Annotated in this window: 93 protein-coding genes and 1 pseudogene (1 of these 94 cut by a window edge); 43 read left to right on the top strand and 51 right to left on the bottom strand. The window is 72.5% G+C overall.

Translation table 11 applies throughout. The annotated features are described in order from the left end of the window. Positions 1-140 precede the first annotated feature (140 nt). Positions 141-245, top strand: a pseudogene (locus ACFV9D_RS25680) (DUF4287 domain-containing protein); the annotation flags it as partial. Between the two features lie 92 nt (positions 246-337). After that, on the top strand, positions 338-2,173 hold the full coding sequence (locus ACFV9D_RS25675; protein WP_385150669.1) for a hypothetical protein: 1,836 nt from the start codon (positions 338-340) through the stop codon (positions 2,171-2,173). Here the strand turns inward: ACFV9D_RS25675 and ACFV9D_RS25670 are convergent. The 4 genes from ACFV9D_RS25670 to ACFV9D_RS25655 all read right to left on the bottom strand — a co-directional run bounded on the left by ACFV9D_RS25670 (position 2,170) and on the right by ACFV9D_RS25655 (position 5,046). Continuing rightward, complete coding sequence (locus tag ACFV9D_RS25670; protein WP_385150667.1) at positions 2,170-2,436, bottom strand: hypothetical protein; 267 nt, start codon at positions 2,434-2,436, stop codon at positions 2,170-2,172. The two genes, ACFV9D_RS25675 and ACFV9D_RS25670, sit on opposite strands and share 4 nt — an antisense overlap. 61 nt (positions 2,437-2,497) lie before the next feature. After that, entirely contained in the window at positions 2,498-3,901 is a 1,404-nt protein-coding gene (locus ACFV9D_RS25665) for an FAD-binding oxidoreductase (RefSeq protein WP_385150663.1), read from the bottom strand. Positions 3,902-4,119: 218 nt separating this feature from the next. Next, positions 4,120-4,629: a DinB family protein gene (locus tag ACFV9D_RS25660; RefSeq protein ID WP_385150660.1), complete on the bottom strand. Its 510-nt coding sequence runs from the start codon at positions 4,627-4,629 to the stop codon at positions 4,120-4,122. 159 nt (positions 4,630-4,788) lie between these two features. Continuing rightward, on the bottom strand, positions 4,789-5,046 hold the full coding sequence (locus ACFV9D_RS25655; RefSeq protein WP_385150657.1) for a hypothetical protein: 258 nt from the start codon (positions 5,044-5,046) through the stop codon (positions 4,789-4,791). 198 nt (positions 5,047-5,244) lie between these two features. On the opposite strand from ACFV9D_RS25655, the gene ACFV9D_RS25650 reads away from it, so the two are divergent. Further along, positions 5,245-7,743 carry a SpoIIE family protein phosphatase gene (locus tag ACFV9D_RS25650; protein WP_385150655.1) on the top strand — a complete coding sequence of 833 codons (2,499 nt, stop codon included), beginning with the start codon at positions 5,245-5,247 and terminating at the stop codon, positions 7,741-7,743. Positions 7,744-7,768: 25 nt separating this feature from the next. Here the strand turns inward: ACFV9D_RS25650 and ACFV9D_RS25645 are convergent, their stop codons facing one another. Beyond that, positions 7,769-8,518, bottom strand: coding sequence for a hypothetical protein (locus tag ACFV9D_RS25645; protein ID WP_385150652.1), 750 nt, complete (start codon positions 8,516-8,518; stop codon positions 7,769-7,771). Continuing rightward, positions 8,515-9,633, bottom strand: coding sequence for a hypothetical protein (locus ACFV9D_RS25640; RefSeq protein ID WP_385150649.1), 1,119 nt, complete (start codon positions 9,631-9,633; stop codon positions 8,515-8,517). Before ACFV9D_RS25640 ends, ACFV9D_RS25645 begins: the two co-directional genes overlap by 4 nt. A gap of 129 nt (positions 9,634-9,762) precedes the next feature. Here ACFV9D_RS25640 and ACFV9D_RS25635 point away from each other — a divergent pair, with 129 nt between their 5' ends. Then, complete coding sequence (locus ACFV9D_RS25635; protein ID WP_385150646.1) at positions 9,763-10,020, top strand: type B 50S ribosomal protein L31; 258 nt, start codon at positions 9,763-9,765, stop codon at positions 10,018-10,020. Positions 10,021-10,106: 86 nt separating this feature from the next. Here ACFV9D_RS25635 and ACFV9D_RS25630 read toward each other — a convergent pair whose 3' ends face one another. Beyond that, positions 10,107-10,604: a peptidylprolyl isomerase gene (locus ACFV9D_RS25630; RefSeq protein ID WP_385150642.1), complete on the bottom strand. Its 498-nt coding sequence runs from the start codon at positions 10,602-10,604 to the stop codon at positions 10,107-10,109. Between the two features lie 58 nt (positions 10,605-10,662). Beyond that, the gene (locus ACFV9D_RS25625; protein WP_385150639.1) at positions 10,663-10,881 is read right to left on the bottom strand and encodes a hypothetical protein; all 219 of its coding nucleotides are present in this window, start codon (positions 10,879-10,881) and stop codon (positions 10,663-10,665) included. A gap of 165 nt (positions 10,882-11,046) precedes the next feature. Between ACFV9D_RS25625 and ACFV9D_RS25620 the strand changes: the two genes are divergently transcribed. Next, positions 11,047-11,568, top strand: coding sequence for a hypothetical protein (locus ACFV9D_RS25620; RefSeq protein ID WP_385150636.1), 522 nt, complete (start codon positions 11,047-11,049; stop codon positions 11,566-11,568). Positions 11,569-11,619: 51 nt separating this feature from the next. On the opposite strand, the gene ACFV9D_RS25615 is transcribed toward ACFV9D_RS25620, so the two are convergent. The 3 genes from ACFV9D_RS25615 to ACFV9D_RS25605 form a co-directional block, all read right to left on the bottom strand. Further along, the gene (locus ACFV9D_RS25615) at positions 11,620-12,120 is read right to left on the bottom strand and encodes an NUDIX domain-containing protein (protein WP_385150633.1); all 501 of its coding nucleotides are present in this window, start codon (positions 12,118-12,120) and stop codon (positions 11,620-11,622) included. Between the two features lie 98 nt (positions 12,121-12,218). Then, a complete protein-coding gene (locus ACFV9D_RS25610; RefSeq protein WP_385150630.1) occupies positions 12,219-12,899 on the bottom strand; it encodes a response regulator in 681 nt (226 codons plus the stop codon). Then, positions 12,896-14,092, bottom strand: a complete 1,197-nt coding sequence (locus tag ACFV9D_RS25605; protein WP_385150627.1) for a sensor histidine kinase — start codon at positions 14,090-14,092, stop codon at positions 12,896-12,898. The genes ACFV9D_RS25610 and ACFV9D_RS25605 overlap by 4 nt, the downstream gene beginning before the upstream one ends. Before the next feature lie 134 nt (positions 14,093-14,226). Here ACFV9D_RS25605 and ACFV9D_RS25600 point away from each other — a divergent pair, with 134 nt between their 5' ends. Both ACFV9D_RS25600 and ACFV9D_RS25595 read left to right on the top strand, forming a co-directional pair. After that, on the top strand, positions 14,227-15,138 hold the full coding sequence (locus ACFV9D_RS25600) for an ABC transporter ATP-binding protein (RefSeq protein WP_385150624.1): 912 nt from the start codon (positions 14,227-14,229) through the stop codon (positions 15,136-15,138). Then, positions 15,135-15,986 (top strand): ABC transporter permease, encoded by an 852-nt coding sequence (locus ACFV9D_RS25595; protein WP_385150622.1) that lies wholly within the window; start codon positions 15,135-15,137, stop codon positions 15,984-15,986. The genes ACFV9D_RS25600 and ACFV9D_RS25595 overlap by 4 nt, the downstream gene beginning before the upstream one ends. A gap of 9 nt (positions 15,987-15,995) precedes the next feature. On the opposite strand, the gene ACFV9D_RS25590 is transcribed toward ACFV9D_RS25595, so the two are convergent. Both ACFV9D_RS25590 and ACFV9D_RS25585 read right to left on the bottom strand, forming a co-directional pair. After that, positions 15,996-16,892, bottom strand: coding sequence for a YhjD/YihY/BrkB family envelope integrity protein (locus tag ACFV9D_RS25590; protein ID WP_385150619.1), 897 nt, complete (start codon positions 16,890-16,892; stop codon positions 15,996-15,998). A 106-nt stretch (positions 16,893-16,998) separates the two neighbouring features. Then, positions 16,999-17,472, bottom strand: coding sequence for a winged helix-turn-helix transcriptional regulator (locus ACFV9D_RS25585; RefSeq protein ID WP_385150616.1), 474 nt, complete (start codon positions 17,470-17,472; stop codon positions 16,999-17,001). Positions 17,473-17,579: 107 nt separating this feature from the next. Between ACFV9D_RS25585 and ACFV9D_RS25580 the strand changes: the two genes are divergently transcribed. Then, positions 17,580-18,068, top strand: a complete 489-nt coding sequence (locus tag ACFV9D_RS25580) for a PaaI family thioesterase (RefSeq protein WP_385150613.1) — start codon at positions 17,580-17,582, stop codon at positions 18,066-18,068. A gap of 21 nt (positions 18,069-18,089) precedes the next feature. Here the strand turns inward: ACFV9D_RS25580 and ACFV9D_RS25575 are convergent, their stop codons facing one another. From ACFV9D_RS25575 to ACFV9D_RS25565, 3 genes are all read right to left on the bottom strand, one after another. After that, positions 18,090-18,458: a luciferase family protein gene (locus ACFV9D_RS25575; protein WP_385150610.1), complete on the bottom strand. Its 369-nt coding sequence runs from the start codon at positions 18,456-18,458 to the stop codon at positions 18,090-18,092. Positions 18,459-18,633: 175 nt separating this feature from the next. Next, positions 18,634-19,242, bottom strand: coding sequence for a hypothetical protein (locus tag ACFV9D_RS25570; RefSeq protein ID WP_385150607.1), 609 nt, complete (start codon positions 19,240-19,242; stop codon positions 18,634-18,636). A 185-nt stretch (positions 19,243-19,427) separates the two neighbouring features. After that, the gene (locus ACFV9D_RS25565) at positions 19,428-20,624 is read right to left on the bottom strand and encodes a PP2C family protein-serine/threonine phosphatase (protein WP_385150604.1); all 1,197 of its coding nucleotides are present in this window, start codon (positions 20,622-20,624) and stop codon (positions 19,428-19,430) included. A gap of 278 nt (positions 20,625-20,902) precedes the next feature. Between ACFV9D_RS25565 and ACFV9D_RS25560 the strand changes: the two genes are divergently transcribed. Genes ACFV9D_RS25560 through ACFV9D_RS25550 form a run of 3 tightly spaced genes read left to right on the top strand, consistent with a single transcriptional unit; the run spans position 20,903 to position 23,385 of the window. Beyond that, positions 20,903-21,772 carry an AAA family ATPase gene (locus tag ACFV9D_RS25560; RefSeq protein ID WP_385150601.1) on the top strand — a complete coding sequence of 290 codons (870 nt, stop codon included), beginning with the start codon at positions 20,903-20,905 and terminating at the stop codon, positions 21,770-21,772. Continuing rightward, positions 21,769-23,142: a VWA domain-containing protein gene (locus tag ACFV9D_RS25555; protein ID WP_385150598.1), complete on the top strand. Its 1,374-nt coding sequence runs from the start codon at positions 21,769-21,771 to the stop codon at positions 23,140-23,142. Before ACFV9D_RS25560 ends, ACFV9D_RS25555 begins: the two co-directional genes overlap by 4 nt. Before the next feature lie 33 nt (positions 23,143-23,175). Then, complete coding sequence (locus tag ACFV9D_RS25550) at positions 23,176-23,385, top strand: DNA-binding protein (protein WP_385150595.1); 210 nt, start codon at positions 23,176-23,178, stop codon at positions 23,383-23,385. A 4-nt stretch (positions 23,386-23,389) separates the two neighbouring features. On the opposite strand, the gene dnaK is transcribed toward ACFV9D_RS25550, so the two are convergent. Beyond that, the gene (dnaK, locus tag ACFV9D_RS25545; protein WP_385150592.1) at positions 23,390-25,285 is read right to left on the bottom strand and encodes a molecular chaperone DnaK; all 1,896 of its coding nucleotides are present in this window, start codon (positions 25,283-25,285) and stop codon (positions 23,390-23,392) included. Between the two features lie 125 nt (positions 25,286-25,410). Between dnaK and ACFV9D_RS25540 the strand changes: the two genes are divergently transcribed. Continuing rightward, on the top strand, positions 25,411-25,779 hold the full coding sequence (locus ACFV9D_RS25540; RefSeq protein WP_385150589.1) for a hypothetical protein: 369 nt from the start codon (positions 25,411-25,413) through the stop codon (positions 25,777-25,779). 167 nt (positions 25,780-25,946) lie between these two features. Next, positions 25,947-27,095 carry a hypothetical protein gene (locus tag ACFV9D_RS25535; RefSeq protein ID WP_385150586.1) on the top strand — a complete coding sequence of 383 codons (1,149 nt, stop codon included), beginning with the start codon at positions 25,947-25,949 and terminating at the stop codon, positions 27,093-27,095. Positions 27,096-27,152: 57 nt separating this feature from the next. On the opposite strand, the gene ACFV9D_RS25530 is transcribed toward ACFV9D_RS25535, so the two are convergent. After that, positions 27,153-27,356 carry a cold-shock protein gene (locus ACFV9D_RS25530; RefSeq protein ID WP_385150583.1) on the bottom strand — a complete coding sequence of 68 codons (204 nt, stop codon included), beginning with the start codon at positions 27,354-27,356 and terminating at the stop codon, positions 27,153-27,155. 78 nt (positions 27,357-27,434) lie between these two features. On the opposite strand from ACFV9D_RS25530, the gene ACFV9D_RS25525 reads away from it, so the two are divergent. After that, a complete protein-coding gene (locus tag ACFV9D_RS25525) occupies positions 27,435-28,019 on the top strand; it encodes a nucleosidase (RefSeq protein WP_385150581.1) in 585 nt (194 codons plus the stop codon). A gap of 18 nt (positions 28,020-28,037) precedes the next feature. Here the strand turns inward: ACFV9D_RS25525 and ACFV9D_RS25520 are convergent, their stop codons facing one another. Next, entirely contained in the window at positions 28,038-29,018 is a 981-nt protein-coding gene (locus ACFV9D_RS25520) for a helix-turn-helix domain-containing protein (protein ID WP_385150578.1), read from the bottom strand. Positions 29,019-29,070: 52 nt separating this feature from the next. On the opposite strand from ACFV9D_RS25520, the gene ACFV9D_RS25515 reads away from it, so the two are divergent. Next, positions 29,071-29,496: a cupin domain-containing protein gene (locus tag ACFV9D_RS25515; protein WP_385150575.1), complete on the top strand. Its 426-nt coding sequence runs from the start codon at positions 29,071-29,073 to the stop codon at positions 29,494-29,496. 66 nt (positions 29,497-29,562) lie between these two features. Here ACFV9D_RS25515 and ACFV9D_RS25510 read toward each other — a convergent pair whose 3' ends face one another. Together ACFV9D_RS25510 and ACFV9D_RS25505 are read right to left on the bottom strand one after the other, a co-directional pair. Then, positions 29,563-31,362: an alpha/beta fold hydrolase gene (locus tag ACFV9D_RS25510; RefSeq protein WP_385150572.1), complete on the bottom strand. Its 1,800-nt coding sequence runs from the start codon at positions 31,360-31,362 to the stop codon at positions 29,563-29,565. 33 nt (positions 31,363-31,395) lie between these two features. Beyond that, positions 31,396-33,219, bottom strand: coding sequence for a CocE/NonD family hydrolase C-terminal non-catalytic domain-containing protein (locus ACFV9D_RS25505; RefSeq protein ID WP_385150569.1), 1,824 nt, complete (start codon positions 33,217-33,219; stop codon positions 31,396-31,398). A gap of 412 nt (positions 33,220-33,631) precedes the next feature. On the opposite strand from ACFV9D_RS25505, the gene ACFV9D_RS25500 reads away from it, so the two are divergent. Beyond that, positions 33,632-34,441 (top strand): hypothetical protein, encoded by an 810-nt coding sequence (locus ACFV9D_RS25500; protein WP_385150566.1) that lies wholly within the window; start codon positions 33,632-33,634, stop codon positions 34,439-34,441. A gap of 82 nt (positions 34,442-34,523) precedes the next feature. Here the strand turns inward: ACFV9D_RS25500 and ACFV9D_RS25495 are convergent, their stop codons facing one another. The 3 genes from ACFV9D_RS25495 to ACFV9D_RS25485 form a co-directional block, all read right to left on the bottom strand. Continuing rightward, a complete protein-coding gene (locus ACFV9D_RS25495; protein ID WP_385150563.1) occupies positions 34,524-35,627 on the bottom strand; it encodes a PP2C family protein-serine/threonine phosphatase in 1,104 nt (367 codons plus the stop codon). A 65-nt stretch (positions 35,628-35,692) separates the two neighbouring features. After that, entirely contained in the window at positions 35,693-37,393 is a 1,701-nt protein-coding gene (locus ACFV9D_RS25490) for an MFS transporter (RefSeq protein ID WP_385150560.1), read from the bottom strand. Beyond that, on the bottom strand, positions 37,390-37,989 hold the full coding sequence (locus tag ACFV9D_RS25485; RefSeq protein WP_385150558.1) for a TetR/AcrR family transcriptional regulator: 600 nt from the start codon (positions 37,987-37,989) through the stop codon (positions 37,390-37,392). The genes ACFV9D_RS25490 and ACFV9D_RS25485 overlap by 4 nt, the downstream gene beginning before the upstream one ends. Before the next feature lie 297 nt (positions 37,990-38,286). On the opposite strand from ACFV9D_RS25485, the gene ACFV9D_RS25480 reads away from it, so the two are divergent. Beyond that, complete coding sequence (locus tag ACFV9D_RS25480) at positions 38,287-38,871, top strand: TMEM165/GDT1 family protein (protein ID WP_385150555.1); 585 nt, start codon at positions 38,287-38,289, stop codon at positions 38,869-38,871. A gap of 41 nt (positions 38,872-38,912) precedes the next feature. On the opposite strand, the gene ACFV9D_RS25475 is transcribed toward ACFV9D_RS25480, so the two are convergent. Then, positions 38,913-40,097: a DUF6924 domain-containing protein gene (locus tag ACFV9D_RS25475; RefSeq protein WP_385150552.1), complete on the bottom strand. Its 1,185-nt coding sequence runs from the start codon at positions 40,095-40,097 to the stop codon at positions 38,913-38,915. A gap of 99 nt (positions 40,098-40,196) precedes the next feature. Between ACFV9D_RS25475 and ACFV9D_RS25470 the strand changes: the two genes are divergently transcribed. Together ACFV9D_RS25470 and ACFV9D_RS25465 are read left to right on the top strand one after the other, a co-directional pair. Continuing rightward, complete coding sequence (locus ACFV9D_RS25470) at positions 40,197-40,814, top strand: TetR family transcriptional regulator (protein ID WP_385150549.1); 618 nt, start codon at positions 40,197-40,199, stop codon at positions 40,812-40,814. After that, the gene (locus ACFV9D_RS25465; protein ID WP_385150546.1) at positions 40,798-42,453 is read left to right on the top strand and encodes an acyl-CoA dehydrogenase family protein; all 1,656 of its coding nucleotides are present in this window, start codon (positions 40,798-40,800) and stop codon (positions 42,451-42,453) included. The genes ACFV9D_RS25470 and ACFV9D_RS25465 overlap by 17 nt, the downstream gene beginning before the upstream one ends. Before the next feature lie 124 nt (positions 42,454-42,577). On the opposite strand, the gene ACFV9D_RS25460 is transcribed toward ACFV9D_RS25465, so the two are convergent. Beyond that, complete coding sequence (locus ACFV9D_RS25460) at positions 42,578-42,919, bottom strand: DUF5713 family protein (protein WP_385150543.1); 342 nt, start codon at positions 42,917-42,919, stop codon at positions 42,578-42,580. A gap of 297 nt (positions 42,920-43,216) precedes the next feature. Between ACFV9D_RS25460 and ACFV9D_RS25455 the strand changes: the two genes are divergently transcribed. Together ACFV9D_RS25455 and ACFV9D_RS25450 are read left to right on the top strand one after the other, a co-directional pair. Beyond that, positions 43,217-43,918: an SDR family oxidoreductase gene (locus tag ACFV9D_RS25455; protein ID WP_385150540.1), complete on the top strand. Its 702-nt coding sequence runs from the start codon at positions 43,217-43,219 to the stop codon at positions 43,916-43,918. 89 nt (positions 43,919-44,007) lie between these two features. Then, complete coding sequence (locus ACFV9D_RS25450; RefSeq protein WP_385150537.1) at positions 44,008-45,312, top strand: M20 family metallopeptidase; 1,305 nt, start codon at positions 44,008-44,010, stop codon at positions 45,310-45,312. On the opposite strand, the gene ACFV9D_RS25445 is transcribed toward ACFV9D_RS25450, so the two are convergent. Further along, on the bottom strand, positions 45,309-46,214 hold the full coding sequence (locus tag ACFV9D_RS25445; RefSeq protein WP_385150534.1) for a DMT family transporter: 906 nt from the start codon (positions 46,212-46,214) through the stop codon (positions 45,309-45,311). The genes ACFV9D_RS25450 and ACFV9D_RS25445 overlap by 4 nt on opposite strands. Before the next feature lie 134 nt (positions 46,215-46,348). Between ACFV9D_RS25445 and ACFV9D_RS25440 the strand changes: the two genes are divergently transcribed. Beyond that, on the top strand, positions 46,349-46,666 hold the full coding sequence (locus tag ACFV9D_RS25440) for a cupin (RefSeq protein ID WP_385150531.1): 318 nt from the start codon (positions 46,349-46,351) through the stop codon (positions 46,664-46,666). A 3-nt stretch (positions 46,667-46,669) separates the two neighbouring features. Here ACFV9D_RS25440 and ACFV9D_RS25435 read toward each other — a convergent pair whose 3' ends face one another. Further along, complete coding sequence (locus ACFV9D_RS25435; protein WP_385150684.1) at positions 46,670-47,185, bottom strand: tetratricopeptide repeat protein; 516 nt, start codon at positions 47,183-47,185, stop codon at positions 46,670-46,672. A gap of 187 nt (positions 47,186-47,372) precedes the next feature. On the opposite strand from ACFV9D_RS25435, the gene ACFV9D_RS25430 reads away from it, so the two are divergent. From ACFV9D_RS25430 to ACFV9D_RS25420, 3 genes are all read left to right on the top strand, one after another. Next, a complete protein-coding gene (locus tag ACFV9D_RS25430; RefSeq protein ID WP_385150528.1) occupies positions 47,373-48,980 on the top strand; it encodes a poly(3-hydroxybutyrate) depolymerase in 1,608 nt (535 codons plus the stop codon). Between the two features lie 93 nt (positions 48,981-49,073). Next, positions 49,074-50,492 (top strand): threonine/serine exporter family protein, encoded by a 1,419-nt coding sequence (locus tag ACFV9D_RS25425; protein ID WP_385150525.1) that lies wholly within the window; start codon positions 49,074-49,076, stop codon positions 50,490-50,492. Between the two features lie 133 nt (positions 50,493-50,625). Further along, positions 50,626-53,130 carry an ATP-dependent Clp protease ATP-binding subunit gene (locus ACFV9D_RS25420; protein ID WP_385150522.1) on the top strand — a complete coding sequence of 835 codons (2,505 nt, stop codon included), beginning with the start codon at positions 50,626-50,628 and terminating at the stop codon, positions 53,128-53,130. A gap of 97 nt (positions 53,131-53,227) precedes the next feature. Here ACFV9D_RS25420 and ACFV9D_RS25415 read toward each other — a convergent pair whose 3' ends face one another. Together ACFV9D_RS25415 and ACFV9D_RS25410 are read right to left on the bottom strand one after the other, a co-directional pair. After that, on the bottom strand, positions 53,228-55,579 hold the full coding sequence (locus tag ACFV9D_RS25415) for an FtsX-like permease family protein (protein WP_385150519.1): 2,352 nt from the start codon (positions 55,577-55,579) through the stop codon (positions 53,228-53,230). Continuing rightward, complete coding sequence (locus ACFV9D_RS25410; RefSeq protein ID WP_385150517.1) at positions 55,576-56,298, bottom strand: ABC transporter ATP-binding protein; 723 nt, start codon at positions 56,296-56,298, stop codon at positions 55,576-55,578. The genes ACFV9D_RS25415 and ACFV9D_RS25410 overlap by 4 nt, the downstream gene beginning before the upstream one ends. Before the next feature lie 137 nt (positions 56,299-56,435). Here ACFV9D_RS25410 and ACFV9D_RS25405 point away from each other — a divergent pair, with 137 nt between their 5' ends. Both ACFV9D_RS25405 and ACFV9D_RS25400 read left to right on the top strand, forming a co-directional pair. Next, the gene (locus tag ACFV9D_RS25405) at positions 56,436-57,305 is read left to right on the top strand and encodes a sensor histidine kinase (protein WP_385150514.1); all 870 of its coding nucleotides are present in this window, start codon (positions 56,436-56,438) and stop codon (positions 57,303-57,305) included. Continuing rightward, positions 57,302-58,021 carry a response regulator gene (locus ACFV9D_RS25400; protein ID WP_385150511.1) on the top strand — a complete coding sequence of 240 codons (720 nt, stop codon included), beginning with the start codon at positions 57,302-57,304 and terminating at the stop codon, positions 58,019-58,021. The genes ACFV9D_RS25405 and ACFV9D_RS25400 overlap by 4 nt, the downstream gene beginning before the upstream one ends. Here ACFV9D_RS25400 and ACFV9D_RS25395 read toward each other — a convergent pair. From ACFV9D_RS25395 to ACFV9D_RS25380, 4 genes are all read right to left on the bottom strand, one after another. Beyond that, on the bottom strand, positions 57,993-58,337 hold the full coding sequence (locus ACFV9D_RS25395; RefSeq protein WP_385150508.1) for a CU044_2847 family protein: 345 nt from the start codon (positions 58,335-58,337) through the stop codon (positions 57,993-57,995). The two genes, ACFV9D_RS25400 and ACFV9D_RS25395, sit on opposite strands and share 29 nt — an antisense overlap. An 81-nt stretch (positions 58,338-58,418) precedes the next feature. Continuing rightward, positions 58,419-58,982 carry an MBL fold metallo-hydrolase gene (locus ACFV9D_RS25390; protein ID WP_385150505.1) on the bottom strand — a complete coding sequence of 188 codons (564 nt, stop codon included), beginning with the start codon at positions 58,980-58,982 and terminating at the stop codon, positions 58,419-58,421. Between the two features lie 198 nt (positions 58,983-59,180). Then, complete coding sequence (locus tag ACFV9D_RS25385; protein WP_385150502.1) at positions 59,181-59,975, bottom strand: ArsR/SmtB family transcription factor; 795 nt, start codon at positions 59,973-59,975, stop codon at positions 59,181-59,183. A gap of 62 nt (positions 59,976-60,037) precedes the next feature. Next, a complete protein-coding gene (locus ACFV9D_RS25380) occupies positions 60,038-60,616 on the bottom strand; it encodes a TetR/AcrR family transcriptional regulator (protein WP_385150499.1) in 579 nt (192 codons plus the stop codon). Positions 60,617-60,705: 89 nt separating this feature from the next. On the opposite strand from ACFV9D_RS25380, the gene ACFV9D_RS25375 reads away from it, so the two are divergent. From ACFV9D_RS25375 to ACFV9D_RS25340, 8 genes are all read left to right on the top strand, one after another. Next, positions 60,706-61,929: an FAD-dependent monooxygenase gene (locus tag ACFV9D_RS25375; RefSeq protein ID WP_385150496.1), complete on the top strand. Its 1,224-nt coding sequence runs from the start codon at positions 60,706-60,708 to the stop codon at positions 61,927-61,929. Positions 61,930-61,970: 41 nt separating this feature from the next. Next, a complete protein-coding gene (locus tag ACFV9D_RS25370) occupies positions 61,971-62,540 on the top strand; it encodes a PadR family transcriptional regulator (RefSeq protein ID WP_385150493.1) in 570 nt (189 codons plus the stop codon). Between the two features lie 53 nt (positions 62,541-62,593). Next, on the top strand, positions 62,594-63,568 hold the full coding sequence (locus ACFV9D_RS25365; RefSeq protein WP_385150490.1) for a LysR family transcriptional regulator: 975 nt from the start codon (positions 62,594-62,596) through the stop codon (positions 63,566-63,568). A 77-nt stretch (positions 63,569-63,645) separates the two neighbouring features. Further along, entirely contained in the window at positions 63,646-64,110 is a 465-nt protein-coding gene (locus tag ACFV9D_RS25360; RefSeq protein WP_385150488.1) for a peroxiredoxin, read from the top strand. 162 nt (positions 64,111-64,272) lie between these two features. Further along, positions 64,273-64,677 (top strand): SHOCT domain-containing protein, encoded by a 405-nt coding sequence (locus tag ACFV9D_RS25355; protein ID WP_385150485.1) that lies wholly within the window; start codon positions 64,273-64,275, stop codon positions 64,675-64,677. A 194-nt stretch (positions 64,678-64,871) separates the two neighbouring features. Next, a complete protein-coding gene (locus ACFV9D_RS25350; protein ID WP_385150483.1) occupies positions 64,872-65,696 on the top strand; it encodes a hypothetical protein in 825 nt (274 codons plus the stop codon). Positions 65,697-65,732: 36 nt separating this feature from the next. Then, positions 65,733-66,185: an RrF2 family transcriptional regulator gene (locus ACFV9D_RS25345; protein WP_385150481.1), complete on the top strand. Its 453-nt coding sequence runs from the start codon at positions 65,733-65,735 to the stop codon at positions 66,183-66,185. A gap of 80 nt (positions 66,186-66,265) precedes the next feature. Continuing rightward, positions 66,266-67,456, top strand: coding sequence for a globin domain-containing protein (locus ACFV9D_RS25340; protein ID WP_385150479.1), 1,191 nt, complete (start codon positions 66,266-66,268; stop codon positions 67,454-67,456). 123 nt (positions 67,457-67,579) lie between these two features. On the opposite strand, the gene ACFV9D_RS25335 is transcribed toward ACFV9D_RS25340, so the two are convergent. From ACFV9D_RS25335 to ACFV9D_RS25320, 4 genes are all read right to left on the bottom strand, one after another. Next, on the bottom strand, positions 67,580-67,951 hold the full coding sequence (locus ACFV9D_RS25335; RefSeq protein ID WP_385150476.1) for a peptidase inhibitor family I36 protein: 372 nt from the start codon (positions 67,949-67,951) through the stop codon (positions 67,580-67,582). After that, a complete protein-coding gene (locus ACFV9D_RS25330) occupies positions 67,951-68,649 on the bottom strand; it encodes a hypothetical protein (protein WP_385150473.1) in 699 nt (232 codons plus the stop codon). Before ACFV9D_RS25330 ends, ACFV9D_RS25335 begins: the two co-directional genes overlap by 1 nt. A 387-nt stretch (positions 68,650-69,036) precedes the next feature. Continuing rightward, complete coding sequence (locus ACFV9D_RS25325; RefSeq protein WP_385150470.1) at positions 69,037-69,813, bottom strand: polysaccharide deacetylase family protein; 777 nt, start codon at positions 69,811-69,813, stop codon at positions 69,037-69,039. Between the two features lie 242 nt (positions 69,814-70,055). Further along, positions 70,056-70,433, bottom strand: coding sequence for a hypothetical protein (locus ACFV9D_RS25320; protein WP_385150467.1), 378 nt, complete (start codon positions 70,431-70,433; stop codon positions 70,056-70,058). Positions 70,434-70,624: 191 nt separating this feature from the next. Here ACFV9D_RS25320 and ACFV9D_RS25315 point away from each other — a divergent pair, with 191 nt between their 5' ends. Next, positions 70,625-71,161: a DUF6328 family protein gene (locus ACFV9D_RS25315; protein WP_385150464.1), complete on the top strand. Its 537-nt coding sequence runs from the start codon at positions 70,625-70,627 to the stop codon at positions 71,159-71,161. Positions 71,162-71,174: 13 nt separating this feature from the next. Here the strand turns inward: ACFV9D_RS25315 and ACFV9D_RS25310 are convergent, their stop codons facing one another. The 3 genes from ACFV9D_RS25310 to ACFV9D_RS25300 all read right to left on the bottom strand — a co-directional run bounded on the left by ACFV9D_RS25310 (position 71,175) and on the right by ACFV9D_RS25300 (position 74,342). Next, complete coding sequence (locus ACFV9D_RS25310; RefSeq protein WP_385150461.1) at positions 71,175-72,722, bottom strand: ATP-dependent DNA ligase; 1,548 nt, start codon at positions 72,720-72,722, stop codon at positions 71,175-71,177. Between the two features lie 114 nt (positions 72,723-72,836). Further along, a complete protein-coding gene (locus ACFV9D_RS25305; RefSeq protein ID WP_385150459.1) occupies positions 72,837-73,799 on the bottom strand; it encodes a DUF6397 family protein in 963 nt (320 codons plus the stop codon). A 129-nt stretch (positions 73,800-73,928) separates the two neighbouring features. Beyond that, positions 73,929-74,342: a roadblock/LC7 domain-containing protein gene (locus ACFV9D_RS25300; RefSeq protein ID WP_385150456.1), complete on the bottom strand. Its 414-nt coding sequence runs from the start codon at positions 74,340-74,342 to the stop codon at positions 73,929-73,931. A gap of 138 nt (positions 74,343-74,480) precedes the next feature. Between ACFV9D_RS25300 and ACFV9D_RS25295 the strand changes: the two genes are divergently transcribed. After that, complete coding sequence (locus tag ACFV9D_RS25295) at positions 74,481-74,906, top strand: PPOX class F420-dependent oxidoreductase (RefSeq protein WP_385150453.1); 426 nt, start codon at positions 74,481-74,483, stop codon at positions 74,904-74,906. A gap of 32 nt (positions 74,907-74,938) precedes the next feature. On the opposite strand, the gene ACFV9D_RS25290 is transcribed toward ACFV9D_RS25295, so the two are convergent. From ACFV9D_RS25290 to ACFV9D_RS25270, 5 genes are all read right to left on the bottom strand, one after another. Then, positions 74,939-75,559, bottom strand: a complete 621-nt coding sequence (locus ACFV9D_RS25290; protein WP_385150450.1) for an ATP/GTP-binding protein — start codon at positions 75,557-75,559, stop codon at positions 74,939-74,941. Continuing rightward, entirely contained in the window at positions 75,540-75,956 is a 417-nt protein-coding gene (locus ACFV9D_RS25285) for a DUF742 domain-containing protein (protein WP_385150447.1), read from the bottom strand. Before ACFV9D_RS25285 ends, ACFV9D_RS25290 begins: the two co-directional genes overlap by 20 nt. Before the next feature lie 30 nt (positions 75,957-75,986). Beyond that, entirely contained in the window at positions 75,987-76,421 is a 435-nt protein-coding gene (locus ACFV9D_RS25280) for a roadblock/LC7 domain-containing protein (RefSeq protein WP_385150444.1), read from the bottom strand. Next, positions 76,418-79,219, bottom strand: a complete 2,802-nt coding sequence (locus ACFV9D_RS25275) for a nitrate- and nitrite sensing domain-containing protein (protein WP_385150441.1) — start codon at positions 79,217-79,219, stop codon at positions 76,418-76,420. The genes ACFV9D_RS25280 and ACFV9D_RS25275 overlap by 4 nt, the downstream gene beginning before the upstream one ends. A 145-nt stretch (positions 79,220-79,364) precedes the next feature. Then, positions 79,365-80,255, bottom strand: a complete 891-nt coding sequence (locus ACFV9D_RS25270) for an MHYT domain-containing protein (protein WP_385150438.1) — start codon at positions 80,253-80,255, stop codon at positions 79,365-79,367. 151 nt (positions 80,256-80,406) lie between these two features. Between ACFV9D_RS25270 and ACFV9D_RS25265 the strand changes: the two genes are divergently transcribed. The 4 genes from ACFV9D_RS25265 to ACFV9D_RS25250 all read left to right on the top strand — a co-directional run bounded on the left by ACFV9D_RS25265 (position 80,407) and on the right by ACFV9D_RS25250 (position 83,846). Continuing rightward, positions 80,407-81,009 carry a class I SAM-dependent methyltransferase gene (locus ACFV9D_RS25265; protein ID WP_385150435.1) on the top strand — a complete coding sequence of 201 codons (603 nt, stop codon included), beginning with the start codon at positions 80,407-80,409 and terminating at the stop codon, positions 81,007-81,009. 99 nt (positions 81,010-81,108) lie between these two features. Beyond that, on the top strand, positions 81,109-81,414 hold the full coding sequence (locus ACFV9D_RS25260) for a hypothetical protein (RefSeq protein WP_385150432.1): 306 nt from the start codon (positions 81,109-81,111) through the stop codon (positions 81,412-81,414). 99 nt (positions 81,415-81,513) lie between these two features. Further along, positions 81,514-82,329 (top strand): hypothetical protein, encoded by an 816-nt coding sequence (locus tag ACFV9D_RS25255; protein ID WP_385150429.1) that lies wholly within the window; start codon positions 81,514-81,516, stop codon positions 82,327-82,329. Positions 82,330-82,466: 137 nt separating this feature from the next. Continuing rightward, complete coding sequence (locus tag ACFV9D_RS25250) at positions 82,467-83,846, top strand: tannase/feruloyl esterase family alpha/beta hydrolase (protein ID WP_385150680.1); 1,380 nt, start codon at positions 82,467-82,469, stop codon at positions 83,844-83,846. Positions 83,847-83,855: 9 nt separating this feature from the next. Here ACFV9D_RS25250 and ACFV9D_RS25245 read toward each other — a convergent pair whose 3' ends face one another. The 3 genes from ACFV9D_RS25245 to ACFV9D_RS25235 all read right to left on the bottom strand — a co-directional run bounded on the left by ACFV9D_RS25245 (position 83,856) and on the right by ACFV9D_RS25235 (position 85,798). Further along, positions 83,856-84,401, bottom strand: a complete 546-nt coding sequence (locus tag ACFV9D_RS25245; protein WP_385150426.1) for an MOSC domain-containing protein — start codon at positions 84,399-84,401, stop codon at positions 83,856-83,858. Positions 84,402-84,519: 118 nt separating this feature from the next. After that, entirely contained in the window at positions 84,520-84,702 is a 183-nt protein-coding gene (locus ACFV9D_RS25240) for a hypothetical protein (RefSeq protein WP_385150423.1), read from the bottom strand. 16 nt (positions 84,703-84,718) lie between these two features. After that, a complete protein-coding gene (locus tag ACFV9D_RS25235; RefSeq protein WP_385150420.1) occupies positions 84,719-85,798 on the bottom strand; it encodes a fatty acid desaturase family protein in 1,080 nt (359 codons plus the stop codon). A 270-nt stretch (positions 85,799-86,068) separates the two neighbouring features. Between ACFV9D_RS25235 and ACFV9D_RS25230 the strand changes: the two genes are divergently transcribed. Next, positions 86,069-89,146, top strand: a complete 3,078-nt coding sequence (locus ACFV9D_RS25230; RefSeq protein WP_385150417.1) for a DEAD/DEAH box helicase — start codon at positions 86,069-86,071, stop codon at positions 89,144-89,146. Then, positions 89,143-90,447: an SWF or SNF family helicase gene (locus tag ACFV9D_RS25225; RefSeq protein WP_385150414.1), complete on the top strand. Its 1,305-nt coding sequence runs from the start codon at positions 89,143-89,145 to the stop codon at positions 90,445-90,447. Before ACFV9D_RS25230 ends, ACFV9D_RS25225 begins: the two co-directional genes overlap by 4 nt. Positions 90,448-90,451: 4 nt before the next feature. On the opposite strand, the gene ACFV9D_RS25220 is transcribed toward ACFV9D_RS25225, so the two are convergent. Further along, positions 90,452-91,105, bottom strand: coding sequence for a hypothetical protein (locus tag ACFV9D_RS25220; protein WP_385150411.1), 654 nt, complete (start codon positions 91,103-91,105; stop codon positions 90,452-90,454). A 106-nt stretch (positions 91,106-91,211) separates the two neighbouring features. Further along, a protein-coding gene (locus tag ACFV9D_RS25215; RefSeq protein ID WP_385150408.1) for a bifunctional 5,10-methylenetetrahydrofolate dehydrogenase/5,10-methenyltetrahydrofolate cyclohydrolase crosses the window boundary here: on the bottom strand, positions 91,212-91,767 show its 3' portion. 299 nt of this gene lie beyond the right edge of the window; only the last 556 of its 855 coding nucleotides appear in the window; its start codon lies beyond the right edge, outside the window; the stop codon is at positions 91,212-91,214.

Below are 91,767 nucleotides of genomic sequence, written 5' to 3'. Positions count from 1 at the left end.
GCGCCCCCCGGCCCCCCCCCTTCCCGGTGTTGTGTGTCGGGCCCCTTTGCCTTCGGTGCTACAACCCCCCCCCCCGGGGTCTGTCCCCCCCCGGGCGGGCCGCACCCGGCGGCCGCGCCCCCGCGGCTCGGTCGAGAAGAAGGCACATGGAGCTCGTGTCCTGGCTCAAGGCCGAGCACGGGCTCGGGCACGGCCACGCCAACGCCCTTGTCGCGCACACGCTCGCGGAGGACAGCGGCACGTGATCCCGTGGGCCCGGTCAATTCGCTCGCGCGTGACCGGCCGAGGCTGGCAGGATCCCCCGTATGACCTACGGAATCGAGTCCCACTCCGCCCTGTGAGCGCCCCGGACGAGCGCGGTGCGCTCACCCCCCGGCCCTCCCTGTACGACTACGCGCTGCGCCTGCACGGCGCGGAGCCCGACGGCCGTCTCCCCGAAGGCGGCTACCCCCTTCCCGACCAGCCCCAGCGGCCCAGGCGACGCTCCCCTCTCGACCGGGAGGAAGTGTTCAAGGCCCTCGCGGACGCCCTCACCACCTACGTGACAGATCCGGACACGGGCCGGGCCGCCGACGCGGTGCACGCATATCTGCACGAACTGGGAGTACGACACCGTCACGTCCTCCGCGTCGTCCGCGTTCTGCCGCTGGCGGACGAGGCGGCGGCGCGTGCGCTCGGCCGCCGACTGACCCGCACGGGTGCCAGCGCCGAGGCCGTGAGCGTCGGCCTCGGCCTCCTGGCCCGGCTCGGCGAACCGGAGGACGTCCCGTACCTCCGGACGCTCGGCCTGCTCCGCGACTTCATGGGCACGGCCGTGCAGGCCCTCACGCCTCTCGACCGCCCCACGGCCGCTCTCGTCTGGCTCGCCGTGCGCGTCAACGACCGTGAACTGCGCCCTCTGGTCGACGCCCTCACCGTGCACGACGACGAGTCGGCCCGCGCCCGGCTGGTGGCGATCCCCCGCCACCCGCGCGCCGTCGGGCCGGAGACCGCCCGCATGATCGCGGAGGCCGTACGGCTCGCCGACGTCCTCCGCGAGGACCCGGTCGACGCCGACATCCTGGCCACGGCGGCCAGGCTGCTGTCCCGGATGACGAGCCAGCGTGACTACCGCCCGGAGATCCTCTCCTACGAGCAGGCCGTCACCGCCTACGAGGCCGTCGTCGTACGGGCCTCCCTCCTTGCCCCGACCCTGGACCACTGCGCGACCCTGCTCTCGCTCGCCCTCGACCTGCACAGCGGCCCCAGCTGTCTTCTCCCCTGGCCGCCCGGCCGACGCGAGGCCCTCCTCGACACGCTGGAGTCCGTCCTGCACGCACCCGCGTGGGCGGCCATGGCCGACCGCGAACCCGACGACCCCGACGAGCGCCGCCGCACCCACTGGATCCGGCGCACGGCGCGGCAGCCCTTCGGCCGCACTGCGGACTCGCCCCGGCTCCGGGTGGAGGTCGCCGTACGGGACCCTGCGGACCCCGACTGCGCCGAGACCCGCTTCCTGATCGACGGACGCCCGCTCGTGCCGGGGGCGTTCGGCAAGGGCCCCGGCCACGCGCCGGAGTATCTGCTCGACAGCGGACGTCTGCGGGCGACGGCCGAGCCACGGGAGGTCCAGCTCGCGGAGGCGTACTGCACCGAGGGCTGCTGCGGGGCGCTCTACGTCACCGTGCAGCGGGACGGGGACGAGGTCGTCTGGCGTGACTGGCGCCGCACGGCCGCCGGTCGACGCGGGCAGCCGGAGCTCCCCGCGTACCGGTTCGACGCCGCCGCCTACGACGCCGAGATCACGCGCGTCGAGAACGACCACTCCTGGGCGTGGCCGGCCCGGATCACGGGACGTCTCCTCGCCGCGGGGCTGCGCGACCGGCCGGATCTCCTGACCCGCTGGGACGCGCGGTTCGGGTGGGTGGGAACCGACTTCCACGATCCGGACACGACCGTGCTGTCCTTCACCTACCGCCCGGGCTTCGCCACGGGGAAGCAGGACACGAACGGACCGTGGCTACAGTTCCTGTGGGATCTACCGGAGGACGGCACACCCCCGGACCTGCGGGCGGCCGCTGCCCTGCGACGCCTGGAGACCACCGACCCGAAGACCTCCGCCCGGGTCGGTGGCGGAAGCCGGGAGTACGCGGAGCAGCTCGGCTTCCCCTGGCCCGAGGGCGACCGGAGCTAGCGGGTGTCACCCTCCCAGTCCCAGTGCACGGCGTCGCCCTCCCGCGGCCCGTACCGGGCGTGGCCGCCCGGGCCGTAGGCACCTATCTCCGTGGCGAGGGCGGCCCCCTCCTCGAGCTCGCTCGCGGTCCAGCCGGTGACGTCGAACAGCAGGCCGTCGAGGGGGCCTGCCACCAGCTCGCGGTAGACGCGCCCGGCTCGTGGGCCCGGATCGGGATCGTCATGGTCGGCGCCGTACACACGCCCTCTCATCAGCTCGTCCATACCCGGCAGCATCGCACCCGGCACTGACACTCGCCCGGCCACGACGGTCACGAAGGTGAGGTCAGTCCGCCGGGGCGATGTTCTGGTTGGAGTGGAAGACGTTGGCCGGGTCGTACTCCCTCTTGAGGGCACGCAGCCGGCGGAGCTTGTCGGCCCCGTACGCCTGCTGGACGCGGGCCGCGCCCTCCTCCATGAGGAAGTTGACGTAGACACCGGCGTGGTAGGGCTCCAGAGCGGACCACCACTCGCGCGCCCAGGTGCGCGCCTCGTCGAAGCCCTCGGCGTCGAAGCAGTTGCCGTTGACGTTGAAGGTGTGGCCGACGCCCCGCCCGCCGCACGCGGTCTCGTCCTCACCCACGCGGGCGATCGCACCACCCAGGTGGAAGATGTTGCACGACGAGAGCGGGGAGGTGATCTCCAGGGCATGCGCCGCGCTGATGCCGATGACCTCGTCGCTGAGCCGCTCGATGTCGCAGGACCGGACGTAATACCACCAGCCATGGCGGAACGACGGGTCGAACATGGACTGGTGCTGCAGATAGGGCTTCGGAGCGCACAGGTCGAGCAGCGGCGTCCCGAACTCCCGCAGCGGCCGCAGCACCTCATGGCCCGCCTCGATGTCCCCGGCGTAGCAGCTGATCACCGCGATGACGGGCCTGCCGTGCAGTTCGGGCGGGATCGACGGGAGAGGTGGTGCCATGCGGTGGACGACGATGGTCGTCAGCTCGTCGGGGACGTCGGTGATCCAGTCCCGGTAGAAGCACAGCACGTGCGGTGCTTCCTCCAACGGCCACAGGATCGGTCCGGCGAGCACCGTGGGCCCCACGGGATTGAGCCGGAACTCGAACTCGGTGACGACGCCGAAGTTGCTGCCCGCGCCGCGCAGGCCCCAGAAGAGTTCGGGCTCGTGCTTGGCGCTCGCCGTGACGAAGGTGCCGTCGGCGGTGACCATGTCGGCGGAGAGCAACTGGTCGACCGTGAGCCCGTACTTGCGCATCAGCCAGCCGATCCCGCCGCCGAGGGTGAGCCCGGCGAGGCCGGTGTGCGTCACGATCCCCGCGGGCACCGCCATCCCGAAGTGCTGCGTCTCGCGGTCGAGCGCTCCCAGGAGAACTCCGGCCTGGGCCCTGACCGTACGGTTCACCGGATCGACGCGGATCCCGTCCATGGCCGACAGGTCGATGACGATGCCGCCCTCGCACAGCGACTGGCCCGGGAAGCTGTGGCCCCCGCTCCGTACCGCGACCGGCATGCCACTGCGCGTCGCGCTCTCCAGCGCGGCGGCGACGTCGGCGACGCCGGTGCAATACGCGATGAGGGCGGGGAACTTGCTGATGGACCCGTTCCAGATGCGCCGGGCCTCGTCGTAGTCAGGGTCGTCGGGGCGGACGAGCCTGCCGGAGAAGGATCGCTCCAGCTCCTGGAAGGCCGCCTCGTCCACGCGCGCGGCGGGGGCTGCGCCCATGCTCACTCCTGCGCCGATCGGCTTCTCCTGCCAGCGTCCCACCGGCCGGTTGCCGTGGCCACTGGGGTCAGGCGGTGTGGCGACCGGTCGCCCGCGCCCTCGCCGAACTCGCGTGGCTACTGTGCCGAGACAACGAGGCCCACGACACCCGTGCGGCCGTGATCGCCGAGCGCCGGGGCACGTCCCTGGATCCCGCGCGTAGGACCACTCAGGACCGTTCAGGCGCCGACGGTCCCGTCGACGCCCTCGCGCAGGAGGTCCGCGTGCCCGTTGTGCCGTCCGTACTCGAGCAGGACGTGCACCATCACCATCCGCAGCGACACGTCCTGGCCCCACCGCGGCTGGTGTCCGACGAGGTCCAGGGACGCGGCCTCGCGTTCGATCCGCCGGGAGTTCTCGACCTCTGCTTCCCAGGCCGCGAAGGCCTCTGCGCGGGTGGACCGGCTCGCGTCGTAGGCGGCCTGGAAGTCGACCTTGTCGGACCAGACCATCGGCGCCTCGCCGTCCTCGAAGACCCGGCGGAACCAGGCACGTTCCACCTCGGCCATGTGCCGGACCAGGCCGAGCAGCGACAGCGTCGACGGGGGCATGGACCGTTCGCGCAGCTCGTCGTCGCCGAGCCCCTCGCATTTCATGGCGAGCGTCGCGCGGTGGTAGTCGAGGAAGGCGCGCAGGGTGTCGCGCTCGCTCCCGAGGTGTGGAGGTCCGATGCGGGGGTCGGTGGTCACGGTCGCTGCTCCTCGTCAGGGTCCGGTGCGGGAACCGAACCTACTTCCCCATCCCCGGTGCGGTCGACGCACTGTGGAACGCGTGCGGCATCCCGGTGCCCGCAACGAGCCGTCCCCCTCGCACTCCGCGTTCCCGAGCCGCCCCCGTCGGGCCGGCGCTCACTCCCCCGGCGGGCGCCGCTCGGCCGTCAGCGAGGCGACGAGAACCCCCGCGAGGCCGGCCCACACCACCACCTCTGCGCCGCCGACGGTCGCCCAGCCCACGGCGCCGAGCGCGAGTGCGGCCCCCAGCCCGGCGCCCAGCGCCCGCCGGTCGGTGGCGAAGGCCCAGGCGCGACGGCCCGTACCGGGCTCGCGCAGCTCGAGCACGGCGGCCCGGCACACCAGGGCCGCTGCCGCGACCACCGCTGTCAGCACGGACGGCTCCATGACACCTGCCTCTCTCCCGTCCATGCTCGCGCAGACCCGTCCCGCCCGCCCCCGTTCTTCCGAGTCCCGGCCGCGGCTCACGGCTGCGCGCCAGGCGCGATCGGAGCTGACCGGGCGTGTCCGGGCCGGTGCGTCGCGCGACCGGCCGAGATGCGGGGCCCCTTCGTCCGGGAGCATGCTGGCTGTGTGACGTCGCACGGCGCGGCCGGACCTGCCCCGTCGGCCGGAACCGGGGACGCGCCCGGGAGCACGGAGACCGGCGGGCGGCTGCTCGACGCGCTGCCACTGGTGATGGCCGAGGCAGTGCTCCGTGCGATCGAGGCGGTAGGCGGCTACGCGGGCGGGGTGTACCTGCGGTCGGGCACACCCGGCCTGCTTCGCATGGCGGTGCTCGCCGGGCTCCCCGGCCCGCTGTTCCGGCCCTGGTGGCGCATGCACGTGAACCGCCCGTTCCCGATCGCCGAGGTGCACCGCTCGGGTCAGGCGGTGCACCTGGCCGACGTCGAGGAGGCGATGCGGCAGTTCCCGCAGCTCGTGGCGAGTCTCCCGTTCCCTTTCGCCTCCCTGTACGCGCCGATCGTCAGCGGCCGGGAACGCTTCGGGGTGCTCGTGGTGCTGCGGGCACCGAGCCCCGGGGTCCCGGTCAACACCCGGGACCGGATGCGGATGGCACGGGAGGCGCGCCGACTCGGCGAGGCTCTCGCGGGTCTCGCCGAGGCCGGCGACCCCGTCGAGTGGCCCGGTGAACCGGTGTGCGTCCAGCTTCCCTCGGGCGGCACGAAGCCGGTCCGGATCGGCTACTTCGACTGGGACCTGGCCACCGGCAGCGTCACCGCCGACGCCGGCCTGCGGGCGATCCTGGGCGATGACGACTCGTTCCCCGGCACCATCGACGCGCTGACGGCGCGCCTCGCTTCGGAGGACAGCTACGCGCTGTGGACGATGGCCCGCAGCGCCGCCGAGTCCGGTGCGCAGGTGGCGCGCCGGATCCGGCTCAAGGCGCCCGACGGCGGGCTCCATCTCCTCGAGGTCTCCGCCCGCGCCGCGGGCGATCGCCCCGGGCACCTGACGGGCTCACTGGTCGATCTCGGCACCGGTCTGGTCGGCTCGGACGCCACCGACCGGCTGCCACGGGCGATCCTGGCGATCGACCGCCTGGGCCGGGTCACGTACGTGAACCACCTCATGGAGGCCCTCCTCGGCCAACCCCGCGCGGCGCTCGCCGGGCGGACCGTGTGGGAGGTCCTGCCGTGGTTCGGCCATCCCGCCTACGAGGAGCATCTGCGGGCCGCGCTGCTCTCCGACGAGCCCGTGCACTTCCTGGCCCACACCCCCGAAGGGGAGTGGCTTTCGGTCTCGCTCTATCCCGGCCACGACGGCGTCACGATGGTGCTGCTCCCCGAGGGCGATCCCGCCTACAAGCCCGGCTCGATCTCCCACCCGGACACCGGACTCGGCTCCCCCGCGGACCGGGCGTCGGCGCTGTACCGGCCTGTGGCGCTCGCCATCGCCCTGACCGAGGCGGTGACGGCCCGCCAGGTGTCGGCCGTGGTGACCGACGAGCTGCTACCCGCCTTCGGTGGCCGGCAACTGGCGATCTACCTGCTGAGCGACCGTCATCTCTATCTGGCGTGGGAGACCGGCTTCCCGCCCGGGTTCCTGGAGCCCTTCGACGGTGTGGCGCTCGATGCCCGGCTGCCGGGCGTCGAGGCGCTCACCACCGGCCGGCCGTTGTTCTTCGAGTCGATCGACCAGATGAGCAAGGCCTATCCGGAACTCCCTCTGGACGCGCTCACCGGGGCCCGGGCCTTTCTGCCGCTGATCGCCTCGGGCCGGCCCGTCGGCTCGTGCATCCTCGGCTTCGACCGGCCGCGCGGCTTCAGCCCGGAGGAGCGCACGGTCCTCACGGCCCTCGCCGGGCTCATCGCCCAGGCGCTGGAGCGGGCCCGGCGCTACGACAGCGAGGCCGCCCTCGCCCGCGGGCTGCAGGACGCCCTGCTTCCCGCCCGGCTGCCGGTCCGCGAGCAGGTCGACACGGTGGCGCGCTATCTGCCCGGCACGCAGGGCATGGACGTGGGCGGCGACTGGTACGACGTGATCGAGACGGGTCGGGGGCTGCTCGCGCTGGTGGTCGGCGACGTCCAGGGGCACGGCGTCGCCGCCGCGGCGACGATGGGTCAACTGCGCAGCGCGGTACGGGCCTTCGCGCTCGGCGGCCATCCGCCGGAGGAAGTGGTCCGGGGGACGAACCGGCTGCTGATCGACCTCGATCCGGGGCAGTTCGCCAGTTGCTGCTATGTCGTCCTCGATCCGGCGACGGGCGCCACCCAGGCCGTCCGGGCCGGGCATCCGCAGCCGCTGCTGCGGAGCCCGGACGGCACGACGGAGGTGCTGGAGCTGCCCGGCGGGCTGGTCCTGGGAATCGACGACGACGCCACCTATCCGGTCACCGACCTGCACATGGAGCGCGGGGCGGTCCTGGCCCTGTTCACCGACGGCCTGGTGGAGCGTCCCGGCACCGACATCGACGAGGGGATCGAGTGGCTGCGCCGTACGTTCTCCGTCACCGGGTCGATCCCGCTCGGGGAGACGGCGGACCGGCTGATCCGCGACGCCCGGCAGGCGACCGACCGGCCGGACGACATCGCCCTGCTCCTCGCCGCCCGTTGGGCGCATCCCACCTGAGCGGGCCGACCCGCCGGACCGGCCCCTAGCGGCCGCCCCCGCGCTCGGCGGACAGTCGCTCCCAGGCCGCCGTGAACATCTCGTGCAGGGGCGCCGTCGGCAGGATCCGACCGAAGGGGGCCCGGATCTCGCTTCCCCACAGCGGGCGCACCCCGTACGTCGCCAGCTTCACCGTCTCCAGCGGCAGGTGCGGGGCCTTCAGCTCGGTCCACTCACCGGGCAGGAACACGGTCCGGCCCGCCCGCGCCCGTTTGGCCTCGACCACCGCGCCGGTGGCGAGCAGTTCGGCCCGGACCTCCGCATGCCGCTTGGTCGACCGGCCGTTCCACCGCCGCACATTGCGGTCGGTGGGCGCGGCCAGCGTCGCCACCTGGAGGTACAGCGCCGCCGCGTCCGCGTCGACGCCGAGCTGCCCCGCCACCCGCGTGGTCAGCTCCGGGCAGGACTGCCGCGGATCCGCCTCGTACGCGCCGGTCGGCACGGCCCCCGAGAGGGCCCGGTGCATCATCCGGTCCAGCCCGCCGCCGACCAGCAGCGGCGCCACCTGGTCCAGTTCATCGGCAAGATCGGTGATCGCGCGGACCCGCCGCCATGCCTCGGGGTCGGCGACCGCCGCGGGCCGCAGGAAGGCGGCGCCGCCGGGCGCACATACCACCAGCGGTCCGGAATCGTACGCGGTCACCGGCACCGGCCCCTCCGCCTTGCGGCGGCCCTTCGCCACCGGCAGCCGCCCGGGGCCGAAGCGCTCCGCGAGCCGCTCCGGAGTGTCGTTCACCCGCCCGCCGGACAGCCCCAGCAGCAGCTCCGGACGGTCCAGCTCGGTCCGCAGCCGCTCGTACAGCGCCGTCGCTCCGGCGACGGCGGGATCGCCGACGGGCCGGTCCGTCCACGCCCACACCAGCGCGCTCGCGATCTGCGCGAGCGGGGCGGGTGGTGTGCAGCGTCACCGGGGCGCGCCCCCGGCCCGCAGTCGCGGCCCCAACCGGCCCACCAGGTCGAGGATTCCGCCGGCAGCGGCTGCCGCCCGACCCCGCCGCCGGACCGCGCTGCGTACTGGTACATGCGCACGAAGTTCCCGACCCAGTGGTGCAGCCCGCCCTCCGGCACCACCCGCCCGGACTCCATCGCCTCCGCCGCGCCGCAGGAGATCAGCATCCGCAGCCACGCCCCGCCGTCGGTGACCCCGTCGGGGAAGACCTCCACGAGCCCGGCCGCGACCGTGTCCGTCGGCGGATGGGCCTCAAGGACCGCGGCGGCCGCCGTCAGCAGCGCGTCCGCCACCGACTTCTTCCGGGTCACCGACAGGATCGCGCCCACGAGCCGCGCGACCTCCTCGTCCCCGTGCGCGGCCGCCTTGGCGGAGGCCCGCACGCGGCGCACCAGATCCGCCGGCAGGTCCGCCTGCGACTCCGCCCACGCGGTCAGGAAGGCGTCCAGGGCCGCGTGCGCCGCGGCCGGCTCCAACGTCTCGGCGAGGAAGCGCTGATGGGCGCCGAACTCCTTCGCGGGCATGGCCCCGCCCTTGGCGAACAGCAGCGCGTTGGCCCGGCGGTAGCCGGGGTCCACCGGCAGCCCGTGCCGGGCCTCGGCCGCTCGCGCCGCCACGTAGGCCCGACCGCCCGGCCGGTTCCCGTAACCGATCAGCCGGTGGCCCACGGTGTCCCAGAACCACGGCAGGTGCGCCGGCGGCAGCCGCCGCGCCCGCGCCGCCATCGTGTCGACGAACCGGCCGGGCTCGGTCCAGGACCGGTTGAGCTCGGATCCCATGTCCTCGACCAGGTCACGCGCGGTCCCGGCCGCGTCCGGGTCGTTGGCGGCGACCCAGTCGGCGTAGGTGGTCGAGAGGTGCGTGCCTGCGGCGGGCAGCAGGGAGTCAAGCGAGACGATCATGCTCTGGATCGTCGCACGGCCCACCGACAGCGCTCCGTGAGCCCTTCACCCGGTCGGCCCCGTGGCACTGGTCGGCCGGGCCCGCCCCGGCGAGGCTTGGCCCATCAGCAGGCAGCCCGAGGAGGAACAGTGCAGCAGGACAAGCAGCCGGAGTACGGCCCGGTGGTCTTCCGCGACCGCTCCGCCGGGTTCGCCTTCCTGACCCGGTCCACGGCGACCAGCGAGCAGACCATCGAGTGGGACGACGGGAACACGTATCCGGTGGTCGACGTCGAGATCTCGTCGGAGAGCCACCCGTTCTACACGGGCAAGGCGCGCACGGTGGACTCCGAGGGTCGCATCGCGAAGTTCGAGCGCCGCTACGGCGAGGCCGGCGAGGAGTCCTGAACGGCCGACCGCCCCCGCGGCGTGATGCGCGGGGGCGGGCGGCCGCCCCCCCCACAGGGGGGCGGGTGTACGTGGACCGGTGCTGCTCAGGCCTCGACGACGCCGGACGCGGCGACGGCGATCTTGGCGCTGGTCGCGCCGGAGCGGGAGCCGAGGCCCTCGATCTTCTTGACCAGGTCCTGGCCCTCGACGACCTCGCCGAAGACGACGTGCTTGCCGTCCAGCCAGTCGGTCACGATGGTGGTGATGAAGAACTGGGAGCCGTTGGTGTTGCGGCCCGCGTTCGCCATCGACAGCAGGTACGGCCGGTCGTGCTTCAGCGTGAAGTTCTCGTCCGCGAACTTCTCGCCGTAGATGCTCTTGCCACCGGTGCCGTTGCCGTTGGTGAAGTCGCCACCCTGGAGCATGAACTGCGGGATGACGCGGTGGAACGGGGAGCCGGCGTAGCCGAAGCCGTGCTCGCCGGTGGCGAGCTCACGGAAGTTCTTCGCCGTCTTGGGGACGACATCGTCAAACAGCTTGAAGACGATGCGACCCGCGGGCTCGTCGTTGATCGTGATGTCGAAGTAAACGTTGTTGCTCATGAGGACATCCTGTCATTCCCGCTCACGCAGCGCGCACACGGGCTGCCCCATCGGAGCGTCACACCAGTCCGCCGGTGTCCGGGGCCTGGGGGAGGCTGTCGGTCACCAGCGGGGCGGTCTGGTCCACGAGGGGGGCGACCGGGTTGTCGTTCTGCAGGAGACCGGTGGTGCCGGTCGCGCCGTGGTCGGCCGCGGACGCGTTCGGCGGCGGGGTGACGAGGGCCGTGACGACACCGGCGGCGAGGGAGGCGATGGCGAGCATGCTGCGCTTCTTCATGCCCTGGTCAACTGTCGAGGAGCCCGGGGGTTACGGCCTGCGCCCCAGATGACACCGAGTACATATCGCTCGATTCCCCTCAAAACACCGGGAACCGTATCGTTGTGGTGGATGTCTTTCCCAGTGACACCACTGTCCCCGTAGCAGCAGGAATTGGGGGACGTCATGCTTCACCGTCAGAGCCTCGCGGCCGTGGCCGCCGGCATACTTCTGGCCGCCGGGATCGGTGCCACCATCCCCGCAGGCGCCTCCACCGATCGGTCCCGGGCGACGACGCCGCCCTCGACCGCCCTGGTGGTCGACGTCCGCTGGGGCGGGCACGCCTCATTCGACCGGCTGGTCGTCGACGTCCGGGGTGCGATGCCCCCGGTCACCGTGACACCGGTCGGCGCACTGGACTACGACGGCTCGGGCCAGCGGGTTCCGCTCGCCGGAAAGTACTTCCTGGAGATCAGGTTCTCCCCCGCCGCCGCACACGACGAGTCCGGCCGGTCCGTCTACCAGGGCCCTCAGCTTCTGAAGATCCATCTGCCCACGCTCAAGGGCGTCGCCCTGACCGGCGACTTCGAGGGTGTGGTGACCATCGGGGCGGCCTTCGACACCAAACCCAGCTACAAGTCGTTCACGCTCCACTCCCCCGAGCGCTTCGTGCTCGACATCAACCATCCGGTCGGCTGCCGGGCCTGACCCAGCAAGCCGGGCGGGGGCCGTCCCCGGTGGCGGCCCCTGCCGTCCCGCTCAGAGGTCGGCGGCCGTCTCCACGTACACGGTCGTGCCGGAACGGCGGGCGCGGTCGATCTCGGCGAGCCGGGCGAAGTTCATCGGCGCCATCTCCCGCTGCCACTCGGCCAGCGTGCGAAGCCGGAACTCGCTGTGCTCCTCCGGGTCGAGCACGATGCCGGCGAGCTGCTCGTCCGTCAGGACGCCGCCGTCGAAGATGAATCCGATGTGGTTGGCCGGCCACTCCTCACCGCGGTCGGACACGAAGTGGGTGCCGAGGAGCCGCGGCTCGCCCGCGAAGACGATCCCGGTCTCCTCGCGGCACTCGCGTACGGCCGTCTCCCACGGGGTCTCGCCCGGGTCCATGTTGCCGCCCGGCCACTGCCACAGTTCGGTGCGGTACGTGGCGCGCAACTGGAACGGCCGCCCGTCGACGTCGGTGAAGTACAGGCAGGCGTACGCCGTCGCCCTCGGCAGCGTCGCGATGTACTCGGCGGGCGGCAGCCAGGTGTTCGCCATGGGTCAGCTCTCCTTCGACGGGCGGGTTGATCACCTCCATCCAACCGGTCGCCGTGGCCCCGTCCGGCGCTGCCACGGTGCGTCACCGGATCGTGTGATCACGGAGTCACCAGGCCCGTCTCGTACGCGATGATCACCAGCTGGACCCGGTCGCGGGCGTCGAGTTTGGCGAGCAGCCGGGTCACATAGGTCTTGGCGGTGGCGACGCTGATGACGAGTTCTTCGGCGATCTCGGTGTTGGACAGTCCGCTGCCGATGAGGGTCAGCACTTCGCGTTCCCGCTCGGTGATGGCGCCGAGTTCCCCCCGCCGGGGCGGGCCGGAGGCGGGGCGGCCCGCCAGGTCCTCGATGAGCCGGCGGGTGACGCTCGGCGCGATCAGGGCGTCTCCCGCGGCCACGACACGGATCGCGGCGAGGATGTCGTCCAGGCCCATGTCCTTGACCAGGAAGCCGCTGGCACCGGCGCGCAGCGCCCCGTAGACGTAATCGTCGTCGTCGAACGTGGTGAGGACGAGGACGCGGGTGGACGTCTGGTCCGCCATGATCCTGCGGGTGGCCTCGATGCCGTCCATCCCTGGCATACGGAGGTCCATCACGATCACGTCGGGCCGGAGGGTCTCGGCCAGCTCGACCGCTTCGGCGCCGCTGCCGGCCTCGCCGACGACGTCGAGGTCGGGGGTCTCGGCGATCACCATCCGCAGCGCGGTGCGGACGAGGGGCTGGTCGTCGGTGAGGACGACACGGACGGCCGGGTCGGTGTGATCGGCGGGGCCGGTCATCGGACTCCTGTCGGTACGGGGAGGCGGGCGGTGACCCGGAAGCCGCCTTCCGGGCGTGGTGCGGCGGAGAACTCGCCGTGGAGCAGGGCGACGCGCTCGCGCATGCCGACGAGACCGTAGCCGGGGGTGGCGCCCGGGTCGTCACCGCGCCCGTCATCGACGACCTCGATGACCAACTCGTCCTCCTGGGAGTCGACGGTCACCCGGCAGGAGTCGGCGGCCGCGTGGCGGACCACGTTGGTGACGGACTCCTGGATGATGCGGAACGCCGAGAGGTCGATGTCCGGCGGCAGCGGGCGGCGTTCACCGGTCCACCGCACGTCCACCCGGACGCCGGCGGCCGTCGTCGTGGCGGCGAGCGCCTCGACGTCCGCGAGACCGGCGGCGGGCTTCAGCCCGGAGCCGTCCGGCTGTGCGTGCTCGCGCAGGGCGCCGAGCATGCGGCGCAGTCCGGAGAGCGTCTCCCGGCCGGCGTTCTCGACGGCGATCATCGCCTCGCGTGCCCCGGCCGGCTGGGTGTCGACGACGCGCGCCGCGGCACCGGCCTGGAGGGCGATGACGCCGATGGAGTGGGCGACCATGTCGTGCATCTCGCGGGCGATCCGCAGCCGTTCGTCGGTGACCGCCTGGGCGGCGGCCTGTGCGGCCGCGTCGTGGCGGGCCGCGCGGGCCTGGTACGCCGAGCGCCCGAGGAGCCAGGCGACGAAGGCCGTGAGGGCCACCGCGATCTCCGCCGAGGTGCCGACGTGCCAGCCCTTCGCCAGGCGGAAGCCGAGGAAGGCGGCGAGCACGCCGAGCGCGAGGACGAGCGCGATCAGGCCGGTGCGCCGGGACCGGCCGGCGGCGATGACGTACAACGCCACCTCGACGGCGAGGAACTGGGCGAGGGGGATCTCGCCGACGCTCAGCGGGACCGTCGCGATCACCGAGGAGAGGAGCAGCAGGCCGAACGCGACCAGCGGCCGACCGCGCAGCAGACGGGCACCGGCGAGCACCAGGGCGGTGGCCACCGCCAGAAACAGCACGCCGTCCCAGCGGGTGTACAGGACCCCGACCCGTACGGCGGGTTCGTTCTCCCCGGGCAGTTCCATCCGGATGAGGAAGGTGAAGATCGCGCCCGCGCACCAGGCAACGACCGTCCAGGCGGCGGGTGGTACGCGTTTGACCAGAGGCAGGGGCGCGGTGACGGGCATGATCACGATCCTAGGCTCGGTACGTGCTCGGGGCATCGGACCTTGGGTGTACACCCCAGGTCGACACGTGCCGGCCCCGACTGTCGGCTCCGGTCCGACGACGTACGGGGGCCGCTCCCGGCACCGTGGTCAACGTGATCGAAGTCAACGAACTCACCAAGCGCTACGGCGCCACGACCGCCGTCGACGGGCTCACGTTCACGGTCCAGCCCGGTCGCGTCACCGGCTTCCTCGGTCCCAACGGCGCGGGCAAGAGCACCACGCTGCGGATGATCCTCGGGCTGCACGCGCCGACGAGCGGCTCCGTCACCGTCGACGGGCGGCCGTTCCGCGACCTGCCGCGTGGACTGCGGCACGTCGGTGCGCTGCTCGACGCCGGCGACGTGCACGGCGGGCGGACCGCGCGGGCCCATCTGACGCTGCTCGCGCGCAGCAACCGCATCCCGCTCTCCCGGGTCGACGAGGTCCTGGAGGAGGTCGGCCTCACCGGTGCGGGCAAGCGTCGGATCGGCGGGTTCTCCCTCGGGATGCGCCAGCGGATCGGGATCGCGGGGGCGCTGCTCGGCGATCCGACGGTGCTCCTCTTCGACGAGCCGCTCAACGGGCTCGACCCGGAGGGCGTGAAGTGGGTGCGCGGGCTGTTCCGGCAGCTGGCCGCCGAGGGCCGCACGGTCTTCGTCTCCAGCCATCTGATGTCCGAGATGGAGAACACGGCCGATGACCTGGTGGTCGTCGGCCGGGGTGAACTGATCGCCGCGGAGAGCCTGGCCGCGTTCTCGGCCCGGGGCACCCGGCTGAGCGTGACCGTGGCGACGCCGGACGCCGCGGCTCTGAGGGAGGTGCTGGTCGCCGAGGGCGCGTCGGTCGAGACGCGGGGTGGCGAACTGCTGACCGTGTCCGGGCTGTCGGCCGCCCGGATCGGCGATCTGGCTCTCCGGCACCGCTTCCCGCTCCACGAGCTGACCACCCGTACCTCCTCGTTGGAGGAGGCGTTCATGGAACTCACCGCCGACAGCGTCGAATACCTCGCAGGAGAATCCCGATGACCTCGCTCGCCACCGCCCGCACGTCCGCCGAGCTCGCGGTCAGGGAGCCGCGGGCCCGCTTCCGGGATCTGCTCGCCGCCGAGTGGCTCAAGCTGTGGTCACTGCGCTCGACCCCGTGGTCCCTCCTCGGCGCCGAGCTGGTCGTCCTCGCCTTCAACGTGGGCTACGCATGGGACCACTACCGCTACTGGCCGACGTTCGACGCCGAGCACCAGGCACAGTTCATCGAGCAGAAGATGGCACTGTGGGATGCCTTCACCTCGAACGCCGGCATGATCCTCATGCTCTGCTTCAGCGCCATCGGCGCCCTCACGGTCGTCGGCGAGTACAGCACCGGGATGATCCGTACGACGTTCGCCGCCGTCCCGGCCCGCAGGTCGGTGATGGCGGCCAAGGTGTTCGTCGTCGTGGGGGTCACGACCGCCTGCGGCGCGGTGATCTCCGGTGCCTCCTTCTGGCTGACCCAGGCCATCCTGTCGGCGCGGGGCGCCGGCTTCTCGATCTCCGAGCCCGGCGCGCTGCGTCTCGTCGTGGCGTCCGCGCTGCTCGCGCCGTTGTCGGCGCTGGTGGGGATGGCGATCGGCACGCTGCTGCGGCACAGCGCGTCGACGATCGTGGCGAGCGTGGTGGTCCTGCTGGTGCTCCCCATGGTCGTCAGCGACGACCGGCACTGGTCGGCCGTCCTCGCCCACACGCTGCCGTTCAAGGCGTGGATGCGCCTGGTGCAGTCCGGCCAGTACGAGGTCGTGTACCCGTGGTCGCTCGGCGGGGCGTGGTTCGTCTACGGGGCGTGGGCGCTGGTCGCCGCCGTCATCACAGTGACGGCCGTGCACCGACGGGACCAGTGACCCCCTGCCTCACGGAAGTTCACCGTCCGACAGCTCGGCCGACGGTTCGGCGGGCAACCGGTCGATCCGGCGCAGGACCAGGTGTTCGTGGATCAGACGCCCCACGAGGGCGGCGCCGTAGACGACGAAGCCGACGCCGACGAGCCAGGACTGCAGTACGAGGACCGTGCCGAACTGGCCGTACGTCACCGCGTTGGAGGCGATCAGCGGGGAGAAGACGAACTGGGAGAAGACCCGCAGCCCGAACAGTCCCAGGGCCGTGCAGACGGCGCCGGGGGCGAGCGCGCGCCAGCGGATGCGTCCGCACAGCAGGAAGCGCTGCGACCACCAGAAGAACAGGAACGCGCCGACGATGTCGCCGGCGGCGATGAGGAGAGTGACGGCCGTGGAGGACTCCCGTTCCTCGGGCGCCCCGACGAAGACCAGGAGGGCGGCGACGAGGACGGCGAGCCAGACGACGTGGCGCCACATGGTGTGCCAGCGGGCGGTGGGCAGGTCCCAGACTCGTTCGTAGCCGGTCTGCACGGCGGATCCGAAGGTCACCCCGAACGCGGCGAGGGCGGCGAGGCCGAAGGCGGTGGTGCGCTGCAGCGCCTCCCCCGGCTTGCCGAACAGCCGCTCGACCTCCTCCTGCGACACCTCGGAGACACCGAGGCCCTGGATGAGCCAGCGGGCGAAGCCCTGGCCGCTGGCGAGGTCGGCGGCGGCGACGACGATGAGCAGGGGGACGAGGGTCAGCAGGCTGAGCGCCGCGAAGCCCATCGCGCGGTGCATGAGCTCCACCTCGCGCCCGCGGTTCCAGGCGAGCCCGATGACCGAGGTCAGGAGAGATCGATGGAGCCGGTGGAACCAGTGGCCGTGCTCGGCGGGGGCACCGTCGTGGGGCGCACCGGAAGTGGGGGGCATGCCACGGGGAGTACCCGCCGGGCGCCGGGACACCTCCGTCATGCCGCCGAACGGGGGTATGCGCAGCGGATGTACGACAGGGGTACGCGACGGCTGGCGGGCGGGTTCAGCGCGCGAGGGGACGGGCGCCCGGGCCCGGCCGGACGGTCACGTCGCGCGGGTCGAGGGTGGCGTGCTCGTCGCCCTCGCACTCGACGACGACGCGGACGGGCGCCCCGCAGGCGGTGTGCCGGATATCGAGGGAAGGCCCTTCCGGGTCAGCGGCGTGGGCATCCCCCCACTGCTTCAGGGCGAGCAGGACGGGCCACAGATCGCGGCCCTTGGGCGTGAGCCGGTACTCGGAGCGGGTGCGGGTCCCTGGCTCGCGGTAGGGCTCGGCGCGCAGGATGCCCGCGGCCGTCAGCTTGCGCAGCCGGTCGGCGAGGACCGCCTCGGACAGTCCGATGTGGCGGCGGAACTCCTCGTACCGGCGTACGCCGTTGAAGGCGTCCCTGACGATGAGCAGGGACCACTTCTCGCCGACGACGTCGAGCGTACGGCGGACCGAGCAGTTCGCGGTGTCCGTCTCCAGCCACTTCATCGCCACACTCTAGCGAGCTGGCTTCGTCGTTGACAGTCAGGTGACGACAGGTCTAGCTTCGATCTTCGAAGTCAGGTGGAGCGGTCGGACGAGGGAGCGGAGCGGGCATGAAGCGGTCACGCACGGTCGAGTGGGAGGACGCCGCGGCCACCGCGAGCGCGGCGGGGACGATGGCGGGCCTGGACTTCCTGCGGGAGATCGCGGCCGGCCGGCTCCCGGGCGCTCCCCTCGGGGCCCTGTTGGGCTTCGCCCTCGAGGAGGTGGAGCACGGCCGCGCGGTGTTCGGCTTCGAGCCGGCCGAGGAGCACTACAACCCGATCGGCAGTGTGCACGGGGGCGTGTACGCGACGCTCCTGGACTCGGCCGCGGGGTGCGCGGTGCACTCGACGCTCCCCCAGGGCATGGCGTACACCTCGCTGGACCTGTCGACCCGCTTCCTGCGCCCGATCACCATGGAGACGGGGAAGATCCGCGCGATCGGCACGGTGATGAGCCAGGGCCGCCGCACGGCGCTCGCGGAGGCCGGTCTCTACGACGCCTCCGACCGGCTCCTCGGGCATGCGACGAGTACGTGCATGCTGTTCCCGGTGGGGTGACGCCGGGCGGCGCCGCTGCGCTCAGCTCCGTCCGGTGGTGAGGCAGGTGCGGGTGCAGCCGTCCGGTGCGGTGTCCGGGCCTCGGGTGGAGGCCTGGAGCGCGGCGCTCACCAGGGTCGCCAGCAGGTCGATGTCGGAGCCCATGTCCAGACGGACCGTCACCCAGCCCGATCCGGCGCGCAGTCGTACGGCGCTCGAGCCCAGCAGGGCGGGGCGCAGCTTCGCGATCATGGCCCGGGTGAGGTGGACGTCGGCCTCGTGCTCGCCGTGGAAGTGGACGATGTCGTGGGTCGCGGTGCGCAGGCCGAGTTCAGCGCCGCACTGGGCGCGGCCGGGGGCCAGCGAGGGCCAGCTCATCAGACGTTCACCGGCGTGCCTGGCTGTGTTCATAGCCAGGAGCGTGCCGCGAGGGAGGGCCCGGCACAAGCGTCCGGCGGAAAGAATCGCGCCGAGGCGTGAAACCGGCCTGTCCCTGGTGACACAGGGCGCGCACGGTCTCACAAAGAGCCTCTTTCCGGCGGACGTTCGCGCGCATCGGGGTGCGGCGGAGGCGGCGCCCCCGCGTTCAGGAAGGCGGGTTCACGCCGGCGAAGACCACCTCGAACTCCTCGATGCTCCTCGTGGTCACGCGCGTCTTCGCGGTGGCCTCGCCCCTGATCGCCGCGACGCCGCCGCGGGCGGCCGCCAGCGCGTCGCGGTCGCTCCAGACTGCCCCCACGCTCGCCTGACCCTTGGCGCGGTCGATGAGCAGAGATCCGCCCTCGAAGCCGCGCATGGCATCGAGTCGGGGCAGTGCCGTGTCCCGGAAGAAATCCACCAGGAGGCCCGCGTCGGCGGGGTCGAACTCCATCCGTACCAGCCGGAACCACGCTCCGGGTCCGAGGGATCGCGGGGGACGGGCGACCGCCGCCTCCCAGTTGTCGACGGTCACGGTCTGGGCGAACGGAGCGAGCAGCGCGGCACGCCGCTCGCGCAGCTGCTCGTCACTGTCCTGCCGGGACTTCTCGTCCTCCCACCAGGTTCCCGTGAGCAGCTTGCCGAGCTCCCGGTCGACGAACAGCCCGAAACCCCGGAATCCCGGTTGTTCCGACACCATGGCGCGGCCTTCGCCGGCGATCGCGTCGACCACGCTGTCGAGCTTGGCCGGATCTCCTGTCACATACAGCGTGCGCACGTACACAGCGGTCCCTTCGTCCTGCCCGGCGTGGCACCCGCGAGGGCTCGCCGGCCATGGGCGAGCCCGGGTGGGCCCGCCTCCCGGAATCCATGCGACGGCCTGGACCGGCGGGAGGCAAGGGGGCCGGGTCGTCCGGGTGACCCGCGTGCACCGGTCGGCCGTGCGGCGGTCCACGAGGCGGTCTACGAGGCGGGGCGTTCGCGGATGCGGGCGGCGAGGACGGCGACGTCGTCCTCGGCGTGGTGGGCGTCGAGCCGTTGGAGGACCTCCTCCACGAGCTCCTCGGGGCTGGAGCCGGGGCGCACCCGGAGCGAGGACAGCCGGGCGAGCGAGTCGTCGATGTCCTCGCCGCGCCGCTCCACCAGTCCGTCGGTGAAGAGCACGAGGGTGTCGGCGGGGGCGAGGGTGCGGGTCACGGGTTCGTATCCGCCGACGCCCGTGCCCAGCGGCGGACCGACCGGGAGCTCGACGAGGTCGGCGGAGCCGTCGGCGGCGAAGATCACGGGCGGGAGATGCCCGGCGCTGGCGAAGGTGGCCGCGCCGCGTGCCGGGTCGACCTGGACCAGCAGACACGTCGCGGGCCGCAGCGCGCCGTCGTCGGCGACGACGGAGTCGAGCTGGCGCAGGACCCGGTGGGGCGGCAGGTCCGTGGAGGCCACGTCGCGCAGCGCCGAGCGGTACGCGTTCATGTCGACGGCGGCGTCGAGGCCGTGGCCCATCACGTCGCCGACGACGAGGAGGCTGCGGCCGAAGTGGAGCCGTACGGTCTCGAACCAGTCGCCACCCACCAGCGTTCTGGCCCCGACCGGAAGATAGCGGCCCGCCACCTCCAGGTTGGGGTGCGGCCGGCCCGGCTCCGCGACGAGCGCCTGCTGGAGGTGGAAGGCGGTCCGCTCGGTGGCGGCGAGGCGGCGGGCATGGCCCAGATGCGTGGCGGCGAGCCGTGCCGCGTCGTGGACGGTGGCCGTCTCGTGCGCGGTGAGGCGGGCGGTTCGCGCGCTGACGGCACTCACTGTCGCGATGGTCCGGCCCTGCCACTCCAGGGGCGCCGAGACGACCTGTACGTCGATCCCCCCGGGGGCCACGTGCGCGTGGACGTGGGGCGCGCCGCCCTCGTGCCGCGGCTCCACCTGGTCGACCAGCTTCGGGTCCCCGGCCACGGCGGTACGCACCCAGCCGGGCTCGTCCTCGGGCCGGACGTCCACGGCCGCCGCCTCGTACCCGTGCCGGCACAGGAAGGCGGCCAGGTCCTCACAGACGCCCTGCTCGTCGGGGCGCGAGCCGATCTCTCCGATCGCGTCCGTCGCGGCCCTCAGCCGGGCCAGGACCGCAGCATGTTCCTCGACCAGGGAGGCCTGTTCCCCCGCTCGCTCCGACAAGGCACCTCCACCGCCGCTACGGCCCCGAGCAGCGCACACATCCCATTGGACCAGCGGGGCGACGTGCCCGCGCGCCGCACCGGCCGGACCAGGAGTCCATCACATTCCGTGACCCCTTAGCCAAGTCTTTCCGGAATCACGCGACGTTCTTCACCGTCCGGGCCCGTGACATTGGCCGCAATCACGGTCCGACGGTTGTGGAGCGGTGCGGAAGCTGATCGAGTGACCCGGTGGCTACTGGCCAGTACGGATTCCGTCCGCTCCGGGGAGAACGACCGATGACGACCGGGTACTTCAGCTCCGTGGACGATGTCGCCGAGCGGCTCGCCGCCACCGGCTATCTGGCCTCGCCCGCCGTCGCCACCACCGTCTTCCTCGCCGACCGCCTCGGCAAGCCCCTCCTCGTCGAGGGCCCGGCCGGTGTCGGCAAGACGGAGCTGGCCAAGGCCGTCGCCCAGGTCGCGGACGCCCGTCTCGTCCGGCTCCAGTGCTACGAAGGCGTCGACGAGTCCCGCGCCCTCTACGAGTGGAACCACGCCAAACAGCTGCTGCGCATCACGGCAGGCCGCGACGAGTCCTGGGACGAGACGCGCACGGACATCTTCAGCGAGGAGTTCCTGCTCCCCCGTCCGCTGCTCACCGCCATCCGCTCCGCCGACCCGACGGTGCTCCTCATCGACGAGACCGACAAGGCCGACGTCGAGGTCGAGGGGCTGCTCCTCGAGGTGCTCAGCGACTTCCAGATCACCGTCCCCGAACTCGGGACGATCACCGCCACCCGCCGCCCCTTCGTCGTCCTCACCTCCAACGCGGGCCGCGAGCTGTCCGAGGCGCTGCGCCGCCGCTGCCTCTTCCTCCACATCGGCTTCCCCGAGGAGGAGCTGGAACGGCGGATCCTCACGACGAAGGTCCCCGGGCTCGACCGGGCGCTCGCCGCCTCCGTGGTGCGGGTGGTCGGCGCGCTGCGCGCGATGGACCTGCGGAAGGTCCCGTCGGTTTCCGAGACGATCGACTGGGCCCGCACCCTGCTCGCGCTCGGCGCCGACACGCTCGACGAGACCGTGGTGCGCGCCAGCCTGGGCGTGATCCTCAAGCATCAGGACGACATCCAGAAGGCGGCTGCCAAGCTCGACCTGGACGCGGTGTGAGCACGCCGCCGGCCGGCGTGCCGGACCGGCTGACCGGTCTGGTGCACGCGCTGCGCGACCACGGCCTGTCCATCGGTACGGGCGAGAGTGTGGACGCGGGACATGCGCTGGAGGTGGTGGGGTTCACCGACCGGGAGCGGATGCGGGAGGCACTCGCCGCCACCCTGCTCCACAAGGAGACGCACCGCGCCGTCTTCGACCGGGTCTTCGACCTGTACTTTCCGCTGACAGCCGGGCGGGCGGAGGGTCCCGCCGCCGAGGAGTTCGACACGGCCGCGCTGCGGGAGCGGCTGGCCGCAGCCCTGGCCGCCGACGACCGTCCGGCCCTGACGCGGCTCGCGGGCGAGGCGGTGGGCGGCCTCGGCGGCTACGGCTCCACACCGGGCTCGGACGGCTGGTCCTCGTACCAGACCCTCGCCCGACTCCGTCCCGAGACGCTGCTCGCCCGCGTGCGCGCCATGCGCAGGGAAGCCGCCGCGGGCGGCCCCGACTTCACCGACCGGCTGACGGACGACGAGATCCGGCGGCGCATCGAGGCCTTCCGGGAGCGGGTACGGACCGAGGCCAGGCGGCGGGTCGCCGAGCGCCAGGGCCGGGACCGGGTCGCGCGACGTGCCGTGGCCGGCACGGCGGACAGCATCGACTTCCTGCTCGCGGGCCGGGCACAGCTGGACGAACTGCGCACGACGGTACGGCCGCTGGCGCGGAAGCTCGCCACCCGCCTCGCGGCCCGGCGGCGGCGCGCCGCACGCGGGCAGATCGATCTGCGGCGGACGCTGCGCGGCTCGTTGTCGACCGGAGGCGTACCGATGCGGCCGGTGTTGCGGCGCCGCCGTCCCGGGCGCCCGGAGCTCGTCCTGCTCTGCGATGTGTCGGGATCCGTCGCCGGGTTCGCGAACTTCACGATGCTGCTGGTCCAGGCCCTGCACGACCAGTTCAGCAGGGTGCGGGTGTTCGCCTTCGTCAACCGGGTCGACGAGGTGACCGATCTGATCGCGGGGGGCGCGGCGGATCCGGCGGGTCTCGGCGCGCGCATCCTCGACGAGGCCGAGCTGACCGGCTGGCACGGGCAGAGCGACTACGGCACCGCCCTCGGCGAATTCGCCGAACGGTACGCCGCCGCCGTCGGCCCGCGTACCGCCGTCTTCGTCCTCGGCGACGCCCGGACCAACATGAGCGACCCGAATCTGCCGGCGCTGAAGCAGATCGCGGACCGGGCCCGCCGGATCCACTGGCTCAACCCCGAGCAGCCCTCGCTCTGGTCGACGGGCGACTCGGTTGCGCTCACCTACGCCGAGCTGGTCGAGATGCACCCGTGCCGCAACGCGCGGCAACTGGGCGAACTGATCGGCCGGTTGCTGCCGGTCTGACGTCCGTCGCTCCGCGCGTGGGACCATCGCGCCATGACGAAGCCGAACGAGTCACCGGGCACGGACCTTCCGCGCGGCATCGGCGCGCCGGCCACCAGGGCCCTCACCGCCGCCGGTTACACCACGCTCGAACAGCTCGCCGGGGTGCCCCGGGCCGAACTCCTTGCCCTGCACGGCCTGGGGCCCAAGGCGCTGCGCCTGCTCGACGAGGCCATGGCCGAGCGGGGCCTGTCCTTCGGCTGACGGCTCAGGAGCCGCCGCCCTTGCGCTCGTCCTCGTCGTCGACGATCTCGGCGTCCACCACCTCGTCCTCGCCACCGCCGCCGGCCTCGGCCTTGCCCTCGCTCCTCGGGGTGTCGCCACCGGCGGCCTGCGCGCCCTGGGCGCCGGCGTAGATGGCCTGGCCGAGCTTCTGGGAGACGGCCGCGAGCTTCTCGGTCGCGGTACGAATGTCCCCGGTGTCCTCGCCGTCGCCCTGCTTGCTCTTCAGCTTCTCCTTCAGCTCGGCGACGGCGGTCTCGACCTCGGTCTTCACATCGCCCGGAACCTTGTCCTCGTTGTCCTTGAGGAACTTCTCCGTCTGGTAGACCAGCTGCTCGCCCTGGTTGCGGGTCTCGGCGGCCTCGCGACGACGGTGGTCCTCGTCCGCGTACTGCTCGGCCTCCTGGCGCATCCGGTCGACCTCGTCCTTCGGCAGCGAGGAGCCACCGGTGACGGTCATCTTCTGCTCCTTGCCCGTGCCCAGGTCCTTGGCCGTGACGTGCATGATGCCGTTGGCGTCGATGTCGAACGCGACCTCGATCTGCGGGACGCCACGCGGGGCCGGCGGCAGACCGGTCAGCTCGAACATGCCGAGCTTCTTGTTGTACGCCGCGATCTCGCGCTCACCCTGGTAGACCTGGATCTGCACCGACGGCTGGTTGTCCTCCGCCGTCGTGAAGATCTCCGAACGCTTCGTCGGGATCGTCGTGTTGCGCTCGATGAGCTTGGTCATGATGCCGCCCTTGGTCTCGATACCAAGCGACAGCGGCGTCACGTCCAGGAGCAGGACGTCCTTGACCTCACCCTTGAGGACACCGGCCTGCAGGGCGGCGCCGATGGCGACGACCTCGTCCGGGTTCACACCCTTGTGCGGGTCCTTCCCCGTCAACTCCCGCACCAGCTCGGTCACGGCGGGCATCCGCGTCGAACCGCCCACCAGGATCACATGGTCGACGTCGGACACCTCGATCCTGGCGTCCTGCACCGCCTGGTGGAACGGCGTCTTGCAGCGCTCCAGGAGGTCGGCGGTCAGCTGCTCGAACTGAGCGCGCGTCAGCCGCTCGTCCAGATGCAGCGGACCCTCGGCGGACGCGCTCACGTACGGCAGGTTGATCGACGTCTCCGTCGCCGACGACAGCTCGATCTTCGCCTTCTCCGCGGCCTCGCGGAGACGCTGCACAGCCATCTTGTCCTTGGCCAGGTCCACCCCGTACCCGTTCTTGAACTGCTTCACCAGATGGTCGACGACCCGCTGGTCCCAGTCGTCACCGCCCAGGTGCGTGTCGCCGTTGGTGGCCTTCACCTCGACCAGACCTTCGCCGATCTCCAGGAGGGACACGTCGAAGGTGCCGCCACCGAGGTCGAAGACCAGGATGGTGTGGTCGTTCTCCTTGTCCAGGCCGTAGGCCAGCGCCGCGGACGTCGGCTCGTTGATGATCCGCAGGACCTTGAGGCCCGCGATCTCACCGGCCTCCTTCGTCGCCGTGCGCTGGCTGTCGTTGAAATAGGCGGGCACGGTGACGACGGCGTCCGTGACGTCCTCGCCCAGATACGCCTCCGCGTCCCGCTTCAGCTTCTGCAACACCCGCGCCGAGATCTCCTGCGCGGTGTAGCGCCGGCCGTCGATCTCGCCGCTCTCGGGGAAGCGCCACTGCGCGTCGCCGACGTGCCGTTTCACCGAGCGGGCGGTGCGCTCGACGTTCGTGACCGCCTGGCGCTTGGCGACCTCGCCGACCAGCACCTCGCCCTTCTTCGCGAAGGCGACCACGGACGGCGTGGTCCGGGCGCCCTCGGTGTTCGTGACGACGGTGGGCTCGCCGCCCTCCAGGACCGCCACCACCGAGTTCGTCGTTCCGAGGTCGATACCGACTGCGCGTGACATGGCCCTCTCCTCAGCCCGGCCCCGTCTGGCAGCTACCCACGAGCGGCCCGATCATGGAAGGAGATGTGTCGTGACGGCGATGTGTCGTCATGGGCCTGTGTCGTCATGGGCGGCGGTGAGGCGTGATGGCTCGGGTGGCGGTGGAAGGCGCCGAGATCGTCGTCCGGCTGTCCCTGCGCGAGACGCTGGCCGCACGGCGCAGACAGGTCCGGGTGCCGCTGTCCGCGCTGCGCGAGGTGCGCGTCGAGCCGGACTGGTGGCGCGCCCTTCGCGGACTGCGCGGTCGAGGGCTCTGGATCCCCGACCGGCTGTGCGTGGGGATCCGTGTCCTGCCCGACGGGAGGGACTTCGTGGCGATCACACCGGGTGAGCCCGTGCTCTGTGTCGAGCTGCGCCGCGACGCCCCGTTCGGCCGGCTGGCCGTCTGCGACCCCGATCCGGACCGGGCCGTACGGGAGCTCCGGCCGTACGTCCCCACGGACCGGCTGGGTTGAGGACGCGCCGCCCGGTTTGTTTGCCCGGGGGACTCGGGGGCACGCGCGAGGTGCGGGGTGACGGTGGGAGAGATCGCGCCTTCACCACGCTCCGTATCCGGACGGACACGTCGGGCCGGGTCGCGTTCGCCCCGCGCCCGTCGGTGGCCACGCGTCTGGGGGACATCATGGAACTCGCTTTCCTCAAGCCTCTCTTCGCCCGGCCCGGACCCTGGGCTTCGGTCTACATCGAGACCACACGCGCCACGGAGGACGCGGCGAAGATTCAGCAGCTCCGCGAGCGCTCCATCGCGGGGCAGCTCATCGACGCGGGCGCCGACGGCTACACCACCAGGGCGGTGATGGAGCGGCTGGCGCACGAGCCGGTGGCCGGGACACCACCCGGCCGGGCGCTGTTCGCCGCGGGCGCCGAGGTCGTCCTCGACCTCCCGCTCGCCCTTGCCCCACCCGCCGGCGAGGCGACCTGGTCCCTGCTGCCCCGTGTGGCGCCGCTGGCCGCCCTGCGGGGCGACGCGCCCGTCTGCCTGGTGGCGTACATCGACCGCATGGGCGCCGAGCTGGAGCTGCGCGAGGGCCGGCGCCGTATGGCCGTGGGCGAGGCGCGCGGGACGGAGTGGCAGGGCCGCGGGCACCGTGGCGTCCCCGCCGACCGGTACGAATGGCACTACCGCAACAGGGTCGAGAACGGCTGGAACGAGACCGCCGACCTCATCGCGGCCGAGCTGCTCCGGCAGTGGCCGCGGAGCGGCGCCGAGCTGCTGGTCCTGGCCGGTGACGCGCGAGAGCGCCGGGCCGTGCACCAGCGGCTGCCGGAGCGGGTGCAGGACGTCACCGTCGAGGCGGAGAGCGGCGGCCGCTCCCCCGGCACCGCCACGGAGGGACTCGACCGCGAGATCGAGGAGGCGCGCGAGGAGTACGCGCAGGAGCGTCTCCACCGGGCGCTCGAACGCTTCCACCGGGGCCGGGGCAAGCCGGGCCAGCACCGCGAGTCCTCCGTGGACACGGGCCCCGGGGAGGCGGCCGAGGGGATTCCGGCGGTCGTCGACGCAGCGCGCAACCACCAGGTGGCCACGTTGCTGCTCACCCCGGAGGCCTCCGACACGGGCCGCCAGGTCTGGGTCGGCCCGGGCGTCGACGAGGTGGCCGTTCAGCGCGGTGAGGCGCGTGCGATGGGCGTACCCCGGCCCGAGCAGGCGCGTGCGGACGACGCGCTGCTGCGGGCGGCCGCGGCGGCCGACTGCGAGGTGCTCGTGGTCCCCGAAGGGATGCGCGGCCCGGCGGGCGGGCTGGGGGCGGTACTCCGCTGGAGTATGTGACCCGAGCGGCCGCTGGACTCTGTGACCCGAGCGGTCGGGCCGGGGCACGCCGGTGATTCAGCCTGCGGTGACGTTCTCGGCCTGGGGTCCCTTCGGGCCCTGGACGACGTCGAATTCGACCTTCTGTCCCTCCGTGAGTTCGCGGTAGCCGGTGCTGGCGATCGCCGAGTAGTGGACGAAGACGTCGGGGCCGCCACCGTCCTGGGCGATGAAGCCGAAGCCCTTCTCCGCGTTGAACCACTTCACTGTTCCGGTTGCCATGGTGATCTCCTTGGCGAATGCGGACACTTCCATGGTCTCTCGGCGCGGCCTGGAAGTCCCGGCGGGTAGCGTGGCCACATGGAACTCATCGGAGAGATCACGGCCGACCGGCCCCTGCTCGTACTGGCCGTGAAGGAGGAGGCGCAGTTCCTCGACACGGATCTGCCGATCCTGCTCACCGGTATGGGCAAGGTGAACGCGGCGACCTCGCTGGCGAGCGTGCTGGGCCGGGGCCCGCGCCCGTCCGGCGTCGTCAATCTGGGGACCGCCGGGGCGCTGCGTCCGGGGTGGACGGGGACGCACGTCGTGGGCACGGTGATCCAGCACGATCTCGACGGCGAGCTGCTCGCGACGCTGACGGGTGAGACCTACGGGGAGCCGCTGGTCCTCCCGGACGGCGGCGAGGTCACCCTGGCGACCGGTGACGCCTTCATCTCCGACGAGGCCGCCCGGGTCCGGCTCGCCGCGCGGGCGGCGCTGGTCGACATGGAGGGCTATGCCTTGGCGACCGCCGCCGGTCTGGCCGGGGTGCCGATCCGGATCGTGAAGCACGTGAGCGACGAGGCGGGCGACGGCGCGGCCCGGACCTGGCGGGAGTCGGTCGCGGACTGTGCCCGGGCGCTCGCGGACTGGGCCGCGGTCCACACTCCGTACCGCTCCTAGGATCCCGGCGCCGGAGGGTCAGCCGACGGCCGGGCCGAAGCGGCGGCGGTACGCGGACGGTGAGAGCCCCGTCTCGCGGTTCATCAGGGCCCGCAGATTGGCTGCGGTGCCCAGGCCGCTGGTGCGGGCGACGACGTCGAAGCGGGACTCGCCGCGCTCGATCAGGCGGCAGGCCAGGGCCACCCGCTCGCCGGTGAGCCAGGCCAGCGGGGTCGTCCCGAGCTGGGCCCGGAAGCGGCGGTGCAGCGTCGCCGGGCTGACGGCCGCCCGGGCGGCGAGGCCGGCGACGGTCAGCGGCGAGCCGAGGTGTTCCTGGGCCCAGGCGAGCAGCGGGGCGAGGGACTCGCCGGGCAGGTCCGGGACCGGACGCTCCACGAACTGGCGCTGGCCGCCGTCCCGGTGGGCCGCGAAGACGAGCCGGCGGCTGACCGCGTTCGCGACCTCCGCGCCGTGATCACGGCGGACCACATGGAGCCCGAGGTCGAGGGCGGCCGCGCTGCCTGCGGCGGTGAGGATGTCGCCGTCGTCGACGAACAGGACCTCCGCTTCGAGGTGTACGGAGGGGAATCGGGCGCGGAAGGAGTCCGCCCACTGCCAGTGGGCGGTGGCCCGGCGCCCTTCGAGGACTCCGGCCTCGGCGAGGGTGAAGGCGCCGCTGCAGAAGCCGACGAGACGTGCGCCGCGCGCGTGGGCGCGCCGGATCGCGTCGAGCACGGCGGGGCGGCGGGGTACCTCGACGTCGGGTCGGTTGGGGACGATGAGGGTCTCGGCGGTGTCGGCCGCCTCGAGCCCGGCGACGCCGGTGAGGGTGAAGAAGCCGTCCCGCATCAGGGTGCGGGGCTCGGGTGAGCAGAGTCGGAAGTCGTAGAGGTCACGGCCGATCTCGGGGCGGCGCAGTCCGAAGATCTCGGTGGCACAGCCCAGCTCGAAGGGGTTGGAGTTGGCGTCGACGATGACGACGACGCGGTGCGGCGACACGTGCGAGGATCCTTGCGGCATATGCTGTTTCTAGCACTCACGCCGGGCGGCGGGCAGGGCCCAGGATGGCCGCATGAGCCCGAAGACTTCTGTGAACGGCGCTGCGAGCAGCGCTCCCATCGCTCTCGCCACGGCGCTTGCCTCGTTCGAGGACCTGTGGAGTCCGCGGATCGTGACGCGGGTGAACGACTACGACGTACGCGTCGCGAAGGTCGCGGGCGAGCACATCTGGCACGCACACGACGACACCGACGAGTTCTTCCTCGTGATCGACGGCGAGCTGCACATCTCGCTGCGTGAGGAGGGGACGGAACGCACGGTGTCGCTCCCGCGGGGCTCGGCCTTCACCGTCCCCCGGGGCGTCGAACACCGCCCGTACGCCCCGTCCGGCGCGTCGATCCTGCTCTTCGAACCGACGGGCACCCTCACGGTCGGCGACCGCCACGACGAGATCCCGCCCCACGTCGACGCGACGACGGGCCACGCCCTCGTCGAGTGACACCGGAGCCGGTCAGGGCGCCCCGGTGCGGGACGGGGCTCGTCGCCCCGTCCCGCACCGGCCGCGCTACGACAGGGGCAGATCCAGGTACGTCGGATCCGCGGCCGTCGAGTGGACGGTGATCTCGGTGCGGTCGATGCTCGCGTCCGCGTAGAGCTGGTCGCGGCTGGTGAGGACGAGCATCAGGCGGTGACCGGGCGGGATGTCGTAGGCCGCCGCCTGGAGGTCGAGGTCGGTGGTGACGGGCTCGTTCGGGGTGATGTCGAGGAAGGTCTTCGGCTCGTGCGTGATGATGCGCGCCGTGCCGAGGACCGGGTTGACGTCGAAGAGGTAGGCGACGAGCGTGGCCGAGGGGGTGGACGGGGTGAAGGTGAGGTGCAGTCGCGGTGTGCCGCGCATGCTCTTCACCGAGGTTAGGATCGGTGTCTTCCAGACCGCGGCGCGCTGCCGGTCGAACCAGCGGGTCCCGTACGTCACGGGGGCGCCGTAGACCTCGGCCGCGCCGGTCGTCACGGGGTTCTCGGCCGCGGTGAAGCCGGCGTCGGCGCCGGCCGTGAACGGCCGCTCCCAGGTCGGCGCGACGCCCTGGGACAGCTCCCCGTCCTCCGGCTGGAGGAAGTCCGGCTTCGAGGCCGGCTTGAGGTGGAGGCGTTCGGTGGAGCCGGTGACGTCGGCCCACGCCTTGCGCTCCTCCACCTTTGCCGGCTCGACGATGATCCGGGTGATCGGCGGCAGGTTCGGCACGGTGATCGGCGCCGGCAGCGGGACGGTCGTGTAGGTGAACATCACCTCGTTGGCGACCTCCGGCAGGGTGTCGACGCCGTTGTCCTCCCCGAGGAGATGGTGGGCGAGCCAGCGGTAGCCCTCGTCGACGACGCGGTTGGGCAGCCCCGCGAGGCCGGGCAGTTCGGCGCCGCTGTGGTCGCCGATGGACAGCAGCAGCCGCTTGGGGCCCGTCAGCCGCTGGAACATGTCCAGGGTCTGGTTGACCGGGCAGAGCGTCTCGTGCCAGTGCCCTCCGATGAGGACCGGGACCCGGCGGGCGTTGATCGCGCCGACATGGGTGACGGGCGAGCGTACGGACGCCCAGGCCGTGACCGCGTCCATGTTGCGGTGCACGAAGAAGTCGTCGAGGAGCCCTTGCGTCGCGGCGTCGATGTGGCCGATCGCCTCGCCCTGCTGGTTCCTGGTGGCGCCCAGGAGCGCCTGGAAGGCGCGGATGCGGCGGGTGTCGTTCCCGTACATGCACGAGGCGAGGTCGGACCAGCCGCTGAGCGCGACCACCGCGTCGACGCGCGCGTCGTGCGCGGCGGCCATGCAGCTGATTCCGGCGCCGTACGAGTCGCCGAAGAAGCCGACCTTGGTCGGCTCGGCGCCCGTGCGCTGGGTGGCCCAGTCGATCGCGGCGGACGCGTCGGCCCAGTCGTCCTCGCCGCACACGCCGATGAAGCCGCCGGACCTGAAGAAGCCACGCGGCTGGTAGGCCAGGACGTGGTAGCCCTGGAGGGACAGTTTGAAGGCGAGGATCGCGAACGCCTGCCAGGGCGCGCCCCAGGCGGAGGGGATGACGACCAGGGGCCGCGGCCGCTCGTCGCGATGGCGCCAGAAGCCGCCGTCCAAGGCGACGCCGTCCTCCCGCCGGATGGTGGCCCGCTCCCAGACGGCGATCCGGCCGAAGCCGGCGACGTCGGCGGCCAGCGACTCCGGAAGCCCCGCCGTGCCGGCGGCACCGGTCGCCCCGGGCCGCAGGGCCGCGAGGAGCGGCTCCCAGGCCTCCTGCGGCGCACCGATGCGCGACAGCGCCACGGTGGGGGTGACGGTCGGGTCGACGAGGTCGCCGGCCTGCTGCTCGTACTCGTCCTGCATGTGTCCTCCTTCGCTGTGTGCGGGTACGGGGCGTCAGCCGAGCGGCAGGTCGAGGAAGGACGGGTCCCCCTCGGGTGAGCCGATGACGGTCTGCGTCCAGGCGACGGAGGCGTCTCCGTACAGCGGGTCCTTGCTGTCGACGACGAGCATCAGCCGGTGTCCGGCCGGGATGTCGTACGCGGCGGCCTGGAGCGGCCACTCCACCGTGGTCTCCTGATCGGGCGTCAGTCCGTGGAGGTTGAACGGCTCGTGCGTGATGATCCGGGCCGTCTCGTCCGGTGCGACGTCGAAGAGGTGGGCGAACAGGCTCGCGGAGCGCGCCGTGCTGCGGGCGGTCAGGCGCAGCCGTGGGATGCCGCGGACCCGTCGGCCTTCGGTGAGCGGTTCGGTCGTCCAGACCGCGGCGTGCGCGCGGTCGATCTTCCGGGTGTCGTAGATCTTGGGGTTGCCGGCCCATTCGGCCTTGCCGGTGTCCATGATCGCGTCCATGGCGGTTGCCTCGGTGTCCACGCCGGCGATGAACCCGCGCGCCCAGCCGGTCTGTTCGCCGTCGACGAGCCGGCCGTCGGAGCCTTGTCCGCCGTCGCCCGTCAGACCGAAGCGCTCGGTGTGCGTGGTGACCTGCCCCCAGTCGGGGCGGCTTTCGCGGGTCGCGGGTTCGACGATCCGGTTCGTCCCGGTCGGCTCACCGGTCACGGGGTCCAGGACCGGCTCCGTGATGTACGTGAACATGACCTGGTTGCTGACCTGGTCCCAGGTCTCGACGCCGTTCGGCTCGCCCTTGAGGTGGCGGTCGAGCCAGTCGTAGGCCTCCGTCAGCGGAGTGTTGTCGGCGACGGGGAGGATGAGACCGAGGCCCTCGGGTGCCGCGTGGTCGCCGATCCACATGTTCAGGCGCTTGGGCACCTCCAGCAGGTTGAACGTCGTGAGGACCTCGTTGACCGGGAAGAGCCCCTCGTGCCAGGTGTTGGAGACGAAGGTCGGCGTGCCGTGCTCGTTGGTCTGGCCGACGTAGCGCTCGGGGGCGCGCAGATTGCCCCAGTCGACCACGGACTGCATGTTCCGGTCGGCCTGGAAGTCGGCGAGGATCCGCCGGTTGTCCTCGTCGAACTTCTGCTCCACCGGACCGCCGGTGAGGGCGAGGAGCGCCTCCACCGCCTTGATGTGCCGGGTGCCGTGGTCGTACAGGCTGGTGGCGAGGTTGCCCCAGGTGCTGAGCGCCACGACGGCGTCGACCCGCTCGTCGTGGGCGGCGACGAGCTGGCTGATGCCCGAGCCGTAGGACTCTCCCAGGAAGCCGATGGTGCTCGGCGCGAGGTGGTCGACGGCGTGGTCGATGACGGTGGAGCCGTCGGCCCAGTCGTTCGGGCCGCCGACGTCGATGAAGCCCTCTGAGGTGGAGGGGAGGAGGGGGTGACCGAGGCCGCGGGGCGTGTAGGCGAGGACGTGGTAGCCCTTCCTGGCGAGGGTGAGGTACGCCCACATGAAGAGGGGCCAGCCGAACGGGTGCCAGCCGGCGGGCACCACGACCAGGGGGTGCGGGCCGGGACCCCGCTGCCGGAGCGTGAAGGCGGAGAGCTTGTGGCCGTCCGATGTCTCGATCCGGGGGTAGGCGGGTTCCGCGAGGCCGAGCACCTGGCGGACGGTGTCGCTCAGGTCGCCGGGCAGCTGGCCGTCGCCGCCGCGGGTCCGGAGCGCGGTGGTGAGGGTCTGGCCGAGCCGGACGGCGACGGGATGGACCGTCCCGTCGGCGGCCCACACTCCCTCGGCGGATAGCCGGGCGATCTCCGCCGCGGTGACACCGGGGCTGTCTGAGCCGAAGTCGTCGAACGAGCTGAAGGAATTCTCCTGGGGCACGTGCACCCGTTCCTCTCGTCTGAACTGCTGATCGTCCGCTCTGCGGACGGCGGGCCAAGCCAAACGCATTGCGGACAGAGGCACCAGAGAGCGCATGAACAGCGCACGAGGCACCGAACCCGGGCACGAGCGACACCGATCGCCCGGATCTCCACGTTTGGGACGGGTGCGACCCGTGCGCACACGCGCGTTCCCGGGCTCTCCCCCGTGCGGTCGGCCGGTAGCGAGCCCATCCTGGAAGGGTGGGGCCCGCCCGGGAGCCGCCCTGCGGTACGGGTGGAGCTTCTGTGCGCCCCCGATGCGGACGTGAGCGCCGGGCCGCGTTGCGAGCAGGATGCCCACCTGATGCGTGGTGCCTGGGGCGCAAGTCGCGTGCGGGACGGGTGCCGCCGGTGAGAGGGAGGCGGGACGGATGAGCGGGTCCGGGTCGGGTACGAACGGCAAGGCTCGGTTCGACGACATTTACGACCAGCCCGACCCACGGGCGTACTTCCGGCGCCTCGCGCCGCTGGAGTACGAGATTCCGCAGCAGGCCCAGGCCGCATTCCGGCGCGCGGCGGCCGAGCGGGGCGGCGGGACGGTGCTCGACCTGTGCTGTTCGTACGGGATCAACGCGGCGCTCCTGAACCACGACGTGACCCTGGCCGAGCTGTACGCGCGCTACACGGATCCGGCGGTCCACGGGCTGACCGCCCCCGAACTCGCCGTGCGGGACAAGGAGTTCTACGCCGCCCGGCGCCGCTCCGACGCCGCGCCGGTCATCGGGCTCGACGTCGCCGGGCACGCGCTGCGGTACGCCCGTGAGGTCGGTCTCCTCGACGACGCCTTCGCGGAGAATCTCGAGGAGGGCGCGCCGCCGAGCCCTCGCCTGCGGGCCGCGATGGCGGATGTCGGGCTGATCACGCTGACCGGCGGCGGCAGCTATCTCACGCGCCGCACGTTCGCCGCGCTGCTCGAATGGGCCGGGCGACCGGTGCGGGTGAGCGCGTTCGTGCTGCGTACGGTCTCGTACACACCGATCGCCGAGTGTCTGGCGGCCTACGGCCTGCGGACGGTCGCCGATCCGACTCGGACGTATCCGCAGCGGCTGTTCACCGACGCCGGCGAGCAGCGCTTCGCCGTCGAGGCGGTGCGGGCACTGGGGTTGGATCCGGCGGGGCGCGAGTCGGAGGGCCGGTTCCACACGGTGCTGTACGAGTCGGTGCCGGCGGAGGGGCGCTAGGCCACGGTCCGCGGACTGCCCTGAGGGCTGGGGGTGTCCTGCGGATCAGCTGGATCAGCCCGGCACGATCCACAAGACACCCCTAGGGCCGCCGTACGACGAGGACCGCCGCCACGTCGTCGTCGAGGCCGCCCGTGCCGTAGGCGGCGAGGTCCTGGTGGAGCAGGGCGGGGAGCCGTTCGCCCGGCTCCGCCACCCAGCGGGACATCCGCTCCTCCAGCGGGTAGAAGGTGCCGGCGCGGTCGCGGGTCTCGCTCACTCCGTCGGTGAAGAGCAGCAGCCGGTCCCCCGGCCCGAAGGGGACCTCCTCCACCCGGTGGTGGGCGTCGAGCAGGCCGGCCAGGTTGACCGGCAGGGACGGGTCGGTGAGGTCGACGGTCCGTACGCCGCTGCCGTGCTGGAGCAGTGGGGCGGGGTGACCGCAGCTGAGGAGCCGCGCGACGTTTCCGTCGTCGGGGATCTCGACGAGGACGACGGTGGCGAAGCGTTCGGCCGCGTCGGAGTCGGGGTCCCAGGCGCCGTAGCGTCCGAGGCCCTCCTCCAGCCGGTCGGCAAGGACGGGCAGGTCATGGGCGTCGTTGACGGCGGCGCGGAACGAACCGAGCAGGACCGAGGCGGTCTCCACGGCGCCGAGCCCCTTGCCCTGGACGTCGCCGAGCATCAGCCGTACGGCGCCCGGCACGCGGACGGCTTCGTAGAAGTCGCCGCCGATCCTGGCCTTGGCCGCGGCGGCGACGTACAGCAGGTGAAGGTCGACGGTACCGAGCCGCGGCGCGAGCGGGCGGAGCACGACCCGCTGGACGACCTCGGCGACGGCGGTGACCTCGCGCAGGTCCCGCTCGTACCGCTCGCGGGCCCGGCTCACCCAGACGGCGACCGCGGTCACCGCCGCCAGCGCCACCTCGTTGGCGACGATGTCGGGAACGAACGGCTCACCGGATCGCCACCCGAGCAGTCCGCCCACCACTATCGCGACCAGACCGATGAGGGCGGTGCCCCGGACGCTCCAGGTGACGGCGGCGAGGGCGGGCGCGGCGGCCAGAAGCCGGTCGTAGCGCTCTTCGTCGGCGGTGAGGACGTCGGCGAGCACCGTCAGGATCATGACCAGGACCGGCAGCGCCCGGCCGATGTTGATCTGGGTGCGCGGGCGGGACAAGGGACGGCCACGGCGATCACCTGAGGGCATTTCGTGATCGTACGCAGTGGGGGCGGCGGGAACGCGGCGCCGATCCCGGGCGTGTCCGCGGCAGGTCAGGGCGAGGGCGTGCGGTGAGGCTGGGTGCCGGGCACGGGAGCGGGCTCGCGGTCCGGCTCGGGCTGGGCTGGGGCTGGAGGCTCCAGCTCGGGCGCCTCCGGGGGTCTCGCTGGTGCGGCGCGCCCGGGCAGTCCGAGTGCGGCCGCGGCGCCGAGCGCAGCCACGGCGGCCAGGACCAGGAACGTGGTCCGCATCGCGGGGACGAAGCCGGCGGACGCGTCGAGCGTCATCAGCAGGGTCGCGGTGGCGACGCCGAGCGCCGGACCGATGTTCATGGCGGTCTGCTGGAGTCCGCCGGCGACCCCGGCTTCGGCCACCGGCGCCCGATGTACGACGACGGTGGTGGCGGTGGCCATGACCGTGCCGAACCCGGCGCCCAGGAGGGCGAAGCAGCCGCCGGTCTGGAGCGCTGTCGCGGATCCGTCGAGCCGGGAGAGCAGCAGCACGCCGAGGGCGAGCAGGGCCCCTCCCACGGCCGTCGTGCGGCGGGGGCCGAATCGGCGTTGCAGCAGGGCCGCGGTGGGTGCGCCGAGCACCATCAGGACGGCGAGGGGCAGCACCCACAGGGCGCTCGAGAGCGGGTCGAGCCCGCGGACGTCCTGGAGGAAGTACGTCGCCACGAACAGCGCGCCGAACAGAGCGGCCGACGCGGCCAGGAGCGTGAGGAGGCCCGCCACGACGGGCCGGGATCGCAGGAGGGCCGGCGGCAGGAGCGGTCGCGCGGTGCGCCTTTCGTGCCGGGCGAAGGCCGCTCCGGCCGCGACGGCGATGCCGAGGGCGAGGGTGGTCGCGATGCTCCAGCCGGATTCGGGTGCGCCGACGAGCACCTGGACGAGGCAGCCCAGGGTGACGGCGAGCAGACAGGCACCGGGCAGATCGAGCGGCGCCCGGGAGTCGGGTGCCCGTCCGGGCGTGCCCCGCCCGGGCACGGAGGAACCGTCCGGGGCCGGGCGCAACGCGTGGCCAGCCGGCACGGCAGGGCTCGGCGCGTCCTCACCCGGCGCCTTCGGGTGCGGTCCGTCACCGCCCGGCGTGTTCGGGCTCAGAGCCGCGATATCCCGCACGGCGTGTCGCTGCGCCGCACCGGTCGGCGCGGCCGGATGCGGCACGTCGCCATCGTGGTCCGGCGCGGCGTGGTCGGTCTGCCGCGCCGGGGTCATGAAGGCCAGGAAGCCGATCGCGAGGGCCGGGATCGCTGTGAGGACGAAGACGGACCGCCAGCCGTGGGCGGTGACGAGCGCGCCGCCGACGAGCGGGCCCGCCGCGGCGGCGAGGCCGATCGCGCTGGTGCGCAGGGCGATCGGCATGGCAAGCCGGTCGGGAGGGAAGGCGGCGCGCAGCATGCCCAGCGTGGCCGGCTGCAGAAGCGCCCCGCATACGCCCTGGAGCACGCGGAGACCGATGACCCACCCGATGCCGGGGGCGAGCGCGATGCCGGCCGAGGCGGCGGCGAAGCCGAGCGTTCCGAGCGCGAAGAGCCGCCGGTGGCCGTAGCGGTCGCCGAGCCTTCCCGCGAAGACGAGCAGGCTCGCGACGGCGACGAGGTACCCGGTGCTCGTCCACTGCACCTGTGCGAAGCTCGCGTCCAGGTCGTGCTGGAGAGCGGGCTGCGCCAGGGTGAGCACGGTGCCGTCGAGGGCGACGACGGCGGCGCCGACGACGCTGCAGGCGAGGGTCAGCTGCCGTTGCCGTATCACCGCGTACCTTCCGCCGGGCCGAGGTGGGCGTCGAGTGCGGCCCGGAGCAGCGGTTCCACGTCGTCCGTGCGGGCGGCGAGCTGGAGGCTGCCCCAGCCCCAGAGCTGGACGATGCCGTGCAGGTTGGCCCAGAGCGCGGCCGCCACCACCGCCGGTTCGGGGCCGGCCCCCGGGCGGGCGCGGGCGACGAGCCGGGCGAGGAGGTCGAACAGCGGCAGGCTGGTCTCCCGCAGCCCGAGCCGTCCGCTCTCGAGCAGGTCGTGACGGAACATCAGCTCGTACATGCCGCGACGGGTCAGCGCGAAGTCGAGGTAGACGCGGGCGACGGCGTCGAGTTCGGCGCGGGGGCCGTCGGGTCCTGCCGCGAGCGCGGCGGTGACGCGGTCGGCGAGCTCGGTGAAACCCTCCCGGGCAATGGCCGACAGCAGGTCGAGGTGGGTCGGGAAGTACCGGCGGGGCGCCCCGTGGGAAACCCCGGCACGCCGGGCGATCTCCCTCAGGGACAACGCCTGCGCGCCTTCCGCGTGCACCAGCTCGACCCCGGCGTCGATGAGTCGGCCGCGCAGCCCGGCCTCGGCCTCGGTCTCGTCAGTCATAGACACTGTCTACCAGGCTGCGTAGACACTGTCTACCAAGATCGAGGGAGTCCTCCGCTACACTGTTCGACAGCGAAGGGGAGTAGCCCTGCGAACCGGTCGTCGACACACTGGAACCCTTGGGTTCCCGGTGGCCGGGTCCACGCGGAAGCGCGGGCGGGCGAGACCTTCGGCCAGGCATTTTCCATGTCCGCATCCTGTGGGCGTGGTCCGTCATGCCGGGCCGAGTGGTTCTTCCCGTCGCCCACCGTGGTGCCGTGCGGATCCCGGGCCCGGACCGAGCAGAGAGCCCCCGGTATGCACCTCGACCCCTTGGCGATTCTCACCGCCTTCGGGCTGATCTTCCTCGCCGAGCTTCCCGACAAGACGATGTTCGCGTCCCTCGCGATGGGCACGCGCATGCGTCCGCTGTACGTCTGGTTCGGCACCTCGACCGCGTTCGTCGTGCACGTCGCCATCGCCGTGGGCGCCGGCAGCCTCCTCGGCCTGCTGCCCGACTGGATCGTCAAGCTCGTCTCGGCCCTGCTGTTCGGCTTCGGCGCGTTCATGCTGCTGCGCGGCGGGGACGACGACGCGGAGGACGAGGCGGGCGGCAGGACGGTGACCGGCTTCTGGCCGGTCTACTCGACCGCGTTCATGGCCGTCTTCATCAGCGAGTGGGGCGACCTGACGCAGATCACCACGGCCAACCTCGCCGCCACCAACGGCACCTGGTCGACGGCGATCGGCTCCGCCGCGGCCCTGATGAGCGTCTCCGCCCTCGCCCTGATCGCGGGCCGTTTCATCGCCAAGCGCGTCCCGCTGAAGACGGTCCAGCGCATCGGCGGCCTGTGCATGGCGGGCCTCGCGATCTGGTCGCTCACCGAGATCTTCGTCGGCTGACGCGACGATCCGCGCCCGGCCGTCGACGGCCGGGCGCGGCCTCACTCGAAGTTCCGGAAGACACCTTCCGGGTCGGCCTGCGCCTCTGCGGCGTAGTCCTCGAAACCCATGTTGCCGATGGACAGGTTGGCGTGGATGGAGTGGACTCCCGCCGGAACCGTACGGAAGCGGTCGCCGAACTCGGTCAGTCGGGCGTAGTCCTCGTCGTCCGCGCACTCCGCCCGCGTCAGAAGTGTCACCGCGAGAAGCGCCTGGGAAGCGCAGACCATCGTCGTCCGGTCGGCGAGGAACACCACGCTCAGCTCGTCGTCACGCGCGACCGCCGCCAGCACCTCGTCCGGGTCCGCGCCGGCCCAGGCGGGATCGTCGACCACGTGCGCGGAGAAGTCCACGTCCTCGGCCAGGGCGGCCCGCACCGCCTGCCACGCACTCTCGTCCTCGTAGTCGGTACGAACGACCAGGGCGTCGAAGTCCTCACCGCGGGTCACTGTCGGGCGGCGCCGCGGGGCCAGGACACGGGGCCGGGCGAAATCCGAGTTGTCGACGAGGGCGTCCATCCTCGGCAGAGGGTCGACCTCGCCGAGGTAGATGCGCTCCGCCACCAGATAGCGGTCGCGGTGAATCGCCTCCGCGTCCGAGCCCGCCCAGTTCTGGTCCCGCTCCGCGCCACGCCGTACCGAGAGCTCGGCGTCGACGTCGAGCCAGACGCGGTAGTCCCAGTAGCCGTCGATCTCCGGCCGGAAGGCGAAGACACCGTCCACGACGAGCACCGCGTCCGGGGCGAGCGGGGTCCGCTCCGCGGAGTGGTCGACCTGGGTGAGCGGGTCGATGCCGCACAGGGAGCAGGTGTCCGCCTCGGGCGACCGGGCGGGTTCCAGGAGGAGACGCCTGACCAGCTCGTAGTCGTACGCGTTTCGGTAGTAGCCCTCGCCGGACTCCCGGTCGTACAGATGCCGGTCCTTCCAGGGCTTCTTGAAGTCGTCGAGCGTGGCCCGGAGCACGGGCCGCCCGCTGCCCGCGATCCGTTCGGCCAGCTCGTGCCCGAAGCTCGTCTTGCCGGCCGCGGTGAAGCCGTCGATCCCGACGAGGAGGCGGCCGCGCCCGCGAGCCAGGATCGCCTGCGCGATCTCCTCCATCAGGGCGGCCCGTTCGGCTGAGGCCGTGGGAGGGACCGGCTGCTGCCAGGTCGAGGGCGAGTGATGGACGTCGGCTCGCTGCACAGTCATGGGCCGAACCTATCGACCGGGCCCGTGCGGGCGGACCGATGGGTGGCACCTCCGGCGCAGCCCCTTGTTGAAGCAATGAATCACTGCTTCACTTCTTCCATGCCCTACCGACGCACGCCAGCCGTCCAGGCCAGGCTCGACGACCGGCGTGCCACCGTCGTGGACGCCGCGCTCGGCCTCCTCGCCGAACACGGCTACGCCGGCTGCACGATGGCCGCTGTCGCCGCGCGCGCCGGGATCGCGACCGGCAGCGTCTACCGTCACTTCCCGAGCAAGGGCGAGCTGGCCGTCGAGCTGTTCCGCACGGTGGTCTCCCGCGAGGTGGCCGCGGTGTCCGAGGCGGCGCGCCGTCCCGAGCACACGGGGGCCGCCGAACGGGTCGTCGCCGTCATCGAGACCTTCGCCCAGCGCGCCCTGAAGTCCCCGCGCCTCGCGTACGCGCTGCTCGCCGAGCCCGTCGACCCGGCCGTGGACGCGGAACGGCTGGTCTTCCGCAGGGCGTTCCGCGATGTGTTCGCCGAGCGGATCGCCGAGGGGGTCCGGTCCGGACAGCTTCCGCCCCAGGACGCCTCGTTGACGGCGGCCGCGCTGGTCGGGGCGGGCGCGGAGGCGCTCGTCGGTCCGCTGGCGGAGGGCGCGGTGGGGCCCGAGACCGTACCCGCACTGGTCACCTTCACCCTCAGAGCCCTGGGAGTTCCCGATGCCGATCACGCATGAGGTCACCAACCAAGTCCCGCCGCTCGTCGGTTACGACGTGTCGGCCGACCCGGCCCTGCTGGAGAGCCTGCGCCGGGAGGGTGCCGGCTGGGCGGAGGCGGAGGTGCGCGAGCTGGGCGTGAAGGCCGGCGGCGAACAGGCACAGGAGTGGGGGCGGCTGGCCGAGCGGCACTCTCCGGTGCTGCACACGCACGACCGGTACGGCCACCGCGTCGACGAGGTCGAGTTCCATCCGTACTGGCACGAGCTGATGACCGTCGCCGTGCGGCACGGACTGCACGGGGCGCCGTGGCGCGACGAGCGGCCCGGGGCCCATGTCGCGCGGGCGACGAAGGTGTTCGTGTGGGGGCAGGCCGACCCCGGCCACCTGTGCCCGATCTCGATGACGTACGCGGCCGTGCCCGCCCTGCGCGCCCAGCCGGAGCTCGCCGAGGTGTACGAACCCCTCCTCACCTCCCCCGTCTACGACTTCGGGCTGCGCGAGCCGACGTCGAAGCGCGGGATCATCGCGGGGATGTCGATGACCGAGAAGCAGGGCGGCTCGGACGTGCGCGCGAACACGACGCGGGCGGTGCCGACGGGCGAGGACGGCTTCTACGCGCTGACCGGGCACAAGTGGTTCACCTCGGCACCGATGTCGGACGTGTTCCTCACCCTCGCGCAGGCTCCGGGCGGACTGTCCTGTTTCCTCGTCCCGCGTGTACTGCCCGACGGCACGCGCAACGCGATCCGGCTGCAGCGCCTGAAGGACAAGCTCGGCAACCGTTCCAACGCGTCCTCCGAGATCGAGTACGAGGGGGCGCTCGGCCGCCTGGTCGGCGAGGAGGGCCGGGGGGTCGCGACCATCATCCGGATGGTCAACATGACCCGGCTGGACTGTGCGGTGAGTTCGGCGTCCGGGATGCGCCAGGGTCTGGTGCAGGCCGTCCACCACGCCACGCACCGCAGTGCGTTCGGGGCCCGGCTGATCGACCAGCCACTGATGACCAACGTGCTGGCCGACCTGGCGGTGGAGGCGGAGGCGGCGACGATCGCGGGCCTGCGGCTCGCCGGCGCGGTGGACCGGGCGGCGGCGGGTGACACGGAGGAGGAGGAGCTGCGCCGGATCGGCCTCGCGGTCACCAAGTACTGGGTGTGCAAGCGGGCTCCCTCGCACGCCGCCGAGGCGTTGGAGTGCCTGGGCGGCAACGGCTACGTCGAGGACTCGGGCCTCCCCCGCCTCTATCGCGAGTCCCCGCTGCCCTCCATCTGGGAGGGCTCGGGCAATGTGGCCGCGCTCGACGTGTTGCGGGCGATGGGGCGTCAGCCGCAGGCGGTCGAGGCGTTCTTCGCGGAGATCGAGCGCGCTGCGGGCGCCGACCGCCGGCTGGACGCGGCGACGGCACGGCTCCGCAAGGACCTGGGCGATCTCGGCGACGCCGCCGCGGTCCAGTACCGCGCCCGCCGGCTGGTCGAGCACATGGCGCTGGTCCTGCAGGGCTCGCTGCTCGTCCGGCACGGCCATCCGGCGGTGGCGGACGCGTTCTGCGCGTCGCGGCTGGACAGCGACTGGGGCATCGCCTTCGGCACGCTGCCGCCCGGCCTGGATACGGCGGCCATCATCGAGCGCGGCACGCCGGGGGCGGCTGCGTCGTCCTGATCCGAAGCATCCCGCGACACGCGCGGGCCGGGGCGCCGCCCCGGTCCGCGCGGCCCCATTCCGTGCCCCGACGGTCCCCGGTCGTACGCCGACCCGTGCTCCGACCGTCCACGGCCGCGCGCCGTCACCACTCCCGGGCGGCGACCAGCTCCTCCGCGTCGGCGTCCGCGAATCCGTAGGCCGTGGCGATGAACCAGAAGTTCTCGGCGATCTCCTCGCGGGCGACGGTCTCGATCTCGCTCCCGGCCTCCTCGAAGTCCGCCTCCAGCGCGTTGAACTCCTCGGTGGCCACCTCCGTGAGCGCGTACAGCGCCGTCAGATCGGCCGGCCGCTCGGCCTCGATCCGCTCGCAGAGCCGCTGGAGGATCGCCTTCCCCTTGTCGACGACGCTGTCCGGGTAGTACCCGTCCTCGTACAGCGCGCGCAGAAAGGCGTACTCCGTCACCTGCTGGTTCGTGATGGACATGCGATCCCCTTGGCCACTCGGTCACCGACGCGTCCATCGTTCACCACGCCACTGACAACGGCCCGCGGTCAGAGCTCCCTCGGCCCGTAGAGCGCGGCGGGCGCACCCGTCGCGAGGGCCCAGATCCAGTTCGCGCCCGTCGCGATCGGCGAGGGCCAGTCCGACATCAGCGTGATCTCACTCATGGAGTCGATCATGCTTCGCTCCCTCCGCCACGACCTGCAACGTTTGAAAACCGAACTCACTCGGCTAGGGTGAATCCAGTTTTCCAACTCACTCAACTGAAGGCGGCACGCTGTGAACATCGACGGATCCATCGCCCTCGTCACCGGCGCCAACCGCGGTCTCGGCCGCGCGTTCACCGATGCGCTGCTCGCGCGCGGCGCCCGCACCGTCTACGCCGCCGCCCGCAACCCCGCGACGGTCGAGGTCACCGACCCCCGCCTGATCCCCATTCGGCTCGACATCACCGACCCCGAGCAGGTCGCCGCCGCGGCCGAGCGGTGTGGCGACACCACACTGCTCGTCAACAACGCGGGCATCCTGCGCGGCGGGGCCCTGCTCGCCGCGCCCGGTCTGGACGACGCACGCGCCGAGATGGAGACGAACCACTACGGCACCCTCGCCATGTGCCGCGCCTTCGCCCCGGTCCTCGGCCGGGGCGGGGGCGGCGCGCTCGTCAATGTGCTCTCCGTGCTGGCCTGGCACACCCTGCCGCAGGTCGGGTCGTACGGTGTGTCCAAGGCCGCGGCCTGGTCGATGACCCGGGCCGTCCGCGAGGAGCTGCGCGACCAGGGCACGCTGGTGGTCGCCACGCATGCCGCCTTCATCGACACGGAGATGTCCGCCCGGGTCACCCAGTCCAAGGTCAGCCCGGCCGAAGTGGCGCGGCAGACGCTGGACGCGGTCGAGACGGGCCGCGAGGAGGTGCTCGCCGACGAGATCACCCGTCAGGTGAAGGCGGGGCTCTCGGGCGAGCCCGCCCCCGCCGCCCGGTGATGACGGGGCCTCCGGCCCCGTTTCGGCGAGCGTGACGGGGACGGGGTGCGACCCTGGAGGGACGGCCCGACACTGACGAGGGGTGGCTCTTGAGCACCGATGCGATCCACGCGGAACTCGACCGGCGCGCCGACAAGGTGGCCGCCCGGGTCATCGCTTGGCGGCGGCATCTGCACCGGCACCCCGAGCTGTCCAACCGGGAGGTGGAGACGGCCCGCCTCGTCGCGGACCATCTGCGGTCCCTGGAACTGGACGAGGTCCGCACCGGGATCGCGGGGCACGGGGTCATCGGTGTCCTGCGCGGCGGCAGGGGCGGCGCCCCGGGCGGACGGGTGATGGCACTCCGGGCGGACACGGACGCACTGCCCGTCGAGGACCTGTGCGGCGAGGACTTCGCCTCGCGGGTGGTGGACGCCGACTATCCGGGCGGCCCGTTCCCCGTCTCGCACGCCTGCGGCCACGACTGCCACACCGCGATGCTCATGGGCGCCGCCACCGTGCTCTCCGGTGTGCGCGAACAGCTGCCGGGGACCGTGCTGTTCGTCTTCCAGCCCGCCGAGGAGGGACCGCCGGTCACCGAGAAGGGCGGGGCCAGGGCGATGCTCGACGAGGGCGCGTTCGACGATCCGGTACCCACGATGGCGTTCGGGATGCATGTCACGCCCTACCCCAAGGGGTACGTGGGGTACCGGGTCGGCAACCAGTACGGCGCCTCCACCCTGGTGAAGATCGTGATCACCGGCAAGCAGGTCCACGGCTCCACTCCCTGGCAGGGCATCGACCCGATGCCGGCCGTGGGTGCGGTCCTGACCGGCATCGGACAGCTCTACCGGCAGGTGTCCGCGTTCGACCCGATCACGGTCTCCATCGGGCACATCGAGGACGTCGGGCGCTTCAACATCATCGGTCAGACCGTCACCCTGTGGGGCACCGTCCGCTGCGCGGTCGAGTCGGACATGGCCGAGGTCCAGCGGCGGCTGACCACGCTGACCGAGCACACGGCGGCCGCGTACAACGCCACGGCGACGGTCGCGTACCTGCAGCCCGTTCCGCCCGTGCACAACAGCGCGGAGTGGGTCGCGGCCGGTCTGCCCACGATCCGCCGGGTGGTGGGCGAGGAGCGGACGGTCGAGACCGGGGCGACGCTCGGGTACGACGACGTGTCCGAGTTCGTGAACCGCTTCGGCGGCCTGTACGTGATGCTCGGCGTCCAGGACGCGTCGCTGGACGCGGAGGGTCACCCCGTCCCGTTGCCGGACGGGCGGGGCCTGGTCACGAACCACAATCCGCACTTCTACGCCGACGACGACACGCTCGTCACCGGCGTCCGCCTGCACGCGCACGTGGCGTACGACCACCTGGACGGCGCGCTGACGACCTGGCGCTCGACCTAGCGCTCGTCCGAGTGCTCGTCCTCGTGCTCTTCGGGCGTCCTGCGCAGGGCGCCGAGGTACACGCCGATCAGGATCAGCGGCGTTCCGATGAGCAGCGAGGCCGTGAGCGGTTCGTCGTCCAGCCACGCCGACACCATGATCGTGACGATGGGGATGACGACGAAGACGTACGCCGCCCGCGACGCGTCCCAGCGGTGCACCACGAACAGGAAGAGGACGAAGGTCAGCACGGAGCCGGCCACCACCAGATAGGCCAGCGCCCACCATGTCGCTGCGCGGTCGGGCAGCCGCCAGGTGTCGCCGGCGGCGAGCGAGCCGGCGAACAGCAGGACGGAGGCGGCCGTCATGCCCACCGCGTTCATCGTGACCGCGTGCACCTTCGGCAGCCGCCGCACGAGCACGGTGGCCTGCGCGAACGCCAGCATGCTGCCCAGGATCGCCAGCAGGGACAGCACGGGCACGCCGCCCTCCAGCGGTGCGTGCGAGATGACGGCGACCCCGGCCGTGGCGAAGACGGTGCCGACGGCGGCCATGAGCCGGAAGCGTTCGAGGCGTTGCGCGACCGCGAGCAGCAGGGTCGCGAGCGGGACCAGGGACAGGATGGTCTGGCCGAGTCCGGCGTGGATGCGGACCAGTGCGTAGTACGCGAGCGCGAAGGTCACACCGAAGTTGAGGATGCCGAAGAGGACGGCCCCGGCGAGCGCCCTGCCGCGCGGGAAATCCAGCCGGCGGACGGCCATCACCGCCAGCAGGAGCAGCGAGGCGGCCCCGAACCGCACGGCCGCGCCCCACAGCGGATCGAGTTCACGGTTGCTGAATCGGACGCCGACCGCGTTTCCGCCCGCGAGGACCGCGACGGCCAGGAACGCGGCGAGCGTCACGCGATCTGCGGCAGGCTGCACCGGCCCACCGTAGCCCGGCACGGCGGCGGCCGCGCCGGTGCTCGCGGTGACGCGCCGTACCGCCCCGAGTTGCGTACCGGGCGACACGCGCGAGGCTGGGACTCACCACCCGCGCACCCCCGCAGGGAGAGACGATGCATGATCTCGCGGCCCTCGCCGACGAACATCTGGCCAACGCGCGCACCGCCGCGCACGGCCGGAGCGCCCATGTGGTGGTCCATGACGGGGTGCTCCGGCAGAGCGTGATCGCGCTGGTGTCGGGTACGTCGCTCGACGAGCACAACGCGCCGCCGGCCGCGAGTCTGCAGGTGCTGCGGGGGCGGGTGAGGCTGACCGCGGCCGGTTGGTCCGAGGAGCTGTCGGCGGGAGGCCTCCAGATGATCCCGAAGGAGCGGCACGGGCTCACCGCCCTGGAGGACGCGGTCGTCCTGCTGACCGCCGTCAACGACTGAGGATCAGACCGTCTCGTTCAGATCCCCGGCGTAGTACTCGATGGCCTTCCGGTACCGCCGCACGGACGGGTCCTCGCTGGTGGCCGCGACCAGGCGCAGGAGCAGCTGCGCCGACTCGTGGTGCTCCCCGGTGTTGAACAGGGCCATCGCCAGGAAGGTGCGCAGCGCGCCGTCCTCCGGGAACTCCTCGACCCCGGCGCGCAGGGTGGCGACCGCCTCCTCGTACCGGCCGAGGATGCGGAAGGTGCTGCCGAGCCCGAGGAGCGCCCCCCTGCGGTCCACCTCCGAAAGCCCGGCACCGGGCTCCTTCAGGGCGCGCTCGTAGAAGGGCACGGCCTCGGCCTCCAGACCGAGGACGTCGTGGGCCCAGGCGGTCTGGTACGCCACCTCGGCGTCGTCGGGGTACCGCGCGGCCAGCTCCACCAGGCGCTCCCGCGCCTCTTCCTGACGGCCCTGCTCGCGCAGTCCGACCGCGTCCGCCAGCAGCGCGTCCCGCTCGTCCCGCTCGTCGTCGTTCATGCCGGCGTCCTCGTTCATGTCGGCATCCTCGCAGGTCGTCTCGGAGCGCGAGGCGGCGGCTGCCAGATGACGGAGCGCCATACTCCGCCCCGGTGGTTGTGGCGGCCGGGCCCATAGGAGGCCGGTGCCTGGCGCGCCTAACCTCCCGGCCATCACCCCGACATGAACGAGCCGCCCGGGAGATTCCATGCGTCCACTCCGCCCCCTCCGCCCGCGCGGGCCGCGCCGGCTGACAGCGCTGCTGCTGTTCGCCGCCGCGGCCCTCTTCCCCGTCGCGACACCGGCGACCGCCGCCGCCCCCGCGCCCGTGCCCGGCACGCTCCAGCCGTACACGATCGAAGCCGTCCACAGCTCCGGGATCTCGTCGGGCGGTTACATGGCCACGCAGCTCCATGTGGCGTACTCGGGTACGTTCAGCGGCTCCGCCGTCTTCGCCTCCGGCCCGTACAACTGCGCCCAGAACACGCTCGCCACCGCCCTCAACGCCTGTATGAACACCACGCAGGACCTTCAGCTCGCGAAGCTGGAACAGACCACGCGGGACTGGTCGGCGCAGGGACTCGTCGACCCGGTGGCGAACCTCGCGGGCGACCCCGTGTACGTCTTCAGCGGCTCGGGCGACACGACCGTGAAACGGCCGGTGGCCGACGCGCTGGCCGACTATTACGGCCGGTTCGGCGCGCGGGTCCAGTACGACCGGAGCACCGCGGCCGGCCACGCCTGGATCAGTCCGCTCGGACCCAACTCCTGCACGGTCACGCAGAGTCCGTGGATCAACAACTGCGGCATCGACGCCGAGCGCGACCTGCTCGGCCATCTGCTGGGCGCCGTCGCGGCGCCGAGTGCCTCCCCCACCGGGAGTCTGATCCAGTTCGACCAGAACGCCTACGCGCCCGGGGGCTCCGCGGCGGCGCTGTCGATGGACGGCAAGGGCTTCGTCTACGTGCCGACGTCGTGCGCCGGCGGGGCCTCCTGCACCTTGATGGTCGCGCTGCACGGCTGCAAGCAGGGCTACGCGTACCAGGGATTCGGGACCCAGTTCATCGACAAGGCCTACCTCAACGAGTACGCCGACACCAACGACATGGTCGTGCTGTACCCGCAGGCAGTCCCGACGGCCACGCTGGAGAACCCCAACGGCTGCTGGAACTGGTGGGGCTACCTCGGTGACTCGGCCTACGCACACCACGGCGGCAAGCAGATCGAGGCGATCATGGGGATGGTCCGGGCGCTGCGCGGCTCCGCTCCCCCGCCGGTGATCGACCGCGTGACGCTGCCGAGCGTGGACGCCCAGGACGGGTATGTGAAGGCCGCCGCCGACGGATCGGCGCCGGCGGTGGGCACGCTGGAGGACACCTACGGTCTGGCGCTCGGCCGTGGCACGGACGGCAAGGTGAACCGGACGCTGCTCTCCTTCGACACGTCGAACGTTCCGGCGGGCAAGGAGATCACTCGCGCCTATCTGACGGTGAACCGCAGCAGCGGCTCCGGCGATCCCTGGGCGTCCCCGGCGGGCAACCGGCTTCTCGTGGACGTCACCACGGGCTGCTTCGCCGCGTGCGCCGTGGAGCCCTCGGACTGGTCGGCCGCGGCCACCGCGCCGGGCGGGGCGCAGATCGCCTCGTTCACCTCGGGTTCCGCCTCCTCCACCGATCTGTCGCCGGCGGCGCTCGCGGCCCTCGACCGGGCCGGCACGACGCAGGTCAGGCTCCGCTTCGAGTCCGCCCCGGCCTCGACGGCGTACCTCTTCGTCAACCAGGCCGCTCCGGTGACACTGACGGTCGAGTACCGCTGACACCGACCCGCCGCAGGGGCACGCTGCGGGGCCGCGGCCTCGCTGCTACGTTTCGCGAATGCGACAAATGCCGCACAGGCGGGTCGGAGTGGAATGAAGCCCCCGCGCGTCGATCCGCGGGGGCTCTTCCGCAGGCTCTTGCGCAGGGGCGCCGCCCTCCTGCCTTGGCGGAGGCGTCGTCCCGACACCGTCACGCTCCCCGAGGCCGGCGGGGTGGAGCGGGAGCGGTTGCGGGACCTCGCCGCGCTGCTCTGCGAGCTGGGCTCCGAACTGCTGCGGGCCGGTGAGCGGACCGCCGAGGTGGAGCTCACCCTCCGCGACATCGCCGCCCGGTACGGCATGCGGGCGGGTTGCTTCGTCGTCCCGACCGGTCTCTTCGTACGCGTCGGCGGCGGGCCCGACGGCCGGGGCGGCGAGCTGGACTTCACCCCGGTCGAGGGCCCCGATCTCCGGCTGGACCAGGTGGAGACCCTCCAGTCGCTCGTGCAGCGGATGCGCGACGAGGAGATGCCGTTCGAGGAGGTACGCCGGGAACTGCGCGAGGAACAGGCGCAGCCCGAGCGGTTCAGCCCGGCGACCACCGTGCTCGGGTACGTCCTGCTCACCGTGGGCCTCGGCGTGATCCGGCACGCCACCGTGGCGGCCGTGCTCGGGTACGTCGTCCTCGGCGCCGGCGTCGGTGTGCTCCGGCTCTTCGGGGACCGGCTTCCGGCCGCCCGCTCCGCGCTTCCGGTGGTCGCCGCCGTCCTGGTCACGGCGGTCTCGCTGCGCTGGGCGGGACCGCTCCTGCACGAAGTGCCGACCGTGCTGTACGTTCCGCCGCTGATCGCGTTCCTGCCGGGCTCCGCGCTCACGCTCGGCGCGATCGAACTCGCCACGGGCGCCGCCCTGTCGGGCATCGCCCGGCTGGCCGGGGCCGTCAACGTCCTGCTGCTGCTCGCGCTCGGCATCCTGGTCGGCACCGAGTTCGTACGGGCCCGGCCGGTCGGCGGACCGCAGTCGGAGACCCTCGGCGCGTGGGCGACATGGGTCGGGGTGCTTCTGCTCGGCTTCGGGTTCCTGCTGTACTTCTCCGCCCCGCAGCGCGTCATCGGCTGGCTCCTCGCCGCTCTGCTCGTCGAGCGGTTCGTGCAGTCGGCGGCCACCGACCTGGCCGGGGCGACCTTCGGCGCCTTCGCGGCGGGGATGCTGCTGCCGCCCATGGCCGCCTGGATCGAGCGGCGCTCGCACACCCCGGACCAGGTGGTGTTCCTGCCCTGCTTCTGGCTGCTCGTGCCCGGCGCGGTCGGTCTCACGAGCGTGTCGGAGCTCATCGTCGAGCGCGGCGCGGGCGGTCTCTCCAACCTCGTCGACACCGTCGTCACGGTCGCCGCCATCGCCCTGGGCATCCTTGTCGGCGCGGGACTCGAGCGCCGGCCGAGGCTCCGGATCGGCGAGCCGGCGCCCGGTGGTTCCGACCACCCGTTCGGAGGACAGGGCGACGGGAAGTTCGCGCGTGACGAGAAGCGCTGAGCACCGCGTGACCGCACGGGCGGACTCCTCCGCCGGCACGGTCCGTCACCGCGCACCGCCAGGTGGGAAGCGACGGCTGCTGGTCCAGTGGAGGGAGTACTGCCCGGAAGTCGACGCACCTGGACGGCGCCATATGACGATGTCCTCCTTCGGTTCCTTCGGTGGACCGGACCCGTTCAACGAGCTCCTCAACCACTTCTTCGGCATGTCACCCGCGGCCTCTCCCCCGGCCGTCCAGCGGGTGCCGATCGGCAGGCTGCTGACGGACTCCGCGCGCCGGCTGCTCGACCAGGCCACCACCCGTGCCGCCGCCGACGGCAGCGCCGACCTGGACACCGAGCACCTGCTCTGGGCCTGCACCCAGATCGATCCGGCCCGCAGCCTGGTCGCCCAGTCGGGCGCCGACCCCGACGAGCTGGGCAAGGCGATCGCGCAGGCGCTGCCGGGTGCGAGCACCGTGCCGTCCGCGGAGCCGGGGCTCACCCCGGCGGCCAAGCGGGTCCTGCTGCGGGCGTTCGAGCGTTCGCAGGCCTCAGGGGTCTCGTACATCGGCCCCGAGCACATCCTGGGCGCGCTCCTCGACGATCCCGACGCGGCGGCGGCGAAGCTGTTGGGCTCCTACGGAACGGATGTCGACGGTCTGCGCGCCACGTCCGACCGCGCCGCTCGGCCGGAGGGGGCTCCGGCTCCCAAGCAGGACAGCAAGACGCCCACGCTCGACGAGTACGGACGAGACCTGACCGAGGAGGCCCGGGCCGGGAAGCTCGACCCGGTGGTGGGGCGGGCCGAGGAGATCGAGCAGACCGTCGAGATCCTCTCCCGCCGTGCGAAGAACAACCCGGTCCTCATCGGCGAGCCGGGCGTGGGTAAGACGGCGATCGTGGAGGGGCTCGCCCAGCGGATCGTGGCGGGCGAGGTCCCGAAGACCCTGGAGGACAAGCGGGTCATCGCCCTCGACCTGTCCGGGCTCGTCGCGGGCGCGCAGTACCGCGGCCAGTTCGAGGAGCGGCTGAAGAACGTCATCGACGAGGTGAAGGCGGACACGGACTCGACCGTGCTGTTCATCGACGAGCTGCACACCGTGGTCGGCGCGGGCGCGACGGGCGAGGGCGCGATGGACGCCGGCAACATGCTCAAGCCGGCGCTGGCCCGGGGCGAGCTGCAATTGGTGGGCGCGACCACGATCGACGAGTACCGCCGGTACGTGGAGAAGGACGCCGCGCTGGAGCGGCGCTTCCAGCCGGTGATGATCCCGGAGCCGTCGGTGGAGGAGACGATCCTGATCCTGGAGGGGCTGCGGGACTCGTACGAGGCCCACCACCAGGTCCGGTACAGCGACGCCGCGCTCGTGGCGGCCGCCGAGCTCTCCGACCGCTATGTCTCCGACCGGTTCCTGCCCGACAAGGCCATCGACCTGCTGGACCAGACCGGCGCCCGGGTGCGGCTGCGCTCGCTGGGCAAGTCGACGGAGGTGGTCGGCCGCGAGGACCGGCTGGCGAAGCTGCGCCGCGAGAAGGACGAGGCCGTCGCGGCCGAGGACTTCGAGAAGGCGAACGAGCTCAAGCAGGAGATCGCCCGACTGGACGGCGAGCTGGCGGGGGTCGCGGAGCGGCGCGAGGGCGTGATGGAGGTGACCGCCGACGACATCGCGGAGGTGCTGTCGCGGCGTACCGGGATCCCCGTCGCGCAGATGACGCAGAGCGAGAAGGAGAAGCTCCTCAAGTTGGAGGACGCCCTGCACAGCAGGGTGGTGGGCCAGGACGAGGCGGTCACCGCCATCGCCCAGGCCGTGCGCCGCAACCGTGCGGGCATGGGCGACCCGAACCGTCCGGTGGGCTCCTTCCTCTTCCTCGGTCCGACCGGCGTCGGCAAGACCGAACTGGCCAAGGCCCTTGCGGAGTTGCTGTTCGGCGACGAGAACCGCATGGTGCGCTTCGACATGGGCGAGTTCCAGGAGAAGCACACGGTCTCGCGGCTCGTAGGGGCCCCGCCCGGATACGTGGGTCACGAGGAGGCGGGACAGCTCACCGAGAAGGTACGCCGGCAGCCGTACAGCGTCCTGCTCTTCGACGAGGTGGAGAAGGCGCACCCGGATGTCTTCAACACCCTGCTCCAGGTCCTGGACGACGGTCGGCTGACGGACGCCCAGGGGCGGACCGTCGACTTCCGCCACTGTGTGGTCATCATGACGTCGAACATCGGCGCTCAGCGGATCCTGGCCCACCATGGCGACGTCTCGGAGATCCGCGACGACCTGAAGCAGGATCTGCGGGGGTTCTTCACCCCCGAGTTCCTCAACCGCATCGACGAGACGATCATCTTCCACGGTCTCGGCGAGGACGATCTCGGCGACATCCTCGACCTGCTGCTGCGCCAGAGCGAGCGCCGGGTCCGCGCCCAGGGCCTGGAGCTGGAGGTGACGGAGGCGGCGAAGAAGCTGCTCGTCGCCCACGGTCACCAGCCGGAGTTCGGTGCCCGGCCGCTGCGGCGCACGATCCAGGCGGAGCTGGACAACCGGATCGCGGACCTGCTCCTGGGCGGTGAGGCCGACCCCGGCGACACGATCGTGGCGGACATCGTGAACGACGCGCTGGTGTGCCGGGTGAAGAAGCCGGAGGCCGGCTCCTCCGCCGCGTGACACCCCCTCAGCCCGCGGGGCACGGAAGTGCCGTCTCCCCTTCCGGCCCCGCGGCCCATGCCGGCAGCACCCATGACGGCGTACTCACTCCCTGAACTCACTCGCTGCGCAGCGCCTCCGAGATCGTCAGACGTGCGGCTCGGCGGGCGGGGAGCAGGGCGCCGAGGACGGAGAGCGTGACACCGGCGAGGACGAGCAGGACGAGCGTGGGGGCGGCCCAGACGTCGAGGACCGACTCCGGCAGCGTCACCAGCGCAGCCTCGGCCACCAGCGGCACGGCCACCCGGTGCGCGACCATCCCGAGCGGTACGCCGATCAGGCCGCCGAGCGCCCCGAGCGCCGCCATCGAGGTCACCACCATGGCGATCACCTGACGGGGGGTCATCCCGATCGACTTGAGCATCCCCATGTCCCGGCGGCGCTCCCTCGTGTCGAGGACGACGGTGTTGAGGACGCCGAGCGCCGCGACCGTGCCGAGCATCAAGGACAGGGCCGTGGAGAGGCTGACGACGGCCACGGTGAACGAGGCGGTGCTCCGGTGGATGGGGTAGAGGCCCGGGCCGGCCGCCTCGTCCACGGCCGCCGCGTACTGCTCGGGAGAGGTACCCGGGGCGAGCTTGACGTGGTACCGGTACTGGTGGGTCCGGGGCCGGTAGTCCGCGTCGAGCCGGGTGAGCGTCCCCCGGTCGAAGAGCAACCGGTCCGCCGTCTGGTTCATCAGCGAGCCGACGATGGTCACCTCGGTCCGCTTGCCTTCCAGGACCAGGGTGAGCCGGTCGCCCACCTTCAGCCCCGTCTGGTTGAGGAACTCCGAAGCCACGACGGTCTCCGCAGGGCCCGTCAGCCACCGTCCTGCGACGAGCTGCTTGTCGTGTCCGAGCTTCGCGTGGTCGCCGCGCAGGAAGAACCCGTCGACGGCGTCCGCGTGTCCGGCCAGGGTGAGCGGGACGATGAGATCGGGCGTCACCTCGGCCGCGCCGGGCACGGACCGCAGCAGCGCCTCCATCTCCGGGTCGCTCCGCTCCTTCGTCGCCTTCTCGTTGAAGAACGGGTTCGCCGGCCGCACGGTGAGGTCGACGTCCTCCTCGGAGGCCTCCGTGGCCTTCACGACCGTGTCGGCGAGGCCGGTCGCGAACGTCACCGTCAGCACGCCGAGCACGATCGCGGACAGAGTCAGGGCGGTGCGGCCGGGCCGGGCCAACGGCATGCCGAGGCCCAGGCTGACCGATCGCGGCAGCCGCGTACCACTGAGCCGGCGCTGGAGCCGTAGCCCGCGGCCGCTCCTGCGTGGTGCGCTGCCGGCGCTGATCGCCTCGGTCGCCGAGAGCCGGCGGGCCCGCAGCGCCGGGACGAGTGCGGCGAGGAGCACCACGAGCGGCATCCCGATCAGCGCGGCGAGTTCCACCGGGAGGCTGATTCCCTCGATGCGCAGGCCGCTCCCCTGGAAGGCGCCGGACAGCAGCGGGCGGGCGGCGAGGTCGCCGAGGGCGGTGCCGATGACGCAGCCCACGACGGCCGGGACGGAGACCATCAGGAGGTAGACGGCCGTGACCTGACCGGGTGTGAAGCCCAGCGCCTTGAGCACACCGATGTGCCGGAAGCCGGATACCACGGCGCCGCTGACGACGTTCGCCACGATCAGTACGGCGACGGCGAGGCCGAGGAGGCCGAAGACCACGAGGAATGGCACGTACGCGCCGGGTCCGGCGGCGACGTCCCGCTTGATGGTGAGGTACGACTGCGAGGCGAGCAGGGAGTCGGACGGGAGCCCGGAGCCGACGGCGGCGAGGCCGGCCGCCACGTCGGCGTCGGTCGCGTGCGCGTCGAAGCGGTAGAGCATCTCGGTCATGGTGGGCCCGAGCCCGTCGATCTGGGCCGGGGAGACCCAGCCGTCGGCGCTGTTGCTCAGGCTGTGCGCGTATCCCACGATCGTGAGGGTCGGCAGGCCCGGCACCTCGATCGTGCCCCCGAGCGGGAAGCCGGGGCTCTCCGCCTGGAAGGGCAGCAGAGCGGCGGCGGGCCGCGGGTCGTTGACGACGATCTCACCGGGGGCGGTCGCCCAGCGCCCCTTCCACAGGTCGACCCGGTCCACGTCGCCGCCGGGGCCGGGCCGACCCACCACCTTGAACGGGCCGACGAGCGGGGGCGGGTTGCCCTCGGGGACGTTCAGGACGGCCAGCCGATACGGTCCCTCTGCCGCCTGCACGCCGGGGGTGCCCGCTGCCTCGGTCAGCTGCGCGTCCGTGACCTTGGCGGCGTCGTACGCGGCGACGGAGTGTGCACCGCGCTGCTGGGCGAAGCCCTTGTCGAAGGGTCCCGAGGCCGCCTCCAGGAGGCCGAGGGCCACGACGATGGTGGCGGTGGAGAAGAGGACGACGAGGCCGATGACGAAGGTCTGGAGCCGGCGGCGCCGCACGGCCGCGCGCGAGGCACGCCACACGGCGCTCATGCCGTGCGCTCCACGCTGCGCTCGCCGGACACGCGGCCGTCGACCATGTCCACGATCCGGCCGGCGCAGCGCGCCGCCATCCGCTCGTCGTGCGTGACCATGAGCAGGGTCTGGCCGATCTGGTTGAGGTCGAGCAGCAGATCCATGATCTGTTCGCCGGCCCGGGTGTCGACGGCCCCGGTCGGTTCGTCCGCGAGGAGCAGAGCGGGCCGGTTCATCAGGGCGCGGGCGACCGCGACGCGTTGGCGCTCGCCACCGCTGAGCACGGCCGGGTAGGCACCCCGGCGGTCGGCGATGCCGAGTTCGTCGAGGAGTTCCAGGGCGCGGCGGCGGGCCTGCGCGGCCGGGGTGCCGGTGAGCTGCGCGGCGAGGGCCACGTTGTCGAGCGCCGGAAGGTCGTCGAGCAGGTTGAAGAACTGGAAGACCATGCCGATGCGGCGGCGCCGGAAGAGGGCCAGTTCCTTCTCGTTCTTGTCGGTGAGTTCGTCGCCGTGGACGAGCACGCTGCCGGCGGTGGGCCGGTCGAGTCCGGCGACCATGTTCAGCAGGGTGGACTTGCCGCATCCGGAGGGCCCCATGACGGCGACGGCCTCGCCGCTGCGGATCTCCAGCGAGACCCCGTCCAGGGCGGTCGTCTCCCCGAACTCCTTGCGTACGCCGTCGAGGCGCACGACGATCTGATTCGTCCGGCCCGTGGCCGCGTCGATTTCCGTGGTCATGGCAGGAACCTACGATCCGGGTCACCGGCGGGACATCACTCCCCCGAGGTATCCCGCACGCCCTGTCATCCTGGGGATGTAGGCGGATGCATCCCCGTGATGATGCGGATGACCTGGTGTTCTGCGAGGGTGAACCCGTGGGTGGATCTTGGGTGGGGTGGTGGGCCGGGGCCGCGGCGGTGCTCGGGGTCGTAGCCCTGTGGCTCGCGGTCGCGCTGGTACGGGCCCGGCGGCTGCGGCGCAGGACGCTGGAGGACCGGCGGTGGCTGCTCGAGCGGGAGCGGGAGAGCGCGGCACGCATCGCGGTGGAGGACGAACGCGCCCGGATCGCCCGCGAGTTGCACGACATCGTCAGCCACAACGTGGCCCTGATGGTGGTGCAGGCCGGGGCCGCCCGCGAAGTGCTCGCCACACTGCCCGAGGAGGCGGCGAAGGCCATCGAGGCCGTGGAGTCGGCGGGCCGGGACACCATGACCGAGCTGCGTCATCTCTTGGGGCTGCTCGCGCCCTCGCCGAGCGGTGCGGACGAACCGTACGACGGGCCGCACGCGGGTGAACTGTCGCCGCTCGCCCCGCAGCCCGGTCTGAGCAGGCTCGGTCCACTGGTCGACCGGATCGCCTTCGCCGGGCTGCCGGTGGAGGTCCGGATCTCGGGAGAGCCGCGACCGCTGCCGACCGGTGTGGATGTGACGGCGTACCGGATCGTCCAGGAGGCGCTGACGAACGCGCTCAAGCACGGGGACGGGGTGAAGGCGGAGGTGTCGGTGCGGTACGGGGAGCGGTATCTGCGGGTGGAGGTGCTCAACAGCGGTCCCAGCGTGCTGTCCGGCGACACCGCGCCGAAGCCGGCGGTACCGAGGGTGTCGCCGGGGGATCGCGAGGGGGCGGGGCGGGGGCTGATCGGACTGCGTGAGCGGGTGGCGGTGTACGGCGGTGAGCTGGACGCCCGGCGGCGGCTGGGCGGCGGCTACCGCGTCCGGGCCCGGATCCCGTTGGACGGCGGATGACGGCCGGGGGGTCTGCGGGGGTGTCGTCCCCGGGGCCGCGCGTGCTGATCGCCGACGACCAGGCCCTGATCCGTACCGGTTTCCGGTTGATCCTGACCACGCGCGGCATCGAGGTCGTCGGGGAGGCGTCCGACGGGGCCGAGGCGGTCGCGGCGGCCCGGCGGCTGCTGCCGGACGTGATCCTGATGGACATCCGGATGCCGGGGATGGACGGCCTGGAGGCCACCCGGCGCATCCTGGCCGAGGCGCCGCGGTGCAAGGTGCTGATGCTCACGACCTTCGATCTGGACCGGTACGTGTACGCGGCGCTGGCCATGGGAGCGAGCGGCTTTCTGCTGAAGGACGTGACACCGGAGCATCTGGCCGCAGCCGTACGGCTGGTGGACACGGGGGACGCGCTGCTGGCCCCGTCGATCACGCGCCGTCTGGTGGAGCGCTTCGCGGGCGGCGACCGCGTGTCGGCCGCGAGCGCGGACGCTCCGGCCGTGCACCGCGATCTGGCCGCGCTGACGCCCCGGGAGCGGGAGGTGCTGACGCTGATGGGGCGCGGGCTGTCCAACACGGAATTGGCCGGGGCGCTGACATTGAGCGAGGCGACGGTGAAGACCCATGTGGCACGGATCTTCGCGAAGCTGGCGCTGCGCGACCGGGCGCAGGCGGTGGTGCTCGCCTACGAGACGGGCCTGGTCACTCCGGGCGGGGCCGCAGCGGGCTGACGGTCGAGGGTCCTTGGGACTTCGTCCATTCGAGGGTCACCCGCAGGTTCGCGCTGCTGCTGCCCTTGACGATGAGGGCTGTCAGGCCGCCGGCGTCCAGGCCGAGTTCGCAGCCGAACTCCACGGTCGCCCGGTCCGGCGCCGCCTGGCTCAGCGCGTGGCTGAGCTGGCCGGCGAACGAGGACAGGGCGCGGGTGACCCCGGAGAGATCCGGAACGCGGTCGCCGAGGCCCTCCAGTTCCGATTCGGGGCCGAGCCGCTCCGCCTCCACGTAGAGCACGGCGTCTTCGACCTCGACCCTGGTGATGTCCCGCATCACGGCTCCTTGGAGGGTGGGTGGCGAGCAGAGCGCCAGTATCACCGAGCGGTGGTCGGAGAGCGGGCAACAGGGCCGCCGCTAGCGCGGAGTGTCGGCCGTGGGAGCGAAGGCCTCGCCGTGGCCGGGGACGACCAGGGCGGGGGCCAGGTCGAGGATGGCCCGGCGCGAGGCGTGCAGGGCGACGGGATCGGTGGCGTAGGGGTCCTCGACGGGACCGTCGGCGGACCACCACAGGTGGGTGAGCACCACGAGGCCGTCCGCGGTCTCGGCGAGGGTGCTGATGTCCTCCGGAGTATGTCCGGGGGTGGCCGCGAGCCGGATGGCGGGCGAGATCACGAAGCCGTCGGCGGCCCGGTCGATCCAGAGGTCGTCCTGGTAGATGGCCCAGTGGTCGTGGTAGCGGGCGGCCGGGAAGAGCGCCGCGTTGAGGGTGTGGTCCGGATGGTGGTGACTGAACACCACGTCGGTGACCTGCTCCGGTGCCACACCCGCGGCGGCGAGCGGGCCGAGGATCAGCTTGCGGTCGGCGACCATGCCCGGGTCGACGACGACCACGGTGTCCCCGTCACGGAGCAGGCTGACGGTCGACGCCGTCCGCGGGCCGACGTAACCGGCGGTCAGGATGGTCAAGGTGGCGGTCATGGCGGCACGTTAGCCCGAACGATCGCCAGTGACGCACGGTTTCCGGCCAGGGCCGGGGGTGTTTTCTGGCCAGAGTTCGCGGGGTGCGACCCTCGCGCCGCCGACGCTCCGGCGGCCGGGATCCCCCGGCCGCCGGGCGGGGACACCCGGCACCCCGGCACGGTGCGCGACGTACGCCATGGACCGCCCCCGCCCGAGTCAGCGCGGCGGTTCCGGCAGCTCCTCGCCCGTCTCCAGGAGGGACTTGAGGCTGGAGATCAGGGCCGGCCAGCCCTCGCCGATCATGCCGCGCATCGTGCCGTCGGGCTCCAGGTCGTCGTGCACGACGGTCAGCTTGACCATGTCCCCGGCCGGCTCGATCTCGAAGGTCACCTTCGACCGGCGCTCCTGCGCGAGCTTCGCGTACACCTCGTCCCCGACGCCGACCGCTTCGGCCCACGCAGGCGTGAAGGTGTGCCAGGTGTACGAGAGGCGCCGGCCCGGCTCGGCCGCGAGGACCACCTGCTCGGGGTCGGTGGTCCGTCGGCCGCCCTCGTCCCAGACCATCGGCGAACCGGCGGTCCACGTGGTCTCGAAGGCCACGCCCCAGTAGCGCCTGGTGAAGGCCGGGTCGGTGAGGGCCTGCCACAGCTCGTCGGGGGTGGTGCGGATGTAGGTGGTGTAGACGAACGCGTTGCTGTCCATCGGGGTCTGCTCCAATGCTGACTTCAGGTCGGCGAGCGCACGGACGCGCTCCCGGGCGTACTGGCTGATCCAGCGGTCCGCGATGGCGTGGATCGGAGCGGCGTTCAGATAGTGCAGCTTCTCCCGTCCCCGCCGCACCGTGACCACCAGCCCCGCCGCCTCCAAGAGCGCCAGATGCTTGCTGACGGACTGCCGTGCCATGTCCAGACCCGCGCAGAGTTCGCGCAGTGTCTGGCCGTTGCGGGCGTTCAGACTGTCGAGCAGCCGTCGCCGGCTGGCGTCGGCCAGCGCCTTGAACACCTCGTCCATCGCCCCACCTCAACATGCAGCCTTTTAGCTGCCTCTACGATAGGCAGCCATCTGGCTGCATGTCAACGACCCTCCGCCCCGGCGCGGCGGAGTGCCGCCGCCACCAGCCCCTCGACCTCCTCGGTCGCGACGCTCCCGCCCCGGACGACACGGTCCAGCACGAGACCGTCGACACAGGCGAGCAGGGTCAGCGTGCGGCCTTCCGGGTCCTCGACCCCCTGGGAGGCGAGGAAGTCGCGGACCGCGTCGCGCGCCGGGTTCTCACGCGGGACCAGGATTTCGCGGAGTTCGGGGTCGCGCACGCTCTCGACGGCGCAGGCGTAGCGGGCGAGGGAGCGGCGACGCCCCTCGCCGCTGAGCCGCGCGGCGACGAGCGCCTCGATGGCGCGGCCGAGTTCGGCGGCGGAACGCGGCCCGGGGGTGCGCTCCGCCGCCGCCCGCAGCTCGGACTGGTCGAGCTCGACGAGGCGGCGCACGAGGGCGGTGAGCAGGGCCGAACGGGTGCGGAAGTACGCCGAGGTGCTGCCGGCGGGAATCCGCGCGGCCGCGTCGACCGCGCGATGGGTCAGCCCGCGCATCCCGGCGTCGGCGAGGACGCCGAGCGCGGCGTCGGCGAGGAGGGTGCGTCGATCGGAGGTCACCCCCTCTTTCTACACCTGTAGAGACCGCGCGCTAGGCTTTCTACAGATGTAGAAGACGGTGGGTCGGTTCGGGAGAGGGCTGGGTAGCCATGGGGAACAGGAACATCGCGGTCGTCGTCGGCGCGGGCATCGGCGGGCTCGCCGCCGCCATCGGGCTGCGGCGCGTCGGCTGGGAGGTACGGGTCGTGGAGCGCGCACCCGTGCTCGACGACGCCGGCGCCGGCATCTCGCTCGCCGCCAACGGCATCCGCGCCCTCGACGCACTCGGCGTCGGCGGGGCCGTAAGGGCCGCCTCGCGCGGCCAGTACACCGGCGGCACCCGCACTCCGGACGGGTCCTGGCTCGCCCGGATGGACGGCGCCGCTCTCGAACGCGCCCTCGGCACCCCCATCGTCGGCATCCCGCGCGCCACGCTGCACCGTCTGCTGCGTGCCACCCTGCCGCCCGAGAGCGTGAGCGTCGGCGTGGAGGTGACCGGCGTCGACCGCTCGGGACCGGGCCGTGTCCGCGTCCGAACGCGGTCCGTCGACACCTCGGCCACCCCGGGCCCCGGCTCGGATCTCGACGCCGACCTGGTCGTGGCCGCCGACGGCGTCAACAGTCGCACCCGGGCCGATCTCTTCCCGGACCACCCCGGCCCGGCGTACAGCGGCTCGACCGTGCTCCGCGCCCTCACCGAACGGCCGCTCGACCTGTCCACCGATTTCGAGATCACGTGGGGGCACGGCGCCGAGTTCGGGCACATCGCGCTCGAGGACGGGCGTGCGGAGTGGCACGCCGTCCTCAACTCCCCCGTCGGGGTACGGCACGCCGATCCGCTCGGCGAGGTCCGCAGGCGCTTCGCCGACTGGCACCAGCCCATCGGGCGACTGCTCGGCGCGACCCGCCCCGAGGCCGTCCTCCACCACGACATCCACGAACTGGCCACCCCGCTCCCCTCGTTCGTGTCCGGCCGGGTCGCCCTGCTCGGCGACGCGGCCCACGCGATGACTCCGAACCTCGGCCAGGGCGCCTGTCAGGCCCTGGAGGACGCGGTCGTCCTCGCGGCCGCTCTGGCGCACGGCCCCGACACCGACACGGCGCTGGCCGCCTACGACGCCGAGCGCCGGCCACGCGCCCAGTCGGTCACGGTCGCCGCCCGCAAGGCCGGCCGCATGGGCCAGCAGCTCTCCGGGCCCGCGTCCGTCGCGCTGCGCAACGCCGCCCTGCGCCTGGCTCCGTCGGGCATGGCGGTACGGATGATCCTGCGGCACGCCGACTGGACCCCGCCCCAGCTCCCCGGCGTGCCCACGGACACCTCTCTCGTTGAATAGGTGCGGACAAAACTACTCAACGAGGCTGCTAGTTTGTCCGGATGTCTCTCAAGCACGCGGTCCTGGCAGCCCTCCTGGAGGGCGAGGCATCCGGATACGACCTGGCCAAGATCTTCGACGTGTCGGTGGCCAACTTCTGGGCCGCCACGCCGCAACAGCTCTATCGGGAGCTGGACCGGCTCTCCGACGCCGGTCTGATCGCCGCCCGCGTCGTGCAGCAGGAACGGCGCCCGAACAAGCGGATGTTCTCGCTGACCGACGCGGGACGCCAGGACCTCATGGCGTACACGGCCCAGCCGCCGCGTCCGACCGCCATCCGTGACGAGCTGATGGTCCAGGTGCAGGCGTGCGACGAGGGCGACACCGACGCGGTGCGCGGCTTCGTCGAGGAGCGGATGGAGTGGGCGCGGGGCAAGCTCGCACGGTGGGAGAGGCTGCGCGAGTGGATGCTCGCCGGCCGGGACGAGGCCACGTACCTGCTCGAGGCGGAACGGATCGGCCCCTATCTCACGCTGATGCGGGGCCGCTCCCTCGAAGAGGAGAACCTGCGCTGGGGCGAGCAGGTGCTCACGATCCTGGATCAGCGCCGGGCCGTACGGCAGCAGGCCTGAGGCAGGGGCGGCCACCGGCACGGCCACCCATTCAGGTGCCTATGCTTGGCAGCGTGAGGGATAGAAAGCGCGATGGCCGTGGGGGCGACGGCTCGGAGGTCGACCGGAGCCGTCCGCCCGCGGCTCCACGCGGGCCGCTCGACCTGTCGCTGCTGCGCACCTTCCTCGCGGTCCACCGCACCGGATCCTTCACGGCCGCCGCCCGACTGCTGAGCCTCTCCCAGCCGACCGTCACCACCCAGATCCGTTCGCTCGAACGCCGCCTGGACCGCGAGCTGTTCGAGCGGCAGCCGCGTGGCGTGGCGCCGACACCGTACGCCGACGAGCTGGCCGCCCAGGTGGCGGCGCCGATCGACGCGCTGGCCGCCGTGGCCGACCACGGCCCGGGGGCAGCTCCCTCCCCTCAGCCGGTCCATCTCGCCGGGCCCGCCGAGTTCCTCTGCGTGACGGCCCTGCCCGCCCTCGCCCCGCTGGTCGGGGAGGGTGTACGGCTCCAGGTGACACCGGGACTGACCGACGAGCTCCTCGACGGGCTGCGGGCGGGCCACCACGATCTGGTGATCTCGACGGTCCGACCGCGCGGACGGACCCTGACCTCCGTACCCCTGGCGGACGAGGAGTTCGTGCTTGTCGCCTCGCCCGACTGGGCCCGGCGGATCGGCCCCGACGCCGTCGCGGAGGACGGGCCCGCCGCCCTGCACGGCGTGCCGATGGTGATGTACGCGGAGGATCTGCCGATCGCCCGCCGCTACTGGCGCCATGTCTTCGGCCGACGCCTGACCGGCGAGGCAGCCGTCACCGTGCCCGATCTCCGGGGCGTCGTCGCCGCGGTCGCGGCAGGGGCCGGTTTCAGCGTGCTCCCGCACTACCTGTGCCGGGGGGAACTCGACTCCGGGCGGCTCGTGGCGCTCCTGGAACCGGAGGACCCCCCGATCAACACGTCCTATCTGGCCCAGCGCCCCGGCACCCCCGAGAACCCGCACGTGACCCTCGTACGGGACCGCTTGCTGGCCGCCGCCCGCGACTGATGACGCACCTTCTTACCCTGCGGTAACGTCACCGGGCGTCGACCGGAGGGGCCGGTCACGGACAAGGGGCGGACCGGATGAACGTCGGTGACATCGTCGAGGACTTCACTCTCCCGGACGAGACGGGGACACCCCGCTCGCTGGTCGACCTCCTCGCGGACGGGCCGGTGGTCCTGTTCTTCTACCCGGCCGCACTCACCCCCGGCTGCACGGCCGAGGCATGCCACTTCCGCGACCTGGCCGGCGAGTTCCGGGCGGCGGGAGCCCTTCCGGTCGGCATCAGCTCCGACGAGGTGGAGCGGCAGCAGGAGTTCGCCGACCGTCACTCGCTCGGCTATCCGCTGCTGTCCGACCCGGAGGGCGCGATCCGCGACCGGTTCGGGGTGACGCGCGGCTTCTCGCTCGCGCCGACGAAACGGGTCACGTTCGTCATCGACCAGGACCGCCGGATCCTGGAGGTGGTGCGCAGCGAGCTGAGGATGAGCGCGCACGCCGACCGCGCGCTGGCGGCGCTGCGGGCGCGCACGGCCGGACCGGCCTGAACCGCGGACCCTTCTGTACGCGCTGTCCATCCGATCACGGCCTCTGGCGCCCGCACGTCGAATCACGGCGCCGTCGCCTCGACATGCGGGCGGGCCGGGGTTGGGCAAAACTCGCTCGTACGCGCGGTCCGACAGCGGCCGCGGCCGGAACGGAGTGCAGGAATGGACGACTACCCTCTCCTCAACGTCTTCTGGACCATGCTCTGGTTCTTCCTCTGGATCATGTGGCTGTTCCTTCTGTTCAAGTGCATCACGGACATCTTCCGCGACCACGAGATGAACGGCTGGGGCAAGGCAGGATGGCTGATCTTCTGCATCCTGCTCCCCTACCTCGGCGTGTTGGTCTATGTGATCGCCCGCGGCAAGGGCATGACCCAGCGGGATCTCAAGCAGGCCAGGGAGAACGAGGCAGCGTTCCAGTCGTACATCCGCAAGGCGGCCGGCACGACCCCCGGTGAGGGCAAGGGCAGCAGCGCCGACGAACTGGCCCGACTGGCCGAGCTCAAGGACAAGGGCGCCATCACGAACGAGGAGTTCGAGAGGGCGAAGGCCAAGGTCCTGTCCTGACGAACCCGGACCCGGACCCGGACCCGAACTCGGTTCCGGACCCGAACTCGGACCCGAACTCGGTTCCGGACCCCCCGGGCCCGGAGCTGAATCCGGACGCTCCGGCGCCCGCGCTCTCCCGTTCGCTGCTGCGGGAGGCGTGGGCCGCACCGGGCCGGCTGCCGGAGCTGCTCGCGGACTACGCCCTGCGGCACATGGGCCCTCCGGCGGGCCGGGCCGTGCGGCGGCTGCGGAGCAAGCATCCGGAGGCAGCACCCGCCGAGCTCCGCGCCATGGTCGCGACCCGTGGCCGTCGCGCGGCCACGGCCGAAGGGGCCTTCGTGGGCGGGCCGTTCATGCTGCTCATCCCGGTCGCGTTCTGTGGCGCCCTGCTGGTCCAGGCGCGGACGGTGCTCGAACTGGCAGGCCTGGACGGCCGGGACACCACCGAGCCCCGCCGTGCCGCCGAACTGCTCGTCCTGCAGGGGGTGTACGCGGACGTGGAAGCGGCGCGGGCCGGTCTTCGCGCCCGCCCGGCACCCGAAGACGACAGCCGGCCCGCTTCCGGCCGGCTCGCCACGCTCTGGGATCTGATCCTGCGCATGGCCCGTCTTCTCGGCATCCTCACACCGGACGACACCGACCGGAGCAGATTCGCCCGGTTGGGCCAGTGGGCTCTCTTGGGCCTCGTCTTCCTGATCGGCCTCGTGGCGCCGCTGGTGTGGCTGCCGTACCTGGCGGTCTCGTACGACCGTGCCACCAGGCGGCTGCTGGACCGGGCGACCCTCTACTACGTCGGCACCCGGGACACGCCCACGGAACGCGGCCCCCGTCTCCGGCCGGAGATGGTGCCGGCCGGGCTACGGGCGCTGGCCTCCATCCTGGTACCGGTTGTGGGCCTGGCTCTGGTGCTCTTCACGGACCTGGAGCTCGCGGGCGCGAAGTGGCCGCTGATCGCACTACTGCTGGCCGTTTCCCCCTTGGTCGTGGGCGGTCTGTGGCTCTGGCGCCGCCATCGCTCCCGGACCCCGGGCCCTTAATAAGCGTCCGAAATGCTTGTTTGATACGGTCATGGCGTGCGGTTGACGAAATTCACCGACCTGGCGCTCCGTGCCGTGATGCGCCTGGCGGTTCCCGAACCCCCCGGGGCGGACCTCTCCACCACCACACGCGAGGTGGCGGAGGTGATGGCCGTGCCCTACGCCCACATGGCGAAGGTGGTCACACGGCTCCAGCATCTCGGGGTCGTGGAGGCACGGCGCGGCCGCGGCGGCGGCCTCGCCCTCACCGAGACCGGGCGGCGCGCTTCGGTGGGCTGGCTGGTGCGGACACTCGAGGGCGAGGAGGAGGTCGTCGCCTGCGAGGGTGAGACCCCGTGCCCGCTGCGCGCGGCCTGCCGGTTGCGCGGGGCCCTCCGCGAGGCGCAGGAGGCGTTCTACCGCACACTCGATCCGCTCACGGTCGCGGATCTGGTCGAGTCGCCCACCGGTCCCGTACTCCTCTCGCTGAGCGCGCGCCACGGCGACTGACACCCACCGTCTCCATGCCCCACCCTCGGGCCCCTTCACGGCCTTAAATACGCAGATCATCTACCAGAATTGGAGTTCCCATGCTGTCCGAGCAGTCCGTCCCGGTCGTCCGCGCCACACTCCCCGTCGTCGGAGCCGCGCTCGGCGACATCACCGATCGGTTCTACGCCGGGATGTTCGAGGCCCGCCCCGAGCTGCTGCGGGATCTGTTCAACCGTGGCAACCAGGCCAGCGGCGACCAGCGGCGCGCGCTGGCCGGCTCGATAGCCGCGTTCGCCGGAGCGCTCCTCGACAGCCCGGACACCCGGCCGGACGTGATGCTCTCGCGGATCGCGCACAAGCACGCCTCACTGGGCGTGACGTCCGAGCAGTACAAGATCGTCCACGAGCATCTCTTCGCGGCGATCGTCGATGTGCTCGGCGAGGCCGTCACGCCCGAGGTCGCACGGGCGTGGGACGAGGTCTACTGGTTGATGGCCAACGCCCTCATCGCTCTGGAGGCCCGTCTCTACGAGGAGACGGGTGTCGCGGAGGGCGAGGTACGCCGGCCGATGGAGATCGTCGAACGGCACCAGGAGACGGCCGACACCGTCTCCTTCGTGCTGCGGCACACCGACGGGCGGCCGACGGAGTCGTTCCGGCCGGGACAGTACGTGAGCGTTCGCGTCGAACTGCCCGACGGCGCCCGACAGATCCGCCAGTACAGCCTCTCCGCCGCGCCCGGACGGCCCCAGTGGCGGATCACGGTGAAGCGTGTGGCCGGCGCCCCCGCGGGCGAGGTCTCGACCTGGCTGCACGAGCACGGGCGCGTGGGCGACACGCTTGAGGTGTCCGCGCCGTTCGGCGACCTCGTCCTGCCCGAGGGCGACGGCCCGCTGCTCCTCGCCTCCGCGGGGATCGGCTGCACGCCGATGCTGGCCATGCTCGACCACCTCGCCACCACCGGCTCGCGGCGCCCGGTGACCGTCGTCCACGCCGACCGTTCGCCCGCGGACCACGCGCACCGCGAGGAGCTGCGCCGACTGGTCGACGCGCTGCCGCAGGGCTCCCTCCACCTCTGGTACGAGGAGCCGGGCGACGCCGCGGACGCCCTCCCCGGCCGCGCGGACGTCACCGCACTCGACCTCCCCGCCGACGTGACGGCCTACCTCTGCGGCCCCCTGCCGTTCATGCGGCAGGTGCGCGGCGACCTACTGGCCCGCGGAGTCGCCGCGGCAGCCGTCCACTACGAGGTCTTCGGTCCCGACCTGTGGCTCGGCGCCGAGGGCTGACGCCCCTGGGCGTACCGGTGGTGGGACTCCCCCACGACCCGTCTCCCGGTCACGACCGCCTGAGGCCCGATCGGCCCCCGCACCGTCGGCGGAGCGGGAGCCGATCGGGCGGCCGGGCTCCGCTCAGCAGCTCATCGCCCAGGTGTGGGAGTCCCCGCGGTCATTGGCGACGCCGTTGTAGCCGACCTCCTGGCCGGGGGTCAGGCAGATCGTCATGGCGCCGCCCTGCCAGGCGTTCTCGTACACGCGGACGTGGTCCTTGACGCCCGCTCCGGAGATGCCGTGGTTGGCCCAGGAGGAGTCGGTGTCGGCGATCCAGTTCTCCCACCAGCCGTCGTCGCCGCTCCAGTTGGCGCGCTGGCCGCCGAAGTTCGCCTCCTGCCATGTACAGAAGTGGCCGCTCGGGCAGTCGGCCGCCTGGACCGGTGTGGTCAGCGCGAGGCCGCCGGCGAGGGCGAGCAGAGCCGCGGCGGTGGTGGTGAGCATGCGCTTCATCAGGTGTGGGTGCCTTTCCGTGTGGTGGTGCCCGCGGACAGTTCGGCTGCCCGCTGCAGTGCGCGGGTGCGCAACTGCCGGTAGGTGGTGAGCTGATCGGCGCGCAGGGCGCGCACCTCCGCCAGCTCGGCGGGTTCCAGCCGGGCACGTACGTCGGCCAGTCCGCTCTCGCGCTCGCACCGGGCGGCGACGGCGGGGTCCGGGCGTTCGGGGCGTGGGCGGCCGGGCGGGGCGGCGCACCGGGTCCAGCGCTCCAGTGCCGCTCGGTGGGCGGGATCGTTCTTCATCCGTGCCTGGGCTTCGGCGCGCAGGTTGTCCACGGTCACTTGGGCGCGGAACCAGCGGGTCTGATCGCCGTAGAGATTCTGTCGCGCGGTGGCGAGACAGCCGTCGGTGTGGGCGGTGACGGTGTGACCGGTGGCGAGCGTGAGGGACAGCTCGTGCGGGCCGGTGCCGAAGAGGGCGGCCTGGAGGCGTCGGTCGTCGTCGGGCGTGGGCGGCTTGACGGCGAGGGTGAGTCCCCTGGCGTCGAGGCAGTGGTCGACGAGGGTGCGCTCGACGGTCCTCAACAGCTCGTCCTGAGCCTGGGGCGTCGACGGGACGGACGGTCCGGGCGTGACGGTTGCGCAGCCCGCGAGAAGGAGCGCGGCGACCACCGTCCCGGCGCTGCGGTGGACGTGCGCGGCGCTGCGGAACATGCGATCCCCCTCGCGAAGTGCCTGGTCAGCGGGGGTCATCGTGATCGTCCCCGCCCGGGGCGATCACTGCCCGGGTGGGGGCGGCCCCATGCGGGAGGTCACTCGAAGGGGTCGAACGCGCCGGAGTGTGCGCCGCTCGGGGGTGGTCAGCGCCTGCGGGAAGGGTCCGGTTCCCGGGAACGACACAGCCCCGGTTGGACGGGGGATTCCAACCGGGGCCGTTTGCCGTGACGACGAAGAGCGGTCACCTCAAGGGGGGGACCTGGGAACCGGACCCCTTCGCAGTCACATATGAATGAACGATAAACCTTCACTCGGTGTTCCGAGGTATCCGGGGTGACCGGTGTGAGACACCTCACCCCGTTTTGGCCACGCCCGGATCTCACTCTACGGACGGTAGACCTCGCCGGGCTCGACCTTGCCCGGCGACATCAGCTGCGGCACGGTCACGAATGTGAAGCCCCGCTTCTTCAGCTCGTCGATGATCCCGGGGACGGCGGGAACGGTCCCGTCGTAGATGTCGTGCAGCAGGATGATGCCGTCACCCTCGGCGCCGTCGAGTATCCGCTTCCGTATGAGCGCGGAATCGGTCGTCGAGTAGTCCTTGGCAGTGACGCTCCAGAGGATCTGCGCGAGGCCGAGTTCACGGCTCACCTCGGCCACCGTGCCGTCGGTACGCCCCTGCGGCGGCCGCATCAGGGTGGGCCTGCGCCCGGTGATCTTCTCGATCGCCTCCTGGGTGCGGGAGAGTTCGTCACGGACCTCCCCGGCCTCCAGGTCCGTCAGGATCCGATGGCTCCAGGTGTGGTTGGCGACCTCGTGCCCCTCGTCGGCGATGCGCTTGACCACCTCGGGATAGCGGTCGACGTGCTTCTTGCCGAGCAGGAAGAAGGTGGCCGGGACCTGCTTCTCCTTGAGGACGTCGAGGAGGTGCGGCGTGTCCTTCCCGGGCCCGGCGTCGAAGGTCAGCGCGATGCACTTCGCCTCGGTGCAGTCGACCGCACCGCCCGCACCCGCCTTGTCGTCCGATCCGACGGCCTTGCCCCTGGCCTCCCCCGGGGTGACCGGGTCGACCCCGCAGCCACTGAGCGCCAGCACCAGAGAGGCCGCCACCAGAAGGGCGGCGGCCGATCCCCGGCGCTTGCCGGGCTTGGTTCGGAACATGCTGAATCCCACTTTCCCCGTCGACGACTTCGAAGCCACTCGTGCCTGGTCAGGGCGGCTACGAGTGGCACGTCGAGCACTCTACACACGGTGTATACATGCCGTGCATAGGGGGGTGGACAGTGAGGGCGTGGGGCAGTGATCCGTAGAGCGGGACGGCGGGTCCGTGGGCAGACGTGTGCCCCGGGCGGCGCCCGTCCGCTCCGCCCGGGGTGACCGTGTGGGCCGGCGCGGCCGGCCCGTCAGCGGGAAGCGAGCAGCAACCGCGCCTCGGTCTCCTGGTCGCCCGAGACCGACTGCAGCGACTGGATGTCGAATGTGGCGGCGAGCGTCTTCTCCATCTCGTCGACGGCGTGGTAGCCGCCGGTCAGCAGCGCTCCGACCATGCCGGTCAGATGAACCGGCGTGGTCTCCTCACGACGGCCCGCGGCCGTGTCGAAGGTGGCCATCCACACCGTGGTGGCGGGTTCCGTGGCCACCCGCGGGCCCGGCGCCGTCATGTCCTCGAGTTCGTAGAAGTGGTCGAGGACATCGAAGACTGCCTGGGCGTCCTCCCGGTTGCAGTCGCTCAGCTGCACGGTGACATCGGTGTCGATGTGCGTGTCGTACACGTCGATCATCTCCTCGCGGCCAGGCGGGCCGGTCGTCCTGCCACGCTTCCAGCATCCCTCGCGCGGGGGCGTCCCGCGAGGTCCGGACCGGTGCGCGCGGAGCCGTGGCGGCGGGCCCCGGTCCCCGTCCTCGGGAACCATCGGGGTTGAGGTCCCCGTGAGCGGTTACCAGCGACGTGGGGACGACATCGGGAGGTGCCGTGAACAGTCGGACCGGCAGCGAGCGGACGGAGGGCAGCGGTCTCTCTCGAGGGCGCCACGAGACGGAGGAGGAGCGCGCCGACCGGCAGTGGGGCGAACTGATGCAGGAGATCAGGGTCGCCCAGACGGGCGTGCAGATCCTGTTCGGTTTTCTGCTCACCGTCGTCTTCACGACCCGCTTCCCGGAACTGTCGGACACCGACCGGGCGATCTACGTCGTCACCGTGTCGCTGGGCGCGGCGGCCACCGGCGCCCTGATCGGGCCGGTCTCCTTCCACCGGCTGGTGGCGGGGCGGCGGATCAAACCGCATGCCGTGGTCTGGGCCTCACGGCTGACGTTCATCGGGCTTCTGCTGCTGCTCGCGACGCTGACGACGGCGCTGCTGCTGGTCCTGCGCGTGGCGACCCAGGACTCGTACGTGCCCTGGCTCGTGACCGGTCTGGTCACCTGGTACCTGCTCTGCTGGTACGTGCTACCGCTCTGGGTGCGGGGCCGCTACACGAACAGCGACAGCGACAGCAAGGACGGAAGCTGAAGGCGCCGCCGCGTCACCCGCGGCCGGTCACCCGCTCCACGGTGTCGGCCTCGGCGGCGGACTTGTCGGGGCGGTGGCGTACGACCCGGGCGAAGCGAAGGGTGACGCCCGCCGGGTAGCGGGTGGAGCGCTGAAGGCCGTCGTAGGCGATCTCGACGACGAGTTCGGGCCGTACGCGTACGGTGAACCCGTCGTCGTCCAGGGCCAGTTCGCCCAGCTTCTCGGTCTGCCAGCGCAGCATCTCGTCCGTGAGCCCCTTGAACGTCTTGCCGAGCATCACGAACGTGCCGTCGGCGGCGCGGGCGCCGAGGTGGAGGTTCGAGAGCAGTCCGGTACGACGGCCGTGGCCCCACTCCGCGGCGAGGACGACGAGGTCGAGGGTGTGCACCGGCTTGACCTTGAGCCAGGTGCGGCCTCGCCGTCCTGCCACATAGGGCGCGTCCAGCGCCTTCACCAGGACCCCTTCGTGCCCCCGGGCCAGGGTGTCGGTGAAGAACCGCTCCGCCGCCTCGACCTGCTTCCCGGAGCCGGGGTCGTCGACGACGAACCGCCGTACCCGCAGCGCCTCGGGGAGCAGACGGACCAGGACGGCATGGCGCTCCCGGCCGGGTCGGTCGATGAGGGCCTCGCCGTCCGCGGCGAGCACGTCGAAGAAGACGGGTGAGAGCGGCACCGCGGCGCTGGCCGTCTCGACGTCGACGCGCGAGCCGACCCGAGAGGCGATGTCCTGGAAGGCCATCGGCCGACCGGTGGCCGGGTCAAGGGCGATGACCTCGCCGTCCAGGATGAACGAGTCGGCCGTCATCTCCCTGGCTCGGGCGACGACTTCCGGCAACCGCCCGGTGATGTCGTCGAGCGAACGGGTGAACACCCGGACCTGGTCCCCCTGACGGTGCACCTGGATGCGGATGCCGTCCAGCTTCTCCTCGACGACGCAGGGTCCGAGGCCGTCGACCGCCTCGGTGACCGAGCCGGCGGTGTGGGCGAGCATGGGCAGGACGGGGGTGCCGACCCGCAGCGCGAAGGTGTCGAGGGCGGCCGGGCCGTCGGCGAGCACGGCCTGCGCGACGCGGGGCAGGGACCCTTCGAGCATCACGGCCCGACGGAGCTCGGCGGAGGGCACGATGGCGGCCCGCGCGACGCCCTCCAGGGCGATGGCGTCGAGGGCGCCCTGACGCACGTCGCCGGAGAGCAGTCGCAGCAGGAACTCCTGCTCCGGCCGGGTGGCGGCGGCCATCAGCTCACGAACCAGCCGGGCACGCTCCGCCTGCGAACCGGCACCGGACACGGCGGCGAGCGCGGTCATGGCGCCATCCGTGCCGGCGAGCGTGAGGGTGGGGTCTTCGGCGGGCGGCACGGCCGGCGGGATCGCCTCCTTGAGTACGCTCCAGCCGACGCCGATGCGCCCCTGCGGGAGCCGGCCGGAGAGATACGCGATCACGAGCGGGCTCTCCTCGGGGGCGGCCTCCGCGAACAGCTCGGCCAGCACGGCGATCTTCCGCGAGCGGGCGGAGGTGGCGGCGACCTGCTGGGAAGCGTCCGCGACTCGGGCCAGGAGCATGGGCCCATCCTCCCTCGCGCGCATGCGGAGCCGCACGTCGGACGAGGCACCGAACCCCGCCGACCCGGACACCCCCGAGCCCGTCGGAGACCCCGCCCCCGAGCCCGGACACCCCTAGCCGGGCATCACCACCTCCGCGTCTCCTGCCTCCGCCGACTTCCGGCGCCGGAGCCGGTCGAGGAGTCCGCGGCGGGTGCGGTGGACGGTCGGGCGCCCCAGCGTCGCCGGGCGGGGTGGCCTGGCGACGGCCGGCCCGGCTCCCCCGTCCGGGCGCGGTGCCGGTCGATCCGCGCGGGCCTCGTCCAGGGCGAGGGCCAGGCTCATGCGGTGCCAGAGGATCTCGTCCGGATCGTCCGCCAGCATGAGCCGGTCCGCGATCTCGCGGGACGTCGCCGACTCCGGTCGCCCGGAGGGCGGTTCCGGGCGCAACCGGTCCAGATGGGTGCGCTCGTAGGGGTCGTCGACGACCTCGGCCAGCTGGACCGGGTCGAGGAGCGAGGCGATCGCCGACGCCCGAGCCCAGGGGTCCTCGGTCGCGCGCAGCAGCAGCCCCAGTCGCCGGGCCCGCCAGTTCCGGGGCCGCCGGTCCTCGCCTCCGTCGATCCTCTCGCGGATCTCCCGCGGAAGCCTGCCGGTCAGCAGGCTCTCCCGCGTCAGGGCGAACTCGCCCAGTTCACCGGCGAGATAGAGCCAGACGACCGCGCGATAGCGGTTGAGATAGAACCGCACCGGGCTGAAGTGCCCTGTCCTGGCCAGCTTGGTGAAGCGGTCCGGCGTCACGGAGAGCAGCCCGGCCGCCTCTGTCGTACCGACCGTGCGGACGCGCTCGCGCAGTCCGACCGGGAAGTCCGGTGCGGCTCTGAGCCGGTCGATCTCGGCCTGCTCCACCCTGCGCCGCTCACCCGGTGCGCCGAGGACGCCGGCGGCGCCCGGTCCCCTCGGGGCACCGGGCGCCATGCCCGCCACCGTCCTCACCAGCCCCAGCTGAACAGCGAGCCGGAACTCGTCGCGCCTCAGTTCCAGTTCCTGCGCTGCCCGCGTCGGTGCCAGTGCGCGCATGCCTTCTTCCACCGTCATGACGGTCTCCCCCGTGAGCGACGAATACTCTCGGTGACGACCGTAGCCCGCAGCGCCCGACTCCCGCTCGGCCTGTGGACAACGGTCGGAAGCCTCGCCAGACGGCGCCCACGCGACCTGTGGACAACCTCAGAGCTCGGCGATGCCCGCCCGGCCGGGCTGCCGCGCCGCCACACCGAGGTGCTCGCCGACCCGGTTCACCAGCAGCGTCATCTCGTACGCGACCTGGCCGACATCCGCCTCCGCCGCGCTCAGCACGCACAGGCAACTGCCCTCGCCCGCCGCCGTCACGAAGAGCAGGGCCTCGTCGAACTCGACCATCGTCTGCCGGGCGCGGCCGGCCTGGAAGTGCCGGCCCGAGCCACGGGCCAGGCTGTGCAGTCCCGAGGACACCGCGGCCAGATGCTCGGCGTCCTCCCGTTCCAGACCACTGCTCGCGCCCGTCACCAGCCCGTCGTTCGACAGCACCAGCGCGTGCCGTATGTACTCGACCCGCTGGGTCAAGTCGTCCAGGAGCCAGTCCAGTCCCTTGTCCAGCGCCATGTGTCGGTCCTTCCCCCTGTGTGTGGCGTCCCCGTCGACCCGAAGTCCCCGCGGTCCGCGTGTCGCGCGCAAGCCTTACGCACTGTCGTGGACAGAGCAAGCACCCCTCGACGCCTTGCGTGCCGCAGGATGGGGGGCATGGCAAAGATGACCGAGGAACAGTGGCGGGCCTTCGTGTCCGAGGGAACCCGTACCGGCAAGCTGGCGACCGTGCGCGACGACGGAAGTCCGCACGTGGTCCCGATCTGGTTCGTCCTCGACGGCGACGACGTCGTCTTCAACACCGGCAAGGACACCGTGAAGGGGCGCAATCTGGCCCGCGACGGGCGGGTGGCCCTGTGCGTCGACGACGACCGGCCGCCGTTCGCCTTCGTCATGCTCCAGGGCCGCGCCGAGGTCAGCGAGGACTCGCTCGAGCTGCGCCGCTGGGCCGCCCGTATCGGCGGCCGCTACATGGGCGAGGACCGCGCCGAGGAGTTCGGCGCGCGCAACGGGGTCCCCGGCGAACTGCTCGTCCGCGTACGGATCGACACCGTGGTGGCCCGGGGCGGCGTCTCCGACTGAGCACCCCGGACCTCCCGTCCCCTCGACACCCCTCACCCGACCGAGTCCAGGAGCCGGGCCGTGTGCATGCGCCCGGCGTACTCGACGAGTCGGATCAGCACCTCCTTGCCCGAGTCCCGGTCCCGCGCGTCGCACAGCACCACGGGCGTGCCGCGGTCCAGGTCCAGCGCGCGCGAGACCTCGTGCGCCCCGTAGTTCCGGGCGCCCGCGAAGCAGTTGACCGCGACGACGAAGGGGATCTTGCGGTGCTCGAAGTAGTCCACCGCGGGGAAGCAGTCCTCGAGTCGTCGCGTGTCGGCGAGGACGACGGCCCCGAGCGCCCCCTGGGACAGCTCGTCCCAGAGGAACCAGAACCGGTCCTGCCCCGGTGTACCGAAAAGGTAGAGGGAGAGTCCGGAGCGGATCGTGATGCGGCCGAAGTCCATCGCCACGGTGGTGGTGGTCTTCTGGTCGACGCCTCCGGTGTCGTCGACGGCCTCCCCGGCCCGGCTGAGCTGTTCCTCGGTGCGCAGGGGCCGGATCTCGCTGACCGCGCCCACCAGGGTGGTCTTGCCGACGCCGAATCCGCCGGCGACGAGGATCTTCAGGGCGAGGGCCGTGGTGTCCACGCCGCCGCCCGCACCGGTGCTGCTGTCAGAGCGCTCGTAGGCCATCGATGACTTCCCTCAGGATCCGTTCGTCGGGCAGCTGTGCGGGCGGTACGGGTCGGCTGACCTTGACGAAGCCCGCTTCGAGGAGGTCGCCGAGGAGAACACGGACGACCCCGACGGGCAGGTCGGCGTCGGCGGCGAGTTCGGCCACCGACTGCGTCTCGGCCCGGCACAGGGTGAGCAGGGCCCGGTGCTCCGGGCCGAGGAGCGATTCCTCGGCCGGGCCGGGCGGGTCGTCGTCGACGACGACGAGTGCGATGAGGTCGAACCGTACGTTGCTGGGCCCCGGCTTCGTACGGCCACCGGTCATGGCGTACGGCCGGACGAGTGGCCCCGCGTCCGCGTCGTACCACTGACTGCCCGGCACGGCCTGGCCGTCGCCGGTGCTGTCCTCGTTCATGGGTGTCTCCGGTGTCTCCGGTGGCTGCGGTCAGCCGGCGGCCGGCGGCGTCGCCGTGAGTCGCGGCGGGGTGTGCAGGTGTTCGCCGACGCGCTTCACCAGGCGGGCCATCTCGTAGGCGATGAGACCGATGTCGGCGCTCACCGAGCTGAGGACGGCGAGGCAGGAACCGTCTCCCGCGGCGGCGACGAACAGGAAGCCGTCGTCCATCTCCACCATCGTCTGGCGTACGCCCCCGGTGTGGAACTGACGGCCCGCGCCCTTGGCGAGGCTGTGGAATCCGGAGGCGATGGCGGCCAGGTGCTCGGCGTCCTCCCGGCTGAGACCGCTGGACGAGCCGACGGCCAGCCCGTCGTTGGACAGGACGACCGTGTGCCGGACCTCGCGGACCCGGACGACGAGGTCGTCGAGGAGCCAGTCGAGTTCACCGGAGCGGTGGTGGGACATCCTCTCGTGGTCGATCATGCGTGGTCTCCTTCACTGCCGAAGTCGCGGCCGAAGTCGCGTCCGTGGTCACGGTCGTCGTCACGGTCGAGGTCGCTGCCCGGGCCGGGGCCGGCGCCGGGGTCGTTGCCGAAGGTGCGGCCGGAGCCGGACCCGGTGCCGAGGGGGCGTCGGGTGCCGGGGGCCGCGCCGCCGCCGCGCGTCCAGCCGTCGCGGTAGGCGGTCATGCGGTCCCTGACCTGTTCAGGAGTGCGTTCCTCCGCACCCTGGACGGCCGGGGTGGACGGGGGATCGGCCGGGGGCGCCTCGCGCAGCTGCGGTACGAGGCTGGCCTGGCGTACGCGGCGGGGCAGATCGCCGGATTCGTCGACGGGGCCGGGGGCCTCCGAGGGGCCGGAGCCGGCCGGGGCGGGCGCCACCGGCGGGGGTGGGGCCGAACGGCCGCGCTGTCGCAGGGTGGTGACTCCGGCGGGCGGCTGCTCGGGGGTGCCTGTCCCCGGACCCTCCGGCTGCCCCGCCAGGGCGGGGATGCGCGGCGGGCGCGGGAGGGGCTGCGCCTGGGACGGTACGGGGGCCACGGCGGCGGGCTGCTTCTGCCGGTGGCGCGGGAAGGACGGCTCCGGCCCGTCGTCGGCACGCCCACGGTCCCCGTGCGTGCCGGGCGGGGCGTAACCGGGGGCCGTGTAACCGTGCGTGGCATCGCTGCGCGTGCCTTCGGGTACCCGCGGGTTCGGAGTGCTCCGCCCGGGCGGGAGCGCGCTCTGCAGCACGTCGTTGGGGAGCAGGACGACCGCTGTCGTACCGCCGTACGGCGAGGTGCGCAGATGGACCTTGATGTCGTGGCGGGAGGAGAGCCGGCTGACCACGAACAGGCCGAGCCGGTCGCTGTCGAACAGGTCGAGGGCCTCGGACTGCTCGATCCTCGTGTTGGCCTCGGCGAGGCTCTCCTTGCCCATGCCGAGGCCCCGGTCCTCGATCTCCAGGGCGTAGCCGTTGCCGACCGGTTCCCCGCTGATCCGCACCTTGGTGTGGGGCGGGGAGAACTGGGCGGCGTTCTCGATGAGCTCGGCCAGCAGGTGGGTGAGGTCGGCGACGGCGCCGCCGACGACGGCCGTCTCGGGGAGCTGGCGCACCTCCACGCGCGCGTAGTCCTCGATTTCGGAGACGGCGGCCCGTACGACGTTGGTGAGCGGGACCGGCATCCGCCAGGCCCGGCCGGGGGCGGCGCCGGAGAGGATGATCAGGCTCTCTGCGTGCCGCCGCATGCGGGTCGTGAGGTGGTCGAGCCGGAAGAGGTCGCCGAGCTCGTTCGGGTCGTCGGCCCGGCGCTCCATGCTGTCCAGCAGGTTGAGCTGCCGGTGGACGAGGACCTGGCTGCGTCGGGCGAGGTTGACGAAGACGCCGGAGATGCCGCTGGCGAGTTCGGCGCGCTCCACGGCGGCGGACAGCGCCGCCCGGTGGACGGTGGTGAGCGCCTCGCCGACCTGACCGATCTCGTCCTGCGGCGCGGGTCCCGGCGGGGCTTCGGCGTGCACGTCGATCTCCTCGCCGGCGCGCAGCCGCCGCATGGCGGCGGGGAGTTTACGGCGGGCGATCTCCAGAGCGGTGTTGCGCAGGCTGACCAGTTCGATGACAAGGGCTCGGCCGATGCGCACGGAGATCACGAGGGAGGCGGCGACGGCGGCGAGGCCGAGCAGCACCGCGGCGCCGCCGGCGGTCAGCGCACCGCCGGCGAACGGGTCCGCGCGGTCGGCCGCGGCGCGCCGGGCGTCCGTCTCGATCGTGGTGAACTCGCCGCGTACGACAGCCATGGCGTCGTCCCAGGTGGCTGCCGGCACGGCCTGGGCGGCCTTGCGGCCGGGGGCGGCGGCGCGCACCCGGTCCTCGGCGGCGGTGAGCTGCTGGTAGCCGCGCTGGGCGGCGAGCTTCTCCCAGGCGGCGCGCTCGGGGCCGCGCAGGTCGGCGGTGGCGGATTCGGCGAGGGTACGACGGGTCTCGACGGCCCCGGTGAACTGCCGAAGCCTTTCCGCACTGAGTTCGCCGCCGAGGTGGGCGGAGCCGAGCAGGGCGTCCTCGCGGGCGAGCATCTCGCCGGCGCGCCCGAATTCGAGCAGCACGCGCGCGTCGGAGCCGATCTCCGCGTCCTGGATGCCGGTGAGCGCGCCGTGGACGGCGAAGGCGGCGGTGATCGCGGCGGTGTACTCCGTGTACACCTGATCCCAGTCGGCCTTGCCCGCGGCCGCGGCGGTACGGAGCCGGCCGAGGCCCTCGGCCTTGGTGACGAACTTCTCGACCCGGTCGGCGACATCGCGGGGCAGGTCGCCCGTGCCGCCGACGGTGTGCCGGTCGTCGAGGCGGAGCCGGGCGACGGCGGCGTCGGTGCGCCGGACCTGTTCCTTGAGCTCCGTGACGCGCCCCGCTCCGGGTGCGGCGACCTGGCGTACGGCGGCGCGGCGTTCGGCCTGCAGGGCGGTGACGGCCGCGGCGACGGGTTCGCGGATCTCCGCGTCGACCTGTTCGAGCTGGCGGAGCCTGGCGATGTCCTGCGCGGTGGTGACGGTGGCGAATCCCCACAGGGCGAGCAGCGACACGACGGGGACCATCAGCAGCGAGACGATCTTCGCCCGGACGGTACGGGGGCGCAGCCCACGGCGTCGGGGCGCACCTGCCTGACCGCCCAGCCCGGCCGGGTCGGACTGCGCGCCGGGGGCGCGCTCCGGGGGTTCGTCGGCGGGTGGCCCTGCGTGCGCGCGCCGGCCACGCGCCGCCTGCGGCGGCGCCGGGGTGTCGGCGTCCAGGGTCTTGCGGGGAGTTCGCATGGCCTCCTCGTTCCGGCTGCGTCTGTCCTGGTGCGGTGTGCGTCCCTCACGCGCTCTTCGCGCGTGCCGCGCCTCGGCGGGGCGGGGGCGGGTCGGCGGCGGGCCTGGGCCTGGGGGTCCGGCCGCGTTCGGCTCAGGTGTGGGTCTAGGTGTGGGCCCTTCCGCCGTCCACGGGTCCGGCTGGGTAGGCGTAGGAGGCCGCGGCACCCCTGGTGTCGGCGGCGGCCGGTTCCGGGCGGTAGCCGGGCGGCGCGACGTCGACCGCGCGTTCGTCGGGCTCGGTGAGGCGCTCGGCCGAGGCGTACGCGGCGCGTTCCCTGGCCGTCGGGGAGAGGGCGACGAAGGCCGAGGTGATGAAGAGATAGGAGCCGAGTCCGACGGCCAGGGGGAAGATGAACTGCATGGCCGTGGCCCCGGGCAGCTCCGTCGCCGAGGGGGCGACCTCGACGCCGACGGCGAACATGCCGGTGTAGTGCATGCTGCTGACGGCCGCTCCCATGACCAGCGAGGCGAACGCCACGGCGGCCGGCGCGTGGATGTTGAGCGCCGCCCACAGCGCCGCGGTCGCGGCGACGACGGCGATGACGACGGAGAGCGCGACGAGCACGGGGTCGTACGTCACCCGCCCGTGCAGCCGCAGGGCGGCCATGCCCATGTAGTGCATGCTCGCGACTCCGATGCCGGTCGTGAGACCGCCGATCAGGAGGGAGCGGACCCGGTCGCGGCCATAGCCGACGGCGAAGACGCCGACTCCGACGACGGCCATGGCGATGAGCAGGCTGAGAATGGTCAGCGGAACGTTGTAGCGGATGTCGGTCCCGGTCACGCCGAAGCCGAGCATCGCGACGAAGTGCATCGTCCAGATGCCGGTGCCGATGGCGGACGCGGCGGTGAGCAGCCAGTTGCGCCGCGAGCGGCCGGTCGCGTCGAGCGCGCGTACGGTGCAACGGAGCCCGAGGGCAGCGCCTATGCAGGCCATCGCGTACGACAGCACAGGTGTCAGCCAGCCGAAGGTGGCGTGGTCCAGGTGTCCCATGGCTCAGGGACGCTAGTCCGGACAAGGGGGCGCATCGGGGGCGCATTTCGAAACCTGATGGAATATGACATAGAGATGTTCCAGAACGATCGTGCCGCGCTCGAACGTGCACACAGGACGTTCACCCCTGAGGCTGAGGCATCATGCACGCATGAGCGATGACCCCACCCATGTCCAGGAGTTCTTCGGCGCCCGCGCCGCCGACTGGGACGCCCGCTTCCCCGACGACGGCCCCGCCTACGCCGCGGCCGTCGCCGATCTCGGCCTGCGGTCCGGCGCCGCGGTGCTCGACGCGGGGTGCGGCACCGGTCGCGCCCTGCCCGCGCTGCGCGCGGCGGTCGGTCCTGCCGGGACCGTCATCGGCGCCGATGTGACCCCGGAGATGCTGGCCGAGGCGGTACGCGCCGGGCGCGACGGATCCGCCGAGCTGCTCCTGACGGACGTCGCCCGGCTGCCGCTGCGCGACGGGGCGCTCGACGCGGTGTTCGGGGCAGGTCTGATCTCCCATCTGGCGGACCCCGCCGAGAACTTGCGCGAACTGGCCCGGGTGGTCCGGCCCGGCGGACAGCTCGCCCTCTTCCACCCCATCGGCCGGGCCGCCCTCGCCGCCCGCCACGGCCGGCAGATCACCGACGACGACCTGCGCGCCGAGCCCAACCTGAGGCCGCTTCTCGCCGGTTCCGGATGGCGGATGGTCAGTTACGTGGACGAGGACGACCGTTTCCTGGCGCTCGCCGTTCGCCAGGACCGGTGATCCCCTGCGCCGCCCGAACCCGACGCACCCTTCTGTCCCGGCACTTCCCTGTCTACGGTGGAGGTGCCGGGCAGCCGTGTCCGGGGAAGGCGGCAGGCCATGGCCCGTATGCGAACCATCTTCAACGCCCTCCTGCCGACCGCGCGACGGGCACCGGAGGAGCCGCCCGCGCCGCCCCGGGCACGACGCCAGCACAACCTCTTCGAAGCCGCGGCCGTCTATGTGGTCGGTTGCGTCGAGGACGACCAGGACCGGATGGACGAGGCCGCCACCTGGGTCTCCCCTGAAGCCCTCTCCTTCGGCATCAACGAGCTCGCCTGCCGCGCCGTGATCGCGCTCGCCCGTGAGCGCGACGAGTCGCCGCAGACCGTGGCACGGTCGCTGCTCGGACTCCCGGGGGCCTGACCCGTACGGAATCGGCGGTGCCAGTTTCCTTCCGGAGACTCTCGACGCGCGGGTTACCCACTGGTTAAGGTGCGCCGACGACCAGATGGGGAGGCTGACGTGGCTACCGCCGACGACGACGCGCTGTACGTGCTGACCGCGGTGCTGCTCACGCCCGCGCAGTTCCCGAGCGTGCTCGGTGACGACTTTCCGGCCGCCTGCGCGGCGCTTGATCTCGAGCCGTACGCCGAGGGGTACGGGCTCGTCCTCGGCCAGGACGGCGGGGGCGCCCGGTGGACCGTGGTCATCGACGACGTGTCGCTGGTCGCGGTGGCCATCGCCTCCTGGGACTGCGGGATGGAGTACGACCTCTCCCCCGACGAGCGCTCGGTCGTGGCCGCGCTCCCGGGCTGGCCGCTCGCCGTGGCCACGGCCGCACCGGACCTCCCGGCCCCGCACGATCCGGAACCGGAGGAGGGCGACCGCGCGCCGCTGACCCCGCCGGACGGCGCCGACTGGGGGTCGGCTCAGCGCAGGCTGGGCGCCGACGAGGTGGCGCTGCAGTGGGCGGCATGGCGTGCGCAAATGGACGACGAGGGCGCGGACGGCTCCGCCGACGCGACCGACGCCCCGGGCGCCGGGCATGGGGACGACCAGGCGCGCGACCCCTACGAAGGTGTCCGCCGTGCCCTCGCCGAGCTGCGCGGCTATCTGGAGGACGCCCCTCCGGTGGGCCGTGTGCGCTCGAGCTTCGCCGCCGGCGGGGCGCGCATGCTGCGCGCCGACGGTCCCGGCTGGTCACTCGTCGCCCGGACCGACGACATGGCCTTCGTCCTCCTGGACGACGAACCCCGCGAGGTCCTTCCCGTGGCGCGCGGGCCGAAGCTGCCGGATCTTCTGGAGGCCCTGGACGCGATGGCGGTACGCCCCTCCTGACCCCGGGGCCCAAGGCCCCACATGGGCGGAAGGCCCGAGGTGTGGGCCCGGACCATGGCCGCACGGGAAGGGCGAGCCGCACGATGTGGCGGCGCACCCCCGTCCCGTCGTCCCGTTGGAGGCCGTCCATGCCGTCCCTGCGCCTGAACCGAGGCGTCCCCGTGCTCGCCGCGCTGCTGACCGTGCTGACCGTCGCCGGTCCCGCCGCGCCCGCCGGAGCCCGGTCCGGCCCTCCGCCCTCCTGCGCGCTACAGCACCGGATCCATGTGCCCGGCTCCGAGCACCAGGAGACGGCCTGCCTCGGGGATCTGACGACGGCGGGTCTGGCCGGCACCCGGTACACCGACATGGCCGACCAGGCGGGCCTCTCCGCGAAGGGCACCACGAACCCCTCCGACGTCCCGGGGATCCAGATCGACGGCTACTTCCCCGACGACTCGCGGCTCAACGCGACCCACGGCTGGGGCCACGACTCCCAGTTCGTGATCAGGCTCCCCGAGAACTGGAACGGCGGCCTGGTCGTCACCGGCGCGCCCGGCACCCGGCGCCAGTACTCCACCGACACGCTCATCTCCGACCACGTGCTCGCCCAGGGCTTCGCCTATGCCGCCACCGACAAGGGGAACACCGGGCCCGACTTCTTCACCGACGGACGCCGGCCGGGCGACGCGGTCGCCGAGTGGAACCGCCGGGTGACCGAGCTGACGAAGGCCGCGAAGAAGGCCGTGCGGCAGCACTACGGCCGGGCGCCCCAGCTTACGTACATGACGGGCATCTCCAACGCGGGCTATCTGACCCGCTGGCAGCTGGAGAACCGTCCGGAGCTGTACGACGGCGGGGTCGACTGGGAGGGCGTTCTCTGGACGACCCGCGGCCCCAATCTGCTGACGAGTCTCCCGGTGACCGTCGCCCGCTCCCTCGGCCGTGCCTCCGACGAGGACCTGATCGACGCCGGTTTCGCGCCGGGCTCGCACTTCCTGTGGCCGTACCACGAGAAGGCGTACTGGGGGCTGACACAGAAGATCTTCCGGGCCGAGTTCGATCCGTCGTACGACCCCGAGTGCCCGGGCACCACGGCCGGTGCGACGATCGAGCAGATCCTCGCCCCGTGCGCCTCCGACGCCTCGTACGACTACGCCTCCCGCCCCGCGTCCGTCCACCGTGCGGTCGCCCGGGTCGCACTGACCGGGCGCATCGGCAAGCCGCTGATCACCCTGCACGGCGACCTGGACACGCTGCTGCCGATCGCGACCGACTCCGTGGTGTACGCGGGGATGGTCGACGCGCGGGGCCGGTCCGGGAAGCACCGGTACTACACGGTCGAGGACGGCACGCACACCGACGGGCTGTACGACACCTACCCGGAGCAGCTGCGGCCGATCCTGCCCTGCTACCGCTCGGCGTTCGCGGCGCTCCGGGAGTGGGTCGAGGAGGGCACGGCTCCGCCCGCGGACCGTACGATCGCACGGCCGGCGGGCGGTGACGTGGTCAACTCCTGCGCGCTGAAGACCCCGTAGGGGCGGGGATCAGACCATCTCCAGGGGGCGGTGCGGCTCGGCCGGCAGCTCGACCCGTATCGGGTCGCCGGGCCGCACCTCGCCGCCGGTCAGCACGATGCTCATGATCCCGGCCTTGCGGACGATCTGTCCGTTCTCGTCCCGGCCCAGGACCTGCTTGAGCAGCCCGTGGCGGTAGTTGTCGATCTGGGCACACGGGTTGCGCAGGCCGGTGACCTCGACGACGGCCTCGGCACCGAGGTGGAGCCGGGTGCCGGTCGGCAGGCCGAGGAGGTCGATGCCCCGCGTGGTGACGTTCTCGCCGAGGGCGCCCGGGGCGACCTCGAACCCGGCCCCGGCGACCTCGTCGAAGAGTTCCGCGTGGATCAGGTGCACCTGCCGCAGGTTCGGCACGGTCGGGTCCTTGGCCACGCGGGAACGGTGCTTGACCGTGACGCCGGCGTGCACGTCCCCCTCCACGCCGAGACCGGCGAGCAGCGTGATGCTGTCCCGGTTCGGCTTCGTGAACGAGTAGACGCCGTTACTGCTGACCGTCGTGACGGTAGCGCTGCTCATGACGTGGAGCTCCCCTTCTCCGATCCGGAGATCACGTGCGGGTGATCACCTCCGGAGCCTACGCCAGACGTCCTTCGAGGTCGGCGGCGGTGGCCGAGGCCGGTTCCTGGGGTCGAGGTCAGCGGTGCAGCTCCTTGCGGGACATCCGGCGCAGCCGGCGCCGCTGGCTCGGGTCGAGGGCCAGGTAGGCGACGGCCGGGACGCCGAGCACCACCAGCAGGGACATCCAGAATCCGATGAGGGGCATCAGGAGGAGGCCGATGGCCACTCCCCCGATCACGATCTTCGTCCGTGTCGACATGTCCGACGCCTCCTTGTCACGCTGCCGAGCGCAGCGGCTCCCCGACCTCGTGCAGATGTCCGAGCGCCTGTCGGTAGGACTCGACGAAACCGGTCTCTGTGTAGGGGATACCCACCGTACGACAGTGCGCACGCACGGCGGGCTGGGCGAGTCGAAGATGCGGCCTCGGCATGCTCGGGAAGAGGTGGTGCTCGATCTGGTAGTTCAGTCCGCCGAGGAACCAGTCGGTGAGGCACCCGCCCCGGATGTTGCGCGAGGTGAGCACCTGGCGGCGCAGATGACCCCAGCTGTCGCCGTCCGGGTGGGCGTCGGGCATCTCCATGCCCTTGTGGTTGGGGGCGAATGCCATGCCCAGGTGCAGTCCGAGGAGCATCTGGTGGATCAGGGCGAAGACGAGCGCCTGGCCGACGGTGAGGGTGGTCAGGAGCAGGGTCGCGTAGCCGGCGACGTGGGCGAGGAGCAGGGCGCCTTCGACGAGGCGCTCGCGCCGGGTGCGGTACGGCCCGTCCTTGGAGAAGAGGGCCTGGAACCCGTACACCTTGAGCGCGATGCCCTCCAGGGTGGTCAGCGGGAAGAACAGCCACGCCTGGTGGCGGGTGAGCCAGCCGCGGAAGCCGGCGCGCCCGGTGGTCTGGTGCTGGGCGAAGACGAGGATGTCGGCCGCGACGTCCGGGTCCTTGTCGAGGTGGTTGGGGTTGGCGTGGTGGCGGTTGTGCTTGTCGTTCCACCACTCCTGGCTCATGCCGAGCAGGAGGTTGGCGTGGACGAGCTGGATGATCCGGTTCCGGCGCCGGTCGCCGCAGATCTGGGCATGCCCGGCGTCGTGTCCGACGAAGGCGACCCGGGCGGAGAGCAGGGCGAGCGGGACCGCGAGCAGCAGGGCCCACCAGGACGGTCCGAGCAGGACCAGACCCGCGACGACGGCGGCGATGCCGAGGAGGTTGACGGCGATGCCGCGGGCGTACCAGGCGGTCCTGCGTTCCAGCAGCCCCTGTTCCTTGACGGTGCGTAGCAACGGTGCGAACTCGCTGCCCCCGCCCCTTCTGGTGCCGGCGCTCCGGTCGGGCGCCGTGAGCGTTGCGGTGGCCTGGGGCATGGCGGTCTCCGGTGTCCGTGGGCGGGGCCGGGCGCGGGCCGCCCGGACTCCCTCGAACGTACGGATCGGTGATCGTCCGCAGCCATGGCGTCACCCCCCGGAATTCCGGGGGGATTGCCCGGGGGCGGGGGTGGGGCTGGCCCCCGCTCCCGGGCCGTTCCGACGGAGGCTCGGCACGTGAGCCAGGTCACGGCGATTGCGCTCACGGGAGGGGGGTCGGTTCAGGTACCCTCGGCCGCTCGGTCCAGGTAGTCAAATTTGAGGAATGCGTTGTCGCCGTCCCAGAGACTCGATGAACTCGCCCGCTGCTCCGCCGTCTTCCTGCCTTCCGATCCACCGCGCGCCGGCCGGATCGCCTTCTGGTCCCCGGACGGGTCCCTGCCCTCCGAACGTCTCTCCACCGACGGTCCGTCGGCGGTCGCCGACGAGCTGACCGTGGTGACGGCGGTCGCCGACGACGTCCGTCCGCACACCGTCCCCGCGCTTCTGCTCCCGGTACGGGACGCCCTGCCGGTCCTGACCCGCGCCCGCTTCTCCGACGCTTCCTCGCCCGCGGCCGCCTTCTGGGGAGCCGCCGCGCTCTTCGCTCTGCACCTCGCGGCGAAGGGGCTCTTCCTGCCCGGTCTCACGACCACCGACCGGGACGCGTGGCGGGCCGGACCGCTCGGCCCCGAGGAGCTGGCCGAGCTCCGCGCGCTGGCAGCCTCGATGCCGCCGACCGCCCACGCTGTGCCGCTGCCGGGGACGGCGCCCCTGTCGGCGGCAGGGCCGCGGACCGGGGCAGGTCCGCTGTCCGGGGGCGGCGTGCTACCCCAGGTCGGACCGCTGCGCGAGGGCGGACCGCTGCTGCTTCCCGAGCCCGAGAGGCTGCTGCGCTCGTTCGTGGACGCGGTCGCGGACGGGCTGCCGCGTACCCCGGCCGCGCCGCTCGCCGCCGGCGGGGCCGCGTTCGCGGCCGACGAGCCGCAGGAGCTGCCCGCGCAGCGGGCGTGGGCGGCGGACGTGGCGGCCGGCCACGACGCCGGCGTACGGCTGTCGCTGCGCCTCGAACTCCCCGGTCTCGGCGAACGGGAGGCTCCGGCCTTCCGGGCCGTGCTGCAGATGCACAGCGTCGCCGACCCGACGCTGGTCGCGGACGCGGCGGAGGTCTGGGCCGGATCCGGTCCGTCCGGCGGGGCGTTCGGCCCCCGGGCCCGGATGGACGCCCTGCTCGCGCTCCGCCGCGCCGCCCGCGCCTGGGCGCCGCTCACCCCGCTGCTCTCGGCGGCCGTCCCGGACGCCGTCGAGCTGGCGGACGAGGAGATCACCGACCTGCTCGGCGCGGCCGCAGGGGCACTCGCCGCGACGGGCGTCCTGATCCATTGGCCGCGCGACCTGGCCCACCGGCTCACGGTCCGCGCGGTGATCGGCCCGCCGGACGGCGGCGGTTCCGCAGCGAGCGGGCAGCCGGGCACCAAGGACGCGAACGCCGCCGAAGACGCATACGCCAGGGGCGCCGCACCTGCCACGGACTCCCCGTACACGATGGACCCCGCGCACGACGCCCCCGGCGGCGACACCGCCGGCCATCGCTCCTCCGCGCTGCCCTCCTTCCTGTCCGCCGACGCCCTGCTCGCCTTCAACTGGCGTTTCGCGATCGGCGACCAGGAGCTCACCCGTGCCGAACTGGACCAGCTCGCCGAGGCCGGCCGCCCGGTGGTCCGGCTGCGTGACCAGTGGGTGCTGGTCGACCCGGCCGAGGTGCGCCGCGCCCGCGCCTCGCACGACCGCAAGATCACGCCCGTGGACGCGCTCGGCGCCGTCCTCACCGGGACGGCCGAGGCCGACGGCCGACGGGTCGAGGTCCAGGCGACCGGCTGGCTGGAGCAGCTGCGCGCCCGCCTCGCCGACCCGGAGGGCGGGCCGCAGGAGGTCGCCCAGCCCGCCGCGCTCGCCGCGACGCTCCGCGACTACCAGCTGCGCGGGCTCAACTGGCTGCACCGGATGACCTCTCTCGGCCTCGGCGGCTGCCTCGCCGACGACATGGGTCTGGGCAAGACGATCACGCTCATCGCGCTCCATCTGCACCGGCAGAGCGAGCCCGCCGCCGCGGGTCCCACGCTCGTCGTGTGTCCGACCTCGCTCATGGGCAACTGGCAGCGGGAGATCGAGAAGTTCGCGCCCGGCACGCCGGTGCGCCGCTTCCACGGCCCGGCCCGCAGCCTGGAGGGCCTGGCCGACGGCGAGTTCGTCCTCACCACCTACGGCACCATGCGACTGGACACCGAGCAGTTGGCCGGCCGGCCCTGGGGCATGGTCGTCGCGGACGAGGCCCAGCACGTCAAGAACCCGTATTCGGCCACCGCCAAACAGCTGCGCACCATCGGGGCCAAGGCGCGCGTCGCCCTCTCCGGTACCCCCGTCGAGAACAACCTCTCCGAGCTGTGGGCGATCCTCGACTGGACGACGCCCGGCCTCCTCGGTCGGCTCGGCACCTTCCGCTCGCGCTACGCCTCGGCCGTCGAGGGCGGTGAGGACCCGGCGGCCGCGGAGCGGCTCGCCGCACTGGTCCGTCCCTTCCTCCTACGCCGCCGCAAGTCGGACCCGGGCATCGCACCCGAACTGCCGCCGAAGACCGAGACCGACCGTGCCGTCTCCCTGACGAAGGAACAGGCGGGGCTCTACGAGGCGGTGGTGCGCGAGACCCTCGCCGCGATCGCCGAGGCCGACGGCATGGAGCGGCGCGGTCTGGTGGTGAAGCTGCTGACCGGGCTCAAGCAGATCTGCAACCACCCCGCCCAGTACCTGAAGGAGGACCGGCCGCGCGTCGACGGCCGTTCGGGCAAGCTCGAGCTCCTCGACGAACTCCTCGACACGATCCTCGCCGAGGACGCGAGCGTCCTGGTCTTCACCCAGTACGTGCAGATGGCGCGGCTGCTCGAGCAGCATCTGGCGGCGCGGGGGGTACGCACGCAGTTCCTGCACGGGGGCACGCCCGTCGCCGAGCGCGAGGCGATGGTCGCGCGCTTCCAGGACGGCGAGGTCCCCGTGTTCCTCCTGTCGCTGAAGGCCGCGGGCACCGGGCTCAACCTCACCAGGGCCGGGCATGTCGTGCACTACGACCGCTGGTGGAATCCGGCCGTGGAGGCCCAGGCCACCGACCGCGCGTACCGCATCGGGCAGACCCAGCCGGTGCAGGTGCACCGGCTGATCGCCGAGGGGACGATCGAGGACCGGATCGCGGACATGCTGCTGCGCAAGCGGGCGCTGGCCGACGCCGTGCTCGGTGGCTCGGGCGAGGCGGCGCTGACCGAACTGACGGATGCCGAGCTGGCGGATCTGGTCCAGCTGCGAGGGGACGGACGATGAGCGGATACGCACACGACGAGGAGCGGACCTTCGCGGCGCTGCCGCCCGCCGGCGGTTCCGGTTTCGCCCGCACGTGGTGGGGCCGGGCCTGGATGAAGGCGCTGGAGGACACGGCTCTCGACGGCCAGCAGCTGAAGAAGGGCCGCAAGCACGCGCGGGAGGGCGCGGTGGGCGCGGTCTCGGTGCGGCCCGGACGGATCACGGCGGTCGTACGGGACCGCGACGGCTCCTCGTACCGCAGCGATGTGCTCCTGCAGGAGCTGTCGGAGGACGAATGGGACCGGCTGCTCGACCTCGCGGTGGAGAGTGCGGGTCACATCGCGGCCTTGCTCGACCACGAGATGCCTCCGCATCTGGTGGAGGACGCGGCGGCGGCCGGACTCGAACTGCTCCCGGGCATCGGTGATCTGGACCCGGAGTGCGGCTGCGAGGCGTGGGACCACTGCCCGCACACGGCGGCGCTGTGCTACCAGGTCGCACGGCTGCTCGACGAGGATCCGTTCGTCCTGCTGCTGATGCGGGGGCGCGGCGAGCGGGCGCTCCTGGACGAACTGCAGGAGCGCAGCGCCGCGCGGGCGGCCCCGGCCGCCCCGGAGTCGGCCGCGGAGGAGGCGGGGACCGAGGGCGTACCGGCGGTGGAGGCGTTCGCCGCGCGGGACATCCTGCCGCCGCTGCCCGCCCCTCCGGTGCTCCCTGCGGCGCCCGGGACGCCGCCGTCCCTGGACACCGAGACGGACCCGGCGCCCGGCCTCGACCCGGCGGCGCTGGAGTTCCTGGCGTCGGACGCGGCCGGACGGGCGCACCGGCTGCTGGCCGAGGCGCTCGCCCCGGGCCATGAACGGACGGCGCCGGAACCATCTCTGACGGTCGATCAGGACGCGGTACGGCTGGCTGCCGGCTCCGCCCCGTCGTGGATCGCGTCCCGGCTCGCCGCCGGGTCCGGGCGACGGCGGGCGGAGCTGGACCTGGCCACGCGCGCGTGGCGGTTCGGGGGCGCGGCCGCCCTGTCCGTACTGGAGGAGGAGTGGACGCCGGGCCCGGAGGCGCTGGCTCGGGCGAAGACGCTGCTCGCGGAGGCCTGGGACGACGCCGAGCGGCCGGTGTTGCGGCCGGCCGGTGCTGCGCGGTGGACGGTGGTCGGCGCGGAGGCACAGCTGCGGCTCGGACAGGACGGCCGCTGGTGGCCCTACCGCAAGGAGCGCGGCCACTGGATCCCGGCAGGGCCTGCCGACCAGGATCCGGCTGCCGCGCTCGCGGGAGTGTCGGTGGGACCGGCGGGAGAGCCGGTGGGAGACGGCTGAAGCGTCACTGGAGCGGCGCGGTGAGTTTGCGGGCCGCGCCACCGGCGGCGTCCGGGGTGTGGGCGGCGAGGCTGCAGGCCACGGAGTCGGAGCCGAGCAGGTAGCCGCTGCGGTACGGGTACTGGACGAAGGTGGTCCAGCGTGTGCCGTGCGGTTGCTCCGCGGCCTTGCGGCGCAGCGGCTCGCGGCAGAGGCCCGCGGCCGCGTCGCGTACGTCCTGGTCGGTGCGGTGGTCGCCGGTCAGCCGGACCACGGCGACGAGTTGGGCGTCGTGCGGCCGGTCGCAACCGCGCCGCACGACGGTGCCCGGTGCCTCCCGGTCGATGTCGAAGCACTCCCCCTGCGCGAGCCGCTGATACGGCACGGCCGTGGCGTTGACGTGCGAGGGGGAGTCGCCGGGTGTGGCGGTGACGGGTGAGGGCCGGTGCGTGGCGGCCTCGCCCTGGGGTGCGAGCTGTCGGCTCGCGGCCTGGGCGGTCCGCGCGGCCCCGAGGTCCGGCGGGTCCCCAGGGTCCGCCGAGTACCGGGCCGCGCCGCCCCCGCCGCTGTGGCAGCTCACGGCCACGAGACCCGCCACCGCGAGAAGGACGGGGACGACGACGTGCCGGATCGGCGACAACAGGTCGACGGAGAGCGGGGACATGGTGACCAGGGTCACTCACGTACCGTCAGCTTCCGTTCCCTGAAGGCAAGTTGAAGCACACCACGTACAGAACCGTGACAGAGTTCGTTCGCCCACGGGCCGCACGTGACCCGTTCTCGTGCTAGAGGCCGAGCTGGCGCTCCGCCGCTTCGACGGTCTGCGCGAGGAGCACGGCGATCGTCATCGGGCCGACTCCACCCGGCACCGGGGTGATGAGGGAGGCCCGCTCCGCGGCGGTCTCGAAGTCGACGTCACCGATGTTGCCCGGGTTGTAGCCGGCGTCGATGACGACCGCGCCGGGCTTGATGTCCTCGCCCTTGATGAAGCGCGGCTTGCCCACGGCCGCCACGAGGATGTCGGCCTCGCGCACGATCGAGGAGAGCTCGATGGTGCGCGAGTGGCAGTAGGTGACGGTCGCATCACGGCCGAGCAGGAGCAGGCCGGCCGGCTTGCCGAGGATCGCGGAGCGGCCGACGACGACCGCGCGCTTGCCGCTCGGCTCGACGTCGTACGCGTCGAGCAGGCGCATGATGCCGCCGGGCGTACAGGAGACGAAGCCGGGGAGGCCGAAGCCCATGGCGGCGAAGGAGGCCATGGTGACGCCGTCGACGTCCTTGGCCGGGGCGATCGCCTCGAACGCGGCGCGCTCGTCGATGTGCGGCCCGACCGGGTGCTGG

Source organism: Streptomyces sp. NPDC059875, from assembly GCF_042731085.1.
Classification (GTDB): Bacteria; Actinomycetota; Actinomycetes; order Streptomycetales; family Streptomycetaceae; genus Streptomyces.
The sequence above is the reverse complement of the archived record's forward strand: the minus strand, read 5'-3'. Positions and strand labels throughout refer to the sequence as shown.

What these genes read in the sequence shown, in the direction of transcription:
- ACFV9D_RS25670 (WP_385150667.1), bottom strand. Translation starts at nt 2,436, where the DNA reads ATGGACGAGCTGATGAGAGGGCGTGTGTACGGCGCCGACCATGACGAT.
- ACFV9D_RS25665 (WP_385150663.1), bottom strand. Translation starts at nt 3,901, where the DNA reads ATGGGCGCAGCCCCCGCCGCGCGCGTGGACGAGGCGGCCTTCCAGGAG.
- ACFV9D_RS25640 (WP_385150649.1), bottom strand. Translation starts at nt 9,633, where the DNA reads ATGATCGTCTCGCTTGACTCCCTGCTGCCCGCCGCAGGCACGCACCTC.
- ACFV9D_RS25630 (WP_385150642.1), bottom strand. Translation starts at nt 10,604, where the DNA reads ATGAGCAACAACGTTTACTTCGACATCACGATCAACGACGAGCCCGCG.
- ACFV9D_RS25625 (WP_385150639.1), bottom strand. Translation starts at nt 10,881, where the DNA reads ATGAAGAAGCGCAGCATGCTCGCCATCGCCTCCCTCGCCGCCGGTGTC.
- ACFV9D_RS25620 (WP_385150636.1), top strand. Translation starts at nt 11,047, where the DNA reads ATGCTTCACCGTCAGAGCCTCGCGGCCGTGGCCGCCGGCATACTTCTG.
- ACFV9D_RS25615 (WP_385150633.1), bottom strand. Translation starts at nt 12,120, where the DNA reads ATGGCGAACACCTGGCTGCCGCCCGCCGAGTACATCGCGACGCTGCCG.
- ACFV9D_RS25610 (WP_385150630.1), bottom strand. Translation starts at nt 12,899, where the DNA reads ATGACCGGCCCCGCCGATCACACCGACCCGGCCGTCCGTGTCGTCCTC.
- ACFV9D_RS25605 (WP_385150627.1), bottom strand. Translation starts at nt 14,092, where the DNA reads ATGCCCGTCACCGCGCCCCTGCCTCTGGTCAAACGCGTACCACCCGCC.
- ACFV9D_RS25595 (WP_385150622.1), top strand. Translation starts at nt 15,135, where the DNA reads ATGACCTCGCTCGCCACCGCCCGCACGTCCGCCGAGCTCGCGGTCAGG.
- ACFV9D_RS25590 (WP_385150619.1), bottom strand. Translation starts at nt 16,892, where the DNA reads ATGCCCCCCACTTCCGGTGCGCCCCACGACGGTGCCCCCGCCGAGCAC.
- ACFV9D_RS25585 (WP_385150616.1), bottom strand. Translation starts at nt 17,472, where the DNA reads ATGAAGTGGCTGGAGACGGACACCGCGAACTGCTCGGTCCGCCGTACG.
- ACFV9D_RS25580 (WP_385150613.1), top strand. Translation starts at nt 17,580, where the DNA reads ATGAAGCGGTCACGCACGGTCGAGTGGGAGGACGCCGCGGCCACCGCG.
- ACFV9D_RS25575 (WP_385150610.1), bottom strand. Translation starts at nt 18,458, where the DNA reads ATGAACACAGCCAGGCACGCCGGTGAACGTCTGATGAGCTGGCCCTCG.
- ACFV9D_RS25560 (WP_385150601.1), top strand. Translation starts at nt 20,903, where the DNA reads ATGACGACCGGGTACTTCAGCTCCGTGGACGATGTCGCCGAGCGGCTC.
- ACFV9D_RS25550 (WP_385150595.1), top strand. Translation starts at nt 23,176, where the DNA reads ATGACGAAGCCGAACGAGTCACCGGGCACGGACCTTCCGCGCGGCATC.
- dnaK (WP_385150592.1), bottom strand. Translation starts at nt 25,285, where the DNA reads ATGTCACGCGCAGTCGGTATCGACCTCGGAACGACGAACTCGGTGGTG.
- ACFV9D_RS25540 (WP_385150589.1), top strand. Translation starts at nt 25,411, where the DNA reads ATGGCTCGGGTGGCGGTGGAAGGCGCCGAGATCGTCGTCCGGCTGTCC.
- ACFV9D_RS25535 (WP_385150586.1), top strand. Translation starts at nt 25,947, where the DNA reads ATGGAACTCGCTTTCCTCAAGCCTCTCTTCGCCCGGCCCGGACCCTGG.
- ACFV9D_RS25530 (WP_385150583.1), bottom strand. Translation starts at nt 27,356, where the DNA reads ATGGCAACCGGAACAGTGAAGTGGTTCAACGCGGAGAAGGGCTTCGGC.
- ACFV9D_RS25525 (WP_385150581.1), top strand. Translation starts at nt 27,435, where the DNA reads ATGGAACTCATCGGAGAGATCACGGCCGACCGGCCCCTGCTCGTACTG.
- ACFV9D_RS25520 (WP_385150578.1), bottom strand. Translation starts at nt 29,018, where the DNA reads ATGCCGCAAGGATCCTCGCACGTGTCGCCGCACCGCGTCGTCGTCATC.
- ACFV9D_RS25515 (WP_385150575.1), top strand. Translation starts at nt 29,071, where the DNA reads ATGAGCCCGAAGACTTCTGTGAACGGCGCTGCGAGCAGCGCTCCCATC.
- ACFV9D_RS25510 (WP_385150572.1), bottom strand. Translation starts at nt 31,362, where the DNA reads ATGCAGGACGAGTACGAGCAGCAGGCCGGCGACCTCGTCGACCCGACC.
- ACFV9D_RS25500 (WP_385150566.1), top strand. Translation starts at nt 33,632, where the DNA reads ATGAGCGGGTCCGGGTCGGGTACGAACGGCAAGGCTCGGTTCGACGAC.
- ACFV9D_RS25495 (WP_385150563.1), bottom strand. Translation starts at nt 35,627, where the DNA reads ATGCCCTCAGGTGATCGCCGTGGCCGTCCCTTGTCCCGCCCGCGCACC.
- ACFV9D_RS25485 (WP_385150558.1), bottom strand. Translation starts at nt 37,989, where the DNA reads ATGACTGACGAGACCGAGGCCGAGGCCGGGCTGCGCGGCCGACTCATC.
- ACFV9D_RS25480 (WP_385150555.1), top strand. Translation starts at nt 38,287, where the DNA reads ATGCACCTCGACCCCTTGGCGATTCTCACCGCCTTCGGGCTGATCTTC.
- ACFV9D_RS25475 (WP_385150552.1), bottom strand. Translation starts at nt 40,097, where the DNA reads ATGACTGTGCAGCGAGCCGACGTCCATCACTCGCCCTCGACCTGGCAG.
- ACFV9D_RS25470 (WP_385150549.1), top strand. Translation starts at nt 40,197, where the DNA reads ATGCCCTACCGACGCACGCCAGCCGTCCAGGCCAGGCTCGACGACCGG.
- ACFV9D_RS25465 (WP_385150546.1), top strand. Translation starts at nt 40,798, where the DNA reads ATGCCGATCACGCATGAGGTCACCAACCAAGTCCCGCCGCTCGTCGGT.
- ACFV9D_RS25460 (WP_385150543.1), bottom strand. Translation starts at nt 42,919, where the DNA reads ATGTCCATCACGAACCAGCAGGTGACGGAGTACGCCTTTCTGCGCGCG.
- ACFV9D_RS25440 (WP_385150531.1), top strand. Translation starts at nt 46,349, where the DNA reads ATGCATGATCTCGCGGCCCTCGCCGACGAACATCTGGCCAACGCGCGC.
- ACFV9D_RS25435 (WP_385150684.1), bottom strand. Translation starts at nt 47,185, where the DNA reads ATGAACGACGACGAGCGGGACGAGCGGGACGCGCTGCTGGCGGACGCG.
- ACFV9D_RS25430 (WP_385150528.1), top strand. Translation starts at nt 47,373, where the DNA reads ATGCGTCCACTCCGCCCCCTCCGCCCGCGCGGGCCGCGCCGGCTGACA.
- ACFV9D_RS25425 (WP_385150525.1), top strand. Translation starts at nt 49,074, where the DNA reads ATGAAGCCCCCGCGCGTCGATCCGCGGGGGCTCTTCCGCAGGCTCTTG.
- ACFV9D_RS25420 (WP_385150522.1), top strand. Translation starts at nt 50,626, where the DNA reads ATGACGATGTCCTCCTTCGGTTCCTTCGGTGGACCGGACCCGTTCAAC.
- ACFV9D_RS25415 (WP_385150519.1), bottom strand. Translation starts at nt 55,579, where the DNA reads ATGAGCGCCGTGTGGCGTGCCTCGCGCGCGGCCGTGCGGCGCCGCCGG.
- ACFV9D_RS25410 (WP_385150517.1), bottom strand. Translation starts at nt 56,298, where the DNA reads ATGACCACGGAAATCGACGCGGCCACGGGCCGGACGAATCAGATCGTC.
- ACFV9D_RS25400 (WP_385150511.1), top strand. Translation starts at nt 57,302, where the DNA reads ATGACGGCCGGGGGGTCTGCGGGGGTGTCGTCCCCGGGGCCGCGCGTG.
- ACFV9D_RS25395 (WP_385150508.1), bottom strand. Translation starts at nt 58,337, where the DNA reads ATGCGGGACATCACCAGGGTCGAGGTCGAAGACGCCGTGCTCTACGTG.
- ACFV9D_RS25390 (WP_385150505.1), bottom strand. Translation starts at nt 58,982, where the DNA reads ATGACCGCCACCTTGACCATCCTGACCGCCGGTTACGTCGGCCCGCGG.
- ACFV9D_RS25385 (WP_385150502.1), bottom strand. Translation starts at nt 59,975, where the DNA reads ATGGACGAGGTGTTCAAGGCGCTGGCCGACGCCAGCCGGCGACGGCTG.
- ACFV9D_RS25375 (WP_385150496.1), top strand. Translation starts at nt 60,706, where the DNA reads ATGGGGAACAGGAACATCGCGGTCGTCGTCGGCGCGGGCATCGGCGGG.
- ACFV9D_RS25370 (WP_385150493.1), top strand. Translation starts at nt 61,971, where the DNA reads ATGTCTCTCAAGCACGCGGTCCTGGCAGCCCTCCTGGAGGGCGAGGCA.
- ACFV9D_RS25360 (WP_385150488.1), top strand. Translation starts at nt 63,646, where the DNA reads ATGAACGTCGGTGACATCGTCGAGGACTTCACTCTCCCGGACGAGACG.
- ACFV9D_RS25355 (WP_385150485.1), top strand. Translation starts at nt 64,273, where the DNA reads ATGGACGACTACCCTCTCCTCAACGTCTTCTGGACCATGCTCTGGTTC.
- ACFV9D_RS25350 (WP_385150483.1), top strand. Translation starts at nt 64,872, where the DNA reads ATGGGCCCTCCGGCGGGCCGGGCCGTGCGGCGGCTGCGGAGCAAGCAT.
- ACFV9D_RS25340 (WP_385150479.1), top strand. Translation starts at nt 66,266, where the DNA reads ATGCTGTCCGAGCAGTCCGTCCCGGTCGTCCGCGCCACACTCCCCGTC.
- ACFV9D_RS25335 (WP_385150476.1), bottom strand. Translation starts at nt 67,951, where the DNA reads ATGAAGCGCATGCTCACCACCACCGCCGCGGCTCTGCTCGCCCTCGCC.
- ACFV9D_RS25330 (WP_385150473.1), bottom strand. Translation starts at nt 68,649, where the DNA reads ATGTTCCGCAGCGCCGCGCACGTCCACCGCAGCGCCGGGACGGTGGTC.
- ACFV9D_RS25325 (WP_385150470.1), bottom strand. Translation starts at nt 69,813, where the DNA reads ATGTTCCGAACCAAGCCCGGCAAGCGCCGGGGATCGGCCGCCGCCCTT.
- ACFV9D_RS25320 (WP_385150467.1), bottom strand. Translation starts at nt 70,433, where the DNA reads ATGATCGACGTGTACGACACGCACATCGACACCGATGTCACCGTGCAG.
- ACFV9D_RS25310 (WP_385150461.1), bottom strand. Translation starts at nt 72,722, where the DNA reads ATGCTCCTGGCCCGAGTCGCGGACGCTTCCCAGCAGGTCGCCGCCACC.
- ACFV9D_RS25305 (WP_385150459.1), bottom strand. Translation starts at nt 73,799, where the DNA reads ATGACGGTGGAAGAAGGCATGCGCGCACTGGCACCGACGCGGGCAGCG.
- ACFV9D_RS25300 (WP_385150456.1), bottom strand. Translation starts at nt 74,342, where the DNA reads ATGGCGCTGGACAAGGGACTGGACTGGCTCCTGGACGACTTGACCCAG.
- ACFV9D_RS25295 (WP_385150453.1), top strand. Translation starts at nt 74,481, where the DNA reads ATGGCAAAGATGACCGAGGAACAGTGGCGGGCCTTCGTGTCCGAGGGA.
- ACFV9D_RS25290 (WP_385150450.1), bottom strand. Translation starts at nt 75,559, where the DNA reads ATGGCCTACGAGCGCTCTGACAGCAGCACCGGTGCGGGCGGCGGCGTG.
- ACFV9D_RS25285 (WP_385150447.1), bottom strand. Translation starts at nt 75,956, where the DNA reads ATGAACGAGGACAGCACCGGCGACGGCCAGGCCGTGCCGGGCAGTCAG.
- ACFV9D_RS25280 (WP_385150444.1), bottom strand. Translation starts at nt 76,421, where the DNA reads ATGATCGACCACGAGAGGATGTCCCACCACCGCTCCGGTGAACTCGAC.
- ACFV9D_RS25275 (WP_385150441.1), bottom strand. Translation starts at nt 79,219, where the DNA reads ATGCGAACTCCCCGCAAGACCCTGGACGCCGACACCCCGGCGCCGCCG.
- ACFV9D_RS25270 (WP_385150438.1), bottom strand. Translation starts at nt 80,255, where the DNA reads ATGGGACACCTGGACCACGCCACCTTCGGCTGGCTGACACCTGTGCTG.
- ACFV9D_RS25265 (WP_385150435.1), top strand. Translation starts at nt 80,407, where the DNA reads ATGAGCGATGACCCCACCCATGTCCAGGAGTTCTTCGGCGCCCGCGCC.
- ACFV9D_RS25260 (WP_385150432.1), top strand. Translation starts at nt 81,109, where the DNA reads ATGGCCCGTATGCGAACCATCTTCAACGCCCTCCTGCCGACCGCGCGA.
- ACFV9D_RS25245 (WP_385150426.1), bottom strand. Translation starts at nt 84,401, where the DNA reads ATGAGCAGCGCTACCGTCACGACGGTCAGCAGTAACGGCGTCTACTCG.
- ACFV9D_RS25240 (WP_385150423.1), bottom strand. Translation starts at nt 84,702, where the DNA reads ATGTCGACACGGACGAAGATCGTGATCGGGGGAGTGGCCATCGGCCTC.
- ACFV9D_RS25235 (WP_385150420.1), bottom strand. Translation starts at nt 85,798, where the DNA reads ATGCCCCAGGCCACCGCAACGCTCACGGCGCCCGACCGGAGCGCCGGC.
- ACFV9D_RS25225 (WP_385150414.1), top strand. Translation starts at nt 89,143, where the DNA reads ATGAGCGGATACGCACACGACGAGGAGCGGACCTTCGCGGCGCTGCCG.